Origin of the sequence: Microcoleus sp. AT3-D2 (assembly GCF_036705715.1) — a bacterium.
Taxonomy (GTDB): domain Bacteria; phylum Cyanobacteriota; class Cyanobacteriia; order Cyanobacteriales; family Microcoleaceae; genus Microcoleus.
In genome coordinates this window covers 1-96,109 of record NZ_JAUBVE010000020.1, presented here as the reverse complement: position 1 = coordinate 96,109, position 96,109 = coordinate 1, and the positions used below count along the sequence as shown (strand labels likewise).

Annotated in this window: 81 protein-coding genes and 1 pseudogene; 41 read left to right on the top strand and 41 right to left on the bottom strand. The window is 45.5% G+C overall.

Annotation, left to right across the window (positions count from 1 at the left end; genetic code table 11):
* Positions 1 to 341: 341 nt before the first annotated feature.
* The 7 genes from QUB44_RS11860 to QUB44_RS11830 all read right to left on the bottom strand — a co-directional run bounded on the left by QUB44_RS11860 (position 342) and on the right by QUB44_RS11830 (position 14,152).
* Positions 342 to 1,406 carry an NAD-dependent epimerase/dehydratase family protein gene (locus tag QUB44_RS11860; protein WP_333367126.1) on the bottom strand — a complete coding sequence of 355 codons (1,065 nt, stop codon included), beginning with the start codon at positions 1,404 to 1,406 and terminating at the stop codon, positions 342 to 344.
* A complete protein-coding gene (locus tag QUB44_RS11855) occupies positions 1,399 to 2,160 on the bottom strand; it encodes a glycosyltransferase family 2 protein (protein WP_333367124.1) in 762 nt (253 codons plus the stop codon). Before QUB44_RS11855 ends, QUB44_RS11860 begins: the two co-directional genes overlap by 8 nt.
* Before the next feature lie 3 nt (positions 2,161 to 2,163).
* Entirely contained in the window at positions 2,164 to 3,867 is a 1,704-nt protein-coding gene (locus tag QUB44_RS11850; RefSeq protein WP_333367121.1) for a hypothetical protein, read from the bottom strand.
* Positions 3,868 to 4,092: 225 nt separating this feature from the next.
* Positions 4,093 to 6,093 (bottom strand): chromosome partitioning protein ParA, encoded by a 2,001-nt coding sequence (locus QUB44_RS11845; RefSeq protein WP_333367116.1) that lies wholly within the window; start codon positions 6,091 to 6,093, stop codon positions 4,093 to 4,095.
* Between the two features lie 58 nt (positions 6,094 to 6,151).
* Positions 6,152 to 9,157, bottom strand: a complete 3,006-nt coding sequence (locus QUB44_RS11840) for a peptidase domain-containing ABC transporter (protein ID WP_333367112.1) — start codon at positions 9,155 to 9,157, stop codon at positions 6,152 to 6,154.
* Positions 9,158 to 9,277: 120 nt separating this feature from the next.
* Positions 9,278 to 10,027 (bottom strand): peptidylprolyl isomerase, encoded by a 750-nt coding sequence (locus tag QUB44_RS11835; protein WP_333100464.1) that lies wholly within the window; start codon positions 10,025 to 10,027, stop codon positions 9,278 to 9,280.
* Between the two features lie 273 nt (positions 10,028 to 10,300).
* Complete coding sequence (locus QUB44_RS11830) at positions 10,301 to 14,152, bottom strand: glycosyltransferase (RefSeq protein WP_333367109.1); 3,852 nt, start codon at positions 14,150 to 14,152, stop codon at positions 10,301 to 10,303.
* 369 nt (positions 14,153 to 14,521) lie between these two features.
* On the opposite strand from QUB44_RS11830, the gene QUB44_RS11825 reads away from it, so the two are divergent.
* The 3 genes from QUB44_RS11825 (at position 14,522) to QUB44_RS11815 (ending at position 18,008) form a co-directional block, all read left to right on the top strand.
* Positions 14,522 to 16,195 carry a methyltransferase domain-containing protein gene (locus tag QUB44_RS11825; protein ID WP_333367107.1) on the top strand — a complete coding sequence of 558 codons (1,674 nt, stop codon included), beginning with the start codon at positions 14,522 to 14,524 and terminating at the stop codon, positions 16,193 to 16,195.
* 75 nt (positions 16,196 to 16,270) lie between these two features.
* A complete protein-coding gene (locus QUB44_RS11820) occupies positions 16,271 to 17,140 on the top strand; it encodes a calcium-binding protein (protein ID WP_333367105.1) in 870 nt (289 codons plus the stop codon).
* 40 nt (positions 17,141 to 17,180) lie between these two features.
* Positions 17,181 to 18,008, top strand: coding sequence for a Uma2 family endonuclease (locus tag QUB44_RS11815; RefSeq protein WP_333367102.1), 828 nt, complete (start codon positions 17,181 to 17,183; stop codon positions 18,006 to 18,008).
* A gap of 12 nt (positions 18,009 to 18,020) precedes the next feature.
* On the opposite strand, the gene QUB44_RS11810 is transcribed toward QUB44_RS11815, so the two are convergent.
* The 3 genes from QUB44_RS11810 to QUB44_RS11800 all read right to left on the bottom strand — a co-directional run bounded on the left by QUB44_RS11810 (position 18,021) and on the right by QUB44_RS11800 (position 20,150).
* Entirely contained in the window at positions 18,021 to 18,827 is an 807-nt protein-coding gene (locus tag QUB44_RS11810) for an MOSC domain-containing protein (protein WP_333158018.1), read from the bottom strand.
* Positions 18,828 to 18,932: 105 nt separating this feature from the next.
* On the bottom strand, positions 18,933 to 19,235 hold the full coding sequence (locus QUB44_RS11805) for a putative quinol monooxygenase (RefSeq protein ID WP_333158017.1): 303 nt from the start codon (positions 19,233 to 19,235) through the stop codon (positions 18,933 to 18,935).
* A gap of 237 nt (positions 19,236 to 19,472) precedes the next feature.
* Positions 19,473 to 20,150 carry a hypothetical protein gene (locus tag QUB44_RS11800; protein WP_333158016.1) on the bottom strand — a complete coding sequence of 226 codons (678 nt, stop codon included), beginning with the start codon at positions 20,148 to 20,150 and terminating at the stop codon, positions 19,473 to 19,475.
* Positions 20,151 to 20,430: 280 nt separating this feature from the next.
* On the opposite strand from QUB44_RS11800, the gene QUB44_RS11795 reads away from it, so the two are divergent.
* Positions 20,431 to 20,910, top strand: a complete 480-nt coding sequence (locus tag QUB44_RS11795; protein WP_333158015.1) for a hypothetical protein — start codon at positions 20,431 to 20,433, stop codon at positions 20,908 to 20,910.
* Positions 20,911 to 21,028: 118 nt separating this feature from the next.
* Here QUB44_RS11795 and QUB44_RS11790 read toward each other — a convergent pair whose 3' ends face one another.
* Positions 21,029 to 21,532, bottom strand: a complete 504-nt coding sequence (locus tag QUB44_RS11790; RefSeq protein WP_333158014.1) for a hypothetical protein — start codon at positions 21,530 to 21,532, stop codon at positions 21,029 to 21,031.
* 445 nt (positions 21,533 to 21,977) lie between these two features.
* Here QUB44_RS11790 and aroA point away from each other — a divergent pair, with 445 nt between their 5' ends.
* A complete protein-coding gene (gene aroA, locus QUB44_RS11785) occupies positions 21,978 to 23,333 on the top strand; it encodes a 3-phosphoshikimate 1-carboxyvinyltransferase (RefSeq protein WP_333367099.1) in 1,356 nt (451 codons plus the stop codon).
* 163 nt (positions 23,334 to 23,496) lie between these two features.
* On the opposite strand, the gene QUB44_RS11780 is transcribed toward aroA, so the two are convergent.
* A complete protein-coding gene (locus tag QUB44_RS11780; protein WP_333367097.1) occupies positions 23,497 to 23,934 on the bottom strand; it encodes a CAAD domain-containing protein in 438 nt (145 codons plus the stop codon).
* Positions 23,935 to 24,130: 196 nt separating this feature from the next.
* On the bottom strand, positions 24,131 to 25,138 hold the full coding sequence (locus QUB44_RS11775; protein WP_333367092.1) for a 2-hydroxyacid dehydrogenase: 1,008 nt from the start codon (positions 25,136 to 25,138) through the stop codon (positions 24,131 to 24,133).
* 244 nt (positions 25,139 to 25,382) lie between these two features.
* Here QUB44_RS11775 and QUB44_RS11770 point away from each other — a divergent pair, with 244 nt between their 5' ends.
* Entirely contained in the window at positions 25,383 to 26,387 is a 1,005-nt protein-coding gene (locus QUB44_RS11770) for an ion transporter (protein ID WP_333367089.1), read from the top strand.
* Between the two features lie 97 nt (positions 26,388 to 26,484).
* Here QUB44_RS11770 and QUB44_RS11765 read toward each other — a convergent pair whose 3' ends face one another.
* From QUB44_RS11765 to QUB44_RS11755, 3 genes are all read right to left on the bottom strand, one after another.
* Entirely contained in the window at positions 26,485 to 27,219 is a 735-nt protein-coding gene (locus QUB44_RS11765; protein WP_333367086.1) for an ABC transporter ATP-binding protein, read from the bottom strand.
* Between the two features lie 135 nt (positions 27,220 to 27,354).
* Positions 27,355 to 28,011 (bottom strand): energy-coupling factor transporter transmembrane component T, encoded by a 657-nt coding sequence (locus QUB44_RS11760; RefSeq protein ID WP_333367083.1) that lies wholly within the window; start codon positions 28,009 to 28,011, stop codon positions 27,355 to 27,357.
* Positions 28,004 to 28,933: an energy-coupling factor ABC transporter permease gene (locus QUB44_RS11755; protein ID WP_333367079.1), complete on the bottom strand. Its 930-nt coding sequence runs from the start codon at positions 28,931 to 28,933 to the stop codon at positions 28,004 to 28,006. The genes QUB44_RS11760 and QUB44_RS11755 overlap by 8 nt, the downstream gene beginning before the upstream one ends.
* A 2-nt stretch (positions 28,934 to 28,935) precedes the next feature.
* On the opposite strand from QUB44_RS11755, the gene QUB44_RS11750 reads away from it, so the two are divergent.
* From QUB44_RS11750 to QUB44_RS11720, 7 genes and pseudogenes are all read left to right on the top strand, one after another.
* Positions 28,936 to 29,067: a hypothetical protein gene (locus QUB44_RS11750; RefSeq protein WP_333367076.1), complete on the top strand. Its 132-nt coding sequence runs from the start codon at positions 28,936 to 28,938 to the stop codon at positions 29,065 to 29,067.
* 481 nt (positions 29,068 to 29,548) lie between these two features.
* Entirely contained in the window at positions 29,549 to 30,253 is a 705-nt protein-coding gene (locus QUB44_RS11745) for a hypothetical protein (protein ID WP_333367073.1), read from the top strand.
* Between the two features lie 118 nt (positions 30,254 to 30,371).
* Positions 30,372 to 30,806 carry a ferritin-like domain-containing protein gene (locus QUB44_RS11740; protein WP_332954961.1) on the top strand — a complete coding sequence of 145 codons (435 nt, stop codon included), beginning with the start codon at positions 30,372 to 30,374 and terminating at the stop codon, positions 30,804 to 30,806.
* A gap of 96 nt (positions 30,807 to 30,902) precedes the next feature.
* A complete protein-coding gene (locus tag QUB44_RS11735) occupies positions 30,903 to 31,865 on the top strand; it encodes an FTR1 family protein (protein ID WP_333367070.1) in 963 nt (320 codons plus the stop codon).
* A gap of 595 nt (positions 31,866 to 32,460) precedes the next feature.
* A complete protein-coding gene (locus QUB44_RS11730) occupies positions 32,461 to 33,198 on the top strand; it encodes a response regulator transcription factor (RefSeq protein ID WP_333158470.1) in 738 nt (245 codons plus the stop codon).
* Positions 33,199 to 33,748: 550 nt separating this feature from the next.
* Positions 33,749 to 34,222 (top strand): annotated as a pseudogene (locus tag QUB44_RS11725) (chlorophyll a/b binding light-harvesting protein); the annotation flags it as partial.
* Positions 34,223 to 34,705: 483 nt separating this feature from the next.
* Positions 34,706 to 35,221, top strand: a complete 516-nt coding sequence (locus tag QUB44_RS11720; RefSeq protein WP_333367067.1) for a transcriptional repressor — start codon at positions 34,706 to 34,708, stop codon at positions 35,219 to 35,221.
* Between the two features lie 149 nt (positions 35,222 to 35,370).
* Here QUB44_RS11720 and QUB44_RS11715 read toward each other — a convergent pair whose 3' ends face one another.
* Positions 35,371 to 36,222: an Npun_R2479 family HD domain-containing metalloprotein gene (locus QUB44_RS11715; protein ID WP_333367064.1), complete on the bottom strand. Its 852-nt coding sequence runs from the start codon at positions 36,220 to 36,222 to the stop codon at positions 35,371 to 35,373.
* 161 nt (positions 36,223 to 36,383) lie between these two features.
* Positions 36,384 to 36,587, bottom strand: coding sequence for a hypothetical protein (locus QUB44_RS11710; RefSeq protein WP_333034800.1), 204 nt, complete (start codon positions 36,585 to 36,587; stop codon positions 36,384 to 36,386).
* A gap of 455 nt (positions 36,588 to 37,042) precedes the next feature.
* Between QUB44_RS11710 and rpsL the strand changes: the two genes are divergently transcribed.
* The 7 genes from rpsL to QUB44_RS11675 all read left to right on the top strand — a co-directional run bounded on the left by rpsL (position 37,043) and on the right by QUB44_RS11675 (position 44,514).
* Complete coding sequence (gene rpsL, locus QUB44_RS11705) at positions 37,043 to 37,423, top strand: 30S ribosomal protein S12 (protein ID WP_006632197.1); 381 nt, start codon at positions 37,043 to 37,045, stop codon at positions 37,421 to 37,423.
* Positions 37,424 to 37,568: 145 nt separating this feature from the next.
* On the top strand, positions 37,569 to 38,039 hold the full coding sequence (gene rpsG, locus QUB44_RS11700) for a 30S ribosomal protein S7 (protein WP_006632196.1): 471 nt from the start codon (positions 37,569 to 37,571) through the stop codon (positions 38,037 to 38,039).
* Between the two features lie 345 nt (positions 38,040 to 38,384).
* Positions 38,385 to 40,457 (top strand): elongation factor G, encoded by a 2,073-nt coding sequence (fusA, locus tag QUB44_RS11695; protein WP_333367061.1) that lies wholly within the window; start codon positions 38,385 to 38,387, stop codon positions 40,455 to 40,457.
* Positions 40,458 to 40,559: 102 nt separating this feature from the next.
* On the top strand, positions 40,560 to 41,789 hold the full coding sequence (gene tuf / locus QUB44_RS11690; RefSeq protein WP_242724596.1) for an elongation factor Tu: 1,230 nt from the start codon (positions 40,560 to 40,562) through the stop codon (positions 41,787 to 41,789).
* A gap of 210 nt (positions 41,790 to 41,999) precedes the next feature.
* Positions 42,000 to 42,317 (top strand): 30S ribosomal protein S10, encoded by a 318-nt coding sequence (gene rpsJ / locus QUB44_RS11685; RefSeq protein ID WP_006632193.1) that lies wholly within the window; start codon positions 42,000 to 42,002, stop codon positions 42,315 to 42,317.
* Between the two features lie 408 nt (positions 42,318 to 42,725).
* Positions 42,726 to 43,367, top strand: a complete 642-nt coding sequence (locus QUB44_RS11680; protein ID WP_332977659.1) for an LON peptidase substrate-binding domain-containing protein — start codon at positions 42,726 to 42,728, stop codon at positions 43,365 to 43,367.
* A gap of 208 nt (positions 43,368 to 43,575) precedes the next feature.
* Positions 43,576 to 44,514 carry a PspA/IM30 family protein gene (locus tag QUB44_RS11675; protein ID WP_333367057.1) on the top strand — a complete coding sequence of 313 codons (939 nt, stop codon included), beginning with the start codon at positions 43,576 to 43,578 and terminating at the stop codon, positions 44,512 to 44,514.
* 33 nt (positions 44,515 to 44,547) lie between these two features.
* Here QUB44_RS11675 and QUB44_RS11670 read toward each other — a convergent pair whose 3' ends face one another.
* Together QUB44_RS11670 and pheA are read right to left on the bottom strand one after the other, a co-directional pair.
* Positions 44,548 to 45,189 carry a pentapeptide repeat-containing protein gene (locus QUB44_RS11670; protein ID WP_333367053.1) on the bottom strand — a complete coding sequence of 214 codons (642 nt, stop codon included), beginning with the start codon at positions 45,187 to 45,189 and terminating at the stop codon, positions 44,548 to 44,550.
* Between the two features lie 34 nt (positions 45,190 to 45,223).
* A complete protein-coding gene (pheA, locus tag QUB44_RS11665) occupies positions 45,224 to 46,150 on the bottom strand; it encodes a prephenate dehydratase (protein ID WP_333157995.1) in 927 nt (308 codons plus the stop codon).
* 196 nt (positions 46,151 to 46,346) lie between these two features.
* On the opposite strand from pheA, the gene QUB44_RS11660 reads away from it, so the two are divergent.
* Positions 46,347 to 46,925 (top strand): DUF1997 domain-containing protein, encoded by a 579-nt coding sequence (locus tag QUB44_RS11660; protein WP_333367051.1) that lies wholly within the window; start codon positions 46,347 to 46,349, stop codon positions 46,923 to 46,925.
* A 145-nt stretch (positions 46,926 to 47,070) separates the two neighbouring features.
* Here QUB44_RS11660 and QUB44_RS11655 read toward each other — a convergent pair whose 3' ends face one another.
* From QUB44_RS11655 to pgl, 6 genes are all read right to left on the bottom strand, one after another.
* Positions 47,071 to 47,523: an FHA domain-containing protein gene (locus QUB44_RS11655; protein ID WP_333157992.1), complete on the bottom strand. Its 453-nt coding sequence runs from the start codon at positions 47,521 to 47,523 to the stop codon at positions 47,071 to 47,073.
* The gene (locus QUB44_RS11650) at positions 47,520 to 47,990 is read right to left on the bottom strand and encodes a hypothetical protein (RefSeq protein ID WP_333367047.1); all 471 of its coding nucleotides are present in this window, start codon (positions 47,988 to 47,990) and stop codon (positions 47,520 to 47,522) included. The genes QUB44_RS11655 and QUB44_RS11650 overlap by 4 nt, the downstream gene beginning before the upstream one ends.
* 259 nt (positions 47,991 to 48,249) lie before the next feature.
* Entirely contained in the window at positions 48,250 to 48,987 is a 738-nt protein-coding gene (locus QUB44_RS11645; protein WP_333367044.1) for a PRC-barrel domain-containing protein, read from the bottom strand.
* Positions 48,988 to 49,042: 55 nt separating this feature from the next.
* A complete protein-coding gene (locus QUB44_RS11640; RefSeq protein ID WP_333093871.1) occupies positions 49,043 to 49,519 on the bottom strand; it encodes an FHA domain-containing protein in 477 nt (158 codons plus the stop codon).
* Positions 49,520 to 49,616: 97 nt separating this feature from the next.
* A complete protein-coding gene (locus QUB44_RS11635; RefSeq protein ID WP_333104120.1) occupies positions 49,617 to 50,408 on the bottom strand; it encodes an FHA domain-containing protein in 792 nt (263 codons plus the stop codon).
* 552 nt (positions 50,409 to 50,960) lie between these two features.
* Positions 50,961 to 51,680, bottom strand: a complete 720-nt coding sequence (gene pgl / locus QUB44_RS11630) for a 6-phosphogluconolactonase (RefSeq protein WP_333367041.1) — start codon at positions 51,678 to 51,680, stop codon at positions 50,961 to 50,963.
* A 462-nt stretch (positions 51,681 to 52,142) separates the two neighbouring features.
* Between pgl and QUB44_RS11625 the strand changes: the two genes are divergently transcribed.
* The gene (locus tag QUB44_RS11625; protein ID WP_333367038.1) at positions 52,143 to 53,513 is read left to right on the top strand and encodes a hypothetical protein; all 1,371 of its coding nucleotides are present in this window, start codon (positions 52,143 to 52,145) and stop codon (positions 53,511 to 53,513) included.
* 189 nt (positions 53,514 to 53,702) lie between these two features.
* Here QUB44_RS11625 and QUB44_RS11620 read toward each other — a convergent pair whose 3' ends face one another.
* The 5 genes from QUB44_RS11620 to QUB44_RS11600 all read right to left on the bottom strand — a co-directional run bounded on the left by QUB44_RS11620 (position 53,703) and on the right by QUB44_RS11600 (position 57,568).
* On the bottom strand, positions 53,703 to 54,869 hold the full coding sequence (locus QUB44_RS11620; protein WP_333367035.1) for an LptF/LptG family permease: 1,167 nt from the start codon (positions 54,867 to 54,869) through the stop codon (positions 53,703 to 53,705).
* Positions 54,870 to 54,950: 81 nt separating this feature from the next.
* A complete protein-coding gene (gene lptB, locus QUB44_RS11615; RefSeq protein ID WP_333146003.1) occupies positions 54,951 to 55,679 on the bottom strand; it encodes an LPS export ABC transporter ATP-binding protein in 729 nt (242 codons plus the stop codon).
* A gap of 173 nt (positions 55,680 to 55,852) precedes the next feature.
* On the bottom strand, positions 55,853 to 56,323 hold the full coding sequence (locus QUB44_RS11610; protein WP_333157985.1) for an LptA/OstA family protein: 471 nt from the start codon (positions 56,321 to 56,323) through the stop codon (positions 55,853 to 55,855).
* Between the two features lie 316 nt (positions 56,324 to 56,639).
* Positions 56,640 to 57,047, bottom strand: a complete 408-nt coding sequence (locus tag QUB44_RS11605; RefSeq protein WP_333367032.1) for a DUF309 domain-containing protein — start codon at positions 57,045 to 57,047, stop codon at positions 56,640 to 56,642.
* Between the two features lie 146 nt (positions 57,048 to 57,193).
* Complete coding sequence (locus tag QUB44_RS11600; protein WP_333129403.1) at positions 57,194 to 57,568, bottom strand: ferredoxin-thioredoxin reductase catalytic domain-containing protein; 375 nt, start codon at positions 57,566 to 57,568, stop codon at positions 57,194 to 57,196.
* 300 nt (positions 57,569 to 57,868) lie between these two features.
* Between QUB44_RS11600 and cas6 the strand changes: the two genes are divergently transcribed.
* Positions 57,869 to 58,999, top strand: coding sequence for a CRISPR-associated endoribonuclease Cas6 (gene cas6, locus QUB44_RS11595; RefSeq protein ID WP_333367029.1), 1,131 nt, complete (start codon positions 57,869 to 57,871; stop codon positions 58,997 to 58,999).
* Positions 59,000 to 59,048: 49 nt separating this feature from the next.
* On the opposite strand, the gene QUB44_RS11590 is transcribed toward cas6, so the two are convergent.
* Positions 59,049 to 60,443: a DUF2079 domain-containing protein gene (locus QUB44_RS11590; RefSeq protein ID WP_333367025.1), complete on the bottom strand. Its 1,395-nt coding sequence runs from the start codon at positions 60,441 to 60,443 to the stop codon at positions 59,049 to 59,051.
* Between the two features lie 51 nt (positions 60,444 to 60,494).
* Positions 60,495 to 62,078, bottom strand: coding sequence for a DUF2079 domain-containing protein (locus QUB44_RS11585; protein ID WP_333367022.1), 1,584 nt, complete (start codon positions 62,076 to 62,078; stop codon positions 60,495 to 60,497).
* 269 nt (positions 62,079 to 62,347) lie between these two features.
* Between QUB44_RS11585 and dxr the strand changes: the two genes are divergently transcribed.
* A complete protein-coding gene (gene dxr, locus QUB44_RS11580) occupies positions 62,348 to 63,538 on the top strand; it encodes a 1-deoxy-D-xylulose-5-phosphate reductoisomerase (protein ID WP_333367019.1) in 1,191 nt (396 codons plus the stop codon).
* Between the two features lie 232 nt (positions 63,539 to 63,770).
* Here dxr and QUB44_RS11575 read toward each other — a convergent pair whose 3' ends face one another.
* On the bottom strand, positions 63,771 to 64,283 hold the full coding sequence (locus QUB44_RS11575) for a phosphoribosyltransferase family protein (RefSeq protein ID WP_333367016.1): 513 nt from the start codon (positions 64,281 to 64,283) through the stop codon (positions 63,771 to 63,773).
* A gap of 54 nt (positions 64,284 to 64,337) precedes the next feature.
* Between QUB44_RS11575 and QUB44_RS11570 the strand changes: the two genes are divergently transcribed.
* Complete coding sequence (locus QUB44_RS11570) at positions 64,338 to 65,087, top strand: pentapeptide repeat-containing protein (RefSeq protein WP_333367014.1); 750 nt, start codon at positions 64,338 to 64,340, stop codon at positions 65,085 to 65,087.
* A gap of 148 nt (positions 65,088 to 65,235) precedes the next feature.
* Here the strand turns inward: QUB44_RS11570 and QUB44_RS11565 are convergent, their stop codons facing one another.
* Both QUB44_RS11565 and QUB44_RS11560 read right to left on the bottom strand, forming a co-directional pair.
* On the bottom strand, positions 65,236 to 65,436 hold the full coding sequence (locus QUB44_RS11565) for a hypothetical protein (RefSeq protein WP_333367132.1): 201 nt from the start codon (positions 65,434 to 65,436) through the stop codon (positions 65,236 to 65,238).
* 709 nt (positions 65,437 to 66,145) lie between these two features.
* A complete protein-coding gene (locus QUB44_RS11560; RefSeq protein WP_333367011.1) occupies positions 66,146 to 66,343 on the bottom strand; it encodes a hypothetical protein in 198 nt (65 codons plus the stop codon).
* Between the two features lie 1,719 nt (positions 66,344 to 68,062).
* Here QUB44_RS11560 and QUB44_RS11555 point away from each other — a divergent pair.
* Entirely contained in the window at positions 68,063 to 68,248 is a 186-nt protein-coding gene (locus tag QUB44_RS11555; RefSeq protein ID WP_333367008.1) for a hypothetical protein, read from the top strand.
* A 322-nt stretch (positions 68,249 to 68,570) separates the two neighbouring features.
* On the opposite strand, the gene QUB44_RS31145 is transcribed toward QUB44_RS11555, so the two are convergent.
* Positions 68,571 to 68,696 (bottom strand): transposase, encoded by a 126-nt coding sequence (locus QUB44_RS31145; RefSeq protein WP_445299892.1) that lies wholly within the window; start codon positions 68,694 to 68,696, stop codon positions 68,571 to 68,573.
* Between the two features lie 901 nt (positions 68,697 to 69,597).
* On the opposite strand from QUB44_RS31145, the gene QUB44_RS11550 reads away from it, so the two are divergent.
* The 11 genes from QUB44_RS11550 to QUB44_RS11500 all read left to right on the top strand — a co-directional run bounded on the left by QUB44_RS11550 (position 69,598) and on the right by QUB44_RS11500 (position 85,660).
* A complete protein-coding gene (locus QUB44_RS11550) occupies positions 69,598 to 70,461 on the top strand; it encodes a calcium-binding protein (protein WP_333367005.1) in 864 nt (287 codons plus the stop codon).
* 277 nt (positions 70,462 to 70,738) lie between these two features.
* Entirely contained in the window at positions 70,739 to 73,522 is a 2,784-nt protein-coding gene (locus QUB44_RS11545) for a tetratricopeptide repeat protein (protein ID WP_333367002.1), read from the top strand.
* Between the two features lie 24 nt (positions 73,523 to 73,546).
* Entirely contained in the window at positions 73,547 to 77,638 is a 4,092-nt protein-coding gene (locus tag QUB44_RS11540) for a tetratricopeptide repeat protein (RefSeq protein WP_333366998.1), read from the top strand.
* Positions 77,631 to 79,493, top strand: coding sequence for a tetratricopeptide repeat protein (locus QUB44_RS11535; protein ID WP_333366995.1), 1,863 nt, complete (start codon positions 77,631 to 77,633; stop codon positions 79,491 to 79,493). The genes QUB44_RS11540 and QUB44_RS11535 overlap by 8 nt, the downstream gene beginning before the upstream one ends.
* 42 nt (positions 79,494 to 79,535) lie before the next feature.
* Entirely contained in the window at positions 79,536 to 80,177 is a 642-nt protein-coding gene (locus QUB44_RS11530) for a Uma2 family endonuclease (protein ID WP_333366992.1), read from the top strand.
* A 239-nt stretch (positions 80,178 to 80,416) separates the two neighbouring features.
* On the top strand, positions 80,417 to 81,151 hold the full coding sequence (locus QUB44_RS11525; protein ID WP_333366989.1) for a glutathione peroxidase: 735 nt from the start codon (positions 80,417 to 80,419) through the stop codon (positions 81,149 to 81,151).
* Between the two features lie 200 nt (positions 81,152 to 81,351).
* The gene (locus tag QUB44_RS11520; RefSeq protein ID WP_333366986.1) at positions 81,352 to 82,323 is read left to right on the top strand and encodes a sodium-dependent bicarbonate transport family permease; all 972 of its coding nucleotides are present in this window, start codon (positions 81,352 to 81,354) and stop codon (positions 82,321 to 82,323) included.
* A gap of 1 nt (position 82,324) precedes the next feature.
* Positions 82,325 to 82,636 carry a P-II family nitrogen regulator gene (locus tag QUB44_RS11515; RefSeq protein WP_333157966.1) on the top strand — a complete coding sequence of 104 codons (312 nt, stop codon included), beginning with the start codon at positions 82,325 to 82,327 and terminating at the stop codon, positions 82,634 to 82,636.
* Positions 82,637 to 83,129: 493 nt separating this feature from the next.
* Entirely contained in the window at positions 83,130 to 84,161 is a 1,032-nt protein-coding gene (gene gap, locus QUB44_RS11510; RefSeq protein ID WP_333367129.1) for a type I glyceraldehyde-3-phosphate dehydrogenase, read from the top strand.
* A 157-nt stretch (positions 84,162 to 84,318) separates the two neighbouring features.
* A complete protein-coding gene (locus QUB44_RS11505) occupies positions 84,319 to 84,684 on the top strand; it encodes a DUF1823 family protein (protein WP_333366983.1) in 366 nt (121 codons plus the stop codon).
* 280 nt (positions 84,685 to 84,964) lie between these two features.
* The gene (locus QUB44_RS11500) at positions 84,965 to 85,660 is read left to right on the top strand and encodes an LPS assembly lipoprotein LptE (protein WP_333366981.1); all 696 of its coding nucleotides are present in this window, start codon (positions 84,965 to 84,967) and stop codon (positions 85,658 to 85,660) included.
* Between the two features lie 260 nt (positions 85,661 to 85,920).
* Here QUB44_RS11500 and QUB44_RS11495 read toward each other — a convergent pair whose 3' ends face one another.
* The gene (locus QUB44_RS11495) at positions 85,921 to 88,230 is read right to left on the bottom strand and encodes a protein phosphatase 2C domain-containing protein (RefSeq protein WP_333366978.1); all 2,310 of its coding nucleotides are present in this window, start codon (positions 88,228 to 88,230) and stop codon (positions 85,921 to 85,923) included.
* Between the two features lie 783 nt (positions 88,231 to 89,013).
* Here QUB44_RS11495 and QUB44_RS11490 point away from each other — a divergent pair.
* Positions 89,014 to 89,370 (top strand): hypothetical protein, encoded by a 357-nt coding sequence (locus QUB44_RS11490; protein WP_333366975.1) that lies wholly within the window; start codon positions 89,014 to 89,016, stop codon positions 89,368 to 89,370.
* Between the two features lie 315 nt (positions 89,371 to 89,685).
* Here QUB44_RS11490 and QUB44_RS11485 read toward each other — a convergent pair whose 3' ends face one another.
* The gene (locus QUB44_RS11485) at positions 89,686 to 90,030 is read right to left on the bottom strand and encodes an NAD(P)H-quinone oxidoreductase subunit M (protein ID WP_333366972.1); all 345 of its coding nucleotides are present in this window, start codon (positions 90,028 to 90,030) and stop codon (positions 89,686 to 89,688) included.
* Positions 90,031 to 90,364: 334 nt separating this feature from the next.
* Here QUB44_RS11485 and QUB44_RS11480 point away from each other — a divergent pair, with 334 nt between their 5' ends.
* Both QUB44_RS11480 and QUB44_RS11475 read left to right on the top strand, forming a co-directional pair.
* Positions 90,365 to 91,564, top strand: a complete 1,200-nt coding sequence (locus QUB44_RS11480; protein WP_333366968.1) for an AAA family ATPase — start codon at positions 90,365 to 90,367, stop codon at positions 91,562 to 91,564.
* Entirely contained in the window at positions 91,558 to 92,178 is a 621-nt protein-coding gene (locus QUB44_RS11475) for a DUF4276 family protein (RefSeq protein WP_333366964.1), read from the top strand. The genes QUB44_RS11480 and QUB44_RS11475 overlap by 7 nt, the downstream gene beginning before the upstream one ends.
* Before the next feature lie 60 nt (positions 92,179 to 92,238).
* On the opposite strand, the gene QUB44_RS11470 is transcribed toward QUB44_RS11475, so the two are convergent.
* Together QUB44_RS11470 and QUB44_RS11465 are read right to left on the bottom strand one after the other, a co-directional pair.
* On the bottom strand, positions 92,239 to 92,760 hold the full coding sequence (locus QUB44_RS11470) for a hypothetical protein (RefSeq protein ID WP_333366961.1): 522 nt from the start codon (positions 92,758 to 92,760) through the stop codon (positions 92,239 to 92,241).
* 276 nt (positions 92,761 to 93,036) lie between these two features.
* Entirely contained in the window at positions 93,037 to 95,064 is a 2,028-nt protein-coding gene (locus QUB44_RS11465) for a pentapeptide repeat-containing protein (protein ID WP_333366959.1), read from the bottom strand.
* A 25-nt stretch (positions 95,065 to 95,089) separates the two neighbouring features.
* On the opposite strand from QUB44_RS11465, the gene QUB44_RS11460 reads away from it, so the two are divergent.
* A complete protein-coding gene (locus tag QUB44_RS11460; RefSeq protein WP_333366955.1) occupies positions 95,090 to 95,890 on the top strand; it encodes an ion transporter in 801 nt (266 codons plus the stop codon).
* The last annotated feature ends 219 nt before the right edge of the window (positions 95,891 to 96,109 follow it).

The following is a 96,109-nucleotide window of genomic DNA, read 5'->3' as shown; positions in this document are numbered from 1 at the left end:
TTGGATCTCCTAAGTCAGTTTTTTCTAATTCTTGTCTTACCCATTGCTCGATCATTTTAACCTGACTCCTGGGCAATCACCCGATCGTTTAACAGCATAGATGTTTATTTTTGTCAACTTTCTTGTTAAGAAAGATCCTTATAAAGCATAGCTTCTTAAGGGGGATTTAGGGGGATCTCGACTCAGGTAAAACCGATATTTATCAAGGATTTCAGTCTTAAGTTGACACCAATGGGCACGGCGCCGTGCCCTAATGCCGGACACGGCAGTGCCGTTTCAATATTACAGAAGAAATGGTTTTATTACCTAATTCCACAAAACATCTACTGTGCAAAAAATCCCTACAAAATCGAACTTAAAACCACCTCATTAGCAGCAATCCAATTATAAATATCCTGCAAAGCTGCTTCCGGCCCAATAACAGGCCGCCATCCTGTTTTCTCCATCACCCTAGAAGAATCACTAATAAAAATCGGAATATCCCCCGCGCGTTCCTCCAAAACAGGATTAATTGAAATCGATTTCCCGGTAATCTTTTGGCACAAATCAGTTGTCTCAACCAATGAAAGACTGTTGCTCACACCGCCGCCAACATTAAAAACTTCACCATCAAATTTGGCAAAATTTTCTAACTGATAATTAACTAACCTCAACAAATCTTCAACGTGCAGTAAATCCCTAACTTGCTTCCCGCTGCCGCCAAAACCGATATAACTCAGCGACTTTTGAAAATAGTGAGCCGCCACCCACAAACCACAAACTCCCTGATCGACTTTACCCATTTGCCAAGCACCCGTAATTAACCCGCAGCGGTTAATAATTGCCGGCACATTGTATGCTTCCCTGTATTCCTCAATCAGCAATTCCGAAGCTAATTTAGTTGCTCCGTAAAGTGAACGGTGTCCTTTTAATGGGAAGTCTTCTGATATGCCCAACTCGGATATACCGGGTAAAGTTTGCTCAGGGGCGATCGCAAATCTATTCGGCAACTCTAACAGCTTAACAGACTTGACACTGGCGATCGGATAAACCCGACTCGTAGACAAAAACAGCAAACTCGCACCCGTTTGTCTCGCCAACTCCAAAACATTCACAGTGCCCAGTAAATTCGTCTGCAAAACGTACTGTGGCGAACTAAAACCAGCCAGCACAGAAGGTTCCGCAGCACAATCTATAATGCAGTCAGCATTGAGTGCAACTGGATCTAAATCTGCCGCTGTGCGAATATCCCCGTAAACAAACTGAATTCCGCAATTTTTAAGCCGAGGCAGATTCAATTCCGATCCCCGGCGACGCAGGTTATCTAAACAAATTATTTGCCATTCCGGGTGCAGTTTCTTCAGGCCAATTGCCAAACAACTGCCGATAAAACCCGCACCACCAACAATTAAAATTTTATCAGGCATTCACTTTCAACTTTGCTATCTTTCTAGTCCGGTGGTAGTCGCCGCGAGACAGATGTTTTTCCAGCCAGACATACAAGACAATAAACAAATATCGACTGCCCATCTCTTTGATTTTCAGCTTAGAAATACCAGCAGTCCGATTGTACCACCTCAGAGGAATCACCGTATAGGAAAAACCCCGAACAATTGCTTTTAAAGGCAGTTCTACTGTCAAATTAAAATGATGACTCAAAATCGGTTGTACGCCTTCAATTACTTCTCTGCGGTAAATTTTAAAAGCATTGGTGACATCGCTGTAGCGCAGGCCGAAAATACTTTTGACAAACCAGTTTGCTAAGCGGTTAATTGCTAACTTGTGAATGGGATAATCAACTATAAAGCCACCTTTGATAAAGCGGGAACCGAAAACGCAATCATATCCTTCTTGCAACTTGCGGTATCCTGCTACCAAATCCATCGGATCGTCGGAAGCATCCGCCATCACAATTGCCACAGCATCTCCGTCAAATTCCGCCAATCCCCGGCGCACAGCAAATCCGAAACCATTCGGAGGTTGATTGTTGATGTATCTAACTGTGGGAAAAGTCTCTGACAACTCCTGGCAAATATCAAGAGTTCGATCGACACTATTGTCATTCACAATCAAAATTTCGTGCGGAATGCCTTCTAAATCGAGCGTCTGGGCGATCGCCCGCACAGTACCGTACAAACAGCCCTCCTCATTGTGGGCTGGTATAATCACAGAAATTTTCACTCCTCATCCTCCGCGCAACTGGACAAACTGGTTGTCAACAGGATTATACACCCAAGCTTTAATTTCCGTTTGGGCGATCGGCAAATTATTATCCGACAAATCAACAGCCCACCTGGCATTATTGTATAACTCAGATTTTAAACTCTCAGCAATGTCGGGACTGTCCAAATTTACATAAGCGTTAGCAAAAAAAGATTGTTTATCGCCGACAGATAGCAGTACAATATTTGGTTGTTTCAAATTTCCTGGCAAAACCGCCCAACCAGCAGCCTTGACAGCATCATTTTGCTTAACAGTCAAGGATTTATCGCTAGTTTGAGGTTTGTCTAAATAACCGTAAACTTTCTCGGTATTAGAAATAAACTCTACATTTTTTGCGAACTTGATCCAACCTATTTTGTCGATTATTGCAGCGCCTTCTCTCACCAGCCAAGTTTTTTTGCTCAGCACCCTCAAACAGCTTTCCGGCGAATTCTTAAAAAAATCCGATGGTTGCAGATAGTTGATTAACTGTAAACAATCTTGAGCACCTTGTTTATAAAGAAGTGCCGATCTAGTTTGGGCGATCGCCTGCTGAGAGTTAACAATAATTATCCCAATTAACAGCCCTGCTAACACCCGATAAACAAATTTATAGGTGCGATTTATGGTAGAAATCTTACCTCGGACAAACAATTGACCGAGCTGAACCAAAGCTATTAACAGCAAAATCGAATTAGTCGTATATCTCGACGATTCGAGCGCCTGAATCGCCCCAAATTCTGCCCTACCAGCCGTAATAAACAGAGCCGATAAAACCGAAAACAAACCTATTGACAGCCAAGGTAAAGCCTGACGATGCTCGGTAATCTTTCTCCCAAAGTGGAATCCAAAAAATAAGAAAGTTGCAAATATTAGCAATCCAACCAATGCTGAAATTCCAGGCGATCGCACAATTGGCGAACCCAACAGACTCAAAAAGTAATCAATCACCACAAACGGCTTATTCAACAATGAAATAATACTTGCTTTGCGAGTCGGATGATAATCAATTGAGTAAACAGCACAAGTTGTCGCAAACAGCAGCATCCATGCGATCGCTCTTTTTCGTTTCTGCGCTGCATTTCCCTCCAAAGCCACCACAGCCGGAATCGCAGCCAACCAAGACAGCAAGCCTTGAGCCAGCGAAAAACTCGCAACAAAGCAGAATACAGCAGCAATAGAGATTCTAATATTAGGCAATAATTTGTGATTGGAAAACAGCGCATAAACCGCAGCTACAAAACAAAAATTTACGAAAAACCAAGCTAATTGAAATCCCCAGAGCCAGTTTTCGTGCTGAACTAGAGAGAGAAGCCAAATACAAGTTAAAATATTAGCTAAATGCCACAAATCATCCGCGATATTCTTAACTTGCATCGAGGACAACTTGTACATAGCGATAAAAGTTATCGCCGCCAAACCTATGCTGAGACACAACTGATAATTAATATTCCATCGGGAAGCAAAAGCCAGCACCGCAATAATTATTTTAGGGAAAAGTATGCGGTGGTTGCTGTGCAAAGCCCAAAAATCGTTAAAAGTTACATTTCCCGCAGCTATTTTTTCAAAAAGGCTAGCTAACCTCCACTCGTCATCAACGGGAACGTTAACGCTAAAATTCGATACAAATCCGATTAATAAGAGAACAGGAATCAGATATAGAGTAAATAAGATTAATTTTTTCATCAATGTGCGATCGCACCGATTGCCATCACCATTTTATATCAACCCGGCTTAAATACCATTTATTTTTTAGTCACCGAAGGACGTTCGGCTAAGCTGAGTCTAGCAGCCAACGAAAGTTTAACTTTTGAGGGGTTTTAACCACCTAATTTTATCAAGGACGTTGTATTTACTTATAGCGGTAAGGTGCGCTAGGCGCACCCTACTTCTTTATAGCCGTTAACCGAATTACTTAATAGTCTTGAACGTATCCATTTTCCCAGTAAATCGGTTGATAAACATCTGCAAAACAGTCCGCTTGCCGATATTGATATTAGAACTCACGGACATTCCCGACTGCAAGTTAACCTCCACTTCATTTGCCTTGTCCTTGTTCAAAACAAACTTCTGATTTTTGAGCTTAATTTTGGTTTTGAAAGCATAGTATTTCCGCAGTTCAGTAGGAGGCTCAGCATCGCTGCTAATCTCTATCACTTCACCCTCAGCAGTACCAAACTCCATCGCCGGGAAAGCTTCTACATTCACTTCCACAGGAACGCATTGGTATTTCGTCAAACCCAGTTTCTCTCTGTTAATTTCCTTCTCTGGACAAACGCAAATTTTACCTGTTTCGCAGTCAATCTTTTCTCCGTCTAATTGCTTGCCGTGATACGGCTCCAATTTTGCCCGCTTCTGTCTCAAAGCATCCAATACCAGAGCCACATTGCTGTTTTCCAGGTAAACAACTGCTTCCAGACCGTTGTCGTCATCCAAAACTTTGAGCAGCTTTTCGGTTTGCTGCGCTTCGTAATAAGCTTCTTCGCAGCGTGCTGGGCGCGGTTCGCCCGGTTTCAGCACGGAATTAATAATGGATTGGCAGATCGGATCTTTCGCCATATCCAACTTAGCTTTCTCCTTCGTAGAAGGCTTCAAATCAAAGATTACCCCCGATACAGGAGCTTTCAGAACTTGAGTGTCGCGGTTTTGTTGAGCCTTTTCTAGCTGAGCGTTCACCTCGGACAACTTTTTCAGGTTTTCCACTTTGAAGCGGCTTAGCTGAGAATCGCTGCTGGCAATTTGTTTCTCGTTTTCAGCAATTTTGGTATAAAGTTCTCTCGCCCAGGCATCCTTGGTGTTTTTTAACTGTTCTTGGGCGCGGGCGATCGACTCCTGAATGCGTGCTTGCTCTCCTTGCTGGCGCTGTATGTCAGCACTAATTTTTTGGATCTCACCTTGACGCGCGTTCATTTCGCCTCGGCTGGTATTGATTTCACTGAGGCGCGTGTTAATTTCGCCTTTGCGAGCGTTGATTTCACCTTCGCGCTGCTTGATTTGATCTTGCTGTTTGAGAACGTCGCTTTGGCCTCTGAAAACATCTTGCTCTTGACGTTCTTTTTGCAGTTCAGCGATGGCTCCTTCCTCTACCAGGGGGGCGAGTCTGCCTAGAATGTTTTGATTCGACTTCAATACTTGTTGGGATTTCGCTAACTGTTCTTGGGCCAAATCTTTCTGGGCCTGGGCCGATTTTACTTGCTCTTTCGATGAATCTAACTGCTGCTGGGCATAATTTAATTTGTTCTGGGCAAAACCAAATTGTTGCTGTGCGACTATCATTTGATCGCCGGCGGCTTTCTCAGCATCCTGAGCTTGCTTCAGTTGTTGTTCCAACTCCTGAACTTGCCCTTGGGCAGCGGCTACGCGAGACAGAAATTCCTTTCGATAATTAACATAAAGTCCTTGCTGGGCAGGATCAAAATTTCCGCTAGCTCCCCTGTTGAGGTACAGTTCGTCAATCAAAGCTTGCAGCACTTGATTTTGTGCCGTAAGGCTCTGTCTGTCCTTGATGGTTGATTCTAGGTTAGAAGGAACAGGGCCTTGAATTTTGCCGTTGACAACATCTTCGTAAAATTTATTTTCCTTTTCCAGAGCTTCTTTAGTTTTCTGAATCGATGTTAAATCGGCACTCGGTGCAAGGGGGTTGAAAGTGAGCAGAGGCTGGTTCTTTTCCACACGATCGCCATTTTCAACGTGAAGTCTCACCACAGCGCCCGTAGCAGGTGCTTGGATGTCTCTAGCACCATCTTTGAGTTCCAATTGACCGACAGCGGGGACAGCTTGCTCTACGCTAGCAAAATAAGCCCAAACTACAGCAGAAGTGGTCATCAGCATGATCATCCACAAAAACAAGTGCGACCAAATCGCTGGTTTTTCGAGAATGACTGGTTGCTCAGAAAGTATTAACGATTTCATAGCCATTTGTTAGTTCTCAGTTGTTAAGCGTTAGTGATCAGTTGTGAGTTGTTAGAGATCAGGTATTCGATGACTCTTGTTGTTGGAAGAGGCAGTAGTAACGCCCTTTAAGAGCCATTAATTCTTTATGAGTTCCCCGCTCGACTACAGAACCTTGATCCATCATAATAATTACATCAGCGTTTTGGATGGTAGTCAGGCGGTGAGTAATGAAAAACACCGTGCGGCCGGCGAAAGCTTCTGCTAAGTTATTGCAAACTTGGCGTTCGGAATGGTAGTCGAGGGCGCTTGTAGCTTCGTCCAAAATCAACAGTTTCGGGTTTTGCAAAATCGTGCGGGCGATCGCCAAACGCTGCCTTTGACCCCCAGAAAGCGACGCACCCCGCTCTCCCACCACCGTATTGTAGCCAGCAGGCAAGCCCATAATAAAATCGTGAGCCACCGCTAGTTTCGCAGCTCGCACAATCTCATCCGTACTCGCATCGGGATTGCTCAGAGCAATATTTTCCTGCACAGTACAGTTAAACAGCAAAGTATCTTGCAGCACTACCCCAAGTTGGCTGCGGAGCGAGTAAAGTTCCACCTTAGAAATGTCGTACCCGTCAATAAAAATCCGGCCCGAAAGCGGCGGATAAAGACGCTGCAACAGCTTCATCGCCGTACTTTTACCGGAACCGCTTCCCCCCACAATTCCCACAAAACTGCCAGCGGGAAAGTCCAAATTAACATTAGCCAATTGCAGTGCCCCGCTTTCTAGAAACCGGAAGGAAACCTCCTCATAAGTAACCTGCCCTTGAATTGCAGGCAGCGGGATATTGCTCCGGTCTTCATCGCTGGTTTCCGTCGGAGTATCGACCACATCCTTAAGCATATCGATCGACATCGAGACTTCTTGGAAACTCTGCCACACGCTCACAAAACGCAGCAGCGAACCAGTCACGTTCCCGGAAATAATTCGGAAAGCAATCAACTGACCCAAAGTAATCTCATTTCCCAGTACCAAATAAGCTCCCACCCACAACTGAGCTAAGTTACCCACCTGGTTTAAAAAGGCGCTAATCGTACCGGCCGTAGTCCCCGTGATAATTGTTTTAAAACTGGCTGTAATGTATTTTGCGTAGCGGCTCGACCACTCCCATCGGGATTTCAATTCAATATTTTGAGCCTTAACAGTTTGAATCCCGCTGACTACTTCCACTAGATAAGATTGAGAGTCAGCAAAACGCATATTTCTTTGTTTGATCAGGCGCAGCACCAGCGGATTGATTAGAACAATCATCAGCCCCAGTATCGGTACCACTGCCAAAGATACAAACGTTAGCTGCACGCTGTAAGAGAGCATCACGGCGACGTAAACCACCGAAAATACCGCATCGAGAACCACTGTCAGAGCTGTACTCGTCATGAATTCCCGAATCTGGCCCATCATGCTGAATTTGTAGACCAAATCTCCCACACGCCGATTGTCAAAGTAATTTTGGGGCAGCCGGAGTAAGTGGTCGATGACTTCTGCACTCAATTTGACATCGATGCGGTTTGAGGTGTCTATAAACAAAAAGGTACGCAAACCGTTGAGCAGTCCTTCAAACAGAGCAACACCTAACAGAAAGGCACCCAAAACATCCAAGGTGTCAATGCTACGCTGACCTAAGACTTTATCAATAATTATTTGGCTGATTAATGGGTTGGCAAGACCAAATAACTGTACAAAAAACGAAGCGAGCAACACCTCAAAAAACACTGTCTTGTGTTCCATGAGGGCCGGCACAAACCACCAGAAGCTGAACTGCTCTTTTTGTTCGACTTGCGGAGCTTGCAGCAGCAGGACTTCTCCTGATTCTCCCCAGATTTCTTTAAACTGAGGTATCCGCTTCCGCATCAACCCCTGTTCGGGCGTGGCCATCACCAATTCTTGCTCGGTGATGCTGTAAATAATGGCAAAGCTATCTTGCCATTTAATCATTACGGGGGCTTTGATGCGGTTGATGGCTTCTGCTGGCACTTGCGCCAATTGGGGCGTGAGGCCGATGCTTTGGGCGATCGCCCCGCAAGCTTGCATACTGATAGAACCGGCGGTTTTTAACTGATTTTCTAGAACTTTGCGGATGATATCTCGACGAAACTTGAGGCCGAAATACTTGCTCAACATTTGGAAGCAAGCAAGCGGGGCCTCAATCTGCCCTTTGGCGCGGAAAACTGGGTATCTCCCCGCATCCTTTTGTTGACCGCTTGTGGGTTCTGGGGGGCGATCAGGGCCGGGTATAACCTCGATTAATGTTCCGGGTGGCTTCTGGCCAGAGCCTCCTGTCTCTGTCGTGCCATTTAATGAGTCTGTTTCGGGTTGGGGTTCTGAGGGTTCCCGGAAGCCGACCAAGCGGGCGCCGAGGCGGCCTTCTACTTTTAAGGATTTGGCTGCGTTTTCCACAGAGAAGCGGCTGCCGGTGGGAAAGTCGCCCAAGACGCCGCTGCTGACGAGCCAAATTCGATCGGCATCTAGCTCTTTGGCGATGTCTTGAGTTTTTTTGTTGCCGTTTGGTACGTTGACAACTGTCGCATCTTGCCAAGCTTGCAGGGTGAGTTCCTTGAGATTGGAAGTGCCGTCCGCTTGGCGCTGCAATTCCAGGCTCAACAGTTCAAATACTTCGCTCAATGAACAGTGTTCGCGAAAGGCTTCTCCAAATGTCGGCTGTTTTTCCAGTACGCTCAGGAAATCTTCGGCGGGTACGACGATCGCGATCACATCTGTAGAGGCGATCGCCGTTTCGCAGGGAACTCCCCTGAGCAAGCCAGCCCAGCCCAGGATTTCCTTCGACTGCACCAAGCGTAAACTTACGTGGCGTTGCGAGCGCTGGTCAAAGCCCAGCAGCCGGGCCTGGCCTTGATAGATAATTGCCACCTGAGTCGGCATTTTTTCCCGTTCAAACAGGGGTTGCCCCGTCCGGTAGCCGAGGAGTTGGCATTTAGCCACCAAGGCTGTCAGAGCCGTCTCTGACAGTCGGTCAAAGGGAGGTGTTTGAGCTAGGAAATCCTGAATTTGGGAGAGGGAAACAGCGGAAGAAGTCATCCAATTTTAGATTTTAGATTTTAGATTTTAGATTGAATCCAGGGGGTTTTTGTCAGGATGCTACGCTTTTTTAAGTCTCCACGGATAAATCCGGGGGCCCCTGACCAAATTGCTTGATTGTCATGATATTGAAGACACGGAGGAGAGGGGCTGTAGCGGGCCTATTTGCGATATCTGTTCGGCGAGCCAGCTTTCAAAGAGTTCGTTAATCAAGTGCAGCCGCATCGATTCATCGAGCTGGGCCGGCATGAACTTTTCTAGTCGAATAATTACCATCCATTCTGCCAGAGGACGCGGCGTCCAGAGTTGATTTGGCTGGCTGACGGACAAAAGTTTGCTGATTGCCGGGTGGGGCTGGCTGAGGGGTACTGGACCCAACAAGCCGCCTGACTTGGACTCCGGCCCTTCGGAATAGTCGCGGGCCACTTCAGCAAAGGTTTGTTCCCCTTCGAGGATGCGAAAGTAAAGTTCGTTTGCCAGTGCTGGATTTTTGGTGCGTACCAGGGAATAGACTACGTGGTCTAGGCTGGCTTTGCGGGTTAAAAAATAATTATCTACTTTAGGTCTCCAAGTGGCTTGCTTAAATTTTTCGATCAGCAAGGGCCTAACGGCCATCTCTTGAAGTTCTTCTTCCGTCATATTTTGGCCGCGCAGCCAAGCTTCTTTGGCTTCGGGGGCTGTCAGTTGGTGTTGTGCCAGAAAGTTCTCGACGGCGGATTTTCGTTCTTCGTCGCTGCAACTAAAGGATGCGATCGCTTGGTCTACTATTACACCCCGCAAGAATTGTGGCATCAACTGATAACGCTTCAGGAGCGATGGCATATCCTGAGCTTGCAGTAATTTATCGCCTATTTGAAAAAGTCCTGTCATTTTTTTATCTCCAACTGACTTGCGCTTCCCCTTTTAATTTAGCTGTGGCAGGAAAAGAGCGACAACCACTAACCCCTCGATTCCCCGATGATAGCAGACCGTCAGTGGGCTAGCGCTATTGCTGTCTATTTCTTGACGCTCTGCCTAGCGAGGGGTTCCCCGCGGGTCTCAGAATGGTAACGGGATGCGAGAGTGGGAGAGTGGGAAAATCTTCCCTCAACATCTATCCGTTAAATCCCGTACACTGCTTAGTTGCTGAACTTCCTTCTTCCTTCACTCTCGGAATAGTCTTTCAAAGAGTGTTTCGAGTTGGGTCGAGCAAGCGCGACTGTCGAGATATTTGGGGTTTGCCGCCATTTTTTGCTGGATTCGATCGCGGTAGTGCCGACGCAGTTCTGGGTTGGTTCCCAGTGCTGTGCTCATCTCTAAATAAGAGTTCTCGCTGTCTGCTACCAGTTCCGGAATTAGCAGTTCTTCGATCACTGCGGCTGATTGTCGCGATCGAGTTGTTTGCCCTTTTCTTACCACTACAGGCAACCCCACCAACAGGGGTTCTGCTAAGGAGCAGCCACTGCTGTATGGATAGGAGTCTAAATATATATCAGCCAATTCCAGACATTTTATGCAATCGGCGCGAGATGGCAGCGCTTTAATCACAACTAAGCGCTTTTTGTCAATACCGTATTGGGCAAAAAGCGATCGAATTTGGTTGTAAAAAGGCACCGTCGGATAGTTTCCATTGCGGGAACTAAAGGGATACAAAACTAAAATAGAATTCGGTACGGCAGCAATAATTTTTGCCCAAGTTTCTCTCAATTCTGGGATAATTGTCCAAGCTTGAGCGCCGGACATGAACACTACAGATTCGTCGGTGGCTCCCCAACTCCTGCGAGTCGGTTCAACTGTGGCAGGTGCTGATCCTACAGTATAGCTTACACAAACTCCCGACCCTTCTAAAGTAATTAATTTTTCGCGATACTCTGCTGCTGCACCTGCGGGCAATGTCAAATCTCCAGCAATGAAATAATCGATATTTCGGGTTCCGGTGGTTGCGGGGTTTGATGCACCGGTAGCTATTTGCACCCGCGCTAATCGGTGCAGGCACAGCAGCGCGCTTGGTTGAGAAGTGTCGGTAGTATTGGTGCAGATTAGCAGAATATCTAAATCGTGCGATCGCATTTCTCGGACTTGATTTGGCAAATCTTCTGACAGTTGCACCAGTTTGTCAGCGCAATTTTCGCAATATTTCCCCAGGCGCTCGTCTTGTACCTGGAAATGGTACACGATAATTTCAAATTTGCTTCTGTCTAAATCTTCAAAACTCGAAATTGCAGCACGAGTCTCGGATTCATCACTAATTTTATTAAGCAAAAACCCCACTCGGATTTTAGTTCTTTCAGGTTCTATCGGAGGAAAATTCCATTCTATTTGACAGCCGATATTTTTCAAATAAAAGTCCAGAATATCAGCTCGCTGACTCAATATATTGAGCAGATTGACATTGCTCAAATACAAAGCTTGGAATCTAACATTTTTCGCAATGAAAGCCGCTAAATAACGCCAAACTTCTGAATCGGGAAAACGGGCGATATTAGCTGCGACGTACTTGATTAACTGCTGGAAATATTCAGAGTACCTTTCTACTTCCCCGTTTTGTTTAAAATAACGGGGAGACTGAAATATAAATTTCAAAAAGTCGTCAAAAAACCACTGGGGAATCGCTGCATTGTTATACTCAAGTGGCAACTGATAAGCGTGGCGGTACAGCATCGCTGCGAGGAGATGTGGCATCTTATCGGCAATTTCCCCTCCTTCAGCAGCAAGTTTCGAGGATAACTGCTGGACAAAACTTTGTTCTTCCTCAGTTAAAGTTTCATTTTTGATACCGCTATTTAGTAGCAATTTGTGAGCTTTCCCCATGTCTTTCGAGTAAGCACTTTCTAATTTTCTCGATGGCAAATTTAGCCAATATTCAGCTAGCTGTTGGCGGTATGGGCGCAGCGCGAGAAGAGGCTGTTTTGAGGGGAATTTATTGTATTGCTCAAGCAGTGCTGACAATTCCGATAAACTCGGTTGGGTTCTCAATGCCAGCTTTTGGCGGATTGTCTGTTTGATTTGTTGATCCAGGAAACTATAATCAGGACTATTTAGTAGTTTTTTGTAAAATCTTACTACATCCTTATGATTTTCCCCAGCAGCGAAGTTTTTCCAAGTTTGTTGTTCGGGATGAATCCGCAGGGAGGACAGTTTTTCATCTACAAATCCGATGTGATAGTTCCCCATGATCCGCCACCACATATCTAAGTCTACATACTGAGATAATCCCGAATCAAATAATCCTATTTCTGTAAATACTCGCGCGGCAATTAAGACGGTACTCGGTTCGCCAATTTTGTTTATCGGGTTGTTCAAGCATTTAGTATCTGCGAGTAATTCTTTTCCTGGCTGAATAGATTTTAAATTCGACCAACTTTTATGCAAATCTTTAATTGATTGGGAAGCTCCGCGCAAAATCGGGTTAGATTCATTGTCAGCTATGGTGATGCCGCGCGGGGAGAAAACCATACCTATTCTGGGATTCTCTTGGGCGAGTGCGACCATTTTCTCAATACATTCTGGTGCGAGCAAGTCGTCTTGAAATAGAAATTTAATGTATTCACCTGTTGCTTGAGAGATGCAAAAATTCCAGTTTTGTGATAAGCCGTAGTTGCGGTGCAGTATGATGCGGAAATCGACTGAGGTTTCTGATTGGAATGATTGGGCGATCGCAATTGTGCGGTCTGTGGAGCCGTCGTCGGATATAATCAGTTCTATGTTAGGGTAGGTTTGGGCCAAAGCACTTTTGATTGCTTCTCCAATAAATGCTTCTCCGTTGTATGTCGGAATGCAAATGCTAACCTTCGGCTGTCCGTTTAGCAGTTCTGCTTTTGATTGACTTTGTTGCTGTGCTGGTGGCAAGTTAGCCCTTATTTTGGCAGACTTCGCTTTGGCTGTTCCTGACAGAGGTATGCTTTGAAAGTTATCGGTAATCTCGGCAATATATTCGAGACGTTTTCTAATTTTCTTCCCTGTAACTTGCGGGTTAAGTAAAGTCTTAATTTCCTCAGCAGCTATCGCTCCCACTTGTTGAGCTTCCCGGTAATTGTTGAAGACATGACGCATTAAATCAGCAGCGTGTTCGACATCCGCTTGGGCCCAAACATTGCCTTTTTTGTAAGGCCCGCAATCTTTCTCAATTGGGATTAACTTATATTTGACTAAATAGCTGTTGCCGACATTCATAAATTCTGTATTTGATGAATAGCCGGTGGCAATTACGGGTTTGCCGTAAAACATGGCTTCAGCCATTGTTAAGCCAAATCCTTCGCAGCGGTGCAGGGATAGATAACAGTCGCAATTGTACAGCAAACCCTTAATTTCATCTTTGGACAAATACCCGTCTAGGTGTTTGATATTTGAATTCTGTCCTAGGGCTGAGTTTAAGGATGCTTGAGCATCGGGAAATTTGTTGGAATTAGAAGATTTGACAATCAATAATACGCGCTCATCTTCGCCAAAAGCTTGTTTAAATGCTTGAATTGTGGCTAAAGGATTTTTGCGCTCGATACGGCTGGAAAAGTCGAAGACAAACAAGAAAATAAATTTATCTTTAGGTAAATTCAGTGATTCTCTGTTAAGGGAAGCTGCGGGAAGAGCAATACTGGGCATGATTTTGATAACGGGAATTGGCGAGACTGCGGAAATTGCCTCGGCGCAATAGTTGCTATAAGTCCATATTTCGTGAAAGTGATTAAATGCTGGCTGCCATGCTGGGGGAAATGCGGGAAGTTCCCAGGCCCAAAAGCCGATATTGTATTTGTTGTCAAAATAGCTGGAACCTTTATGTTTGATAAAGGTTGCAACTTCATCGGCGTTGACTTGAATTAAGTTTACGGGATGGGGATTGTCTTGACTAAAATTTTGATAGGTGGTGTCTTGTTTGCGGTGGGGACTGCGGGTAAAATTGTTGATAACGAAGGGAATGTTGGCGGCTTCTGCGGCTCTGATGTTGGCTCGGACACCTTCTCCTATGCCAAATTCGCCGCTGATGTAGCCGGCGATGTTCATTCCTAGATTATGGTTCATAGTTGATAATGTATTCAGTAAATTGTTAGGTTAATTTTTGGGGAAAAAACAGAATTAATGGATATCCTCAATCGCGCTAAATGAGGATATGGGTTGAGAATAAATTATAAGTTTGCTCAATATTTGCTAAGATATAGCAATCCTTGTAGGATGGGTGAATAAGATTAAATGAACCGCAGAGGGCGCAGAGAACGCAGAGGAAGAGAAGAGAGGGAAGAGAAAGAGTTGGCAACAGAAAACTGGGTGCTTGACAAATGTGCCGATCGCCATTGTATACTGGCATCGCAATGCTAACCTTCGGCTGGTTGTCTGTCGGCATGGGTGGCTCTGTTTTATTTTACGATCAACTAATCAGGAATTTTAGAGAAAGTGATTGATCGCGTCAACCACGACTTCTTGAAGCTGCTACCGCCGGATGCTAAAGTCATTGTTGAAATTGGCTGCGGTACGGGCTCGACGGGCCAAGAGTACAAGCTGATCAATCCCCATTGTCAGTATATTGGCATTGAATGCGATCGAGAAAAAGCTAAAATTGCAGTCGATCGGCTAAACTGGGTGACGGTAGCTGATATTGAAGAAATTGCCCTCGAAAGTTTCGACATCGCCCCAGGAACCGTCGATTGTTTGGTTTTTGGTGACTTGCTACCCTACCTCAAAAATCCCTGGGAAGTGCTCAAGCAGTACAGTGGTTTACTGAATCCAGAGGGGCAAATTCTCGCCAGAATCCCTAATGTTCAATACTGGCGGCGGATTGTCAATCTGTTGCGGGGACAGTGGGAGAATCCCGACAGTAAGATGCAGCACTGGTTTACCCTAGAAAGTATTAAATCACTATTTGCTCAGGCCGGATTGCAGGTTTATGAATTTCAAGGGAAGGGACACAAAACGGAAAATTTTGTCCACTTTCAGGAATTACTGCATCCAATGGTAAAGGCTTTAGAGCTAACATCGAGCAGCTTTGCTACGGAAACAGGTGCTGAACATTATATCGTGCGATCGACCAAATCGACCGTACCTGCCCGCAGACTGCTGATTCAAACTATCATTATGGCTCCTACAGGGTGCGATCGCGTGCGAGTTTTGGAACCGGACAAATTTAGCGCCACAATTCCCGGTGTCCGCACGGTATCCCACGTCAAAACAGCAGAATTAATTCCGCCCCTGTCTGGAGAAGAAAAAGTCTTCATCTGGCAGCGGACAATCATGCAATATCCCGCCTATATTCCCAAACTCAAAGAACTGCTGCAACAAGGCTATTTAATAGTAGCTGAAATTGACGACAATCCCATCCGTCGCCGCGAATACGCAGACAATAATTACCTCAGCTATCGCGGCTGTCACTGTGTTCAAACTTCTACAGAACCGCTAGCAAAAATTTTGCGGCACTACAATCCCAATGTTGCCGTATTTCCCAATCAATTAGCTTATCTACCTCCGCCGCGAATTTATCCGGCAGAAGATACAGTCACAATCTTTTTTGGTGCGCTCAACCGCGAAAAAGATTGGCAGCCGATTATGGCAGCGCTAAATCGAGTTTTAGTTGCACACAAGCACCGGATTCGAGTTAAAGTAATTCACGATAGCAAATTTTTTGAATCATTGAAAATACAACAAAAAGAATTTGAACCCTTTTGCAGTTACGAACGGTATCAAGAAATCATGTACAGTTGCGATATCGCTCTGTTACCGCTCGTTTCCAACCCGGTTAACGAAATGAAATCCGACTTAAAATTTATTGAATGTGCAGCGCGGGGAGTAGCGGTACTGGCGAGTCCCACTGTTTACGAACATTCGATTGTCGAAGGTGAAACCGGATTGATTTATAGATATGAAAAAGAGTTTGAAACCAAACTAAATTCGCTGATTTCAGACACTTCTATGCGCCGAAAAATAGCCGCGAATGCTTACGAATGGGTGCGGGACAACCGCTTGCTGTGCGGGCACTACCGGCAGCGGCGAGATTGGTACTTACAGATGCGGGACGAGTTGCCACGTTTAAATGCTGAGTTGCGCGATCGTCTGCCGGAGTTATTTGGTGACTAAGTGCGGTAAGATTTATAGGGTTATTGTGCGATCGTTCTGTTTTATTGTTTAATTTCTAATTGTTACTCCACACCAATGCGAATTCTCTTCACTATTGCTCACTTTTACAATCCCAGCGGCGACGGGAAACACGCTTCCCAGCGAAATGATCCGCAACCACGACTAAATGCTTTAACCGCTTGCGTGACCTCGCTGCAAGCTTTGTACGGCAAATCTCAGTCCATGATTGACATTAGCGAATGTGCAACTATCCCCGCAAATCAATCTCAACAGCACGAAATTGACATTGTTGTTTGCACTACTCAAGGTTATCATCTGTTGCCTCAACTCCCAGTGCAGCCCAGATGTTTTATGCACCACGCTACAAAATGTGAACCGCTGCTGTTGGGGTTTGAGTGTCAAGCAGTTTTGCGAGCGTGTCTTAACAAATACGATTATTTCTGTTATTTGGAAGATGATTTAGTGCTGCATGATCCGTGGTTTTTTAGTAAATTAAAGTGGTTTACGCATCACGGGGGAAATGGAAATTTGCTGCAACCTAATCGCTATGAAATAGCGCCTAAAGGCGCGGTTTTTAAAGCATATGTTGATGGGGATTTAGCAGACTCAGCGACTTCTCCGTTTCAAAATGTAGAGGAGCAGCGGCAGTTAATGGGAAAAATCATGGAACAAACAGTCGCTTTTGAGCGGGCCTTAAATCCTCATTCCGGCTGCTATTTTTTGAATGCGGAACAGATGGCACACTGGGCTAAGCAGTCTCATTTTTTGGACAGGGATACTAGCTTTATCGGCCCGCTGGAAAGCGCGGCAACTTTAGGAATTATGCGGACTTTTAGAGTTTACAAGTCAACTCCTGCTTATGCTAATTTTTTGGAGGTTCAACATTTTGGAACGAGTTTTCTGAACTTGATTGGTAATAAGGTGAGGGTGCCGCAAGAAGGATGAGTTAAGATATTCAGGTAAGCTGCAATACTTGAGAGGTAGCATGACCCCGGCAACCGAAAAGATTGTCCTTCCCTCTCCCTTCCCCGACCACACTCAACTGCCAGAGGAAGACGGCACTTTTGTGAAGAATTTTCAGGAGCATCCCCAGAGCATTATTTTGACTGATTCTATCGGGTCGGTATTGCAAGGGCTTCATCCCGATGGGCAATATGCTATAGGGCAAGACTGTGGCATCTATTGGCGAGAAACAGACCCGCTTGAAAAGGGAGCAGAAGCTCCTGATTGGTTCTACGTGTCCAACGTGCCACCAACATTAGGAAATCAGATTCGTCGCTCTTACGTGCTGTGGCGGGAATTCATGGCTCCGATGATTGCTTTGGAGTTCGCATCGGGAGACGGTTCACAAGAGCGAGACACAACGCCGCTATCGTACTCAGAAGTCGAATCGGCACCAAGACCTGGGAAGTTTTGGGTCTATGAGCGGATCATGCGGATTCCGTATTATGGCATCTATGAAATCAATAGTGGCAGGCTGGAGGTTTACAGCCTGAACAATGGGTTTTACCAGCAGTTGCTTCCGAACGATCGCGCTCATTATCCGATCGCGCCAATGGGCGTAGAATTAGGACTGTGGCAAGGCAGTTATCAAAACCAGACAATGCTGTGGCTGCGGTGGTGGGACAGCGAGGGCAATTTGCTGCTGACAGGTACAGAACGAGCTTCCTTAGCAGAGCAGGCTTTGAGTGCAGAAGCCCAAGCACGGCGGGATGCCATCCCTCGGTTGTTGGCAATGGGATTGAATACACAGCAAGTGGCAGAAGCACTCGGTTTATCAGTAGAGGAAGTTAGGCAGCATTCACAATCTTAATGTTGCTTTTTATTAATCAGAAGTCAAAACATCCCCGATTTTAACTGTGCCGCTGTTGATAATTTTGGCTAAAACTCCTGTTTGTGCGTGACCGAATTCCTTTTGGAGTAAACTGAGTAGGGAAATATCCCGATCGCCCGTTTCTGGATTCACTTCTATATTGACACACCGACCGATTCGTGCTGTAACTTCTATGCGCGCTGTGCCTAATTGAAACTGTTTTCCGATCAACTCAAATTCTGACCAAGCTGCCATATTTTCTAGCACAATGTTCGGGCGAAATCGGGCCACATCAATCTTTTGAACAGCGATTTCTGTTAATTGGTCTAATGTGGCTTGACTGAGTAAAGAAATGTGTACGGGTTCTCGATCGGGATAACGAGTTTCGCCGCTGGTGTCACCGACTAATTGCAAAGGTTCAAACTGCGGGTGTCTCGCTTCTTTTGTGGGTTCAATTGCCGCCAAATATTCGGTGAAAAAACTGCCGATGCGATCGCGCCCCGCTGCTGTGTTCGTTTCTGCTGATAACACTGCAACTCCTTCACGCTTGACTGTTAAAACGGCCGTTTCCGGTTGATAATCACATTCCAAAGCTGCTAAGAGAGGCCAATCGTTTTGGACAGCAAAATTTTTTTTGCTCATCCAAGGCATATTTTGGGCGGGCATCTTTGCAGCTTCAAGATTATCTGCAAACATTAAGGCAAAAGCTCGATCGCCCTTAATTCCGTGTCCTGCGGTTAAAGCAAACTCCGACATTTCTTGTGGCGTCAGCCCTTTTATTGGATAAATAAATAACTGTTTTATTGTTGCTAATGTCATGATTTTTTTATTTAAACTGAATTCTTGTCCCCCCTTTTTTAAGGGGGGGTTAGGGGGGATCGAAAGTGTGTCACAAACATTAATAAAATTGCTATAAAAACCCGATTAAGCTAGCAATTCATAGCGACGGATATCTGGAGGCCCAACGGCCAAACCGTCTAATTTCTGCACGGCGTCTTGAATGTGAGTTGAACCGAGATGTAGTTCGAGCAAATCTGCACTTTCCCACTCTTCAACAAACGTAAAATCTGTGGGATCGGCTTGATTTTGCAGGAGTTCGTATTTGATGCAGCCTTTTTCTTTGCGAGTGGGTTCCATAATGCTCAGCAGCAGAAGAGATTTAAGTTCTGCTACTTTGTCGGGAAAGGCGACGAGGCGGGCGACCACTCGCAAGGTTGTTTTGGACATAGGAGAAAAAAGTCACAGATAGGACGATCGAATTTACCGATTTTTATTTGGCAAACTCAACTATAGAAGATTTTACTTAAAATAACCTACACAGGTCGATCGGTCAACCGCAGTAAAATCAGTCCTAGACGCGCTCAATTCTTAGACACCCGGTTTCTTGCCAAATTCTTCGTTACTAAGCGCAGAGCGTCGTATAAACCGGGTTTCTTGAGATATTTTGGCAAATATCGGAGGCACTCAATCTTTGGGATAAAATCGCTTGTTTTCTGTAGAATATTCCCAGGCGAGATCCTCCGGGTCTTTTTCGCGGCTCCACTGAGCAAACTCCGGCTTAAGTTTCCACTTGCCGATCGTAGTTGCGTGAACTTTGAACCTGCGGGAGAGTTCCGTCTGGGTAAAAGAGATTTTGGGCTTTTCAGGAGTCTTGGTTTGAGCAATGGGGAATAAATTTGGTTTTTTATCTTGTGCTTTTTCCCGATTTGTGGGAGGCTCTTGAACAGCTATTCCCGCATTAGCTGTTTCGCTTTGATTGACAGGTGGAGCTATTTGAAAATAATACAAAATTCCGCCTTGTTCCGTCACTTCAAAATCTGCGGCAAACTCAGAGGCTCGTTCGTCGAGATACTCTTGAACCTTTTCTCCGGGGAGTTTCGCATTCATCGCCAAATCCAAAGCCGTAACTCGCCCTTGATTTTCCTTGATCAACTTATAGAAAACCGAGTCTAAATGAGCGAGTTTATTTTTTTGCTGCTGCTGATAGAGCTTGTAAGCCAAAGCAACGCCCGCTGTGGTGGCGATCGCCCAAAACATCCTTCCCGACTCGAAACTGGCAACCGCCGTCAAGGAAATAGGCAAAAGCAGGGTAAGATATCCCCAAATGCTTCCCTTCTTTAGGTTATTGCTGTTTTTGACCATAGTTCCTAAACAGGTACGTAGTTTAGCTTAGTAGAGTGTGTCTGAATGCCGCGAAAGTTTCTCGACAGTCGATATATCGATCGGCCCGCTGACACACCCAAAAACGGATACTGTGCCGCGTACACTCGCCTTGTGGACAATCCCTAATTTTAGACCAAAGTTCCAGCTCCTTTGATTCAATGTCGCAAGTAAATCGAAAATCGAAAATCGAAAATCGAAAATCGAGTGACGCACTCTACGACAAAATCCCAGAATCTACTTTTTTTTCAACCGAGGGTTCATGTACTTTTTTCGCAAACAGATTGCCATCCTGCTGATAGTTGTTGCTTGCTGTACGCTGACGATTAGTTGCAGCGAGAGCCGAGCTGTCCAGTGTACTAAATTTACTGAAATTGTCAACAAAGGCAACGCTCTCATTGATGTTGATAAAGACAGCAACGATGCTGCAACGACCGACAACTTAGCTAAAAATTTGAACCTGATAGCGAATGAACTTCAAGCTCTGCGAATAACAGATCCAACCCTGAAAGAAATTCAGGAGCCATCGGTTAAATCCTTCCAGGAAATTAGTCAAGCACTCGGCGACATAAGCAAAAGTCTTCAGGCTGGCAATCTCGCTTCTACAAGTATAGAAGGTCGAGAGCAAATCCAAACAGCTCAAGCAGATATAATTAGAGCAGGCCAACAGGCAAATCAAGCAGCCGCAAATCAAGACGCTTTGACTAGCAAACTGATTAATTATTGTAAGAGCGATCGCTAAAGGCTAAGAATTTTGAGTTTTGAGATGGCCGCGCGAACCCCAACAACCCACGGGGGGTGAATGAATTGGAGGAATGCGTCGCCTTCACCTACTATCTACCGCTTTGCAATTACCCAATTTAGTGATGAATTTCTAAATTCAAAATATAGCGACCGAGTTGCACTTTCTCCGACCACAACTCATATTCTAACCGCAGGTGTTCCGGTTCTGGCGTTCCTGTCAGCGTCAAGTTGCGAGTGAAGTTGCGGAGTCGCAACTGTTCGGGAGTCGCCAGCGATTCGCCCTGAAGCCAATAACGGCTCAGGCCGTACATTCCTCGTTCCCAGCAGTGGCGGTAACTGTATTTGCCGTTTCCTTGCATCGTCATAATGACTCGATAGGGCGAAACTTCTAGCCAGAGCAACCGGGGTTTTGTAGTTGGGGGCAAGATTGTAACTGGCTCGGCAGATGCGTCGGAGTCGTCGGAAAATTGGCGATCGATGATGGCTGGTTCATGCAACAACAAGTGAAAGCGATCGCGGTCTTTTTGATAAAGCGTACCAGCGGTTTCAACAACTGACCACAATGGTAAATCAGTGGATACGAGCGATAAACTTACAGGCTTGCGGTGATGCGTCAGCATAAATAAAAGTTTAGGAGTTGTTGTGGATCGGGCGGTTTGAGATTTGAGATTTTAGGCTTTAGATTTTAGATTTTAGATTAGCTGGGTTCCAAATTCCGGAGCTTTTGCTTAAAAAAATGAAAAATCTACAACTGGCAATCGAAAATCGAAAATTGTTTAGTCAAAATTCAATCATCTGGTCGATAACTCAGAGCTGGACATGAAATCTAAGCATATACACGGATAATATTTGTGAAATTAATGTGAAATTAATGTGAAATCCGTGCCGTTGCGTCCGCACTCCCGTGTCATCGATAACTGACAGCGGAGTCTCTGGGCGAGTTTTATCAGGCTTTAAGTTAACCGGACACATTGGGAAAAAACCCGCAGGCCGTACAAAAGACAACTGACTTAGGACTGGGAAAAAGGTAGGATAGCTAACGCCATCCAATCCTAGTTTATCTCAATGCAAGCTGACATTATAACTACTACGCTTCTTGACAAAAGCCAAACTTTAAGAATTCAAAAACCGGCATCGGGCTTGTCGCTGGTCGGGAGGATTCGAGTTCCGGGCGATAAGTCGATTTCTCACCGAGCTTTGATGTTGGGTGCGATCGCCCAAGGTGAAACGACAATTGAGGGACTACTCCTAGGAGAAGACCCCCGCAGCACGGCTAAATGTTTCTCGCTCCTGGGAGCCAAAGTTTCTGAACTCAACGCGGAACGGGTGACAGTCCGGGGCGTCGGAATTGGCGAGTTAGAGGAGCCTGTGGATGTCTTGGATGCAGGTAATTCCGGCACAACGATGCGGCTGATGTTGGGAATTTTAGCCTCTCATCCGGGGCGTTTTTTTGCGGTAACGGGTGACAGTTCTTTGCGATCGCGCCCCATGTCGCGCGTCATTAAACCGCTGCAACAAATGGGAGCGCAAATTTGGGGCCGAAAAAGTAATTCTTTAGCTCCTTTAGGGATACTCGGACAGCAGTTAAAACCGATTCACTACCATTCTCCGATCGCCTCGGCTCAAGTTAAATCTTGCATATTGCTCGCCGGTTTGATGGCAAGCGGAGAAACTACAGTCACAGAACCCGCTCTGTCGCGGGATCACAGCGAGCGGATGCTGCGAGCGTTTGGAGCCCAATTGAGCGTCGATCCAGAAACTTGCAGCGTGACAGTTACTGGGCCGACACAACTGCAAGGGCAGAATGTGATTGTACCGGGGGATATTAGTTCGGCGGCTTTTTGGCTAGTTGCTGGGGCGATCGTCCCGGGTTCCGAGCTCGTAGTCGAAAATGTCGGCGTTAACCCAACTCGTACAGGCATTTTGGAAGCTTTGGAGATGATGGGTGCGGACATTGAACTGCAAAATCAGCGAGAGGCGGCTGGGGAACCGGTAGCGGATATTTTGGTTCGGAGTTCCGGCCAATTGCGGGGATGCACCATTGCGGGCGACTTAATTCCCCGACTGATTGACGAAATCCCGATTTTGGCAGTAGCGGCAATCTTTGCATCGGGTACTACAATAATTCGAGATGCGGCCGAGTTGCGGGTCAAAGAGAGCGATCGGCTGGCCGTGACTGCTGCAGAACTCAACCGCATGGGAGCCCAAATTTCCGAGTTACCCGACGGTTTAGAAATTACCGGGGGAACTCATTTGACCGGCGCCGATGTTGACAGCTACACCGACCACAGAATAGCGATGAGTTTGGCGATCGCAGCCCTCAATGCCACAGGTATTACTAACATTCACCGGGCAGAAGCTGCTGCCATTTCCTACCCCGACTTTACCGCCACTTTGCAACAAGTTTGCCATCCAAATTGAGAGCGGGAGAGTGGGAGAGGGGAAGAGGGTGAGAGGGAGGAGTACGAGATTTGGAGAAGGGAGAGCGGGAAAAATCCTCTTTCTTCATTCTTCCTGACATCCGTTACATCCGTTACATAATCCGTTGCCGAACTTCCCTCTTCCCTCTTCCTTCAACATCCGTTTAAGAATCTTTACCTACAACTTGTTCTTTTAAAGAATCAATTTCCGTTAACAACTCTTGGCGATTAGAAGCCTTGAGCAGATAGCGGTAAACAAACCAACCCGTATATCCCATGCCAATCAACTCAAAAATTGGAGCTACCAAAGGGACATCATTAAGAGCACCTAAAACTCCCAGCATTACCTTAATACTAATACCGCCTGCCAGAATTAAACCAACAGTTATGAGGGGCTTTTGGTAGTCAGCAAAAAAATTAGAGAGATAGGCTGGAAGTTCCGACAAAATTGTAATAACTTGGTCTTTAATATCTTGGAACTGGCTGGTCGGTGTTTCTGTGGTTGTCACTGTAGTCATGACCCCCGGTTTGTCCTCCACCAGATCTACTGTCACGACATCAGTGATTGTTTGTGTCTCGTCCGAAAAGTTAGCTTGTGTCATTGGATACTTCCTCCGTTGTCAGGTAAAATTGCAGGCTGTGAATTGCTGCCAGTATAATTGTCCGGCAATTAGCACAGCATCCGCGCTGCAGGGACTAATTGATGAGACTAAGGCAGAGTTTCACAAATTGCAAGCAAAAATAACGATATGACTTGATTTTAAACAATTGCCTTCGCTGCCAAATCGGTCTTTTGACTCATTTTTTCACTTGATCGAGGTCGATTTGATTCGGGCAAGGGCGTCCTTGTTCAAAGTCGGTGATATTGCCGATCGTGGTTTCGGCGATATTTTTCAAAGCTTCCTCGGTGAAGAAAGCTTGGTGTCCGGTAATCAGGACGTTGGGGAAAGTCAGCAAACGCTGAAAAACGTCGTCTTGAATAACGTGATTTGACAAATCCTCAAAAAACAGATCCGTCTCTTGTTCGTAAACATCTAAACCGAGGTAGCCAATTATACCAGACTTTAGTGCTTTGGTAACAGCTTTAGTGTCAATCAACTGACCGCGGCTGGTATTGATCAGCATCATCCCCGGTTTCATTTGCTCGATCGCCTCTGCACCGATCAAATGGTAAGTTTCCGGTATCAGCGGACAATGGAGACTGACAATATCAGAGGCGGCGAATAGTTCCGGGAGTGCGACGTATTCCAGGCCTAGGGCGAGGCAATCTGGGTTTTGGTAAACATCGTATCCCAGCAGGCGACACCCGAATCCGTGCAGAATTTGGGCAGTAATTGCGCCAATTCTGCCTGTTCCGACGATTCCCACCGTTTTGCCGTGGAGGTCAAAACCCAACAAGCCATCTAGGGCGAAATTGCCTTCGCGGACGCGGTTGTAAGCCCGGTGGATTTTGCGGTTGAGGGACAAAATCAGAGCGACTGCGTGTTCGGCCACTGCGTAGGGAGAATAAGCCGGAACTCGCAGCAGAGTTAGATCTAAATCCTTCGCTGCTGCTAAATCGACGTGATTGAATCCGGCGGATCTCAGGGCCAGCAAGCGGACGCCTTTTTCGGCGATCGCCCCGAGCGTTTTCGCGTCCAAGCAGTCGTTCACGAACGCGCAGACGGCCGGAAATCCAGCAGCCAAAACGCTGGTTTCCAAGGTCAGATGCGGTTCAAAAAAAACCAAGTCGTGTTGACCACCGACATTGGCTGCTGTCAGAAAAGTGCGATCGTAGGATTTGGTATTAAATACGGCTACCTTCATGATTTTTGCCTGCAAATCCAGTAATAGTTGGAAATTTTTTCCAGATTAACTCTAAATTTTACTAGAGCGCCGTTGCCCCAAACAACCCACTTTCCCTGAGAAATATTGAGTTTCGCAATGAGAGCCTCTCTGAAGACACCAAATTTTCAGCTTTAGGGCAAGTCCTGCTTAATTTTTTGAATCTAATTGCTTAGACTGTAGTAAAGCGCGATCGTTAATTGCTATTTTTTTAGGAGACAGCCAGATGCGTAAACCACTCAAAACTATAATTTATGAAATTTTAGAAACCTCAGACTCCAGCAATTTATACAGTTTGGCCGATGATGTTGTCATAACTTGTTTAACTCTGATCAACGTCGCAGCTTTTATTGCTTCTACTTCGCCCACATTGTCGCCACAACACACATCGCTTTTGGTAAACATCGAAATTGTTTCCTCCTTAGTATTTACAATAGAATATATTTTAAGGCTGTGGGTGGCTACCGCCGATCGCAGATACAGCCACCCGCTTTGGGGAAGATTGAGATATGCTCTTACACCGCTAAGTTTGATTGATTTAATTTCAATCTTACCTTTTTACTTATTGCTGTTATTTCCTAGTTTAAGCTTCGTTAACTTAATTCGTGTCCTGCGCTTGTTGCGGTTGCTAAAAATGAGCCGTTATTCTGAGTCACTCAGAACTCTGGGAGCAGTATTGTACGCTAAAAAAGAGGAGTTAATTGCCACTGCATTTGCAGTTTTTATTCTGTTAATATTTGCCTCTAGCGTCATGTATTTTGTTGAAAATGAGGCGCATCCAGAAACTTTTGCGAGCATACCCGATGCAATGTGGTGGGGAGTTGTGACCTTAACTACTGTCGGTTACGGTGATATTTATCCAATCACTCCTTTAGGGAAATTTTTAGGAGCAATATTAGCATTTTTGGGAATCGGAATTTTTGCGTTACCTGCGGGGCTCATTGCTGCGGGTTTTTCCGAGGAAGTCCAAAGGAGAAAGCAGGAAAAAATGGCGGCAAATTTAGAGCAATCGGCGAATTATCAATCGGTCAAAAGGCTGGCGGAAATAGAGGTCGGCTTTGAAGAAAAGCAAAGGGCGATCGCGCTTCACATCGAAAGTTCGTCAGAGTTGATGAAAATCTGTGTTCAAATGGCAAAACAGAAGTTAGGAAGTGAGTTCCAAAACGAACAAATTCTGCGCGATTTAGCTATTCATCTGTACAATGAAGCCGTCAGCAAATTCGAGCTGTAATTACAGATATATATTGCCTGTGATTGCCACCCAGTCGTTACGATAGCTTGTGCTTTGTTATGACTGCTTTCTGTGATGACTAATGACCAATGGTTGATTACCAATCTGGCGGCAAATTGTAATATTCTAGAGTTGATTTATCTGCCAGCAAATCTTGGGTTTTTCTGTCAATTTTAATCTCACCATCCGCCAAAACTAACGCCCTTTGAGTCGTTTTACCAATCCAATTCAAATTGTGAGAAGCGATCAAAATTACCTCGATCGGCAATTGGGACAAAACCTTAGCCAAGTGACGCCGCCACGAGGGATCGAGTCCGTTCGTCGGCTCGTCTAAGATTAAAATTGCTGGGTCTAATGCTAAAATGGCTGCCAAGGCTGCTAATCTTCTTTGGCCTCCTGAAAGTTCGTGGGCCGAACGGTTGGCAAATTCTACTAAACCAAATTCGTCTAATAGCGATAAAGCTCGATCGCGCGCAACTCCCGGCGGCACTCCGTAATTGCGGGGGCCGAACATGACATCCTCTAAAATAGTCGGCATAAATAGCTGGTCATTAGCATCTTGAAAGCAAAATCCAATCTGCCTGCGCGCCTGCGATAAAGTCGCCTCTTCCAACTTTTTTCCCTGCACTCTAATCTCGCCCGATTGAGGCATTTTTAATCCGATCAAGTTTTCGAGCAAAGTGCTTTTACCAGCACCTGTCAGACCGAGTAGAGCAACTCTTTCTCCCGGTTGCAAAGTAAAAGAAATTCCCCGTAATATTGGTTTTTGTTGGGGATATCCGAATACTAAATTTTCTACTTCGATTGTTGGCACGAATTTGAGTTTAGTCAATTTTTATTTGCCTCGATTTTAGGATTAATAGTATTTAACCGCAGAGAGCACAGAGACCGCAGAGAGGGGAAGGGAGAAGGCAAAAGGTAGAGGTATGAATTAATCAGTTACCAATTACCAATTGCCCCTTCTAAATTACCACTTACCATAAGAAGCTATTGTTAATCCGGCTGCCATTAAAATTGCTACTGTCAGCCAGAGTCGCTCTTTTGGTGTTGATTTTGAGTCAGCAGGTAAAGCTCCTTGATAGCCGCGAATTAGCATGGCTGCGTGTACCCTTTCTGCCCGATCGAGACTTCGCAAATAAAGCGCTCCGATCATGGAAGCACTGGCGTAACGCAGCCATCCTCCGGCGCCGGACAAGCCCCGGAGTTGGGCAGATATTTTCATGCGGTTGACTTCTGCCAGCAGGATTTCTAAGTATTGTCCTGTTAAAAGTACAATCTCTTGCAAACCTGCTGGTAGGGGTAATCCTTTGAGAGCGATTCCGAAGCTGTGCGGCGGCAAAGTTAGCAGGAAACTGTTCATAATTAGCAGGCAAATTAGGGAACGCAGCAACAGAAAACTGGCGCGTTCCCAACCTTGGGGCAGCACTAATAAGAAGAGAAAAAGCAATTCTGCTCCCAACAGTTGCGCTAGGGTTCGTACCGGAGCCCTGAGCCAAAACGACCAAAAAAGTGCGATCGCCCCATAAATTTCCAGCCACAGCCAAGCGCCTGTCTTCATAAAACCAATGCCAATCACAATTGTGAGAGACACTCGCAATCGAAAAGGTATGGAGAGTTTAGACATCTTTAGGTTTTACCACCAACTGAGCAATCCCAAAAGCCGCGCCAAAGCTGAAGGCAGACCCTAAAAGTCCAGCAATGCTAGTACCAATCGGCTGTTCTTCTAATCCTTTAACTGTGTAATCTGCTAAAGGAGTGGGATTTTCGATCGCCACAGCTTCTTTATCTTTAAAGCCGTATTTTTCGGCTACCGCTTCTAACCCGTCAGGCCAACTTGAAGCAAACAGTGAAAGCACCCCCGAAATTAATAAAACTCCGATTACAGGCACTACCCATTTCTGCAATTGTGGCTGTTCTCCCGGCAGTAAATCCGGCCGCACTTTGACGAGATAAGTTAAAACGCCGCCTGTAATTACCCCTTCGCCAATGCCAATTAAAATATGTACGCCTACCATTGCTGGCAATGCGATATTGAGCCCTACTGTTCCAGAAATGGCCAATTGGATCGCCACACAAATCGAAGCAGCCACAACGCTAAGGGCGGCTGCAATCCCTGCTGCTAGCGGCAAACGATTTCGGGAACCTCCCAACAGTCGCTGCAACGGCTGCAACAGCCACCAGCCCGCCCAAATTCCAACTAGCCCCATATTAAAAATATTGGCTCCCAAGGCGGTGATGCCCCCATCGGCAAACAAAACGCTCTGAATGATAAAAACCGTACTCATCGCTAAAGTTGCCGCCCAAGGGCTCCCCAAAACGACGGATGCGAGTGCCCCTCCCAACAAGTGGCCACTTGTGCCGCCGGCGACGGGAAAGTTGATCATCTGGGCTGCAAACACGAAAGCTGTGGTTAAGCCCATGATTGGGGCTTGTCGGAGTCCCAGACTGGCGCGGGTTCGATTCAGGGCAACAGCGATTGCTGCTGCGCTTGCTATGCCGGTGGCAATGGCTACTGGCGGTGAAAGAAAACCATCAGGTATGTGCATTGATGTATCCAAACGAGAGAACTTGCAACTCTTTAGTCAACTATTTTTTACAAAAATTTAAAACCCCCTCTGGGGGCATTAATGCGATCGAGCGATCGGGGGATTGGTGGCGGGCGATCGCTTATTGGATATAGATTAGCGCCTCATGGGCCGAATTTTGAGGACGAGAAATTTTACATTAAATCATCCTGAAGAATTATTCGGATAACCGACCACCCGCACATTCAAGCTTTTTGATAAGAATTATCAATGTTTGTTGACATATTCAACTGCAAAATGTATTTACCATCAAGCTCAAGCAAGAATATTAAACAAATATAAAGAAAAAACAGAAAATCCCTAATTAATTTTATTCCCACTCTTGAGATTAACTTAGATTAATTTTTTGACGACAGCAGCAGCTAAATTGCGCGATAGCTAGTTAAAGCCAAAGTATTGCTCTCGAAACTAAAAAGCCCGAATTATTGCTAGTTAATATAGTTAGCAGTATGTTTGCGGTTGTCGATCGCACATTGGCACGATCGACAACCGCACGATCTGCATTATCAAGAAACTAAAAATACTAATGCACTTACTCTCAAGTAATTTTCCGCACAACCTACAGGAGGTTTGCCAGTGGTGCAGCACTCAACCCAAGACTCAACTACCTATTTAGTTCCATCTGAATTTCCCAAACAGTTAGATATCGCTCAAGTTTCTGTCTATGGACTTAGCTTTTTATCCGCTGGTTTATTTCTGTTTTTATCTCTAGTTAACCTACTGCATCCGATCCCTTGGCAGCGGTGGATGGGAACCATTCACTGCATGGGTGGAATGTTGGCATTACTGGTAATGGTTTATACGGAACATTTGGCTTTTCCCTGGCTGCGGGGGGCCGGTAAAATCTTGCCACAAATGCGTACTTTAGCCTTTACTGAAACGGCTATGGCGACTAGCCGTAAAGATAAGACTGTCCAAGCTGTACCTGTATCAGCAGGGCAGCAGGAAGTTCAGGCGGTGGATGGAACAAATCAGACAGGAGAAATTACGGAGCGCGTAAAACTAGATGAGTTAGTTCTAAAAATCTACGATCGCATTGATCAAAGTTGGCAAACTAGCCCTACGTTCAATCAAAATCTAGTCTATCGAGTCAGTACAAGTCAAGATGGGGCGATCGGCAATTTCGAGCCACTCAATCAACCAGCCAAGGATTACACCCAAGAAACTCCTTTGCCCAATCTGCTGAAATCTTCCGAAACTAGCAGCAGTAACAGTGCAGCACCAGTGACTAAGTTTACTGTAGTGTTTGCTCCTACTGGAACCTTAGAAGTTAACCCCTAACTCACATACAACATCTATATCCGGTAAGGTGCGCCATCCGCACCTTACTTTTCCTTTTTAACTTAAATGTGATATTATAAACAGCGCCCTCTAAGGCATTCTACATCTAAAACAACAAATGAAAGAACTTGACGAAAAAAAAACTCAGGAACTGCTATGCACCATCATGGAATGGGAACTTGCAGGTGTCGTGCGCTATACCCACTATTCACTAATGGTCACAGGACCAAACCGGATTCCCATCGTGCAGTTTTTTAAAGCACAAGCAACGGAATCGCTACTCCACGCCCAACAAGCGGGAGAAATTCTCACCGGTTTAGAGGGGCATCCCAGTCAGAAAATTGCTCCCATCGAAGAAACCTACAAACACTCGGTGAAAGACTTGTTAGAAGAAAGTTTAAATCACGAGAAAAAAGCGCTTAAAAAGTATAAATCTTTACTTGAAGTCGTGACCGACTCCAGCGTTTATTTGGAAGAATATGCCCGCAATCTAATTGGACAAGAAGAATTGCACCAAGTAGAACTGAAAAAAATGCTGCGGGATTATAGTTGATTTAATCATTAGTTCGTTCTTATTCGTTATTGGTTATTGGTTATTTCCAATGACCAATGACAAATGCCCTAGGCCCATGCCCCATGATTATAAAAAATGAATTTTAGTGAAGCCATACCAACTTTTGTAATTACCCTGCGCGAAGGTGTAGAAGCCGCCTTAGTCGTCGGAATTGTACTAGCTTGCCTCAAAAAAGCCGAGCAAAGTCACCTGAATTTTTTGGTTTATGCAGGTGTCGCAGCCGGCATTGCTGCTAGCGGTTTTGTAGGTGTTCTATTCAATGGATTGCTGGCAGCACTATCAACATCAGAGCAGCCTTACGCACCAGTAATTAAACAGCTATTAGAGGGCGTGTTGGGCATTGTGGCGATCGCAATGCTAAGCTGGATGCTAATTTGGATGACTCAGCAAGCGCGCTTTCTCAAAGCAGAAGTTGAAGGAGCCGTTACAGCAGCTTTGACAGAAAATAGCAATGCCGGCTGGGGCGTATTTGGCTTAATTTTCATTGCGGTACTGCGCGAAGGTTTTGAAACAGTTATATTTGTCAGCGCTCAATTTCAACAAGGTTTAACTCCCGCTTTGGGTGCTTTGGGCGGTTTGACTGGCGCGGCAATAATTGGCGCGCTACTGTTCAAATGGGGTGTCAAAATTGATATCCGCCTGTTTTTCAAGTTTATGGGGATTTTGTTGCTGTTAATCGTGGCAGGTTTGGCAGTATCTGCACTCAAGCATTTTGACCAAGCCGCTGGGATTTTGTCGCAGATGAATAGCAAGTATGCAGCGATTTGTTTTTATTACGATCGCCTCGCACCACTCCACTCTTGTATTTTAGGGCCTATGGTGTGGAATGCAGCGGCAATTTTGCCCGATCGACAATTTCCAGGAGTGCTTCTCAAAGCACTGTTTGGATACAGAGATCGACTTTATCTCGTCCAAGTAGCGGCTTACACAATATTCTTAGCCACCATCGGCGGTCTTTATTTCCAAAAATTAGGCTCTAAGGCGACTCTTCCCAACCAAAATACTCACCCAGCTCGATCGGAAACTCGCCCTCAGTAGGTATGCAAGCTGTTTTTAGCGGTTGTTTTGGTGATTCCAGGGCGAGAAAAAAATTAGCCCCACAGGCAAAAAAATGACCAAAAATTTTTAGGTTGCGGGATTGATTATTTGACTTTTATATGATATCATTAAACGCTCGAGATAGTATTTATTGATTTTATAAATACTTATATTAATTTTATTTAAAAATACCCTCAATACCCCAAAAAAGCAAGCACTACCCCTCAAAAAACACAAAAATTTTTTAAGCAAAATTAACTAAATTAAAAAATTTACAGTTAACGGTTAACAGGGTTATGCAAGACGCGGACTACCGTTAGGGCTATTCTGTGAAGTCCCGGCGCACCCTGCAAAACTTAAGGCTGTTCGGGGCGACCAAGAATCTGCCCCCAGCCAGATTTGGGGTAAACAGTTTTCTGATATGCGCTCTTATGGCTTATAATTAGTACAAGAATATTTACAGAGCCCCGAAAGTTCTTAATCAACCTTATAATCCTTAATGAAGCTTAAAATTAAAAAATTGTTCGTTAAAGTTACCTGGACCCCCCAGAAGGCTGTAGGATCTGCCATTCGGTTAGCGGTGAGATAAATAATGATGCCCCGGATACTTGTTATTGATGATGACGCGGCGATCGCCGAACTCGTAGCCGTCAACCTAGAAATGGCTGGCTATGAAGTCACCCAGGCAGAAGACGGCATCAAAGGTCAGGCACTAGCCATACAACTGCTCCCCGACTTGATCATGCTAGACCTGATGCTGCCTAGAGTAGACGGATTCACCGTATGTCAGCGTTTGCGGCGTGACGATCGCACCTCAGACATTCCCGTCTTGATGTTGACAGCCTTAAGTCAAACTCAAGACAAAGTAGAAGGCTTCAACTCCGGCGCCGACGACTACCTGACCAAACCCTTTGAACTAGAAGAGATGCTAGCCCGAGTGCGAGCTCTACTAAGGCGCACAGACCGCATCCCCCAAGCTGCCAAACACTCCGAAATTCTGAATTACGGCCCGCTAACCCTTGTCCCCGAAAGGTTTGAAGCTGTTTGGTACACTCAGACAGTCAAACTGACCCACCTAGAGTTTGAGTTGCTGCACTGCTTGCTTCAGCGCCACGGTCAGACAGTCTCTCCCAGCGAAATTCTCAAAGAAGTGTGGGGTTACGACCCCGACGACGACATCGAAACTATTCGTGTACACATCAGACACCTGAGAACCAAGATGGAACCAGATCCCCGCCATCCTCGGTACATCAAAACCGTATACGGGGCTGGTTATTGCCTGGAGTTACCTAACAACGAACAAGTAGCTGAAGAAACCAAATCCTCTGCTTGAGCTAGCGCGCCAGATACAACAAGCAGTTAATAATTCCTCTGCTGGAAAAGCCTGAGAGCATTTGCTCTCAGGCTTGGTTGTTTGGAGTTTGAGATGAATATGTCAACAAGTAGGCATTAACTCTCTTGATTCGGAAAAAAGCAATCCCGCACCCCCTCTAACCCTACTTTTAGAGAAGCTTGCCCGTAGGAAAGTACCGGATTTCTTTTTTCACCTTGTCTTTTCCGAGAAGATTGGATAGCTACTTAAACAATACTCTAACCATAATACTACTAATAATATTATTTATCAATAAATTTAGAGGTATTCCTTTAGCTGCTATTTTTGCTAACGAGAAGCCCAATTCCGCTCAAGCCCCAAAAACAGTCATAATCGTGATCTAACGATGTTTTTTCCTACTGATTTACATACCTGAACTCAAATCAGTGAAAATTTTTCTCAAATACCCCTTGACGAAACTCCTAAAATTGTTGATTATCTATATCAATAACCTGCAATCGCTGAAAACTCCCCTGACATCTTTCTCAAGAGGTAAATCGCCGTGACCAGCATGGCAAAATCCTTCCCAGCCGAAGGAAAATCATTTCCCAGGTGGGTCGGCAACGCCTGCTTAATCAACCTTTCCGGCCGTTTGCTCAGTACCCACGTCGCCCACGCCGGCCTCATCGTCTTCTGGGCGGGAGCCTATACCCTATTGGAGCTTTCCCGCTTTAACCCAGAATTGCCCATGTACGAACAAGGCTTAATCCTGTTGCCAAATCTAGCCAGACTCGGCTGGGGCGGGGGTGGGGGAGGCAAAATTGTCGATACTGATCCGTACTTCGCCGTTAGGGCGATTCACCTCTTTCTCGGCTTCGGCGGCATCTTTTACTCCCTCAAAGGGCCAGCCACCCTCGAAGCAAGAACTTCTTTCTTTGGCTACACATGGGAAGACGCAGACAAAATGACCACCATCTTGGGCATCCGCCTAATTTTGCTGGGTGTCGCTACCTTCTTGTTGGTGGCCAAAGCTATGTATTTTGGTGATTTATGACTGTTTTTTTCTAATATTTATGTATCGCCACTTTGATTATTTTTGTGGAGTCTGTCCGTAACATTGCCCGAAGGAGTGCATCAAATCAAGCGCTTGTATCCAATTCCTTGTTATTGGGATTTTTTTACTACGGACTACCGCCTCACATTTACAGTGCGCCCGTGCGTTGCTTGTACTGAAGATGCGATGCGATCGGCTCCACTGACTTTGAACCTAAGACTGGTTTTGCCAATGCTTATCAGGAACATTGCTCTAAACTTCACAAAAATTCCGCAGAAATACCGAAAACAACTTTTTCAGTTCCATTTGTAGCAAGGGGGATAGGTGGCTAGCAGATTACCCTGGACTAAAGAGGGAGTCTAGAGTTATATGGATTCTCACGGAAAATATACTTGAGGAGCATCTAAAAAATAGCACGAATAAATAACAGATAATCCATGACAATCCTCGTTCAACTTTTTTATTCTTTCCGACATGAATTTATACAGTGCTAACTCACTCAAAGTCGAACTCAACCAAAGAGGCTGCCGCCTGACTCCCCAGCGAGAAACTATTTTGAGTGTCTTTCAAAATCTACCGCAAGGCAATCATTTAAGTGCGGAAGAATTATACAACACTTTGCAGAATAAAGGAGAACGAATTGGCTTGTCTACTGTCTACCGAACGCTGCATTTATTAGCAAGGATAGGAATTTTGCGGGAACTAGAATTAGCAGAAGGACACAAACATTACGAACTGAATTTTCCCGAATTGCACCACCACCACCATCTGGTTTGCATTCAGTGTCACAAAACCTTTGAATTTAGCGATGAATCGATTTTAAAAATTGGCAAAAAGCAAGTTGAAAAAGCTGGAGTAGAACTGCTAGACTGTCAATTAACTGTGCGTGCGGTTTGTTTGGAAGCACTACGGGAGGGATGGCCTTCTTTGGTACCTAGCAATTGGTTGTGTCCCAGATATCATTCAGAAATTGATGAGGAAATTAGTTGATTTGGATGGAATACAATTCGGTAATTGGTAATTAATCGTAATAGGTGATTTGTGCTTTTTTATTCGTTATGAGCTGTTAGTTATTAGCACCTACAAATAACCAATGACAACTGACAACTGACTGCTGACTGCTGAATTCACTTTTGCAATTAAGCAACCTCAGAATCGCAACGTTGGTGTTCCATCCGAAATATGTTAGCGTACAAACTAGCAACAATCTGTTTGCCTTCCTGCGTCAACTGCAAGTAACCGAGAGATTCACTGATGTGTGGATAAATGCCACTCCAGTAAAACTTAGAGTAGCTTTGCAGCAAGTCGCCCGGATGTCGATACCCCAAAACTTTAGTAGCACCGCTTTCTTCTAACTCGTAAAACAGCGCGCCAATTTTCTGCAAATATTGCGGGTTGCTGAGCTGACCTATCAAGTCAGCACCGCGAACTAAACTAGAGTAATTAACTGCATCCTCGTCAGTGTTGCCGTCAAGCACCGAGAAACGAGTCTGTTCTATGTTCTGCTTAATTATCTCAGCATTAATTAGCTTGTGGTTGCCGAAGCGCTCGTCAATGAACAATTTAGCTCTGTCAACTCGGTAAGGAGCTAGGCTGGCCGCTGTTGCACCGGGAGCAAGTGCAATTCTCATGCCATCTTTTCCCGTAGCATACAATCCTTCTGATTCTTGGTCTTGCCGGCAAACTCCTTTGACATATCCGATGTCTTGGCACAGCAAAGAAATGATGAAGTGCAGCCAATCTTCGCAGGAAACTCCGCCCTTGCGAATGTGTTTTCCCCGCAAGATTTCTTGACCGACTAAGCTAATGCAAATGGCGTGTTCTACATTGTGATAAAGAGCGTCGCTGTTGGCGATGTTTTCTAAGGCCATTGCCCCCACCCAGGCAATAATGTCAGCATAGTCTGATTTGTAGCCTCCGTAAGTGCGGCTGTACCCGTTCTGAAGTTGTTCGATGAAAGCCTCGATCAGCAGTTCTGTAGAATTAAACATACCCTGTCCTTTTACCTTAATATTTCCTTTTAAGAGCGGTGTATCTATTGGGGATTCGTCTAATTTTATGGATGAGATTTTAGTTCACAACTCATGCACCCGGTGTGTACTGTGCTCCGTGGGTGGCAATCTCGCGCCATGACTCAAAACTCCCAAGCAACTCAGTCCATCACTGACACCCATCCCCGCCGTACTGCATACAGCAGCCTGCTGACAATTTTTCGATCCTCTGAACTTTTTAAACTGTGAGAATTAATTGCGTATTGAATTTGCTGGAACACAGTCCGATCGATCTTACCGGATTTCCAAATGTTCAAGTAAAGTTCGGAAATTTTATATTCAGGAATATAAGCTTTGGTTGTCATCTGCAGTCAACTCAATGTATATTTCTTATTATCCGGCAATTTTAGATAACTTTATGTGATGTAGATCGGCTATAGACTGTGATGCGATCGCAGGCTGGAGTTAATGCACTTCTCCTCACAATGGTAATTTGATCGAAAAAGCGCGATATTGCGATCGTCATAAATTTTGCTGACGGCTGTGAAAATCATCATAGTTGCGCCTCAATTATAGGATGTCACATACCATTCTCCCGTTGCGCTCGCCCCCTTCTAACTTGCAGCAAGGAAGGAAGTTTGAGCGCGGATCACGCAATTTTCTTGCCAAAGAAACACGCGTCGTGTACAATATAGAGTCTGGTATCCTCACTTACCCATAATTATTTTCATTCATCCCGTCCCCCGATAGGGGAAGGGACTTTCAGTGCGGATACAGCCAAATCACTATATTCAGCAAAAAGCTAGAAATGCCGTAACTCATGCCCACTATTCAGCAACTCATCCGTTCAGCACGGGAACAAACGCAGAAAAAAACCAAATCGCCAGCTCTCAAGAGTTGCCCCCAGCGCCGGGGAGTTTGCACCAGAGTGTACACGACCACCCCGAAAAAACCCAACTCGGCGCTGCGGAAGGTGGCTCGGGTACGGCTGACCTCTGGTTTTGAAGTCACCGCCTACATCCCTGGGATCGGTCACAACTTGCAAGAACACTCGGTAGTAATGATCCGGGGCGGTCGGGTAAAAGATTTGCCCGGAGTTAGATACCACATCATTCGGGGTACATTAGACACCGCTGGGGTGAAAGACCGCAAGCAGGGTCGTTCCAAATACGGGGCCAAGCGTCCTAAAGAGAAAAAATAACACGGAACTCGTCCGATCGTCGGGGTTGGGAAGCAAAAAAAAATCCGATCGCGCCGATCAATTGCACGCTCGATCGTCATAAATCGAGATGTGATCCCAAAACCCCAAACTCAATCATTCAAAATCAAAAATCCCAAATAGAACTATGTCTCGCCGCACAGTTATTCAAAAACGTCCAGTTCCACCAGATCCAACCTACAACAGCCGGTTGGTAAGCATGATGGTGAGACGGATCATGCAGCACGGCAAAAAATCCGTTGCCTCCAGCATCGTCTACGACGCCCTCAAAACCATCCAAGAACGCACAGGGGCTGAACCGTTAGACTTGTTTGAAAAAGCAGTCAAAAACGCGACACCCCTGGTCGAAGTCAAAGCCCGCCGGGTAGGTGGCGCCACATACCAAGTGCCGATGGAAGTGCGTTCCGATCGCGGTACCACCCTTGCCCTCCGCTGGCTGATCAGATTTGCCCGCGCCCGCACCGGCCGCTCGATGGCAGCCAAGCTAGCCAACGAACTGATGGATGCAGCTAACGAAACAGGGAGTGCTATTCGCAAGCGCGAAGAAACACACCGCATGGCCGAAGCTAACAAGGCTTTTGCTCACTACCGGTACTAACTGCTAAATCGGGCATGGAGAAGAGCGCGATCGTGCGGTATAAAAGCATCGGGTGAGAAATTGGAAAGTGTAAGTTTTGAGTTTTGAGATTGCTTCTCTTGGCGCAGTTGCGATGGGTGAAGCAAACTCAAAACTCCCAAAATCAAAATTCACGCACTCAAAATTTACGCACTCTCTGAATCCTCCATGTCGCATCCTTAATATTTTTGTAAACAAATCTTGCAAAAAATATTAAAATGTAACAATAAGCTCCAGAGGCTTTTGTAAGTCGCTGGGGAGTGCAAAATAGGGTTACTGTGTAGTATAATAGTATTATAACAGCAACACAAGATTAAGGAGGTAGCTGTGGCACGTACCGTCCCGCTAGAAAAAACTCGCAACATCGGCATCGCAGCCCACATCGATGCGGGCAAAACAACAACAACTGAAAGAATTCTGTTCTATTCAGGCATGGTTCACAAAATGGGTGAAGTGCACGAGGGAACAGCAGTCACTGACTGGATGGAGCAAGAGCGGGAGCGGGGAATTACGATTACTGCCGCTGCTATCACCACCAGTTGGAAAGATTACAAAATCAACATCATCGACACTCCTGGACACGTAGACTTCACGATCGAAGTCGAACGCTCGATGCGAGTGCTCGACGGAGTGATCGCAGTGTTCTGCTCGGTAGGGGGAGTGCAGCCGCAATCCGAAACAGTTTGGCGACAGGCCGATCGGTATAAAGTACCGAGGATCGTGTTCGTCAATAAAATGGATCGGATGGGCGCAAACTTCTACAAAGTCTACGGCCAAATTCGCGATCGCATGAGAGCGAACGCCGTACCCATCCAAATCCCGATCGGCAGTGAAGAAAACTTCCGGGGAATTGTAGACTTAGTGCAAATGAAAGCCTATATCTACAACAACGACACGGGAACCGACATCGAGGAAGTAGAAATCCCCGATGAAGTAAAGGATCTAGCCGTAGAATACCGCACCAAGCTGATCGAGTCCGTAGCAGAAACCAACGACGCCCTCACGGAGAAATACCTCGAAGGCGAAGAGTTAACGGAAGACGAAATCCGCTTGGCCCTGCGTCACGGCACTGTCGAAGGTACGATCGTCCCCATGTTGTGCGGTTCGGCATTCAAAAACAAAGGCGTTCAGTTGTTGTTGGATGCAGTCATCGACTATCTGCCCTCGCCCTTGGAAGTTCCTCCAATTCAAGGACTCCTGCCCAACGGCGACACAGCAGAGCGGTTTGCCGACGACAACGCCCCGCTGTCAGCTCTGGCATTCAAAATCATGGCTGACCCCTACGGCCGCCTGACCTTTGTTCGCGTCTACTCCGGTATCCTCAAAAAAGGCACCTACGTCCTGAACTCCACCAAAGACAAAAAAGAGCGGGTTTCTCGCCTAATTGTACTCAAAGCGGACGATCGGATAGAAGTTGAGGAACTCCGAGCCGGAGACTTGGGAGCAGCCTTGGGTTTGAAAGACACTTTCACCGGCGACACCCTCTGCGAAGAAGGAGCGCCAGTGATTCTGGAATCTCTGTTTATTCCAGAGCCAGTCATCTCCGTGGCTGTCGAACCCAAAACCAAACAAGACATGGAGAAGCTCTCCAAAGCCCTCCAGTCGCTCTCGGAAGAAGACCCCACCTTCCGAGTCAACGTTGACCCTGAAACCAACCAGACAGTCATCGCCGGTATGGGCGAACTGCATCTGGAAATCCTGGTTGACAGGATGCTGCGGGAATTCAAAGTAGAAGCCAACGTGGGTCAGCCACAAGTAGCCTACCGCGAAACCATTCGCAAATCCGTCCGCGCCGAAGGTAAATTTATCCGCCAAAGCGGCGGTAAAGGTCAGTACGGTCACGTCGTGATCGAACTAGAACCCACCGAAGTCGGAAGTGGCTTTGAATTTGTCTCCAAAATTGTTGGTGGCACTGTACCCAAAGAGTACATCGGCCCTGCAGAACAAGGGATGAAAGAAGCGTGCGAATCAGGTATCGTAGCAGGATATCCCGTGATTGACCTCAAAGCTACTATGATAGACGGGTCTTTCCACGACGTAGACTCCTCAGAAATGGCATTTAAGATCGCCGGTTCAATGGCGATCAAAGAAGCCGTGATGAAGGCGTCGCCAGTGCTGCTAGAGCCTATGATGAAAGTAGAGGTTGAAGTTCCCGAAGATTACATCGGGAACGTCATCGGAGACCTCAACTCGCGTCGGGGTCAGATCGAAGGTCAAGAGACGGATCAGGGGATAGCCAAAGTTTCTGTAAAAGTTCCACTAGCAGAAATGTTTGGTTACGCCACCGACATCCGCTCGAAAACCCAAGGTCGAGGCATCTTCACAATGGAATTCAGCCATTACGAAGAAGTGCCGCGAAACGTGGCTGAAGCCATTATCGCTAAGAACAAAGGGAACTAATGATTTTAGATTTTAGATTTTGGATTTTGGATTGAATCCAAAGTCTAAAATCTAAAATGTTAAAATCTAAAATCGCTAAAAGAAACAAGGAACAAATCGAGAATGGCACGCGCAAAATTTGAACGGAATAAACCCCACGTAAACATCGGCACGATCGGTCACGTTGACCACGGCAAAACAACTTTGACCGCCGCGATTACGATGACTCTCTCTGCACTAGGTCAAGCAAAGGCTAAGAACTACGCTGACATCGACGCTGCGCCTGAAGAAAAAGCACGGGGTATTACGATTAATACTGCTCACGTTGAGTACGAAACAACAGGTCGGCACTATGCCCACGTAGATTGCCCCGGACACGCTGACTATGTGAAAAACATGATCACCGGTGCAGCTCAAATGGACGGCGGCATCCTAGTAGTGTCAGCGGCAGACGGCCCCATGCCTCAAACTCGCGAACACATCCTGCTAGCTAAGCAAGTTGGCGTTCCCAGCTTGGTTGTCTTCTTGAACAAAGAAGACATGGTGGATGATGCGGAACTGTTGGAATTGGTAGAACTGGAAGTTCGCGAACTTTTGAGCTCTTACGATTTTCCGGGCGATGACATCCCCATCGTCACAGGTTCGGGATTGAAAGCTCTCGAAGCGATGCTTGCTAATCCCAAGACTGTCAAGGGCGAAAATGAGTGGGTTGACAAAATCTACAAGCTGATGGAAGAAGTAGATGCTTACATCCCCACCCCAGAACGCGAAGTTGACAAGCCTTTCTTGATGGCAGTTGAAGACGTATTCTCGATTACAGGTCGGGGTACTGTCGCCACAGGCCGGATCGAACGTGGAACTATCAAAGTCGGCGAAACAGTCGAATTGGTAGGTCTTAAGGACACTCGCAGCACAACGGTGACTGGTGTGGAAATGTTCACCAAGTCTCTGGAAGAAGGTTTGGCCGGCGACAACGTTGGTCTACTGCTGCGGGGAATTTTAAAGGCGGATATTGAACGCGGAATGGTGATTGCCAAGCCGAAAAGTATCCTGCCTCACACTCAGTTTGAATCTGAAGTGTACATCCTGAAGAAGGAAGAAGGCGGCCGGCACACGCCCTTTTTCTCTGGCTATCGCCCTCAATTCTACGTCCGTACCACTGACGTGACCGGCACGATCGCACAGTTCACCGCTGATGACGGTACTGAAGCAGAAATGGTGATGCCCGGTGACCGGATCAAAATGACTGTGGAGTTGATTCACCCGATCGCGATCGAACAAGGAATGCGTTTCGCTATCCGCGAAGGCGGCCGCACCGTCGGCGCCGGCGTTGTTTCCAAAATCCTCAAGTAGGACTCGCATAACAGCCTAAATAGCAGAAAAGCCACCAAATGTCAATAGGCTTTTCTGCTATTTAGTGAGTAGTGAGTAGTTATAGGTTAGTGGCCAGTTGTTAGTAGTTATGAATTAAATGTTCAATAACAAATAACAAATGACTGCTGACTAATGACTAATGACTAATGACTAAAAATAAACTGAACCTAGAAAATTCAAGAAACAAAAATGGCAACAATTCAACAGCAAAAAATTCGCATTCGCCTCAAAGCTTTCGATCGCCGGATTCTAGACGCATCCTGCGAAAAGATTGTAGATACAGCAAATCGGACAGCAGCCACAGCGATCGGCCCGATTCCCCTACCGACAAAGCGGCGGATTTATTGCTTGCTGCGATCGCCCCACGTAGACAAAGATTCTCGCGAACACTTTGAAACCCGCACGCACCGCCGGATTATCGACATTCACCAGCCATCGGCCAAAACAATTGACGCTTTGATGAAACTGGATTTGCCAGCCGGCGTAGATATCGAAGTCAAGCTGTAGATTGACTTATCGAAAACTCGGAAAGAAGGAACAAAGATTAAATAAATTGTTCCTTCTTTTTGTATGAATTTCCCTAGTAATTAATTATTAGGTGTTAGTTATTAGTTAATAATCAGCAATAATTTCTGCTTCGACACGATATTAAATAATTATTCTTAATTAAGGCGCGATCACTACAAAAACGCTCCTTTAGCAGTCGCTATCATCGCCTTCAGCATCACTTAGTTTAGCAAAAAGGTATATTTAACATTTTGACGAAATAACGCCTTTGTCAAGCTGCCAGCACCGGTGATAATGAGCTGTAGCTTCCGTTGCCACCGAAAAAGCCCGATCGCTCCTGCCCCGGAATTGCCTTTAATCAGTTAAAGTAAGAAAAATAAGCGCAAGTACCGTCACTTTTGAGCGACAATGGCATCCTCTTCCTCTGTAGCAGTTCGCGAACTCCCCTTATTTCCGTTGCCGGAAGTGGTTCTATTTCCAGGTAGACCGCTGCCGCTGCAAATCTTCGAGTTTCGCTATCGAATCATGATGAATACGATTCTGGAAGGCGATCGGCGTTTCGGTGTACTCATGTGGGACCCCAACCAAAACAAAGTCTCTGCCGTTGGCTGTTGCGCCGAAGTGATTCACTGCCAACGCCTGCCCGACGACCGCATGAAAATTATGACTCTCGGGCAGCAGCGGTTCCGAGTGCTCGACGCCGTTCGGGAAAAACCGTATTTAGTCGGTCTAGTAGAATGGATCGAAGACGAACCGCCGCAACAAGACCTCAGACCTTTGGGAAAAGATGTCGAACAACTGCTGAGAGATGTAGTTCGCCTCTCCAGCAAATTGATGGATCAGCCGATCGACCTGCCCGAAGACATTCCCAGTTTGCCTACAGAATTGTCCTACTGGGTAGCCAGCTACCTTTACGGCGCAGCGACAGAACAGCAAACTCTTTTAGAATTGCAAGATACTGCTGCGAGATTGGAACGCGAAACCGAAATTTTGACTTCTACTCGCAATCACTTGGCAGCCAGGACTGTACTTAAAGATACCCTCAAGTAGCCAATTGGCCTAGGAAAAAGCACGATCGGTTTGACCTGCATTGAAGAAAGAATTACACACAGATCATTCGATTTTCGATTTTTGATTTTCGATTGACTGATGAACTAAGGGTTTGGATCGCGCGCCTAAAGTTCCATTCTTGTTGGGAACTGGTATCTGTTTAATTCTTAACTTCAAACAGGTTGGGATAGGTTCCTTATAGCAGTAAATGCTTGTGTTAGACAATCACGACCAACCGAAACCATACGATGCAGTTAGAGGCGGTCAACTGCCACCTCCTGTGGGCGGTGTAGTGCTCGGCGGACTAGCAGGAGTTAAACATCGGCTGTCTAGTTCTGTCAACGAACATCGAATTGCCGCCCTGAGAGAGACATTGAATTACGGCGATGCTGGCTTAAAAATAGTCATCCAGATTTGTCAAAGCGAAACAGGGCCAGTGCAGCGGGCGGCCTGCGATTTGCTTCGACAAAGGCTGAATTCGATCGCCCGCGAAAAATTACAGGCCTTTGTAGCTTCAAGTTCAGATGCAGAAGCTGAGGTAGACAGCACGGAAAAAATATTAAAGCACTCATCCGGTGCAGTCTCAGAAAAAAATTACGATCGGCAAATGTCCGAAGCACAGTTAATATTTGAGACAATTACGCAGCAAATGCAACCAAATTTGTTGCTATTAGAAGCACTGGTAGCCTCTGTAGAACGGGAAGAATTTACCAGCGAACTGATGAATCTTTGGGAACTATTAATCTTAGAAATTCAGGAACCTCTCAAAGAACTGCGTCAGGCTGTTGGCAGTGCGATTTCCGCCCAACTGCGGATTCAGTGGCTGTACAATCAAGCTGAATCTCAAGCCAACCAGTGGCAGCAGCGAGCTTTGCTAGCTCTTCAGACACAGGATAAGAATTCAATCCGCCTCGCCGTGGTTCGCCAGCAGGTTCAAGTCGATCAGGCTGCAGAACTAAAAATTGACTTAGACTACCAAACTGTGCGAGTAGAAAATCTTAACCGCAATTTGCTGGCTTTGGAAAGTAAGATTGCTCAAGCTAATTCCAAGAAAGAGATCCTCAAGATGCAGCTTCATTTTGCTAAGGTACAGCAGCAAATAGACTTCACTTTCAGCCAAGTCAATAGTATATTTTTTAGTCCTTAGTTGTCGGATTCTGCGGTTATATATTCCGTAATCTCAAACTTGTCTGACGCAAAAATGTATTGCTCCACTTAAAATTGCCTTATCTAACTTAGCTCCGTCCAGATTAGCACCGCATAAAAATGCCCCGCTCAAATTAGCACCGCTTAAATCAGCACCGCTTAAATCTACGCCCTCAAGGTTGCTTTCACACAAAAAAGCGTTTCTCAAGTTAGCTCTTCTCAGACTCGAACCCCGCAGTTTAGCCTCGCTTAGATTGGCTTCTTCGAGGTTTGTATTGTCCAAGCAAGCATCTAGGAGGTTTGCTTCCATCAAGTTCGCTTTTTCCAAATTTGCTCCACTCAAATTAACACCAATCATTTTGGTGTCGCTCAAGTTTGCGTTTTCTAAGTTTGCTTCAATCAAATCAGCTCCTGTTAATCTTGCGAAAGTTAGATCGGCTCCGCTCAGGTTAGCTCCATTTAGGTTGGTCATCACCAGACAGGCATTCTTGAGCTTTGCACCTATTAAGTTTGCCCCCCTTAAGTTGGCCAGGGCAAAATTTATTTCCTTGAGATTCGCACAGGCTAGATTAATATGAATTAGGAAAGCTTCTCGCAAAGAAGCCTCTTTCAAGTTGGTTTCATGAAAATTTCTTTCTCCGGCTGCGTATCGCTTGAGAAGTTCATCCGCATTCATCTCACCAGCCTCCTAAGTTTTACTTAAAAATAAATTATACTACTGACAGTACATTGTAGCAACCAAATATTTTTAAAGTTTCTGTGTGATTTTTTAATTCTTCGAGTGCCGAGCGAACAAATGCTTGACAGGCGTTAGCTTCAACGTCCATAAAGAAAATATATTCTCCGAGCGATCGTTTAGTCGGTCTAGATTCAATCCGACTTAAATTAATACCGCGACTGGCAAATACTTGCAAAGGTTTTACCAGTGCTCCCGGCATATTGGCAGGTACGCTGAAAGCTAGTGAGGTATGGGTGCAATTAGACGATGAAGCATCGAGGATCAACTTAGAAGCAGATTGTGTAATGGATTTAAGGGATGATCCCTCCCCTTGTTCTACGTTGGCGATTTCTCCAAAACTCCTGCTGAGTACCCAAAATCGAGTGTAATTATCGGGATAATCATTAATGGGTTGAGCTAACACTGGCAAATGGTAAAGTTCAGCAGCTCTTGGCGAAGATATCGCTGCTACATTTGTATCTTCCAGATATTGCAATGCTTCCGTGGTTGAATTTGCCGGAATTAATTGAGCTGAGGGAATAAACTGCCCCAACCATACCTGACACTGAGCTAGCGCTTGCGGGTGAGAGTAAACTTTGTGAATCTCGTTAAAATTTTTAGCATTAGACACTAGGGCGTGGGAAATTGGCAAAACTAAGGCGTGTTGAATGCGGAGTTGATCGAGTCGCCACAGTGTATCTAAGGTGACAGTCACGCTGCCTTCGATCGAATTTTCGACGGGCACAACTGAATAGTCAACCTGCCCTACGGCAGATGCCTCTAGCGCTTGGGAAATGGTGGAATAAGGACACAGGGTGCATTCCAAGTTAGTTTCCAGGCTCAACCAATTGACATAAGCTAGAGCCGCTGTTTCTGCATTTGTACCAAGAGGGCCGAGATGTGCGATAGAAATTTTCATTTAGAGGCAATTTTAGGTTACAAATGTTTGCTTTACTCTCATCAGCTACGAAGTATGATGAAAAATTAGCGATGTCCCGAAAGCTTTTATCAGTGATTTCTCGGATGACATGGCTGGGTTCGCGACGTATGTCACCTTAAAAAAGGTGATACTTTATTAAGATATACTTAGGAATCCTATATTTTGATATTTTCTCATGTATACCCGCTTTAATTCTTCCCAATCAGTTGAGCTCGCCGTACCAGAGGAACGGGTTCCCATTCAACATTATCTGCGCCAACCGAGGCGACTGGTGAATGCCCTTGTCGATCAAAGTCGCACAGAACAGCTAAACGATGACTGTTTCCGCCTAAAAATGCGACCGTTACAATTTATGATGCTGAGCATTCAACCCACAGTAGACATGAGGGTGTGGGCCCAGTCGGATGGCACAATCAATTTGGAGTCCGTCGCCTGCGAAATTCGCGGCGTGGGTTATATCAATGATCGCTTTGCTCTCAATCTCAAAGGAAAGCTTTGTGTACACCAAAGCAGCGGGGTAGCATACTTGAAGGGAAAAGCGGATTTGGAAGTGCAAGTAGAATTACCGCCGCCGTTTTGGCTGACGCCCAAACCCATTTTAGAAGCAACGGGGAATGCTTTGCTTAAGAGCGTACTGCTGAGCGTGAAACAGCGGTTGATGCACCAGTTGCTCTTAGATTACCGCCGCTGGGCAAACAGCGAAAGTGAGCTAATATCGATCGATCTCCCCCCAATCTTATCTTTAGAAGGGTGAAATCCTATTAGAGAACCTGTTAATTAGTGTATAGGGATATGTAGGCACAAATCAGGCTACTTACCACAATATTAGTTAGACGCTCGAATTGGGCATCGGTCGCTTTGTTGGAACTAGCAAGCAGGGATAGATAGATAGCTACCTGTCAGTCAAGATCGATTTGAGTCAGCCCTCCAAGTTCATCGTCTTCGATTATTCCCACGCCCCCAGGCCAAGCTGTTGACCTGTCTTTTGAAACTTCGTCCTTTTGGCGGAGTTCTCGCTGCGGTGGCTTGATTATTTTGCCCGGTTGATTCGTGGCGCCCACCCTAATCCGGATTTTTGGCCCGGAATTGCCCAAGCGAATAGTCATCCCGTCTGCGACTGACACCTGAGCGATCGGTCTATCATCTACATAAGTGCCGTTAGCACCAAAATTAATAATTTCCCAGCCATGGGCGTGATTCCAGAGCTCTACGTGGTGGCGGGAAACTACAGCGCTGTAAATAATTACATCATTGTCGTTCGATCGACCGATCCGAACCACCGGTTCGGATTCAAAACACCAACTTTGAACTGGGACTGATTGGATAGGATGTAACAGAGTTAAGGTAATCACGGATGTTTTGACACTCCACCGCCAGACAGAAACGGGGATACTTCTAGAGAGATTTTTTGGGAAAAAACTGCAAAAACTTTGATTTTTAAAGGCGTCGTCAGTGCGCCACTATTCCCTCTATCTGCCCTAAAAGTCGAACTTTTGGCTGCTTGAGGAATTTGAACAAACTTTTGAGGGTTAGCTTTTGGCGCAGGCGCAAATTTTTGCTGTTCTCGGTAACAACCAAACACGATGTTATTAATCGGGTGAACTTCCCAGTGATGGACAGCGGTTTTAACCGCTTGATTAATTTGGTCTGTGACGGAGCGATTCTGCCGATGGGTGAGCCGCTCAATTCGATCGGCCAAATCACCCTTTTCCCGCTGATGAACCAGAGCATTTAACTTAGACCCGTGCTGGTTGCACCGCTGATTCGAGTTTTCGATCGGGCGACAGTCACTGCTCAACGACTCGCTGTTTATAAACAAAGAACTTAACCAATTATTAATCCTGGGGTCTCTAGATAAAATACTTGTTGATTGTATCAAACAGCATAGATCATTTTGAGTTGCTAACATTTTCCTTATTGATGCGATACCTTTAAAATACAATGCTTTGAGCAGCACTGGAATTTTGAGCGACCACGCCTCAATCTCTGATAGCGAAAATACCGATCGACCTTCCTCGCGCGCGCCGCCCCAAAATGTGCTCGGAAATTAGTCGCAGGGCGAGCAGGAAGGCCAAACTTCAGCTCAAATCTGACTCAGGCGGCTCCGGGTTCGGCTCTGGCGGGACAGATTCTTGCCTTTGCCGCTTCAACTCTGCAACTTTTTCTTGAGCTACATCCCTGACTTCGAGAGCTTTATCTTGGAATTTTTCCGCCAGACTTTGAGCGCCCCGCTTCACTCCTGCCACATTTTTGAGAGTTCTGTCGAAATCTTCGTGTAAAAACTCTGCTACCAGACCGACTTTTTTGTGCAGGCCCTCCGCGTACTGCACTGGCTCCGATACAGCAGCTTCAGAGACGATCGCCCGCTTGCTGCCGATGGTCGAAATAGCTGCCACAGGTAACAGGTAAATGTCGTCTAAAACGCCACGCCAGCCGCTCGATTTAAATAGGTAGTGGGTGACTGAACCCGTCCGGGCATCAAATAGGTAGTCAACCACTGCACCTGCCTGATTTCCAGCGTCCGTGAGCACCTCAAGCCCGATCGGACAAACAGCTTGTTCCGGCTGATACAATTCCGGCAGTTCCGGGTTAATGGTGACAAAAACATTTTCCCCCACCGTATCAACTTGCGCCCAAGCGAACCAAGTTTTTTTGCTGCCCAAAAGTCCCGACTTGCAAGTAAAGCCGATCGCCCGCTGGGAGTGAGCATCGAGCCAAACCCGATCTACCCTGCCGACCTCTTCCGCCGTTCTGCGGTCGATGGTGCGGCGGCCCTGCAGTTCGCTGCGCCTAACAATCTGTGGTGATGTACTCATAAATAAACTCCTGAGTGCCGCCTTTGAAAAATGTCGATCGTCCAAAGAAGCCGATTTAATATTCTTCTTCCGAATAATGGCGATTATTATCTGCCTCGGTTAACTCCTCCTCTTCCCTGGAAGTGCCAACTTCTTTTTGGTCGGGAACAGGAATCGTGCTAATGTGCACGCCGCCCGAGGGAGCGTTAATTTCCTTAGCCTCCCTGGGCTTGACGCTAATTTGTCCTAACTGGACTGAGGACTGATTCGGGCCTACGTTGATTTGAATTTTCGGACCTGAGCGAGCCAAGTGAACGATCAGACCGTCCACAATGGGAACCTTAGCGATCGGCTTACCATCGAGGTAAGTGCCGTTGGTACCTAAATTGATCAGTTCCCAAGTTATGCCGCTGCGCCGCAATTCGATGTGGCGACGAGAAACCACAGCGCTAAAAAGAACGACGTGGTTTTCGGTCGAGCGCCCGATCCGCACGACCTGCTCGTCTTCAAAGATCCAACTGCGGACGGGTATAGACTGGAGTGGATGTAGCAAGGTCAGCTTAATCACATTGGCAGCATTGAGTTTTGGTAGAGCGCCTCAAGATGCGATTTTAGATTTTAGACTTTCGATCGCCCAATCCAAACTCGCTCTAAGAGATTTGAAATAAAAACGTAACCAGGTCTCCTTTGCCCAGAGAGATGCGGTCTCCCGGTCGCAACCGGTGGCGGTTTCCCTTGGGTAGCGGAGTATTGTTGACGTAAGTGCCGTTGGAACTGCCTACATCTTCTAGGTAGCAAGCATCTCCCTCCACCCGGAGATTTGCGTGTACCCGAGAAACTATCTCAGAATTAGCAAATCCCGAAACATCAATATCCGGCGGTACTAAGTCATTTGGCTTGCCTATGTGAACCACAGACAGACTGTGAGGCAATTCCATCGGCGTATTTGTCTGAACGTGTAGCAGGCGGGCCGACTGCTGTTGCAGTTGAGTTTTAGCTACACCTGCAGGCTGTGGGCCCGGAACCGGAGGAGAGATATTTACTGGTGTTGCCACCGATTCAGTTGTAACAGGAACCGAGGGCGAAGGCGGGGGATCTGGAATCGTCGGAATGCTGGCGGGAGTTTTTTCCAAGTTGAGCCCCTTATTCAGGGTAACTAGAGGTTCCATTGCCATCAGGGGTTCGGGTGGCACTAAATCCGGCGCCGGTGACGATACCACTGTGGGGCCTACAGGCGAGGGGGACGGTACTGTCACCTCAACTTCTGGAACTATGGAACCCGGACGCAAGTTAAAGCCACACTGACCGCAAAATGCTGCATCTGTCTGAACTGCTGCACCGCAGTTCGAGCAACTTGCGGTAACAGGTAAAGGCGTGTAGCAAGCCTCACACTGGCTGGCCCCGTCGGGGTTCTGGTGATTGCAATTGGGACAGACAATCATCGATTTCTCCTTGCTATCGGCCAGATTTTTAAATCAGCCTCATCAAAAGTCGTTGGCTCTGAAACCCCGTCCTTACAGGACGGCTTTACATTGAATTGAATCCCCTTGCGGGGTAGGGGGTATGGTTGCCCCCCCGTGAGGATATGGTTGTCCTCAATCTCCCATTTCTGGGGTAAAGTTAGCTTCGCCAATGTTTAGGGAGCTTGTTAGGCTAGCAGCACTGTTCCAGTGACCTTAGAACTTTTTAACCACTAGCGACAGAGCAAGGGACTAGCTTCGTATCCCAGGGTGTCGTGACTCACAAAACGTAGTCAGTTAAGACTTAGGCTGGTCAGAATGGCTTGTTAGATTTCTCTTTCAAGCCTCATGCCTTTAGGCTGAGGTTCCTGACAAAAATACTCGTGTATATGGTCAAATTTTAACTTTAACCGCCACAATTCTTATATTGCTTCTAATACTAGCAACTGAGCTGACGCCGTGACGTTAGCTGTGATGGGCAAGATTGAGTTAGTGATAATCCTGACTGTGTTGGCACGCTTGCGGCTCTGTCGGCTATTTTACTGTTTCGCCAGCCGCCGCATCGAGCAGCCACCAAAGTTCGCCTTCTGGTTGAACGAGTCTGGCTGGATAGGTCATTTCGTCGGCTGCGGGGGCAAAAATTTGAGCTAGGGCGGGTTGTTTGCTGGCTCCTGCGACCATGAATATGACGCACCGGGCGCGGTTGATTAAGGGGACTGTAAAGGTAATGCGGGGTTGACCGTCTTTGTTGCCGACAGTTACTAGGGCGTCGCGGACTTCCAAGGCTGCTGTGCCGGGAAATAGAGAGGCTGTGTGGGCGTCGTCTCCTATGCCCAATAAAATGATGTCGAAGGCAGGAAACTCGCCCTCGGATACTTTGAAGAACTGCTGCAATTCGGTTTGGTGCGCCTCCGCGTCGGCTGCGGGGTCGCCGGCGCCTGTGGGCATGGGGTGGATGTTGCTGGCGGGGATATTCACTCGATCGAGCCACGCGAGGCGCGCCATTTTTTGATTGCTGTCTGGGTGTTCTGCGGGAACGTAGCGTTCGTCCCCCCAGAAAACGTGAATTTTATCCCAAGGCAGGTCTTGGGCTGCTATCGCTCTGTAGAGCGGTTCTGGTGTGCTTCCGCCCGCTGCGGCGATCGTACAAAGTCCGCGTTCGGCTATGGCTTCTGAGATTTTCGACAGCACAATCTCCAGCGATCGATCTATTAGTTGTTCCCGATTTGCTAATACTTCAACTACTTTTTTCATTGATTTCCTCTCAACTTTACTTGGGTGTTGTTCTCACCAATTGCCAATTTTACCTTGACATTTTGGTTTGAGGTCGATCGGCTGACAGACCCGGCAGGCCGGGTACAGCATCCCATAAAATTTTATCATCTTATGCCCCTGGATTTAAGGAAAGCAAGACATATTTCTACCAGTGCTTTATGGATTTTCACCTGTTGCATTGAGCTTTCGCAACTTTCAATCAAAAGTTCGATCGTACTCCGAGCATCTCTGCAGAAAGTAAAAAGCGTTTTTTGGGACTCCGATCCGTCCCGCACAGCAAAGTCTATAAATATAGCCAGCCTGACGATCGCACACCGACAGTAAAAGCCAAACCGAGATGCTCTTGATCGCACTTACCCGGCATAGCAAAAATAATCAAGATTGATGTGGTAGACTAGGAAAAATAGTTTTAAATCCGCACGCTCGGAAGGAAGCAAAACTATGTCAATTTTTAAGCGATTTCCTACATCAGTCCGCTATCTAATAGCGCGGTTGCGCCACTGGACGCAACCTGCGGTTTGGGCTCCGTTAGCCGTGCTCTGTGCAGGGGGGTTATTTATCTGGGAGGTCTCTGTAAATCCAGAAAGGTTGAGTATAGATGGCGAAGAAGAACCAGCCTCAAACACTCCAGCTTCGCTATCGGGACTATCTGCTGAAGATACTGCCATTGCGGCTGAAATCGACAGCTCACCAGTGCTAGTCAATCAGTTTAAGGGCTCTACTGCTTCTGAACTGAACTTGTTAAATTCATCAGTAGTAAAAAGCAAAGGTTTATTCGAGGAACTTCGAGATCGGGACTTAGAAAATCCTCAGCCATCTTCAGCCTCCAAGCGGGTAGGAAGCAGCGGATTGGTCCCCTTGCCAAATTTAGCAAATCCTGCTGTCGAGGCCGGAAACAATAACCCCCAAAATTCCAGTTTGCCAAGTTCAAACGCAACATCAGCGTTGAGTTTATCTGGCAGTGGGAGACTGACTTCCGAGATAAAAACGATCAAGCCTGAGTCTGGGGCTACAGCGACAGCAACTTTATCGCAGGCGTCGAGTGATGCTAATTCCGGTAAACAAAACGAAAATTCTCTGCCTTTGAGTCCGCTGCAAGCAGCTATGAAAAAATACGTCGTTGCTAACACTTCGGCAACGGCGGCTTCGGGTGAGAAAACAGCAGAATCGGCTACATTGCTCGATCGACCGGCTTCCGATCCGGCTGCAGGAAATGCGACAAATTTGCTCCCAACGACCGCTACTGCTCAAAGTGGAGCAAATCCTGTGAATGTTCCCACAGCACTTCCCCCAATTGTGGTTCCGACAAATACTGTGAGCAAGGAATCTCAAGAATTCTTAAAACCGACAGCTAAAGTCCCTGAATCATTTGCTGGGTTAAATTCCAGAGTACCCAGCCTCCCCGAAATTAATGCAGGGGCTGCAACGGTGGCTTTGCCGAAAAATCCCTACCAAACTAATTTATCTGGCTCAGGCTTCGCACCTGAAGTTCAACCTGTGGCACTTCCAGTAGCCATACCTTCGCCAACACCTCTACTTCCAAATGTCGGTGCATCTCCCTTTCCAAGTGCGATCGGGGGAAGCAAGATAATTAGCCCTGAATTCTCTCCCAATTCAGCGAATTCTCAATTTCAAACACCTCCACCGAGTCAGCTTAATTTGCCGCCGAACCAGCCTAACTTTGGAGTTGTTCCCCAAAATACCAATCAGGGCGTACAGCCCTTTCAACCTCAAACTTTTGCTACACCCCGCTCCCTGGCTCCAGGACGCTACATTGGTGGCGGCGAAATCAATACTTTTGCTAATCCTTAAATCAAGGAAGTTCGGTCACGAAAAGGATATTATCAATTCCCAATACTTAGGCTACGCGATTCATTTCCTTCGACTTCGGTTCTCCTCAGCTTAGTTGAAGGGTTCGCGTAACCGAAGGGAAGGGAGCCGAAGGCAGTCTAATGGCAGTACAAGTTCCGAATTCGCCATTCCCAATGTTAGTGGTAAAACTTACCTAGCGGCGGCCCGCGCCAACAACAATCCCCCGATTCCCAAGCCAAACACGATCGGCAGCCAAGCCGAAAGAATCGGAGTCAAAACAGCTTTCACGCCCATAGAACTGGTGATGAAAGAAAATACGTAGTAAGTAAAAATCACAACTACGCTAATACCAAAACTCGTTCCTCGGCCGGAGCGGCGCGGTTGAGTTCCCAAAGCGGCTCCCACTAAACCAAATACCATGCACACGAAAGGAAAAGCATATTTTTCTTGAATTCGCACCTTTAATTTGCGAATTTGCGGTTCGTCGCCGCTGTTTTTAAGGATATCCAAACGCTCTAAGGCTTGGGCAATGTTCATTTCCTTAAAATCCCGCGCTCTGGCAGCTAAATCTAAGGGTGTGCGGGGGAGTTGCAATTGCTGGTGTTGAAACCTAACTATATTGCGGTAAGAGCCATCAGGGGCAACTATATAAGCGGTTCCGTTGAAAAAATCCCAGGTATTTTCTGAGGGATTCCAAGTAGCTGATTCTGAAGAAACGATTTGATTGAGGCCAGGGGTGGAGCGATCGATAATTGTTAAACCTTTCATTTGCTGGCCGTCAAATTGTTCTGCATAAAAAAAGCGGGCGAGGATTTCGTCGCCGCCTTTTTCTGGTTTGCGAAATTCTGTGTAGATAATATTTCTATCTTGAAATATCGGTTTTTCTCGCTTCAGGGCTCTGTCTAAAGTGACAGTAGCTCTGTAGCTAGCGGCGGGTACGACTAACTCTTGCAAAGCAAAGGTGAAGCCGGCAACAATTAAACTCATTATCACTGCAGGCAGTATCAATCGGTAAACGCTAACTCCGCAACTGCGGAGGGCGATGAGTTCGCTGTCGCTGGACATTCGGCTGTAGGCCATTAAGGTTGCTAGCAGCATTGACATGGGGAAAGCCAATACTACGAAGTAAGGAATTTGCAGGAGAAAAATTTCTATGGCTGCGCCGTAGGGGAGGCCGGATTCTGCTACTCTGCGGACTAATTCAAATAAAGCTCCAACTGTGACGGCGACGGATGTAAAGAGTCCGACGCCAAATAAAAATGGGCCGATTAGTTCTTTGGTAATGTACCAGTCCATTACTGAAATTCTCGGCAGCCAGTTGATGGGATTCAAAGAATTGGATATTGCTATTTTCATAGTGGCGCTTTCTCGCAGATTGCTCCTCAATCTAAAATCTAAAATCTAAAATTCTGCCGTTTGCTGAATGCCTTCAAAAGACTATCGCACGAAGTTGTCACCTAAGTAATACTGTCGCACTAAAGGGTTGCTGTAGAGTTCTTCTTCAGCCCCGGAGGCTAAAATTTGGCCGTCTCGCATGATGTAGGCTCGATCGGTAATTTCGAGGGTTTCTCGGACGTTGTGATCGGTGATGAGGATGCCGATTTGGCGATCGCGCAGTTTAGCAATAATGGTTTGAATTTCGTCTACGGCGATTGGATCGACGCCTGCAAACGGTTCGTCTAAAAATAGGAACATGGGCCCGTCTCGCCCTGCAGCTAATGCTCTGGCTAGTTCAGTCCGCCGCCTTTCTCCCCCAGATATTTGAATTCCCAAACTGGATGCTATTTTTTCTAAGCGAAATTCTTGCAATAGGAAATCGACTCGCTCGCGCCATTCCCAGCGCGGCACTTGAGTTTGTTCTAGGACTAACAAAATGTTGTCGCGCACGCTCATGTTTCGGAAAATGCTTGCTTCTTGAGCGAGATAGCCAATTCCCAAATGCGCTCGCTGGTGCATTGCCAATTTAGTGATGTCTAAATCATTTAGCCAAACGGTGCCTTGATTTGGTTTTTCTAATCCGGTTGCTATGTAAAATGTTGTGGTTTTGCCGGCACCGTTTGGGCCTAGCAATCCTACGATTTCTCCTTGGGCTACCGACAGGTTGACGCGACTAACTACATTGCGTTTTCCGTAGGATTTGTGAATATTTTCGAGTACAATTTTCATTTTCGCTCCCGGCAACCTCTACAAGCTAAATTTCAGACTGCAGCTTTGTGCGATCGAGTCTCTAATTTAAATTTTACCTTTTCAAGTTGGTGAGTTTTATAAAGACGAAATTTCGCATCTATCCCAAGTAGTATATTTTGGCTGAGGCGAAATTTCGCTGCTGCAAGCCACTGTTACCGGGGGGCTGTAGTTGGACGTGGGGAGCCTACTGCATTTTGGGCTGCCGCATCTTGTTCCGGAGCAACCAAATAAACAGATTCTACCTGTCCTGGGTTGTCTGGCAGGGCAATAAACCGCCCTTCGTCGATGAGGTATGTTATGGTCTCGCCGCGCAGGCTGTTGCCCTGCTGCAATACGTAAACATCTCCGCTGAGAATGATCCGGCGCTCGCGGCTGAAGTATTGAGCTTGAGCTGCGGTTGCTTGTATTTGGCGGGCTGGATAGTTGATTTGGACGTTGCCGCGGGCTGTCACGATGCCGGTTTTGGAGTCGGCTTCTTGAATGTCCGATCGCACGCTGAGGGTACGCGGCGCGTCGGCTTGCGAATAGGTGGGAGAGGCGATCGCGCCTGCCAGAGTCAGGGGCAACAGCAGCGATAATCCTTTGAATATTCTGGAATTGAGTAGTTTAGCGGAGGGCATCATAAGCTTGGAGCCTCAATATTTGTGAAATTACTGAAGGGCATTATCTCCAGTTAGGTATTTTATCTTAACGGCCAGAAGGATTCCCGTGAGGTCGATCGATTGACCCGATAGTCTCAACCAATTATCCTAGCAAGACAACAGCGAATTTAATTGGCTATTTTGCTGAGTGGCTGCAACTGTCTTAACGGGGAACGGGCAAGATGCTCGTTACACAGCAAATCAATCTACTTGTGCAGCGGGCAACAAAGCCAGCCCTCCTCTGTGTAGAGGCAAAGTCTACTGCACACCCTAATACAAACATTTATTTAACCTTTATTTAACTTTTCGGTACTTTGATAATTCGCGGCAATTGCAAGCCTGCAACTTCTGTACCTGCGAACAACTGTTGAAATTTAGCTACTTCCTCCGGGCCAGCTTGTTGCAAAGCGCTCAAAAGTTTAGCACTTTGTCCGAGCAAGTCTTCAACAGCAATTCCGGCATAAATCGGCTGATAATAACTCAGCCGATTTATTCCTTCTCCCAGCAAGATTACTGCACCACGCCAGTTTTGATTTCCTAAGTGATAAAGCGCGACCGCAATTTGCAATATTCCCTGATAAAACCTTTTTTCCGGCTCACTGGCTTCCATCCACAAAGCCTCTAAAGTATCGTGACAAGCGTAAAATTCTTGGCTGTTAAACTGTTCGATACCTTGCCAAAATTCGAGCGGGATTTCCTCTGTCATTCGATTGGAGATTGGGGATTTTCGATGGCGGATGTGTGTTTGAGTAGGCGGCGATCGATTTTTTTAAATAGCTAAGCCTTAAAAATAGGAAAAATAACGACCTGTTTTCAAAACTACTGCCCTTTCACGACCGCCTGCTTAACCGATTACATAGTATCTCTGACAGCTTGAATCTGATCCATTCCTATTTCCTGATTAGTTCCAGCGAAATCGTTATCTGGCGTCAGAAATAACATACAGTGACACTCTTTGCGCTCGCGCATGGGAATGCAGGGACAGTTCCAGTAGGCGGCTTTTACTTCGGCTTCTTTATCTTCGTAATGCCGACAAGGACATAAGGGAGCACCTAGTTCATCCTTGTGTTTGGCTAGTCCTTCTATCACCACAGCAGTGACGGAAGGCTCCGAACAAAAGTAAGTTCCCGTTCGCTTGGCGTAGGTTTCGGAGAAATTCTTCATCGCCTCCAAAGTTTTTTCGTTGGAGAGTTTAGATTTTTCTGTTGTGTTCTCTGTTGTGTTCATAGTTTAGGATCGGAGTTGAGGATGCTACGAGCTTTTAACAATTGTAGCGCAGAATGTGGTTTTAAACACTTGTATGTTTCTGTTTACTTACAAGGAGGAAAACCTTGACAAAGATTGAGTTTTAGGTTGTTGGTTTTTTACTGGTTTTTGTCTATCGCGGAGGGTGCGGGAAACTGGCTGCAGACCCGGTTTTTGAAGCAGCCAAAAGATTTGGGCGATTGAGGACCCTCAACAATTATCCCCCAAAGGGGATAAAAATCTGATAAGATAGCACAGCCCTGTCCCTGTTAGTGGCATCTGATGGCAACTTCCCCGAAGCGCACCGGCACCGGCGATCGAAAATCTCTTCCGTCTGGGCTGATTTGGCCGGATGACACCGAGTTAGTCGGATTAGTGTTTGAATTGACTCCCGGCGCTGCTAGCTATCTGTACGCGCAGTATGCTATAGGTTTGCACGCTTGGTTTTTAGGTCAAGTACACCAAACTGACCCGGATTTATCGCAACTTTTGCACGATGAACAGTCCGAAAAAGCCTTTACTATTTCGGGATTGGAAGGTGATTTGCTTCCCGGTGGCAAAGAATTTCAGCTTTTGGGCGATCGAATTTATCGCTGGTACGTAACAGGATTTTCAAAGCCAGTAGTGCAGTGGCTGAGTCAGTGGCTGCAAAATTTGCCCGAACAGATAGATTTGCGAAATTCTCCCCTACTAATTCGCTCTTGGGATATTGCTCTTGAACCCACAACTTACCAGCAATTATTAACAGCAGAACTCCCATTTTCGCCCACCATCAAACTTAGTTTTGTGACTCCTACAAGCTTTCGTAGCAAAGGGCATCACTTCCCTTTGCCAGTTCCCGAAAATGTTTTTCACAGCTATTTGCGCCGCTGGAATAACTTTTCGGGGGTAAATTTTGACCAAGCAGAATTTTTGAATTGGATTGATGAAAATGCAATTATTAGCCGCCACAAATTGGAGTCGCAAAAGGTAGCGGCGGGCAAAAAAGGCATGGTAACGGGATTCACTGGGGCTGTGGAATTTGGGCTAGGGCGATCGGCTCACAATCGCCCTGATTTTGTACAATTATTTTATGCTTTGGGGCGCTTAGCCCCTTATTGCGGCACTGGCCACAAAACAACTTTTGGATTGGGACAAACGCGAGCACAATGGTTGACAGAAGCGCTACCTGAAGTATCGATACAAAGCGTATTGGCGGCGCGAATAGATGAATTGACACAGAAGTTTATGGCACTGAGAAAGCGTACAGGCGGAAGTCGCGCTGCTGAGATTGCTGAAACTTGGGCGACGATTTTGGCGCGCCGGGAATTGGGGGAATCTTTGTTTGATATTGCTGGTGATTTGGAAATGCCTTATGAAACTGTGAAAACTTACGTGAAGTTGGCAAGAAGGGCTTTGAAAGTGGAGGATTAGCACGAATTTGTTGACTGTTGACTGTTGACTGTTGACTGTTGACTGCTGACTAATGACTTTTAGTAAATAGGTATATGTCGTCTCGCTGATATTTTAGTTGAAATTGAGGGGTATTTTTTAGTTTGGTTACTATGTTTTTAACAAATTCTCGATCGCTCATCCAGCCAGGATATCTGAGGTTCAGCAATACATAATCAAATTCTGCGAGATTTGCAGGCGGCGCGTGAGCCTCAGTAAATTTTACTACAGGGCGGTGCGCTAAGTGCGGAGCAATCTGAGCAGTTGTTAAAACACTGCCTTTGGTTTCAACAAGAGAAATTGCTTCTCTAGTAGCGGGCAAAGTGTCGAACCCATTTAAATAAATAGTCCAAAAATAGCCGTATTTCGCTAAAGCTAAGAAAGCAATCAATGACCAAATTACAATGACTCTAGGCAATGGATAATTAGGAAGTGGCAATCTATCAAATATTGTCTTTCCCTTTTGCTGATTGCTAGCTGCTAAACTGGAAATTACGGCAACCAACAAAAACGGCAATATCGGCACAGAATATTGATGAATTAAATCCCGCTGAGCGGGGCTAGCGGAAAGAATATTTATCGCCAAAATCGGCACAGCACTAATTAAAGATGACAGATGACGCGGGGACAGCCACCAAATTACAGGTAATAGCAATAAGGCTAAATATTCCAAAGTCTCTAGAGAAAACAAACGCTCTAAAACTAGATTGGGTTTCACTATTAAATTAATAGCAATTTCAAAAACCGAGTTTCCCAAATATTGATATCGCCAGATTCCCGCGGGTGCTCTTCCCTGATTAAAATACGGTATAACTGCCTGAGTAGCTACCAGGAACCAACCCGCGCCTAGAAATAGAGCGATGAGCCCACAAGTGCGTTTTTTGTCAAAACACAACAGCCACAAACCCATCGCAGCCACAGTTAAAGATAGCACGGCTTTGCAGCTCAAAACTAATACAATAGCAGCACAAAACCACAAGGTTTTATTCAGCCTCGCGGCTAAGATTGCTGCTAGCAGTGCTGGTAAAGCAATTACTTCTGGGTGGAAGTCGAAGAGATTGACATTAAATACTAATGGATACAGGAGGTAAATACAGGCGATCGCCCAAGAAATGCTATTTTTTAATCCGGCTTGACGTGCCAAACTCCAACTCGGCCAAACACCTAAAGCTAGGGAAACAGCTTGCACTAAAAAAAGCCAGTGAACATCGGGATATATTTTGTAAAGTAAAGCTAGGGGATAGAAAATAAAAGAGGCGTGATCGCCCAAAATATTTATGGCGAGCAAAGAGGAAAATGGCGTTTGATTTTGGGAGATTAAATAAATTGCTTGATCAAAAATTGCTAAGTCGAATACAGTTGACTGAAACAAAGCGTGCCGCGCGCTGCTGGCGGTAAATAAGACTATCGTTGTCACGACAATCATTAAAAATATTGGATGAAATTTTAGGAATTTTAAAGTTAGCATTTTATTGGTTTAATCAGCGATTCGTTTAAATAGCAGAACTTGGTTTTTTTGATAAGTTAAGTGAAAATCTGGAGAGTTTTTAAGTTGATTTGCTAAGGTATCACCAATTTTTTCAGTATCAGGCCAGGGATGGCGCAGGTTTAATAATATGTATTGAAATTCAGCTAAATTTGTTCGGGGCGAAACTTGTGAAAGCAATTTTACTATTGGGCGATGGGCAAAGTGAGGGGCAAGTCTATTATCGGTTAAAATACTGCTTTGAGGTTGAACTTGTGCGGCTGCTTCGCGTGTAGCTTGCCAGGTATCTAGTCTATTTAGGTACAGATAAAAATCTTTATATTCGCCCACACATAGGAAAATTAGTAATGACCAAATTATCATGATTCTCGGCAATTGAATTCCCTGCCAAAGTTGAGAAATTCGGAAATTTTTAACTTGTGGCAGATTGACCCATGTTAAAAAATGTTGCTTATTTGCTTTTTCCTCTTCCTTGTTGCCTTTTATTTCTTCCCTGTTCCTTGTTTCTTCCTTCGAGATTACTGCTAAAAATAAAAATGGAATTACAGGGACTGAATACTGATAGGCTAAGCTGCGTTGAAATGACAAGTCAGAGAGGATATTGATCAGAAGGGTAGGGATAGCAGGAATTAGCGCTGTTAAATATTGTAGGCGTAGTTTTCCCGAAAATGGCAATAGCAGCCAAATTACAGGTAAGGTGAGGAGAAATAAATATTTTAATGTATCGAAAGAAAGGATTTTTCCTAATACTAACTGTGGTTTTAATATGAGATTGATGATAATTTCTAGTACGGATTTGCCTAAATAGCTGTAGCGCCCGACTCCAGCGACTTCGCTGCCGCTAAAGAAGGGGATGATTTTCTGGGAAGCTATCAAAAACCAAGCTGCACCCAGCAAAAGTGCGATCGCCCCGTACCGTTGCTTTTTGTCGCAAAAAAACAGCCATAAGCCCATAGCACCAACGGTTAGGGACAAAACCGCTTTGCAACTCAAAACTAACAGAATAGCGGTACAAAACCACACAATTTTATTTAAGCGCGCTGCCAAAATTGCTGCCAAAAGTGCAGGTAAAGCGATTACTTCCGGGTGAAAATCAAATAAATTGATGTTAAATACCACCGGATAGAGCAAATAAATCAATGCGATCGCACGGGATTGTTCTTGATTTAAACCTGCCAAACGCGCTAAACTCCACGTGGGCCAAGCCCCCAGGGATAATGCAACTGCTTGTACAAACAGCAGCCAATGCACATCGGGGGAAATTTTGTACAGCCAAGCTAGCGGATAATAGATTACCGCTGCGTGATCGCCCAAAATATGAATCCCCATTAAAGAAGAAAAAGGCGTTTGATTTTGGCTGATTAAGTAAATTGCTTGGTCAAAAATTCCCAAATCGAAAGCAGTTGATTGGAATAAAGCGTGCCGTAAACTGCTACACAAAAAGAAAATTGCCGCAGCAGTAGCGATCGCCCAAACCAAACTCGACGGTAGCTGCGATCGACCTTCCTCTCTATTTTCGGCGATCGAGACACTGATGTCCTCACGGTCATCAGCAAAATTTTCCCTATTCTGCATGAAATCTGGCACTAGGTGGTCAATCGATTTTAGATTTTAGATTTTAGATTAAAGAATTGAAGCATTGACCCCACGGATAAATTCGGGGGCTCCTTTATCGGATACAGGTTTTTTATTTCTGGACGGATGAATCCGGGGGCTTGTATCCTGGATGCTGTCGGTCACTCAAAATATGATTCCATCGAATGTGCTTTCCACGCAATAGTTAACCACTAATTTTTATCCCCGCAATCGTAATATTAGAATAATCCACAAAACATTAAAAAATTGTGAAAGCAATAACTCTTCTCGGCTCCACAGGCTCCATCGGCACTCAGACTCTGGATATTGTAGCTCAATACCCCGATCAATTTCGGATTGTCGGGTTAACCGCCGGACAAAATGTAACGTTGCTGGCCCAGCAAATTCGCCAGTTTCGACCGGAAATTGTCGCGGTTTGCGACGAAGATAAATTACTGGAATTGAAGGAGGCGATCGCAGATATCGACCCTCAACCTATTTTACTTGCTGGCGAGTCAGGCGTTGTCGAAGTTGCCCAATACGGTGACGCTCAAGCCGTCGTCACGGGCATAGTTGGCTGTGCCGGTTTGCTGCCAACAATTGCAGCTATCAAAGCAGGCAAAGATATCGCCTTAGCCAATAAAGAAACATTAATCGCAGGGGGCCCGGTTGTCAACCCCTTAATCGAAAAATATGGCGTTAAAATATTGCCCGCTGACTCGGAACATTCAGCAATTTTTCAGTGCCTGCAAGGTGTTATGGTTGGCGGGTTGCGACGAATTATTCTCACTGCTTCGGGCGGGTCTTTTCGAGATTTACCGATCGACAAATTAGCAGGAGTAACAGTAGCCGATGCTTTAAAACATCCAAATTGGTCGATGGGGCAGAAAATCACGATCGATTCTGCTACTTTGATGAATAAAGGATTAGAAGTAATTGAGGCTCATTACTTGTTCGGGATGGATTATGACGACATTGATATTGTCATCCATCCTCAGAGCATAATCCACTCATTAATTGAGCTGCAAGATACATCGGTTTTGGCGCAATTGGGATGGCCGGATATGCGATTGCCGCTGCTTTACGCTTTGTCTTGGCCGGATCGAATTCATACAGATTGGGAACGGCTGGATTTGGTAAAAGCTGGGGATTTGACTTTCCGAGAACCCGACCACGAAAAGTATCCTTGTATGCAGTTGGCTTATGCGGCGGGACGTGCGGGCGGTTCGATGCCTGCAGTGCTGAATGCGGCAAACGAACAGGCAGTAGCGCTATTTTTGCAGGAGAAGATTCAGTTTTTGGATATTCCAAAGTTGATTGAAAAGGCGTGCGACAAACATCAAGCCGATAACTGTGAAAGCCCTGCTTTAGACGATATTTTGGCGGCGGATAGGTGGGCGCGGCAGGAAGTTTTGGCAGATAGTATGGAATTGGGCGATCGTATTCTTTCGGTTCGCTAATTGTATCAGCAGACTTGCACTTACCCACAAGCCCGCCGGGGAATTAATTAATTCCCCGTCTCATAGCTAAAGTCGCTTGAAACCGACTGCCAAACCTTAATAAATATTCAGTTTTCTTTGAGAGGACTTTAGCGATGAGACAGGGGGTGAAACCCCGGACTGACTATACCAAAAAGTGTAAAATATCGCCAAAACCATGTTAAAAGTTGACCAGATGTTAGCCTTTTATAGACTAACTCCCAACTTTCGCAGCCAAATCAGCCGCACTCATCTTTTCGTACATTTCAAAAGGTTGGTGAATCCAAGGATTGTCAGCCAAATAATCTACATAATAATCCGGCTTTGCAACAGAACAAGCCTTGTACCAGACTACAGCAGTCCGAATTTCCTGAATATCCTCGCCGTAGCGACTCTTCAGCCAAGCGATACCTTGTTCTAAACTAATTCCCGAATCCACCAAATCGTCAACCAGCAGAATCTGGCTGCCCAAATTATCGCCCACCATTGTCAAATCGCGGGCAAACTCGATCGCACCCCGGACATTTCCCTCTGCCCCACCATAGGACGAGGCCGCTAAAACTGCCAGAGGTTTGTCGAAAATCCGTGACAGAGTATCTCCAACCCGCAGCCCTCCTCTCGCCAGACAGACAATTCGATCGAATTTCCACTGAGATTCCTCAATTTTTACAGCCAAATCCTCAATTTTTCGATGGTACTCAGGCCAAGAAACGTAAAGGTCACTCATTCCTAATATTATTGAAATATCAAAGGTATTATTAATTATTTTGGGGAAAATGACATGGATGCAGATGAACTTCTCAGACGGTATGCAGGCGGAGAAAGGGTTTTTCACAAAGTAGACCTGAGCGGTGCCCATATGTCAAGGACAAATTTGCGCGATATTGACCTGAGTCACGCTAATTTAAAAGGTGCAAATTCGATCGGTCTCACCCTCTACAGAGCTAATCTGTATCAAGCAGATATCAGTCAAGCCAACCTCTCCCAAGCCAACCTCATGTCCGCTAATTTTGGCGAATGCGAGGCGGTGGGAGCGAACTTGAGCGGCGCCATCTTGCGGAGTGTCGTCTTCAGTGGGGCCGATTTAACGGGGGCGAGTCTCAGGGGTGCAGACATGAGAGATGCAAACCTTCAGGGCGCAATTTTGATTCAAGTTTATGCAGTTAACGCTAACTTCCAAGGTGCAAACTTGACAGAAGTAAAGCTTTGCGGAATCAACCTGAGCAAAGCAAATTTAACCGATGCGAACTTAACACAAGCTGACCTCAGCCGTGCGAACCTAACTCAAGCAAATCTGAGTTGGGCTAATTTGACGGAAGCAAATCTGGAAAAAGCTGATTTGAAGGGAGCCGATTTGAGCGGAGCTAACTTGAGCTGTGCAAATCTCCATCAAGCAGATTTGAGCGGAGTTTCCCTTAAGGGAGCAAATCTCCGGGGAGCAAACTTGCATCAAGCTTCTTTGCGCGGGACAAATTTGGATGAAGCGAATCTAAGAGAGGCCATGATGCCTGACGGCACAATCTCTGACTAAATAAGCTGAGAAAATAGAAGTTAAAACCGCAGGGTGCTGGTGGCGCACCCTACATTTAGGCTAATGCCTGATTTTTTTAAGGGGATTTAATTCTGCCTTCAAGTGACAGTGCATTTAAAGAGTAGTGGCAAAAAATTTAGAACCGAGTTTAATCTACAACTTTCAGCCAGCCCCGGCGAACGGCGTGGAGCAAGCGGTTGATGGCTGTTTGATCTTCTTCGGTAAGACAGTCATTTAACAGGGCTGCTTTGAGCTGTTGTCGGTGAGTGGGAGTCAGCAGACCGGAGTGATATACCTGAAAGACTAGCTCTGCAATCGTAAATTGAGGTAACAGCGTTTGGGTTTTCATCATGTGTTTTATTTTGAACTCACTTTTGACAGTATTAACTAATTTTTCCAAAATTTATGTGATTCAACTACGGGAGTAAATGTGATCGATTAGCTCTTGATGAGTGATTTGTGTCAGCGGGACATGGGGAGCGGATATTTCCTCGATCGCCCTGCTACTTGAAATACAAACCCCGCCCCGATTCCTAGCTTCTGGTAACTCCCACATCTCTACTTTTGGTTAAGAAACGGTGACAAATAAATTAAGATTTATCTATTAAGAGATTACTAATCACGGCTAGCGAAATCGCTCGGCTTAATTCAACGTAAAACTTTTAGCGTGTTTAGAAGCCGGCTTTTACCTACATTTACCTAGTTTCTTGGTATGGTCTTTCTTCCGTGTATATACTTAATGACCCGCCCAAAGACAGATACAAGTTTTCGATAGAAGTCCCCAGCCACCCAAAATTTTAACCTTTAGTTCAAGTTCCCAGATTCATCTGTGAAGTTCATCTAAAATCTAAAATCTAAAATCTAAAATCTAAAATCGACTGGCTGCTTCAAATCAAAAATCCCGGCTTCTTCAAGAAACCGGGTCGAGCTTTTCGATCGCACTACAATTTTTTCTGGAGAGGGTTAATGGAGCGACCTACTCACTTCAATCTTATTGTTGGCAAAGCTTGACAGGAGAGAAAGTAGAAATACTCATCTCAACTTTTTGTCAGAGGAGACTAATCGGAAATCCTGACCCATCCGCGGCGGATGGCGTGCAGCAGGCGGTTGACTGCATCTCTGGCGTCTTCGCTGAGAGCGCTTTGGCAGAGTTCGCGCAATCCGTGGCTTTGAGTGCGAGTCAGATTGCCGGAATTGGTGACTTGATAGAACAGTTCAGCGATCGCCAGATCAGATTTTAAAGTCAGAGCTTGCATGAAATCTCGTTGAACTCGACTATTATAATATCGAGCATTTGACAAAAGAGTAGGGTGATTGCAGTCGGCTAAGCTGTGTGATCGTTCTTGGCTCCGTTTGTGACCTAAGTCTGCCAGTATACGTGAGTTAAATCACAGAAAACCACAGACCTCGATCGCGTAAGCTATGATTGGGGTGGTAGCCTCAAGGTTTGACAAAACCTCGAAAAGCCATGAACGCAAGGCTTTAAGTTCCCAATACCGCCGCCCAGCGGGAGTAAGTCCGCTCAACATCGCAGGCTATGGACTTGGATAGCTGTGAAACTTTGGGTTTTAGACACTTGCAGCTTGCAGCTCAGGGGATAAAGTTGCGATCTGCGAGCCACGGCCTGAGATACAATAATTATAAATACTTCTATCCCATCTATAGGCAGGCAGGTAAAAAAATGATAATGATTAGCTACTTTTCGATTGCCTTAATCGTTTTTCTTGTTTGGTTCAAAAGTTTTTTGAATGATACTGCGACATCTAAAAAAGACGTGATATCTTGGATAGCCTTAATAATGGGACCTCTATTTTGGCCTGTTGTTCTGCCCCTATCCCTTTTGCAAATTACCAGCAAAAAGTCTGTTGTAAAAACAGCTCAATGCGAGCAAGAATTATAATAAATTGTGGAAGTAACTGGCTGCAACACAGTCGCTTATCTCGTCCTAAATTATTCGGCGTGCATCGCTCCTGGCAGCGAGTAATTTATCTTGTTTCCTTGTAAAAAAAATCAGCGAGAAGGTAGAATCCAATAAAAATTCTGAATCCTAAAACAGTATTTTTTTACCGCTATCACATTCTGCCTTCTGCTTTTTGCACCCGCCCAAAAACGGATACAAGTTTCCGACAGGAGTTGTTAGCCACCCAAAAATTTAGGCTTTTGTTCAAGCTCTTAGATTCATCTGTGGAATCAATCTCAAATCTCAAATCGTTCAACTAAGCAAGATTGACGCTCGCCCTCGCCGAAGTATCCAATCGACTGATTCCTAAAAGTTATTCTGTCACATCGTGAATTAATGGTGCGGCTCAGTCAAAATTGTTCAGTCAAAATTATTCAGTCAAAATTATTCAGGCAAAATTATTCAGGCAAAATTATTCAGGCAAAATTATTCAGGCAAAATTGTCAGACTCAAATTATCGGACAGCGACCACAACATTTTTTAACTCAAAAATTATTTACTCAAAAATTATCTGCCACCTCAACCAAGCTCAAAATTAATATCTAATGTAACATTGCCTTTTGCTTGCAAAAATATAACTTCAGACATATTTTCGCCTGCCGCTGACCAACTTAAGAATTTTTATACTACCGGCGGCTACGTACCATTAATCGAAGGTGGGAAAATCCTGGCGAGGCGTGGGAAAACAGCTAGGCTCTTTGCCCTTTAAGCTTTTCCAGCTCCCTTTCTTCAAATCGTAGTAGCTATAAACAGGAAATTGTAGAGTTCGTTCGCGCGCAAAATGCCTAACTCTTACCGCAGTTAGATAGACAATTCAAGGCAAAGACTGCAATATGAAATAGGCAACAAAAACTGTTTCAAATCTCTAGTACGGCTTATTTTTGGCGATCGGGCATCAGGAGTGTATAACAGGAGCTAGCTAAATTTTTAGAGGTGCGAGATGTTTGGGAACTTCTAAAAAAAACTGCCGTCACTGTAACCAAATTCGCTATTTGCATAAAAAGTAGGAGTCAAAATGAACCAAGTATCTGAGAAACCAATTTATAGAGTTCTTCATCTATTGTCGCTGCTAGCGCTGGCATACTATGCAGCTACTTCCATCAATTATATTTTCGAGAGTGACTCTCACGTTCACATCTACAAGTACGACAGTCAGAGCAATTCCAACGCGTCACCAGCGCAACTTGAAGCACACCGGTAGGAATAAATTGTAGAGATTTTCTCTGAATGAATGCCGAACAAAATTTCGGGTAATTTGCTAATCGTTAATGATCAGCTCGAAGTTAACAACCATTAGTAAAAAAGTCTTTGCTAAAAACTTAATATTTTCACTCACAGGTATTAGCCATCGAAAGTACCGCAAAAATTAACTATTTAATTTCTTCTCAAAAGAGACCAGAGTGATGAAAGGATAGCCAAGCATTTTCATCAGTAAGAGCATTAATAGCTTTAGTAATCGCTTCATCAAGAACATTTGAAGGTGGATATGCTTCAGAAGGCAAAATCGCTTTGATTTTTGCCCACTACAGCTCAATGGGAGATAAATCCGGCGAGTATCGAGGTAAGAATTTTACATTGGCTTCGATAGATGCCATCAAAAAATTGATGGCTTCAGCATTATCAACAGGTAAATTATTCATAACTACAATTGGGCTAACCCATAACTGGGGCAGGAGTCGCCAGCAGCTCCAAATTTTATATCCTAGTCCCAGTTCCCAGATTCATCTGTGGACTAAATCTAAAATCTAGTGACAGTACCGTCACAACTTTACCGGCTCACCGTTCATCCCAACTTCACAAAAAGACGATCGCTGCATTGTCTGATTGTCCGGGTGGATGCGGCTCATGGTTGAAATGACGGATTAGGGTTGAAAAACTGGGTTTTTTAGCCCTAATCCTGCGTTGAGCGTGAGGGATTTGGCTGGAAACATCAAGGTGATGAGGCTCAAAAGTCCGTCCGGGACTGTGTTGGGACGCACTTTTGATTAAATACGGCCTCCAGTGTGCGCCGGCTTGCTTTCAAAGTCAGTTAAAAAATTTTGATTCCTGGGGAACTATTGGCGAAAATCAAAAGTCTGGTCAAGTACAGTGTACTTAAAAGAAATCGCAGTTCAGTTCCAGCCCCATTGCGGGCGATCGAACTATCCGGCGATCGACAGTGCCAAGGACCCGGTGCAAGTTCTCAATCTTGAGAGCATACTCCCATTAAAAATGGTCTCTGTGTATCTTCCGGCTATTGTTTTAATAATGACTAGCCACACCGACGGTCATTATGGTAAACTCGCAAACGTTTAAGTGGAATATTTTCGTGTTAGAGGAGGCAGTGGTGGAGTCGAGAGTCAAAAGCAGGAAACAACCGAGATTTGCTGCTCAACGAATACAGGATTCAACTCGCGCTCCGAGGCTCGCTGCTGACAATTTAAATTACATGACAGCTTATAGCAGCCGGGTCAATTAGGGTCTCAACCGATGTCCGGTTTCATTTATTGAATCCCTTTGGAGGGAAAAGTGTATTGTAGAAAAATGATTGATCTTTTAGGAGGAGTGTAAATGACACAGGTAACTAATCCAACACAGCCAGCAAGTTCACTACCAGGTGGTGGTGGTGGCGGTGGCTCAACCGTTATCGGCATCACTGGCGCCAACAGGTTGAACGGCAGCGACAACAACGATATTATCCTGACTTTTGGGGGCGCAGATGTCGTAGCCGGTGGCGGTGGCGACGACCTGATTATTACCGGAGGCGGAAATGACACTGTCGGCGGCGGCGACGGCAACGATAATATCTTTGCAGGCAGCGGCGCGGATGTGGTCGCTGGTGGCAGCGGCGACGACCGGATCTTTGCTGGTAAAGGGGATGACCTCGTAGACGGCGGTGATGGCAATGACTTGGTTTCTGGCGACAACGGCAACGACACCGTACTCGGCGGATCGGGCAGCGATACAGTCTTTGGTGGCCGAGGCAACGATATTGTCAGCGGTGGCGACGGCAACGACAGCCTGTTCGGCGGTAAAGACAACGATACTGTCGATGGTGGCTCTGGCAATGACTTTATCTCTGGCGACAGAGGCGCTGATGTCCTGACCGGCGGTGCTGGTAGCGATACGTTCTACTTCTTCTCCAGCGGTGGCGATTATGGCGTAGACACGATCACTGACTTTACCCCAGGCGAAGATAAGATCCGCTTGAAACAGGGCGGTGTGTTCGCTGGTTTGGGCAGCACGTTCGAGGCGAGCGAGTTTGTCGTCGTTTCTAATTTCAACGCAGCTACTCCAGGAGCAGCCACGACGAACAAGTTGGTCTACGATCCATCAAACGGTACGTTGTACTTCAACAGCAACAACGGAGTGCTAACTATTGCTCAGTTGCAGCCTGGCCTGACAATTACCTCGAACAACTTCGAGTTGTTCTAAAACAACTGGCTGTTGTGGGGCGGCACCGGATAAGATTGGGGGCTGTTCTCACAAAGCCGGTAGTTTTAAAGGATTTCAACCTCACTCTGCCACAAGCGGGGTGAGGTTGAAATATTCAATGCAGGAACTAAACCAGGGGCAGTTACAAAAAATCGATCGACAGTTATTGATAAAATTAATTGATCGCCCGATCGGGCAAAATATAAATACAAAGTTTTTAAATTAGAATTTCTAAGTTTTACTGAAGCGGTAAAGAAACCGCAACTGCTGGCTAGCAATGAGCACTGAAGAATATATCCGGCAAGCCCAAATTTATTTGAACCGGGGGAAGTTAACTGAGGCGATCGAGTTTTGCAAAAAGGCGATCGAACTTCAACCGTTTTCGCCCTCGGCTTACACGACTTTAGGCGAAATCCTCGAAGCTCAAGGCGATCCGACGGCGGCAAGAGACGCTTTTGTGCAAGCTTTGGAGATTTCGCCGCAGTTTTTTCTGGCTCATGCTTATTTGGGTCAACTTTACAGCGACTATGCGTGGCTGGATGAGGCGGTTTTTCACTACCGACAAGCTCTGGATTTGAAACCTGATTGGGCCCAAGTTCATTATAACTTGGGAAATGTTTTTCACAAGCAGGGTAATTTGTTGGGGGCGATCGACTGTTACCGAAATGCGATCGCCCAAAAACCGGATTATGTCGATGCTTTATACAATCTGGCTGTGGTTTTAGATGAAAATAGTCAGCTCGAAGCGGCAATGGATACCTACCGACAGGCGATCGCTTTGAAGCCGGATTACGTGGAAGCTTACAGCAATCTGGGTGTGATTTTGCTCAAGGACGATCGGGCTGCTGAGGCGATCGAGGTTTACCAGCGGGCGATGGAGATTAAGCCGGATTGGGCGACGCTGCACAATAATTTGGGTCAAGCCTTGCTGGACAAAAATCCCGATCGGGCGATCGCATCTTACCTAACAGCTATTGAGTTGGAGCCGGACATGGTTTTGGCTCACTACAATCTGGGGAAAGCGTGGCAATTACACGGGGAACATTCGGCGGCGCTTGCTTGTTTCGATCGCGCGATCGAGATCAATTCCGACTATATTTCGGGCTATACAGACGCCGGGTTTTCTTTGATGGTTTTGGGCAAAATTGCTGAAGCCATGCCTTATTTTGAGCGGGCAATAGCTCTGAAGCCTGATTTTGTTGAAGCCTACTGCCGCTTGGGAGACAGGCGCAGAGTTGCGGCGGTAGAAGATGATGAATTGTCAAGGGCGATCGCTGCGTGCGATCGATTTCTCACAGCACTAACTGGAAGGAAGAAGGAAGAAGGAAGAGGGAAGAAGGAAGAAAAAGAAGCTATTCCCAATGCCCAATGCCCAATGCCCAATGCCCAATTACCAATTGCTGAAATTTGCGATAATTTAGCCGAAATTTACTTGCATTTGGGAAATGCTTTAACAGAGTACGGCGGACACGAATCTGCCGCCACTTATTATCAAAAAGCTTTGCAAATTCAGCCACAGAATGCAGAGATTTACTGGCGGGTGGGAAATTCCTTAGCCCAGCAAAAGCGGTTCAGTGCAGCAATTGCAGTTTACCGCATGGCTTTGACGATTCAACCTGCTTTACCGCAGGTTTATTTTGAGTTGGCCCAACTGCTGGAAAAACAGGGGCGCTGGGAACGGGCGCTCGATTATTATCAAAAAGTTTTAGAGTTGCAATTGCACGGGTATGGAGATCAGAAACAATGGAAAAAACAGAGTTTTATCTTGCCTGCTAGCACTTCTATAAAACCTCCTGACGGTATTTATTTAGCGAGTTGGGATTGGCTGGTTAATGCTAAGTTGGATGCTGACAATTATGTGGAAATATTTTGGGAATCTGCACCAGAAGCAAGTGCAGAAAATATTCCAAATTCCCAATTTGCGAGATCCAATTCCAAATTGGCAAATTCTGATTGTGCCGGGTTAACTTGCGGGCTGTGTTTGCAGCGACTTTCTAAGTGGTTCGATCCGGTGCATTTGGGTTGGGGAGTTTGCCGTTTGTCCAACTCGCAACCAATACCTGTGGACTCGCCCAAGACTTTTGTGGCTGCAATTCCCAACGGGCGAGTTTGGATTGTGCCGCAGGAAAATTATTGGCTGATTTGCAAGGCGATCGCTGTAATTACTCCTGACAATTATTTGTTGGCTGATGTGTCGAGAGATTATCCGGGGTTTTTGCCGGGATGCGAAAAGCATGATGTGAGGAGACACAGCGTTTTTCAGTTAGAATCGTTTCCAGGCTTAAAGCAAATTGACGGCAGCGTGGCGGTGCTTTCGGGTTTGTCGGGAAATGTCTATTTTCACTGGATGGTTGATGTTTTGCCGAGGATAGAATTGCTGCGGCTCAGCGGTAGGGAGTGGGCGGAAATTGATTGGTTTTTGGTGAATAGTTGTCAGCACCAATTTCAGCGGGAAAGTCTAAGAATTCTGGGCATTCCCGAAGAGAAAGTCTTGGAGAGCGATCGCTTGCCTCATATTCAAGCAACCGAGTTAATTGTACCGTCTTTTGCGGGATATTTGGGCTGGCCTTCTGGGTGGGCGATGGATTTTTTGAGGCGGGAGTTTCTCAAGGGAATTGTACCTAGTTCGAGCTATCCAAAACGCATTTATATCAGCCGCAGCAAAGCAAGATACCGACGAGTCTTGAACGAGGAAGATGTGGTTGAGGTTTTGGAGAAATTTGGCTTTGTTTCTATTTTACCTGAGTCCTTGTCTTTGGCAGAGCAAATTGCTCATTTTTACCACGCTGAGGTAATAGTTGCAGCCCACGGCAGCGGCTTGACAAATACGATTTTTTGTCGCCAGGAAACTAAAGTAATTGAGTTGGTGTCGCCTCACTATATCAGCCATTATTACTGGGGAATCAGTCAATATTTGCAGTTGGAACATTACTTTTTAACGGGCGAGGCTTTTGAATGCTATCCTATTAGACAGTTGATGTATCAGAATTCGCTGACTGAGGATATTTTAGTGAACTTGAGTTCGCTGAAAAGGATGGTTGAAGTGGTGGGTTTGGGTTAGTTGGTGTCTGGAGAAAGTTTAATTATGCCCTCGATTGAGAAGATGGAAAAGGCAGCGGTTGATTTGAGTCGGCAAGCAGAAGTTTATTTAGCCGAAGGAAAGTTGAATGAGGCAGTTGCTGCTTGCGAGTCAGCGTTGAAAATTGAACCGAATTTGGCGGCAGCTTGTCAGACGCTGGGAAAGGTGATGCAGGTTCGAGGTGAAATCGAGCAAGCTAAGCATTGGTATGAGAGGGCGATCGATCGCAATCCAAATTTGCCGGAAGTTTATGCTAATCTCGGCATTTTGTATTCTCAAGAAAAACTGTGGGAAAATGCGATCGCAAATTGTGAAAAAGCGATTTCGCTAGCGCCTAATTTTGCTGCAGCTTATCGGCAGTTGGCGAGAATTTGGACGCAGTTAGAGAAGCCAGAAGAGGCGGCAGAGTGCTGGTATCAAGCTTTTAATATCGAGCCGAATTGGGCAACTGCTGACGAGCACGTCACTCTAGGAAATAGTTTAGTTGAATTGGGGAAGTTCGATCGCGCTCTTGAATGTTATTCGCGGGCAATTAAGTTAAACCCGCAACTGGCAACAGCTTATCACAATTTGGGGGAAATGCTGGTCGGGGAGAAACGGTGGGATGAGGCGATCGCCAATTACCGACAAGCCATTGCCATCAATCCAAATTCGTTTGAATCTTACCACAGTTTGGGTAAAACTTGGGCGGAGCGAGGAGAATTAAATCGGGCGATCGCCTGTTACCGCAAAAGCCTCGAACTCAATCCCAACTACGCTCGTGCTTACCTTGGTTTGGGCAATGTTTTGGTGCAGAAGCGCGAGTTGGATGAAGCTATTAAATGTTACCGTCAGGCTCTTGAAATTAATGATAATTCCTACTGGGCCTACAATTATTTAGGGGAAGCTTTGGCTCAAAAACAACTGTGGCCCGAAGCTATTAGTTGCTACCGCAAAGCTATTGCAATAAATCCCAATATTCCTTGGTTTTATTGTAATTTGGGAATTGCTTTAACCTGCGAACAATCCTGGGATGAAGCTGTTAGCGCTTACTTGCACGCGGTTCAGATTGAGCCGAATTTAACGGGCATCAATCAGAGGTTGGGATATGTTTTACGAAAGCGCAGCGAATCGGGTTTAGACAGCACAATCGAAACTTACTGTCAAGGTGTAGAGGTACTTGCAAGCGGGAAAATTTACCACAACTTGCTGGGAATTGAGTTAGATGGAGCAGAGTTTTATATAAATTTAGGCAATAGTTTAGCGAAACAGAAGCAGTTGGAAGGTGCGATCGTATTTTATAGCATGGCACTGCAAATTGAACCCAATGCTGCGGAAGTTGTCGCCCAACTGAATGATGTTCGGGCGAAACAACAGGAGTTATACGCACAAATTGCCACTTACCGCCACCAAATTGAAATCGATCCGAGCAATTCTAAGCCTTACAACGATTTAGGAAATATTTTACCCCAATTAGGGGAATTAGAAGAAGCAATTATTTGCCACCAAAAAGCGGCCGAATTGAGGGGTTGGGCTGAGTGTGCGGGGAAAGATTATCAATTTACCCAAGATTGGTTTACCCACAATATTCCTATTTGGAAACGGCATTTGCAGGAATTTACCGGAATTGCAGATTTTCAAGTTGTGGAAATCGGCAGTTTTCAGGGAATGTCGGCTTGCTGGCTGCTGGATAATATTTTAACTCATCCGACGGCAAAGATTACTTGTATTGATTTGTTTTTTCAACAACATTTTAAGGGCAATATTGTTAAAACGGGAGCAGCAGATCGGGTAATTGAATTAGAAGGTTACTCTCAAGATTTGTTAATTAATTTGAGTTCGGAATATTACGATGTTGCTTACGTTGACGGCTGTCACAAACCCACCAGTGCTCTGCAAGATGCGATGTTATCTTGGAGGTTGGTGAAAGTTGGGGGATTGATGATTTTTGACGATTACGAGTTTACGTTTCCCGACAGCCCGGAGCAAGATACTAAAATTGGGATAGATGTTTTTTTGGAGATGTTTGGAAGTCAGTTAGAAGTAGTACACAAAGGCTATCAACTGATTGTCAAAAAAATCGGCAATCAAAGTTTGGGCGAAGAGCAAACTCTGTTGTCTCTGGGTTGGGAAAAGTTGGGGGATATTGCGGCGAATTCCGGTTATTTTGATGAGGCGAGCGCCCGCTATCAAACAGCTATTAAAATTAAGTCTGGCAACTACTTAACTTACCACAAGTTGGGTAAAGCTCTGCAACAGAAAGAACTGTTTGGCGAAGCTCGGGCCGCTTACCAACGGGCGATCGCACTCAACCCTAATTTTAGTTGGGTTCACCACTTTTTGGGGGAGACTTTACAGGCAATTGAGGAACACGACGAAGCCGCTGCTGCTTACCGCAAAGCTATTGAGTTAAATCCCAATTTTTGTTGGACTTACAACAACTTAGGCGATGTGCTGATGGAGCTTTCTGAGTGGGAGGAAGCTGCTGTTGCTTACCGCAAATTAGTTGAAATGAATCCCGGTTTTTGTTGGTCTTACGATAGATTAGGTAAGGCTTTGGTTGCACTGGAAAATTGGGAGGACGCGGCGGCGGCTTGCCGCAAAGCTATTGAATTAAATCCCAATGATTGTTGGCTGTACAATGCTTTGGGGGAAGTTCTGGAATCACAAGAAAATTGGCCCGAAGCAGCAGTGGCTTTTGGTCGTGCTATTGAGCTAGAACCCGAGCATAGTTGGCTGTACAAAAAGTTGGGCGATGCACTGCGGAATCAAGGGGAATTAGAAAGGGCGATCGCCATTTATGAAAAAGGTATCAATCTCGATCCAAAATCCTGCTGGTGTTACGAAGGATTGGGTTTGAGTTTAATTGCAAAACAGCAGTGGGAACCTGCAATCACTAATTTAGTTCAAGCCCTGCAAATTAAACCGGATTTGTTTGAAGCATACGATAATATAGGTTATGCTCTGGAACAACAAGGAGAAGTCGATGAGAGCGATCGGGCAAAATGCAGTAATCAAAATTTACCCTTAAGTATTCTCGAAAAATACTGTGGGTTTACAGAAGATTTGACCGTTGTAGCAGAATCCAATCCGCACCTCACCTGCATTGACATCCATCCTGCGAGTCAAATCAATTTATCTGATTCCAAAACAATCGACAGCAGCCGCAGATTTTGGGAACATCAAAGTCATTCCAGAAAAGCTTTTGTTGCCGTATTGCCAAACGGACGAGCTTGGGCAGATGTTGTGACTACCGCCGTGATTACTTCAAACAATAAACTTGTTGCTGATATTTCAATGGGCTGTTCTGAATTGGTAATCACTTCCGACAAATTGACTCCCGCTGAACACGTCGATGGAAATGTGGCTTTTTTATCTGCTCGCTGGGGTGGAGCCGCTTATTTTCATTGGATGTTTGATGTGATTACGCGCTTCGACCTTTTACAGCGGAGCGGATTGATAGAAACTATAGATAAGTTTGTTATCAATGCCTGTGATTATTCGTATCAAGCAGATACTTTAGATACTTTAGGAATCTCTCAAAATAAACTTTTAAAAAGTGGCGGAAATTTACATATTAAAGCCGATAAATTAATAGTTCCGTCAATATCTTATAACGGCTCTGGGGCGGTTTCAAAATGGAAGTGTGAATTTCTCAAACAGACATTTTTAAATGAACAACAGCCGCGCACTACAGACTATTCAGAGCGAATTTATATCAGCCGCCAAAAAGCATCCTATCGGCGAATCGTCAACGATGAAGAGGTACTTCAATACTTAGAAAAATTTGGGTTCCGCAGTGTGAAGCTGGAAACGATGTCTATAGCGGAACAAGCATCGTGTTTGGCTGCTGCTAAAGTAGTTGTCGCACCCCACGGAGGGGGGTTGACAAATCTAGTTTTTTGCAGTCCGGGAACTAAGGTAATTGAGATTTTTTCTCCCCTTTACGTTCCGCATTGTTATTGGATGATTAGCAATTTGTGCGGTTTGGAACATTACTATTTAATTGGTGATTTGGTTGATGATGGAACTCCGATCAAACCTTTACATAAAGATATGCAGTTGGATTTAAACTCGCTGGAAAAATTACTGGCTATGGCAGGAGTTTTGCATGGATAATGACTACCACAGTTTGGGGAATTCCCTGCAAGAAAGCGGCCGGTTTGATGAGGCTGTTGCTGCTTACAAAAAAGCTATTGAATTAAATCCTAATTTTTCTTGGTCTTATCACAGTTTGGGCGATGTTTTGCTGAAACTTGAAAAATGGGAGGAAGCTGTCGCTGCGTACAAAAAAGCTGTTGAGTTAAATCCAGATTTTTCCTGGTCTTATCACAATTTGGGCGATGCTTTGCTGAAACTTCGGCAATGGGAAGAGGCTGCTGCTGCTTACCGCTGCGAGATTTCACTCAACTCGGATTTTGCTTGGTCTTTTTGCAATTTAGGCGACGCTTTAACTAAAATAAAACTGTGGGATGAAGCTATCGCTACGTATTTAAAAGCTATTGAAATTGACGGAGATTTGCCGGGAATTTATGAAAAGTTGGGATACACTCTAGGACAAACAGAGTCTGATTTAAAGTTAGTGTTAGAAGAATGTCAATTGCAAATTACACCGGAAAATTGGGAGTTTTATTTGCAGTTAGGAAAGAATTTAGCACAGTACGATCGCCCCAAAAGCGCAATTATTATTTACAAAATGCTCTTGACAAGTATGCCGAGTTGTGCAGAACTGTCAGCAGAATTAGAGGAGTTGTTGCAACAGCAAGAAAAGTGCGTTAGCGAAGCCCTCGAAGAGGATCGCGCATTAGCCTCATCTCGCGCAACTGTCGTCCAAAAACCAGATGATTGCTGGTCTTATTACAATTTAGGTGCTGTTTTGAGCCACCAAAAATATTGGGAGGAAGCGGCGGCGGCATTTTTCCAAGCAATAGAAATAAATCCCGATCTTCCTTGGTGGTTTTATTACAATTTGTGGGAAGTTTTTGTTAGGCAAAACAAGCTAGATGAAGTTGAGAACTTGTGCCGCGAAGTTGTTGCAGCTAAACCGGAGGCTTTTTGGCCTTATCTGAATTTGGGAGAAGCTTTGACGAGGCAAGGTAAAATTCCCGAGGCGATTGATTTTTATCGAACTGTCAGTTTTAAACAAAGTTTGGCATCTATTATCAGTAAGAGAACAGGCAAGATACCTGTTCCACAAGAAGATACAGGCATCTTGCCTGTTCTACAAAATTGGAACTTAAAACCAGTCAAAGTTCCTAACTTTATAATTATTGGTTCTCAGCGGTGCGGGACGACTTCTCTGTATACTTATTTAGCTCAACACCCGCAAATTTTGACTCCGATTAAAAAGGAAATGGATTTTTTCTCGTGGCACTTTGACAGAGGGATTGATTGGTATTTGGCTCATTTTCCCCCAATGCCTTCGGGAGAGCAATTTGTAACTGGCGAAGCAAGCCCGAGCTATTTTGACTGTGGGGAAGCACCGGCACGGCTCTACAGCCTGTTTCCAGAGGCTAAACTGATTGTACTTTTGCGAAATCCGGTTGATCGGGCGATTTCTCAATTTTACCGCTTGACTGGCTTAAATTGGGAAGCGCGATCGCTCGATCGAGTAATTAGCGATGAAATTGAACGGTTGAATCAAAATCCCGAATACATCATCGGCGAGGAACCGGGGAATTATTTAGCTCGCGGTAGGTACATAGAATTTATTAAAAACTGGCGTACTTTCTTTCCCCAAGAACAGTTGTTAATTTTGAAAAGCGAAGATTTTTATGCAGATGCGGCGGCTATAGTCCAACAGGTTTTAGAATTTTTAGATTTGCCGGAATATCAATTGTCTAAGTACCAAAATGCTAATCCTGGTTCTTATCAGCGGGTAAATGAATCGGTTCGCGACAGGTTGAGCGATTATTTCCGACCTTACAATCAGGAATTAGAGGAATATTTGGGGAGGCAGTTTGATTGGGAATAAAGTTGAGCTAAGATTAGAACAACTTGTAAGGAGGTAATACCAATGCTGACGATCGAGCTAGATACGCTACTTAAGGAACAAGCACTCCAACGCCAAGATCCTGAAGATCGCTACATTACCGATAGCGCCAACTGGGAACAATACGAGACACTGCTGAATCGGATTGGAGATGCGGCAGGATATCGAGTTACTTATTTAGATGGAGTTTTGGAAATTATGTCACCTTCTCGCCGCCATGAAAGTAGAAAAACTCGCATTGGAGATCTGCTGCTTATTTATTTTGTAGAAGCTGACATCGAATATTTTCCTTTTGGGTCTACAACTCTGCGACAAGAGGAAAAAAGTGGCGGTACGGAACCGGATGAAGCTTACTGTATTGGCACAGATAAAGAATTTCCAGATTTGGTAATTGAAGTGATTGTTACCAGTGGCAGCATCAATAAACTAGAACTTTATAGAAGGTTGAATGTGCGAGAGGTTTGGTTCTGGCGAAATGACCGATTTTCTATCTACCATTTGCGAGAAGAAATTCCGGTTGAATTCGTGTCAAACTGCGGTTATGAATTAATCACACAAAGCGAATTGCTGCCAGGAATTGATATCGATGTGTTGACAGAATGTGTAAAAAATCCTCACCCGTTAGCAGCAGCAAAGGATTGGAGACAGAATTGCCGACCTACTTAAACAGCAAGTTTTAAATCTGCTAGCTGTCGCAAAGACAATGAACTGAGCTCGCGCGCGCCGCGAGATTGATTCGGACTATGATTCAAACTATCGTCCTATCGTCGCAAAGACAATGAACTGAGCTCGCGCGCGCGCCCAAGTCCGAGAAAAAAACTTTCCTCCCTTGACAACTCATACTCGTTATGAGTACGCTATAATAAGCAAAGGAATTGAACCCAAGTACCCAAAAATTTAAAATCATGCTGACGAACCACGAAGGTCAAAGAGTACCCAAAGTCACCTTTCGCACTCGCAAAGACAACGAGTGGGTCGATGTCACCACGGATGATATATTTGCAGGCAAAACCGTAGCAGTGTTCTCGCTGCCGGGAGCTTTTACTCCCACTTGTTCGTCAACGCACCTCCCCGGTTACAACGAATTGGCCAAAGTTTTCAAGGAAAACGGCGTGGATGATATCGTTTGTATTTCTGTCAACGACGCCTTTGTGATGAACGAGTGGGCAAAAGACCAAGAATCAGACAATGTGACGTTAATTCCCGACGGTAACGGCGAATTTACTGAAGGCATGGGAATGCTGGTAGACAAAACAGATTTAGGCTTTGGCAAGCGGTCTTGGCGTTATTCGATGCTGGTAAAAGATGGCGTGGTTGAAAAAATGTTTATTGAGCCTGATGAACCGGGCGACCCTTTCAAAGTGTCCGATGCCGAGACGATGCTCAACTACATCAACTCCGCAGCACCTAAGCCGAAGGTAGTTTCGTTGTTTACAAAAATGGGCTGTCCCTTCTGCGCTAAGGCTAAGGCACTGCTGAGTAAAAATGGCTTGGATTATGAAGAAATCGTCTTGGGCCGGGAGATCACAACTCGATCGCTCCGGGCTATGACTGGGGCTACAACTGTGCCGCAAGTATTTATCGACGGCAAGTTGATCGGTGGTTCCGAAGCCCTAGAGTCTTATTTGGGTGTTGCTTAGTTAAACCAAAATACTTAGCTTGCAGGTGCCCAGTGCATACCTTCGTTGTAGGGTGCGTACTGTGCGCCTTTGCCGTATTTGACGGTATTTAGCCCGATCGAGCTTTCGTGTCAAAAGTTTGATCGGTCTATTGATCCATTCTCGTGCCACAATTACTGGGGAAGTAATATTAAAAACGCAAGAAATGGGAGTGAACGATCGTGGATTTGAGTTTAGTCGCGTCAAATATCTTAAATCCACCCATATTGGCTTTTTTCATGGGAATGCTGGCAATTTTTCTCAAATCTGATTTAGAAATTCCAGCGCCCATCCCCAAACTGTTTTCGCTGTACCTGCTGTTTGCGATCGGATTTAAAGGCGGCGTCGAACTGTCCAAAAGTGGCATTGACCAGCAAGTTGCCCTGACAATTTTAGCAGCGATGCTGATGTCAATGCTAGTACCAATTTATACTTTTTTCATACTGAGGATCAAACTCGATTCTTACAATGCCGCAGCGATCGCAGCCACCTACGGTTCCATCAGCGCCGTCACATTTATCACCGCAACCTCATTCCTCACAGCACAGGGGATCGACTTTGACGGTTACATGGTAGCCGCGCTAGCATTAATGGAATCCCCAGCCATTATAGTCGGTCTCATTCTAGTCAGTGTATTTGGCGGGGAAGAAGGAAAACGCGAAATAGTTTGGCCAGAAGTGTTGCAAGAAGCATTCCTAAACAGTTCAGTTTTTCTACTGATTGGCAGCCTAATTATGGGCATAATGACAGGAGAACACGGTTGGGAAGTTATGAGTCCGTTTACTCAAGACTTGTTTTACGGAGTTCTGACTTTTTTCTTGCTAGACATGGGGCTGGTTGCCGCTAGCAGAATTAAAGATTTGCAAGAAGCAGGAATTTTTCTAATCGGCTTTGCAATCCTAATTCCCATACTCAACGCAGTAATTGCTTTGCTAATAGCCAAATTAATCGGAATGCCGCAAGGAGACACTTTGCTGTTTGCCGTATTGTGCGCGAGTGCTTCTTATATAGCAGTACCAGCAGCCATGCGCCTAACTGTTCCCGAAGCGAACCCAAGTCTTTACATTTCAACTGCCTTAGCAGTGACATTTCCATTTAATATCATTGTAGGCATTCCCCTGTATCTATACGGAATCAATATGTTTTGGAGGTGAGATGATGGAGTCAGTCAAAAGAGTAGAAATCATAGCCCACTCAGTGGAGCTCGGCAAGATTTTAGACGGTTTAGACAAAGCTGGCGTACCCGGTTATTCGGTGATTCGTGATGTCGCGGGAAAAAGCACCAGGGATCACGTTTCGCGCCAGTCATCAATGACGGCGCTGGATAACATTTATGTGCTTGCTTTTTGTTCGCCAGCTCAAGTTTCAGCAGTTGCAGAAAACATTAGACCCGTGCTCAATAAATTTGGTGGGTCGTGTTTTATTTCAGATGCGGTGGAATTGCTAATTACTAGGTGCGTCGGGTAGTCATTAGTCCTTAGTGATTATACCAATTCGGAAAATTTGAGCTACACATAGATTCTACGCCATATGTTTAGGGACACGGCAATGCCGTGTCCTTGAGCGGATATGCGACTTTCATCCTAGGCTTTAGCCCCGACAATCGCCACTGGTGAGAATGCCAATCCGTTTCGCCTTTTAGATAAGTTTTTTCTTATTACTTTAGCCTGATTAAAAAAAAGCAATTTTGAAAATATTTTCTGTCTATTATAGCACTTTTACAAATTTATACTCATCAGCCATTAGCCATTAGTCAGCGGTTGTTTCAGGATTAATTGCTCTTCCCAGCCGGGGCAGAATTCAGAATTCTTAAGAGATAGAAAAGAATCAGTTGCAGAAATCCGTTAGCGTGGTAAATTCTAAGCCACAACAGGCGATCCTCTTCGTTGGCGTAGCCCCCGTAGGGGCGGGCTTCGCTAACGCCCGATCGACTAACGATATTTTCAATAGGAGTTTAAACATGGCTGCATTAAAAGTTGGCATCAACGGATTTGGTCGCATCGGACGGCTAGTCATGCGTGCCGGCATCAAAAACCCCAACATCGAATTTGTCGGCATTAACGACTTAGTTTCGCCAGACAACCTGGCTTATCTTTTCAAATACGACTCCACCCACGGCATTTACGACGGCGAAGTTGAAAGCAAACCAGACGGGATTGTCGTTGACGGAAATTTTATCCCCTGTACAGCGATTAGAAATCCTGCCGAATTGCCCTGGGGTAAATCCGGCGCAGATTATGTTGTAGAATCTACCGGATTGTTTACAGATTTTGAGGGCGCATCAAAACACTTGACGGCAGGAGCAAAACGAGTAATACTTTCAGCACCGACAAAAGACCCGGAAAAAGTTGCAACTTTTCTAGTAGGCGTCAACCACCACAAATTTGACCCGGCAAAAGATACGGTTGTTTCTAATGCTAGCTGTACGACGAATTGTTTAGCACCAATTGCCAAAGTTATCAACGATAACTTTGGTTTGGAAGAAGGTTTAATGACGACAGTTCACGCAATGACAGCTACTCAACCAACTGTAGACGGCCCTAGCCAAAAAGATTGGCGGGGAGGACGCGGTGCGGCTCAAAATATTATTCCATCTTCGACCGGTGCAGCAAAAGCTGTTACTTTGGTGTTGCCAGAATTGAAAGGAAAATTGACGGGAATGGCTTTGCGCGTGCCAACTCCCGACGTGTCTGTAGTTGACCTTACTTTCAAAACGGCGAAGGAAACTAGCTATCAAGAAATTTGCGAGGCAATGAAAAAAGCTTCAGAGGGCGAACTCAAAAACATTCTTGGATATACTGAGGATGCAGTTGTTTCGACAGATTTTAAGGGCGACGCGCGATCGAGCATTTTTGATGCAGGTGCGGGAATTGAACTAAATTCTAAGTTTTTCAAAGTTGTTTCCTGGTACGACAACGAGTGGGGTTATTCTAGCCGCGTGATTGACTTAATGCTGTCTATGGCCGAGAAAGACGGAATTTTGAATAATTAATTTTTTGGGGTGGCATTTTGGGCGGGATCGCGTGCCCAACCCCTACTCCCCACAAACAAATTCCTATGATTTTTTGTGGAACGGGCCGGAGAGCTCGTTCCTGATAATGTTATCTAATGTGAGTTAAACTTTTTTTATTTCCGATTCGATCGCGCTCATGTCTGAATTACCACCGCTGAATAACGAAACTATTTGGGCTATCCTCAACGAAGAAATCGACGATGCTGTTGTCAATCAGCTAGTTTGGCAGTATCTGGGCTACCGCTGGGATGCCGAGGCTGGCAAGTGGAACAGTGCAGGTGTTGCAGCCGAGTGGCGTCAAGAGTACCCGGAACCGCCGGATTTTATCGATTCTAGGCCGGCGACGGTGAAATTGACTCGATCGACCCCTCCAGAAAACAAGCAGTTGCTGAAGGAAAAATTGGGCTTTAAAGGCTATAAAATTGGGGAATTCGGGCCCAGACAGACTCGCAGGGCGACGATGGCTAATTGGTTGATGGGTTTTATCGAATCTGGGGCGTAAGAGGAATATTGGATGGCTGTGCGGTTGTGGCCACAGTTAAAGTACAGAGATATTAAATTTATTGGCAGAAAAACCCCTAAATCCCTATAAAGGATTAAACTCTTCCTCTCTTTCTCTGTGTCCTCTGCGTCCTCTGCGGTTAATTAACAAAAATTAAGCCTGTTGAAAGTCAAAAAACACTAAAACCCGCCAATTCCAACATCCTCACCCCCAACCCTGACATCGGACTGTTCCGTAAAGTATCCTAGAGTCGGCACAAAACAACTGTGAGGAAAGCTTTATGAAAACAACCACTATATCTCGCTTAACCAGCATTTCCCTCGCTACCCTAATGCTAGCAGGCGTTTCAGTCAATGCGATCGCCACACCAGCCACCACCCAACCCGCAACCCAACTCGCCCAAGCCACTGCCAAAAAGCGCCTCGTCGTCATGGACTTCGACTACGGCCCCACCAACAGCTATTACACTTCCTACAGGGGAGTCGGCGCAGCCAAAGGCATCAGCGAACTGCTAATCAACGAACTTGTCAACAATGGCACTTATACAGTAGTCGATCGCAGCAAACTCGAACAAGTGCTCAAACAGCAAAATCGCAGCGGTGCGATGGATGCCGGTACCGCTGCCGAAATTGGCAAAGAGTTAGGAGTTGACGCCGTGCTCATCGGCACCATTACCAAGTTTAATATCGACAAACAATCCGGCGGCGGCAGTTTCATGGGAATCGGCGCCGGTTCACAAAAAACCAAAGCTACCGTTCAAATAGATGTGCGGTTAATCGGTACAGCTTCGGGAGATATTCTTGCCACTGCCAAAGCAGTAGGAGAAGCCGATCAAAGCGATTCTAATATTTCAGTCAGAGGTATCAGCAGCAATTCTGGCAGCAGCAATGAAGACTCACTTTTGAGTGCGGCAGTTGACAAAGCCGTATCCCAAATGGTGACTAAACTGGCAGAAGTATCTAACAAATTAGGTTAGCAATTTTTCAGCTATAGCAGTCCTTGCAGGAGTCGTACAAAGATGTAGGGGTAGTGCCTTTCTTTGCCTACCCCGATCACAGGCAAAGCGGGGCAACCACGGGGGGTTTGCCCCTACAATAATTACACACACAAATGATGCGAGGATTGCTATACTTGGCCTGCCATTGTAACAGTTAATATTAGTTTTGTTTAGGAATCTGCATTTTCCTTTATACTAAACTCTATCCATTTCGCTCAACATACTCAAGCATTAGTAGTTTAATTAGCATTGGGATTTGAGTCCGCATCAACACATTTCCCCTTTTGAGTTTGGTTTAAGGCTAGGTTAGAGACTACTTTAGAAACAGCAGCTTGTTCTTGAATCCATCCGATTTCCCCCGGTTGCAGCTTGGCGCTTTCTACTTCAACTGTTGGCTTAACTGCCGGGGAAGGCGAGGGAGTTGCCACAGCGGGAGATGGATTCAATGTCGGTTTTGAAACTGTAGAAAAATCTTTATTTGACTCGGGTTTAGGAGAGTTCGATCGCACTATTCCAGGAATCGAACAAACTTTCAATTCCAGCCAATTGCCTTGAGGCGTAAGCTGTTTGTTTGTCACCTGCAAAACGCTGCCGGCTGGGACTGTCCCTTTGACAGTCAACTCACCGATTGCGCCTCGCAAATCCAAGCGATCGCCCTCTTTTCCCAATTCCCCAGCCCCAGAACTTTTAATCTCTATAAAAGAGCCTGTTTCTAAAGATTTGACCGGAGAAGCTACAGATTCAACAGTTTTTTCTGGCTTGCTTCCAGCTTTAATTAAACCGCCTTTGCCAAAAATCGACTCCCCGGCAGTATCGATCGCGCGACCCACCGGAGGGATGAAAAAATAAGCAAATACACCCCCCAACCCTAATAAAAATAAAATTTTCAGCAGCAGCGAAAATGGGCTTTTGCTTTTTTCCGGCGGTAAAAACAGCGTTTTTCCTTGAGAATTCCCCTCGCCCAGGCTTGTGCTTTCGGTCAAATCCGTTGGCATATCCTCGCTATCGGAAATTAGTTCGATCGGCGTATCTAAAGGTGCGACAGACAGTTCAGTCAAAGTATTGCCGTCTTCCCTCAAATGAGCTTGACAGTGAATTAAAGCAACAGTGACGTTATCGTGACCGTTTCTAGTATTAGCAATCTCAATCAGTCGATCGCGCGCCTTAGCCAAATTAATGCTACCGTCGAGAATTGGCAAAATCTCCGCTTCCCAACATTCCTCAACCCGGTCTTTATCACTCAAACCGTCGGAACACAGCAGCAAAACGCAGTCTTCATCCACCGGAAAACGCTGCACAGTCGGGTGCAAAGTGTTGGACGAAGTAATCCCCAAAGCTTGAATCAGAGCTCCGGCGGCGACTTGTTCCAAAGCATCCCGGTAGAGAGAGTAGCCCAAACGCACCTCGCGGCAAGCCACATTATCATCGAGAGTAAGTTGATAGCAGCCGGTGCGGGTAATCCAGTAAGCCCGACTGTCTCCGACGTGGGCGACATAGATCTCGTGAATGTGGGCTAAACCCATAACTAGCGTAGTTCCCATCCGCTGGCGGCCTTGGCGGTGTTCGCTGTCGTTGCGACTGGCTATTTTGTCATTAGCAAGACAAGCCGCCCGTTCCAGCTTGGAAGTCAGGCTCAACGGGTCCCAATTAGCTTGATGTAGGGGCATTTGCTGCAACTTGTCGCGCAGCACACCAATTGCTTCTTCCGAAGCGACTTCGCCGCCGTCTTGTCCACCGATACCGTCGCAGACGATCGCGCAAGCTTCCGCACCTGGGCTTCCTGCGAACAGCGTACCGCTGGGCGGATAGCAAGCATCTTCGTTGTGAGCGCGGGATCTGCCTACATCCGTGCCCGTGGCAATCTCAACGTGACGATCGTAAAATCGGCCGCACTTTGCCAAAGCTTTATCCAACTGGCCCATCAGTTGTTCGCCGTGGCGCACTTGACCGGCAACCATTTGCTGGCAAAGTTGCCTCAAAAAATTGGCAATAGTTGGGTGAGCATCTTCGAGCCACTGCTGCCACAATTTGCCCAACTGCGACAAATGAGGCGGTTTGCGATCGGGCTGCAATTCCAGAAACCGCACCAATTGCCCTTCCACCCGTAGCAGTTCGGGAGTCAGCAGCGTCGAAGCTACGCCCTGAGCGATACACGGCTGCCACAACTGAGCAATTTGCCACAGCCAATTGAGCTGGCGCATCGCTGCGGCTCCTTTCCAGGAATCCGCCAATTCCGGCATTAAAGATTCCGTCACCTTCAAAATAGGCACGTTTTCCAGTAGCCAGATATCTCCCGAAAGCTTGCTCATCTTCGACGATACCAGGCCGTATACTTGAGGTACGTGCAACTGATAGGCAAACAGTCTCAGATAAGGAGTGACAACACTCGGAATCTCTTCGGGCAGTTCCGGCAAGTGTTCGGGTTGAGTATCGACAAGAAGTCGATCGCGCTTGACCAAGTAGCGACCAGCGATCAGATCGCCTGGCTTACACCCTTTGATCCCTTCACCTAAAGCCCATAAGTAGTGTTTTGCCACAGAGTTTTGCATAAGGGTTCCTGACGCCTTGGGGCAAGCGTGCTGATCTGAACTATTTTAGCGATTGAACCTCGACAGGTTGATACGTGGCGATTATTTGACACCCCCGCTTTCTCAACAGACGGAGATTCTTAAGACTTCGCAGTCCTAATATCCTGATTTTTCAGGTTTCCGGGCTCACCACGTTTCCACTGTTGTGTGCGTAGTGATATCTGACTTTCCCCCAGTCTAGGGGTAGGTTTTAATGTCTTGTACTGACACAAATAGTCTACCATTTTGTTGACTGCCGGATGAATCTTGCTATGAGCTTTTAGGGTTAGACGATCGCGCGACACCCCCGTCATGAGCTTGAAATCACGCTGTTTTCAGCATATTCCTGATAGCGGCAATTTCCGAAGAAATCGCAGCACTCAAGGGAATTCAGATTTTAGACTAACTCTAATGGTATGATGCAGCTAGGTAGAAATCACCTGAGCCGACAGGTATAAATAAATATCAATTGTCGGTTTTCTCGCCAAGGGTGTTCCTTGCCTTGTTCCCGATTTTCGCAAGTAAAGTTAAATTTAACCCTACCCAAAGACGGATACAAGCCCCCAGATTCATCTGTGGAGTCAATCTAAAATCTAAAATCTAAAATCTAAAATCTACTGACGGATGCAAGCCCCCGACAGGAGTCGGGGAGAGAAAAAAAATTAGATATTTAGTTCAAGCCCGCAGATTCATCTGTGGAATCAATCTAAAATCTAAAATCTAAAATCGACTGACCGGCCTCTGCAAGCTGTTGAGTATTTAACCATGCCCCCACATGAACCCAGCGCCTTTCCCAAGAACTTGCCCGATCCGAAGCTGCCGCCTGCTGTTGAAATAGACGAAATACTCACTAGCATTCAACATTCTCACAGTTTCTATTACAAAGTGATGAATCTTGAGGTTTGGGCGCTGGTGGAAACCTTGGATGGGCTGTTTCCCGGCGCTTGGGGTCAGTTTATGACCAACCGCCAATTAGCAGTTAAACAGTTTTTGGAACGCGATCGCGTTCCAAGTTCTCCGGTTGATGCTGGGGAGGCGGGGGAGAAGTCCGATCGAAGTCGCAAGAAGGAAGAAGCCGGGAGTCAGGAGTCAGGAGTCACAAACAAGCAGGAAGAAGAATAAAAGCAGATTTTCCCAATTCTTCCCATTTCCATCTTTCCTCTGTATCCAAGTCTAAATCCCCGTCATATCAAATCCGTTAGCATCGGAATAGTAAATTCGAGTTGACTGTTGACGCCGTGAACAGTCAACAGTGAACATCATTCCGGTGTAACCGGAAATGATATCAATCCCCAAAGCGAGAGACGAAACAGAACCCTCTTTTCCCCCCTACTCCCCTGATTAAGAGAAGTAGGAGGGATCGAAACTCAGCTACAAGCGACATTTATTATGGGTTTCAATCTTAAGTTGACATAAATGCCGATCGCCCGATCGCCCTTACAGGTGAACTTTGGCATCAACTTGAGGCAATCCCATGCTGTAGTTGACAGCGCGGCCGTTGAGGTTGTAGCTGATTTGGCCTTTTTGTAAGAACGATCGTACCAAGTGTTCCAACTCCGAACCGATACGGCGGAGGTTGTACTCGGTCAAGTCTTCGCCCTCGTAAGCGTCTACGAGTTGGTCGAATTTGGCCTGTACCTGTTTGACGGACTCGTCATTCCAGTTAAGTTCGTTATCTGGGTCAATGTCGAGGGTCAAAAGGTCGTTGCTGGGTACGAGTTCATTATCTTCGAGGATGGCGGTGTATATGCGAATATGGCGGGTTGTTGACTTGAGCTGCATGAGTTCTTATGTGTAAAGATTTTTTGCTGAATTAATTGTAAGGGGTCAAAGACCGTTGCAGGAGAGTCGGTCGCCTGTTGTGGGAGCGATCGGGATATCTCACTCCCCCTCCGACTTCAAGGCAAAGACTTGGAATCGGTAGTTTTGAGACCTACTTAATTCAAGACTAAAAACGAAAGCTTTCGTAAAGTATAATATAGCAATCCGATTTGAGTCTCACAACACAACGCCCTCTTGTCTTCCTAGACTTCTTGTATAGCAAGACTTTCAGATTTTACAGATAGAGAAAATCACTTAGGATTGCTATAGTTCAGAATTGGCATAGGAGGACAAGGTGGAAGGCAAGAGATTTATTCACTCCCTGCAACTACAAAACTTCCTTTCCTATGGAAGTGAGGGGGAAAAAATTGAACTGCAACCCCTGAATGTATTGATCGGTACTAACGCATCCGGCAAGTCTAACTTAATTGAAGCGATGGGAGTGTTGAAGGCAACACCTACCGACTTACTTGCTCCGATTCGTCAAGGAGGTGGTATCAGCGATTTTCTGTGGAAAGGTGAAAAAGGTACTCCCACAGCAAAAATTGAGGCTATTTTAGATTACCCAGAACGAACGATGCCACTGCGCTATCAAATTAGTTTTACCGCAGTCGGTCAGAGACTTGAAGTAGTGGACGAAGCTATAGAAGATATGGCACCGCGCCATAGTTCTGAAAGCCAGCCATTTTTCTATTACCGTTATAACCATCGGGGTCGCCCTGTTATCAATGTTATACAGGACAACGAGCAGCAACCAAGAACGCTGCGGACTCTGCGGCGAGAAGATATCATTCCCGCTCAATCTATTTTATCTCAAAGAAAAGATCCTGAACTATATCCAGAACTATCATATCTGGGAAATAAATTTGCAGACATTGGTTTATATCGTAACTGGCAGACAGGGAGAGATTCAGTATCTAGAAAAGCTCAGCAAACTGACTTGCCCGAACATCCCCTCCTCGAAGATGGTGGCAACTTAGGACTGGTTTTAAATAACTTACAGTATCAATTAGGAAGTAGGCTAATTATTGAAAAACTACAACTGTTCTACGATGCAGCCGAAGAACTGAGTATCAAGATTTATGGCGGTACTGTCCAGATATTCATCCGCGAAACAGGATTAACTCAGCCAATACCCGCAACTCGTTTATCAGACGGTACGCTGCGTTATTTATTCTTAATAGCTTTACTTCTAGATCCAACTCCCCCGCCCCTAATTTGTATTGAAGAACCGGAGATTGGGTTGCATCCCGACATTCTGCCTGTTGTTGCTGAAATGTTGATCGAAGCTTCACAGCGCACACAATTGATTGTGACAACTCATTCCGATGCTTTAGTGTCGGCTCTGAGTCCTGAGTCAGTGTTAATATGCGATCGGGATGATAGAGGAAGTCACCTGAGTCGTCTCGATCCCGAACGACTGAAAAAATGGCTTGAGAATTACAGTTTGGGAGACCTTTGGCGGATGGGAGAAATCGGGGGCAACCGATGGTAAAAGAGATTCGCATTTACATCGAAGGCGGCGGCGATGGCAAGAATACAAAGCAATTACTTCGAGGAGGATTTAGCTTTTTTTTCAAAGAACTTGTGGAGGTTGCCCGCAGCAAGAAAATCAAATGGAATATCACTGTTTGCGGTTCCCGGAATAATGCTTTCAGGGATTTCAAGAATGCTTTGGCAGATCACCCAAATGCTTTTATCATCCTTTTAGTTGACTCAGAAGCCCCTGTAAAGCAGCCGCCTTGGGAGCATTTGAGGTCGAGGGATAACTGGGATTCGCCGCCTGGGGTTGATGAGACTCATTGCTATCTCATGGTTCAAGCGATGGAAGCTTGGTTGATGGCTGATATTGATACTTTAAAAATATTTTACGGGCAGGGATTTAAAGAAAATGCGATTCCTAAAAATATCAATGTAGAGACGATTGAAAAGGATTTGTTAGAACCAAGTCTGAAAGCGGCTAGCCGCGACACAAAGTCGAAAGGGGAATATCAAAAGATACAGCACGCTTCCAAGCTGTTAGAAATGTTGAATGTTGACAAGGTTCGCAAGGCTTCTTCAGAGTGCGATCGTATTTTTACAACTCTCATCAAACTCATGGAGGATTGAAGCGATGAAAGTAGCCAAGGGCGCGAAGCAAGACAGGGAGAAAGGGGCGAAGGGCGATCGTCAATTTCTCGGAATCCCGAAATATTTTAGTTGTTCGGCCGTCCAATTTTTGTAATATTCAGTTTTCTCTAAAGCATCGGAAGCGGGCTTCAGCTTAGAATTTACTTGAACGGTGAAGCCCGGATACGGCATCCTTCTAGTATGAAGCCCGTCAATATTAAAATCTTCTTCGGGATGAGTGTGAAAAGCCAGCAAGCCCAACTCTGAAATCCGATCATTCAGTTTGTCTATCAATTCTTTAGTTTGTGGCGCACTAATTGCATTTTTTTCTGGATTAATTACTAGCATTATTTCAAATTCCGAATTGTAAAATTCATAAATCGATTTCATTATGGCAGAATCGCGATCGAACTCAGTCTGCGCTGAAAACCGCTCGATTTTGAATAAAATTTGATTTGCCAAGCGTGCCTTTTTAGTGAAGGGACAAATCGGTAAATCGCTGAAAACTGGATGCGGTAACTCTACAAACTGGGTCATCCATCTGAGGGTAGATTTTATAATTTCTGTGTCCGATTCATTCATGGAAAATCTATGTATTTGATCTTTTACACTCATCATACTTTATTTGTATGGAGGGCGATGCACACCATTGGTGTCAATTTAACGCTATTTTCCTCAGTCCGGCAGGGGTTTAAACCCCTGCCTCATAGCAAAAGTCCTCGGTCGAGGACTGAAGAACTCATTAGTCCTCTTCAGAGGACTTTTGCTATTAGCCAGGGAATTCATTCCCTGGCGGACTTTGGGTTAAATTCACACCAATAAATCGCCCACCTTGCTTTTTAATATTGGCGATCGAATTTATTTGTGAGTTGTGCCATCTGGCATAATTGCACCTGCGAGTTTTGCCTTTTCCAGATTTACCGCCCCATTTAGGTTCGCTCCCTTTAGGTTGGCTTTTTCTAGGTTTGTACAATTCAAATCTGTACCGCGCAAATCGGCTGAGCTAAGTGTTGCCCCACTCAAATCTACCTGCACTAAACTTGAGCCGCAGAGATTAGCCTCAGTCAAATTGGCCCCACTCAATTTTACTGAGTAAAGCTTTACTCCCACCAGATTTACGCCTGTCAGGTTAGCACCGCTTAAGTTTGCATTGGCTAATTTTGTATCTTTCAAATCGGTTTGGCTCAGGTCGGCCGCAAGTAGGTTAGCGTACTCTAAATTTGCCTGTTTCAGATTTGCTCCACTCAAGTTGGCCACAGCTAGTTTTGCACCTCGAAGGTTTGCTTTACTCAAGTTAGCTTCACTTAGGTTTGCTGTAGTTAGGTCAGCACCATTCAGATTTGCTTGACTCAAATTTGCTGCACTAAGATTCGCCTGAAGCAGTTTTGCGGCCTCCAAATTGGCTTTGGTTAAGTTTGCACCGCTCAAGTTAGCTCCACTCAGGTTGAAACTATTTAAGTCAACACCAGCTAGGTTTACGTTGGAAAGTGAAGCATCCGCAACGATTAAGTAAGCACCTGCTTTAACAGGGTCAAATCCTGTGGGGAAAATAGTCTGTGCGTTGCACAGCGCTTGTTCAAGTTTTGCTCCCTCAAGGTTTGCCCCTTCAAGGTTTGCCTCGAATAGGGTAGTATTACTTAGGTTTGCATTACTCAAATCAGCATTCATCCATTGTGTTTTCCTCAAATTTAACCCAGTCAAGTTAGCTTTACTGAGATTGGATCTACTAAAATTCGTCCCAGGAGACAAATTAACATCGCTGAGATTTACTCCACTCAAATTAGCTTCACTTAGGTTTGCATGAAGCAAATTTACTTCACTTAAATTTGCATTTATGAATTGTGTTTTGCCTAATTGTGCTGAGCTGAGATTCGCTTTGTTAAGGTTGGCATCACATAAATTGGCCTCAGTCAGGTTAGCAACAGATAAGTTTGCTTGAGAGAGTTCTGCACCCCTTAGATTAGCGCTACTCAGGTTGACCTCAACCAGGAATTTTCCGCTCAGATTTACTCCCGCTAGGTTAATCCCTGTAAAGTCGCGTTCTCCGTCTTCATGCCGTTTCCAAAATTCCTCAGCACCGATCGCTGGTTCCAGATTTTCTAGTGCAGAATCATCAATTTTTGCCTCTTCCTCAGATTGCACAGTATCCGCATTTACAGGAGTAGCAGCCGGCTGTTTTACCGCTTCGCTAGATGCTGGAATCGGTGTCTCCTCGATCGCCTCTTCCCGCAATAGCTTATCCACCCGATCGCTAAACCGCCTCACAACCTCAGCATCATCAAGCTTCTCACCAGCATTCGAGCTTTTCTCAACCGCATTCTCAACATAATACTTGTCTACAAAACTTTGCAACCCAGCATTATATCCCTGTCCTACCGCCTGAAACCTCCATTCGCCATTCTTCTTGTACAAGCGTCCAAATTCTAAAGCCGTTTCTTGGGAAAATATCTGATTTAAATTGTACCGAACCAATTCGCTAAGAGTTTCTCGGTTGTAAAGCCGGATAAAAGCATTTGTAACTTGACTAAAACTTTGATTCTTTTCCTGTCCCTCGTGAATAGTCACAACAAACACAATTTCCTGAATAGCAGAATTGATTTTACTCAAATCCACATAAACCGTCTCATCATCTCCGTCTATTTGGCCAATCGCGCTGTCTCCCGAATGTCGCACCGCACCGTCCGGCGATGTCAGATTGTTGTAAAATACAAAATACTTTTCATCAGGAATCCGGCCGTCCGCCGCTAACATAAAAACAGATGCGTCAATGTCGCAGTTTTGTGCTGTCTGGCTGACTTGCCAACCCAGGGCGATCGCAATTTTACTGAAATTAGGAGTTTCTTTAGAAAGATTGAACCTTTCACCCTTAGTTAATTCGATACTCATATGCGATAATTCCCTTACCTCATAAATGGTATTAATTATCTCATCTATGTTAACCCGATCGCAAATTGGATTTTATCTCGAAGACATCGAAACCCCAATTGGCAGAACCGTCAATTTAACCCTTACCGGACTCATTCTCCTATCTTCGACCAGCTTCATCGCCGAAACTTACCCGATTTCGGAAACTGTTAGAATTAATTTGCAAACTCTCGATACAGCACTTTTAGTTGTTTTTTTGTTTGAGTATTTATTGCGACTATGGTGTTCCGAAAATCGAGTTAAATTTATTTTTAGTTTTTTTTCAATTATAGATTTGCTGGCAATATTACCATTTTTACTGGGATTTGTCAACGTTAGTTTTATCCGAATTTTTCGCTGGTTCAGAATTCTCAGACTCATCCGCTTTCTAGAACTAAAAATTTCTATTTTCCGCATCAGCAGCGAAGATGGGGTTATTTTTGCTAGGATTTTGTTTACTTTGCTGGCAATAATTTTTGTTTATTCTGGTTTGATTTATCAAGTCGAACATCCGGCAAATCCCGAAAGTTTTGGAACTTTTTTGGATGCTGTTTATTTCTCGGTTGTCACGATGACGACGGTGGGATTTGGCGATGTTACTCCGATTTCGGAATCAGGTCGTTTTCTGACTATTTTGATGATTTTGACGGGAATTGCTCTGATTCCTTGGCAATTGGGGGATTTGATTAAACACTTAGTTAAAAGTGCTAATCACGGAGAAGCTGTTTGTAAAGGTTGCGGTTGGTCTGTACACGATGCTAATGCTAGATTTTGTAAAATGTGCGGCAGTCAATTAGATAATGGTTGACTGTTGACTGTTGACTGTTGACTGTAGTACAGATAACAGGTAGGGAAACCGCATTGCCGTTTCCCTGCCGAAGATTGCCTCTAATTTATATGTAGCAGTATTTTTAATAATAATTAATAACTAATAACCAATAACTACTGACTCAATACTCCGGACAGTTTTTAAAGAGAGATGCGACGCCTACGGCAAGCAACGCTTACGCAATAAATCACAGAAGCG

Bases quoted from the DNA above. Each gene is read 5' to 3' on its own strand.
- QUB44_RS11860 (WP_333367126.1), bottom strand. From the start codon at position 1,406: ATGCCTGATAAAATTTTAATTGTTGGTGGTGCGGGTTTTATCGGCAGT.
- QUB44_RS11850 (WP_333367121.1), bottom strand. From the start codon at position 3,867: ATGAAAAAATTAATCTTATTTACTCTATATCTGATTCCTGTTCTCTTA.
- QUB44_RS11845 (WP_333367116.1), bottom strand. From the start codon at position 6,093: ATGAAATCGTTAATACTTTCTGAGCAACCAGTCATTCTCGAAAAACCA.
- QUB44_RS11840 (WP_333367112.1), bottom strand. From the start codon at position 9,157: ATGACTTCTTCCGCTGTTTCCCTCTCCCAAATTCAGGATTTCCTAGCT.
- QUB44_RS11835 (WP_333100464.1), bottom strand. From the start codon at position 10,027: ATGACAGGACTTTTTCAAATAGGCGATAAATTACTGCAAGCTCAGGAT.
- QUB44_RS11830 (WP_333367109.1), bottom strand. From the start codon at position 14,152: ATGAACCATAATCTAGGAATGAACATCGCCGGCTACATCAGCGGCGAA.
- QUB44_RS11820 (WP_333367105.1), top strand. From the start codon at position 16,271: ATGCGAATTCTCTTCACTATTGCTCACTTTTACAATCCCAGCGGCGAC.
- QUB44_RS11815 (WP_333367102.1), top strand. From the start codon at position 17,181: ATGACCCCGGCAACCGAAAAGATTGTCCTTCCCTCTCCCTTCCCCGAC.
- QUB44_RS11810 (WP_333158018.1), bottom strand. From the start codon at position 18,827: ATGACATTAGCAACAATAAAACAGTTATTTATTTATCCAATAAAAGGG.
- QUB44_RS11805 (WP_333158017.1), bottom strand. From the start codon at position 19,235: ATGTCCAAAACAACCTTGCGAGTGGTCGCCCGCCTCGTCGCCTTTCCC.
- QUB44_RS11800 (WP_333158016.1), bottom strand. From the start codon at position 20,150: ATGGTCAAAAACAGCAATAACCTAAAGAAGGGAAGCATTTGGGGATAT.
- QUB44_RS11795 (WP_333158015.1), top strand. From the start codon at position 20,431: ATGTACTTTTTTCGCAAACAGATTGCCATCCTGCTGATAGTTGTTGCT.
- QUB44_RS11790 (WP_333158014.1), bottom strand. From the start codon at position 21,532: ATGCTGACGCATCACCGCAAGCCTGTAAGTTTATCGCTCGTATCCACT.
- aroA (WP_333367099.1), top strand. From the start codon at position 21,978: ATGCAAGCTGACATTATAACTACTACGCTTCTTGACAAAAGCCAAACT.
- QUB44_RS11780 (WP_333367097.1), bottom strand. From the start codon at position 23,934: ATGACACAAGCTAACTTTTCGGACGAGACACAAACAATCACTGATGTC.
- QUB44_RS11775 (WP_333367092.1), bottom strand. From the start codon at position 25,138: ATGAAGGTAGCCGTATTTAATACCAAATCCTACGATCGCACTTTTCTG.
- QUB44_RS11770 (WP_333367089.1), top strand. From the start codon at position 25,383: ATGCGTAAACCACTCAAAACTATAATTTATGAAATTTTAGAAACCTCA.
- QUB44_RS11760 (WP_333367083.1), bottom strand. From the start codon at position 28,011: ATGTCTAAACTCTCCATACCTTTTCGATTGCGAGTGTCTCTCACAATT.
- QUB44_RS11755 (WP_333367079.1), bottom strand. From the start codon at position 28,933: ATGCACATACCTGATGGTTTTCTTTCACCGCCAGTAGCCATTGCCACC.
- QUB44_RS11750 (WP_333367076.1), top strand. From the start codon at position 28,936: ATGTATCCAAACGAGAGAACTTGCAACTCTTTAGTCAACTATTTTTTA.
- QUB44_RS11740 (WP_332954961.1), top strand. From the start codon at position 30,372: ATGAAAGAACTTGACGAAAAAAAAACTCAGGAACTGCTATGCACCATC.
- QUB44_RS11735 (WP_333367070.1), top strand. From the start codon at position 30,903: ATGAATTTTAGTGAAGCCATACCAACTTTTGTAATTACCCTGCGCGAA.
- QUB44_RS11730 (WP_333158470.1), top strand. From the start codon at position 32,461: ATGCCCCGGATACTTGTTATTGATGATGACGCGGCGATCGCCGAACTC.
- QUB44_RS11720 (WP_333367067.1), top strand. From the start codon at position 34,706: ATGAATTTATACAGTGCTAACTCACTCAAAGTCGAACTCAACCAAAGA.
- QUB44_RS11715 (WP_333367064.1), bottom strand. From the start codon at position 36,222: ATGTTTAATTCTACAGAACTGCTGATCGAGGCTTTCATCGAACAACTT.
- QUB44_RS11710 (WP_333034800.1), bottom strand. From the start codon at position 36,587: ATGACAACCAAAGCTTATATTCCTGAATATAAAATTTCCGAACTTTAC.
- rpsL (WP_006632197.1), top strand. From the start codon at position 37,043: ATGCCCACTATTCAGCAACTCATCCGTTCAGCACGGGAACAAACGCAG.
- rpsG (WP_006632196.1), top strand. From the start codon at position 37,569: ATGTCTCGCCGCACAGTTATTCAAAAACGTCCAGTTCCACCAGATCCA.
- tuf (WP_242724596.1), top strand. From the start codon at position 40,560: ATGGCACGCGCAAAATTTGAACGGAATAAACCCCACGTAAACATCGGC.
- rpsJ (WP_006632193.1), top strand. From the start codon at position 42,000: ATGGCAACAATTCAACAGCAAAAAATTCGCATTCGCCTCAAAGCTTTC.
- QUB44_RS11680 (WP_332977659.1), top strand. From the start codon at position 42,726: ATGGCATCCTCTTCCTCTGTAGCAGTTCGCGAACTCCCCTTATTTCCG.
- QUB44_RS11675 (WP_333367057.1), top strand. From the start codon at position 43,576: ATGCTTGTGTTAGACAATCACGACCAACCGAAACCATACGATGCAGTT.
- QUB44_RS11670 (WP_333367053.1), bottom strand. From the start codon at position 45,189: ATGAATGCGGATGAACTTCTCAAGCGATACGCAGCCGGAGAAAGAAAT.
- pheA (WP_333157995.1), bottom strand. From the start codon at position 46,150: ATGAAAATTTCTATCGCACATCTCGGCCCTCTTGGTACAAATGCAGAA.
- QUB44_RS11660 (WP_333367051.1), top strand. From the start codon at position 46,347: ATGTATACCCGCTTTAATTCTTCCCAATCAGTTGAGCTCGCCGTACCA.
- QUB44_RS11645 (WP_333367044.1), bottom strand. From the start codon at position 48,987: ATGAGTACATCACCACAGATTGTTAGGCGCAGCGAACTGCAGGGCCGC.
- QUB44_RS11635 (WP_333104120.1), bottom strand. From the start codon at position 50,408: ATGATTGTCTGTCCCAATTGCAATCACCAGAACCCCGACGGGGCCAGC.
- pgl (WP_333367041.1), bottom strand. From the start codon at position 51,680: ATGAAAAAAGTAGTTGAAGTATTAGCAAATCGGGAACAACTAATAGAT.
- QUB44_RS11625 (WP_333367038.1), top strand. From the start codon at position 52,143: ATGTCAATTTTTAAGCGATTTCCTACATCAGTCCGCTATCTAATAGCG.
- QUB44_RS11620 (WP_333367035.1), bottom strand. From the start codon at position 54,869: ATGAAAATAGCAATATCCAATTCTTTGAATCCCATCAACTGGCTGCCG.
- lptB (WP_333146003.1), bottom strand. From the start codon at position 55,679: ATGAAAATTGTACTCGAAAATATTCACAAATCCTACGGAAAACGCAAT.
- QUB44_RS11610 (WP_333157985.1), bottom strand. From the start codon at position 56,323: ATGATGCCCTCCGCTAAACTACTCAATTCCAGAATATTCAAAGGATTA.
- QUB44_RS11605 (WP_333367032.1), bottom strand. From the start codon at position 57,047: ATGACAGAGGAAATCCCGCTCGAATTTTGGCAAGGTATCGAACAGTTT.
- QUB44_RS11600 (WP_333129403.1), bottom strand. From the start codon at position 57,568: ATGAACACAACAGAGAACACAACAGAAAAATCTAAACTCTCCAACGAA.
- cas6 (WP_333367029.1), top strand. From the start codon at position 57,869: ATGGCAACTTCCCCGAAGCGCACCGGCACCGGCGATCGAAAATCTCTT.
- QUB44_RS11590 (WP_333367025.1), bottom strand. From the start codon at position 60,443: ATGATTGTCGTGACAACGATAGTCTTATTTACCGCCAGCAGCGCGCGG.
- QUB44_RS11585 (WP_333367022.1), bottom strand. From the start codon at position 62,078: ATGCAGAATAGGGAAAATTTTGCTGATGACCGTGAGGACATCAGTGTC.
- QUB44_RS11575 (WP_333367016.1), bottom strand. From the start codon at position 64,283: ATGAGTGACCTTTACGTTTCTTGGCCTGAGTACCATCGAAAAATTGAG.
- QUB44_RS11570 (WP_333367014.1), top strand. From the start codon at position 64,338: ATGGATGCAGATGAACTTCTCAGACGGTATGCAGGCGGAGAAAGGGTT.
- QUB44_RS11565 (WP_333367132.1), bottom strand. From the start codon at position 65,436: ATGAAAACCCAAACGCTGTTACCTCAATTTACGATTGCAGAGCTAGTC.
- QUB44_RS11560 (WP_333367011.1), bottom strand. From the start codon at position 66,343: ATGCAAGCTCTGACTTTAAAATCTGATCTGGCGATCGCTGAACTGTTC.
- QUB44_RS11555 (WP_333367008.1), top strand. From the start codon at position 68,063: ATGAACCAAGTATCTGAGAAACCAATTTATAGAGTTCTTCATCTATTG.
- QUB44_RS11550 (WP_333367005.1), top strand. From the start codon at position 69,598: ATGACACAGGTAACTAATCCAACACAGCCAGCAAGTTCACTACCAGGT.
- QUB44_RS11545 (WP_333367002.1), top strand. From the start codon at position 70,739: ATGAGCACTGAAGAATATATCCGGCAAGCCCAAATTTATTTGAACCGG.
- QUB44_RS11540 (WP_333366998.1), top strand. From the start codon at position 73,547: ATGCCCTCGATTGAGAAGATGGAAAAGGCAGCGGTTGATTTGAGTCGG.
- QUB44_RS11535 (WP_333366995.1), top strand. From the start codon at position 77,631: ATGGATAATGACTACCACAGTTTGGGGAATTCCCTGCAAGAAAGCGGC.
- QUB44_RS11530 (WP_333366992.1), top strand. From the start codon at position 79,536: ATGCTGACGATCGAGCTAGATACGCTACTTAAGGAACAAGCACTCCAA.
- QUB44_RS11525 (WP_333366989.1), top strand. From the start codon at position 80,417: ATGCTGACGAACCACGAAGGTCAAAGAGTACCCAAAGTCACCTTTCGC.
- QUB44_RS11515 (WP_333157966.1), top strand. From the start codon at position 82,325: ATGATGGAGTCAGTCAAAAGAGTAGAAATCATAGCCCACTCAGTGGAG.
- gap (WP_333367129.1), top strand. From the start codon at position 83,130: ATGGCTGCATTAAAAGTTGGCATCAACGGATTTGGTCGCATCGGACGG.
- QUB44_RS11505 (WP_333366983.1), top strand. From the start codon at position 84,319: ATGTCTGAATTACCACCGCTGAATAACGAAACTATTTGGGCTATCCTC.
- QUB44_RS11500 (WP_333366981.1), top strand. From the start codon at position 84,965: ATGAAAACAACCACTATATCTCGCTTAACCAGCATTTCCCTCGCTACC.
- QUB44_RS11495 (WP_333366978.1), bottom strand. From the start codon at position 88,230: ATGCAAAACTCTGTGGCAAAACACTACTTATGGGCTTTAGGTGAAGGG.
- QUB44_RS11490 (WP_333366975.1), top strand. From the start codon at position 89,014: ATGCCCCCACATGAACCCAGCGCCTTTCCCAAGAACTTGCCCGATCCG.
- QUB44_RS11485 (WP_333366972.1), bottom strand. From the start codon at position 90,030: ATGCAGCTCAAGTCAACAACCCGCCATATTCGCATATACACCGCCATC.
- QUB44_RS11475 (WP_333366964.1), top strand. From the start codon at position 91,558: ATGGTAAAAGAGATTCGCATTTACATCGAAGGCGGCGGCGATGGCAAG.
- QUB44_RS11470 (WP_333366961.1), bottom strand. From the start codon at position 92,760: ATGAATGAATCGGACACAGAAATTATAAAATCTACCCTCAGATGGATG.
- QUB44_RS11465 (WP_333366959.1), bottom strand. From the start codon at position 95,064: ATGAGTATCGAATTAACTAAGGGTGAAAGGTTCAATCTTTCTAAAGAA.
- QUB44_RS11460 (WP_333366955.1), top strand. From the start codon at position 95,090: ATGGTATTAATTATCTCATCTATGTTAACCCGATCGCAAATTGGATTT.